At 52.8% G+C, this 115,343-nt stretch carries 93 protein-coding genes, 1 other RNA gene and 2 pseudogenes (2 of these 96 running past the window's edge); 62 read left to right on the top strand and 34 right to left on the bottom strand.

Annotation, left to right across the window (positions count from 1 at the left end; genetic code table 11):
• Positions 1–248, bottom strand: the 5' portion of a protein-coding gene (locus DAQ1742_RS12985; protein ID WP_035341060.1) for an AAA family ATPase. 1,480 nt of this gene lie to the left of the window's left edge; only the first 248 of its 1,728 coding nucleotides appear in the window; its start codon is at positions 246–248; its stop codon lies beyond the left edge, outside the window.
• A gap of 208 nt (positions 249–456) precedes the next feature.
• Here DAQ1742_RS12985 and matP point away from each other — a divergent pair, with 208 nt between their 5' ends.
• Positions 457–945: a macrodomain Ter protein MatP gene (matP, locus tag DAQ1742_RS12980; RefSeq protein ID WP_051124028.1), complete on the top strand. Its 489-nt coding sequence runs from the start codon at positions 457–459 to the stop codon at positions 943–945.
• Positions 946–1,093: 148 nt separating this feature from the next.
• On the opposite strand, the gene DAQ1742_RS12975 is transcribed toward matP, so the two are convergent.
• Positions 1,094–1,279, bottom strand: coding sequence for a GhoT/OrtT family toxin (locus DAQ1742_RS12975; protein WP_071604065.1), 186 nt, complete (start codon positions 1,277–1,279; stop codon positions 1,094–1,096).
• A gap of 612 nt (positions 1,280–1,891) precedes the next feature.
• Here DAQ1742_RS12975 and DAQ1742_RS12970 point away from each other — a divergent pair.
• Positions 1,892–2,167, top strand: coding sequence for a hypothetical protein (locus DAQ1742_RS12970; protein ID WP_035341062.1), 276 nt, complete (start codon positions 1,892–1,894; stop codon positions 2,165–2,167).
• Between the two features lie 917 nt (positions 2,168–3,084).
• Positions 3,085–4,737 (top strand): methyl-accepting chemotaxis protein, encoded by a 1,653-nt coding sequence (locus DAQ1742_RS12965; protein WP_035345871.1) that lies wholly within the window; start codon positions 3,085–3,087, stop codon positions 4,735–4,737.
• 79 nt (positions 4,738–4,816) lie between these two features.
• Here the strand turns inward: DAQ1742_RS12965 and DAQ1742_RS12960 are convergent, their stop codons facing one another.
• Both DAQ1742_RS12960 and DAQ1742_RS20890 read right to left on the bottom strand, forming a co-directional pair.
• A complete protein-coding gene (locus DAQ1742_RS12960; protein WP_180706142.1) occupies positions 4,817–6,301 on the bottom strand; it encodes a PepSY-associated TM helix domain-containing protein in 1,485 nt (494 codons plus the stop codon).
• A gap of 97 nt (positions 6,302–6,398) precedes the next feature.
• Positions 6,399–6,917: a DUF2946 domain-containing protein gene (locus DAQ1742_RS20890; RefSeq protein WP_074384638.1), complete on the bottom strand. Its 519-nt coding sequence runs from the start codon at positions 6,915–6,917 to the stop codon at positions 6,399–6,401.
• A gap of 408 nt (positions 6,918–7,325) precedes the next feature.
• Here DAQ1742_RS20890 and DAQ1742_RS12950 point away from each other — a divergent pair, with 408 nt between their 5' ends.
• Both DAQ1742_RS12950 and mdoH read left to right on the top strand, forming a co-directional pair.
• The gene (locus DAQ1742_RS12950) at positions 7,326–8,894 is read left to right on the top strand and encodes a glucan biosynthesis protein G (RefSeq protein ID WP_035341069.1); all 1,569 of its coding nucleotides are present in this window, start codon (positions 7,326–7,328) and stop codon (positions 8,892–8,894) included.
• Positions 8,887–11,442, top strand: coding sequence for a glucans biosynthesis glucosyltransferase MdoH (mdoH, locus tag DAQ1742_RS12945; RefSeq protein ID WP_067486691.1), 2,556 nt, complete (start codon positions 8,887–8,889; stop codon positions 11,440–11,442). The genes DAQ1742_RS12950 and mdoH overlap by 8 nt, the downstream gene beginning before the upstream one ends.
• A gap of 218 nt (positions 11,443–11,660) precedes the next feature.
• On the opposite strand, the gene DAQ1742_RS12940 is transcribed toward mdoH, so the two are convergent.
• Together DAQ1742_RS12940 and DAQ1742_RS12935 are read right to left on the bottom strand one after the other, a co-directional pair.
• Positions 11,661–12,587 carry a Kdo(2)-lipid IV(A) acyltransferase gene (locus DAQ1742_RS12940; protein ID WP_035341071.1) on the bottom strand — a complete coding sequence of 309 codons (927 nt, stop codon included), beginning with the start codon at positions 12,585–12,587 and terminating at the stop codon, positions 11,661–11,663.
• Between the two features lie 223 nt (positions 12,588–12,810).
• Entirely contained in the window at positions 12,811–13,908 is a 1,098-nt protein-coding gene (locus DAQ1742_RS12935; RefSeq protein WP_180706141.1) for an NADH:flavin oxidoreductase/NADH oxidase, read from the bottom strand.
• 190 nt (positions 13,909–14,098) lie between these two features.
• Here DAQ1742_RS12935 and trhO point away from each other — a divergent pair, with 190 nt between their 5' ends.
• Positions 14,099–15,154, top strand: coding sequence for an oxygen-dependent tRNA uridine(34) hydroxylase TrhO (gene trhO / locus DAQ1742_RS12930; protein ID WP_035341078.1), 1,056 nt, complete (start codon positions 14,099–14,101; stop codon positions 15,152–15,154).
• Between the two features lie 78 nt (positions 15,155–15,232).
• On the opposite strand, the gene DAQ1742_RS12925 is transcribed toward trhO, so the two are convergent.
• From DAQ1742_RS12925 to pyrC, 5 genes are all read right to left on the bottom strand, one after another.
• Positions 15,233–15,811 carry a YceI family protein gene (locus DAQ1742_RS12925; protein WP_035341081.1) on the bottom strand — a complete coding sequence of 193 codons (579 nt, stop codon included), beginning with the start codon at positions 15,809–15,811 and terminating at the stop codon, positions 15,233–15,235.
• A 26-nt stretch (positions 15,812–15,837) separates the two neighbouring features.
• Complete coding sequence (locus DAQ1742_RS12920; RefSeq protein WP_035341084.1) at positions 15,838–16,392, bottom strand: cytochrome b; 555 nt, start codon at positions 16,390–16,392, stop codon at positions 15,838–15,840.
• Between the two features lie 329 nt (positions 16,393–16,721).
• On the bottom strand, positions 16,722–16,976 hold the full coding sequence (gene bssS, locus DAQ1742_RS12915) for a biofilm formation regulator BssS (protein ID WP_035341087.1): 255 nt from the start codon (positions 16,974–16,976) through the stop codon (positions 16,722–16,724).
• Positions 16,977–17,266: 290 nt separating this feature from the next.
• Positions 17,267–17,509: a DNA damage-inducible protein I gene (gene dinI, locus DAQ1742_RS12910; RefSeq protein ID WP_035341090.1), complete on the bottom strand. Its 243-nt coding sequence runs from the start codon at positions 17,507–17,509 to the stop codon at positions 17,267–17,269.
• A 104-nt stretch (positions 17,510–17,613) separates the two neighbouring features.
• Positions 17,614–18,657, bottom strand: a complete 1,044-nt coding sequence (gene pyrC / locus DAQ1742_RS12905; RefSeq protein WP_035341092.1) for a dihydroorotase — start codon at positions 18,655–18,657, stop codon at positions 17,614–17,616.
• A gap of 178 nt (positions 18,658–18,835) precedes the next feature.
• On the opposite strand from pyrC, the gene DAQ1742_RS12900 reads away from it, so the two are divergent.
• On the top strand, positions 18,836–19,123 hold the full coding sequence (locus DAQ1742_RS12900; RefSeq protein ID WP_035341093.1) for a putative quinol monooxygenase: 288 nt from the start codon (positions 18,836–18,838) through the stop codon (positions 19,121–19,123).
• A gap of 78 nt (positions 19,124–19,201) precedes the next feature.
• Here DAQ1742_RS12900 and rne read toward each other — a convergent pair whose 3' ends face one another.
• Entirely contained in the window at positions 19,202–22,438 is a 3,237-nt protein-coding gene (rne, locus tag DAQ1742_RS12895) for a ribonuclease E (RefSeq protein ID WP_035341096.1), read from the bottom strand.
• Between the two features lie 578 nt (positions 22,439–23,016).
• Between rne and rluC the strand changes: the two genes are divergently transcribed.
• Positions 23,017–23,973, top strand: coding sequence for a 23S rRNA pseudouridine(955/2504/2580) synthase RluC (gene rluC / locus DAQ1742_RS12890; protein ID WP_035341097.1), 957 nt, complete (start codon positions 23,017–23,019; stop codon positions 23,971–23,973).
• Between the two features lie 84 nt (positions 23,974–24,057).
• Here rluC and DAQ1742_RS12885 read toward each other — a convergent pair whose 3' ends face one another.
• Positions 24,058–24,642, bottom strand: a complete 585-nt coding sequence (locus tag DAQ1742_RS12885; protein WP_035341100.1) for a Maf family protein — start codon at positions 24,640–24,642, stop codon at positions 24,058–24,060.
• Between the two features lie 250 nt (positions 24,643–24,892).
• On the opposite strand from DAQ1742_RS12885, the gene yceD reads away from it, so the two are divergent.
• The 23 genes from yceD to DAQ1742_RS12770 all read left to right on the top strand — a co-directional run bounded on the left by yceD (position 24,893) and on the right by DAQ1742_RS12770 (position 45,159).
• On the top strand, positions 24,893–25,414 hold the full coding sequence (gene yceD, locus DAQ1742_RS12880) for a 23S rRNA accumulation protein YceD (protein WP_035341103.1): 522 nt from the start codon (positions 24,893–24,895) through the stop codon (positions 25,412–25,414).
• A gap of 16 nt (positions 25,415–25,430) precedes the next feature.
• The gene (gene rpmF, locus DAQ1742_RS12875) at positions 25,431–25,601 is read left to right on the top strand and encodes a 50S ribosomal protein L32 (RefSeq protein WP_012765199.1); all 171 of its coding nucleotides are present in this window, start codon (positions 25,431–25,433) and stop codon (positions 25,599–25,601) included.
• Between the two features lie 26 nt (positions 25,602–25,627).
• The gene (gene plsX, locus DAQ1742_RS12870; RefSeq protein WP_035341106.1) at positions 25,628–26,674 is read left to right on the top strand and encodes a phosphate acyltransferase PlsX; all 1,047 of its coding nucleotides are present in this window, start codon (positions 25,628–25,630) and stop codon (positions 26,672–26,674) included.
• A gap of 6 nt (positions 26,675–26,680) precedes the next feature.
• A complete protein-coding gene (locus DAQ1742_RS12865; RefSeq protein ID WP_035341108.1) occupies positions 26,681–27,637 on the top strand; it encodes a beta-ketoacyl-ACP synthase III in 957 nt (318 codons plus the stop codon).
• Between the two features lie 19 nt (positions 27,638–27,656).
• The gene (gene fabD / locus DAQ1742_RS12860; RefSeq protein ID WP_035341111.1) at positions 27,657–28,586 is read left to right on the top strand and encodes an ACP S-malonyltransferase; all 930 of its coding nucleotides are present in this window, start codon (positions 27,657–27,659) and stop codon (positions 28,584–28,586) included.
• A 14-nt stretch (positions 28,587–28,600) separates the two neighbouring features.
• Complete coding sequence (fabG, locus tag DAQ1742_RS12855; RefSeq protein ID WP_035341114.1) at positions 28,601–29,335, top strand: 3-oxoacyl-ACP reductase FabG; 735 nt, start codon at positions 28,601–28,603, stop codon at positions 29,333–29,335.
• Between the two features lie 154 nt (positions 29,336–29,489).
• Positions 29,490–29,726: an acyl carrier protein gene (acpP, locus tag DAQ1742_RS12850; protein WP_012765204.1), complete on the top strand. Its 237-nt coding sequence runs from the start codon at positions 29,490–29,492 to the stop codon at positions 29,724–29,726.
• An 81-nt stretch (positions 29,727–29,807) separates the two neighbouring features.
• Entirely contained in the window at positions 29,808–31,049 is a 1,242-nt protein-coding gene (fabF, locus tag DAQ1742_RS12845; protein ID WP_035341115.1) for a beta-ketoacyl-ACP synthase II, read from the top strand.
• A gap of 120 nt (positions 31,050–31,169) precedes the next feature.
• Complete coding sequence (gene pabC / locus DAQ1742_RS12840; RefSeq protein WP_035341117.1) at positions 31,170–31,973, top strand: aminodeoxychorismate lyase; 804 nt, start codon at positions 31,170–31,172, stop codon at positions 31,971–31,973.
• A 6-nt stretch (positions 31,974–31,979) separates the two neighbouring features.
• Entirely contained in the window at positions 31,980–33,011 is a 1,032-nt protein-coding gene (gene mltG, locus DAQ1742_RS12835) for an endolytic transglycosylase MltG (protein ID WP_035341120.1), read from the top strand.
• Complete coding sequence (tmk, locus tag DAQ1742_RS12830; RefSeq protein ID WP_035341124.1) at positions 33,001–33,654, top strand: dTMP kinase; 654 nt, start codon at positions 33,001–33,003, stop codon at positions 33,652–33,654. Before mltG ends, tmk begins: the two co-directional genes overlap by 11 nt.
• Positions 33,654–34,661, top strand: coding sequence for a DNA polymerase III subunit delta' (gene holB / locus DAQ1742_RS12825; protein WP_035341126.1), 1,008 nt, complete (start codon positions 33,654–33,656; stop codon positions 34,659–34,661). The genes tmk and holB overlap by 1 nt, the downstream gene beginning before the upstream one ends.
• 19 nt (positions 34,662–34,680) lie before the next feature.
• Entirely contained in the window at positions 34,681–35,475 is a 795-nt protein-coding gene (locus tag DAQ1742_RS12820; protein WP_035341129.1) for a metal-dependent hydrolase, read from the top strand.
• Positions 35,476–35,794: 319 nt separating this feature from the next.
• The gene (gene ptsG, locus DAQ1742_RS12815; protein WP_035341132.1) at positions 35,795–37,228 is read left to right on the top strand and encodes a PTS glucose transporter subunit IIBC; all 1,434 of its coding nucleotides are present in this window, start codon (positions 35,795–35,797) and stop codon (positions 37,226–37,228) included.
• A gap of 264 nt (positions 37,229–37,492) precedes the next feature.
• Positions 37,493–38,557: a malate/lactate/ureidoglycolate dehydrogenase gene (locus DAQ1742_RS12810; protein ID WP_180706140.1), complete on the top strand. Its 1,065-nt coding sequence runs from the start codon at positions 37,493–37,495 to the stop codon at positions 38,555–38,557.
• Positions 38,558–38,712: 155 nt separating this feature from the next.
• A complete protein-coding gene (gene hinT / locus DAQ1742_RS12805; protein ID WP_035341138.1) occupies positions 38,713–39,063 on the top strand; it encodes a purine nucleoside phosphoramidase in 351 nt (116 codons plus the stop codon).
• 8 nt (positions 39,064–39,071) lie between these two features.
• Positions 39,072–39,440, top strand: coding sequence for a YcfL family protein (locus DAQ1742_RS12800; protein ID WP_035341140.1), 369 nt, complete (start codon positions 39,072–39,074; stop codon positions 39,438–39,440).
• Positions 39,441–39,474: 34 nt separating this feature from the next.
• On the top strand, positions 39,475–40,074 hold the full coding sequence (gene lpoB / locus DAQ1742_RS12795) for a penicillin-binding protein activator LpoB (RefSeq protein ID WP_035341142.1): 600 nt from the start codon (positions 39,475–39,477) through the stop codon (positions 40,072–40,074).
• A complete protein-coding gene (locus DAQ1742_RS12790; protein ID WP_035341144.1) occupies positions 40,055–40,894 on the top strand; it encodes a phosphotransferase in 840 nt (279 codons plus the stop codon). The genes lpoB and DAQ1742_RS12790 overlap by 20 nt, the downstream gene beginning before the upstream one ends.
• A 64-nt stretch (positions 40,895–40,958) precedes the next feature.
• A complete protein-coding gene (gene nagZ, locus DAQ1742_RS12785) occupies positions 40,959–41,984 on the top strand; it encodes a beta-N-acetylhexosaminidase (RefSeq protein ID WP_067486697.1) in 1,026 nt (341 codons plus the stop codon).
• Between the two features lie 33 nt (positions 41,985–42,017).
• Entirely contained in the window at positions 42,018–42,560 is a 543-nt protein-coding gene (ycfP, locus tag DAQ1742_RS12780; RefSeq protein ID WP_035345873.1) for an alpha/beta hydrolase YcfP, read from the top strand.
• 281 nt (positions 42,561–42,841) lie between these two features.
• Positions 42,842–44,149: an NAD(P)/FAD-dependent oxidoreductase gene (locus tag DAQ1742_RS12775; RefSeq protein WP_035341146.1), complete on the top strand. Its 1,308-nt coding sequence runs from the start codon at positions 42,842–42,844 to the stop codon at positions 44,147–44,149.
• A gap of 467 nt (positions 44,150–44,616) precedes the next feature.
• Positions 44,617–45,159, top strand: a complete 543-nt coding sequence (locus DAQ1742_RS12770; protein WP_035341149.1) for a glycine zipper 2TM domain-containing protein — start codon at positions 44,617–44,619, stop codon at positions 45,157–45,159.
• A 56-nt stretch (positions 45,160–45,215) separates the two neighbouring features.
• Here the strand turns inward: DAQ1742_RS12770 and DAQ1742_RS12765 are convergent, their stop codons facing one another.
• Positions 45,216–46,301 carry a LacI family DNA-binding transcriptional regulator gene (locus tag DAQ1742_RS12765; RefSeq protein ID WP_035345875.1) on the bottom strand — a complete coding sequence of 362 codons (1,086 nt, stop codon included), beginning with the start codon at positions 46,299–46,301 and terminating at the stop codon, positions 45,216–45,218.
• A gap of 113 nt (positions 46,302–46,414) precedes the next feature.
• Positions 46,415–47,259, bottom strand: a protein-coding gene (locus DAQ1742_RS12760; RefSeq protein ID WP_152482109.1) for an IS5 family transposase whose coding sequence is annotated in 2 segments (ribosomal slippage) — positions 46,415–46,914 and positions 46,914–47,259 — 846 coding nt in all. Because the reading frame shifts where the segments join, the coding sequence is not laid out codon by codon here.
• Between the two features lie 268 nt (positions 47,260–47,527).
• Here DAQ1742_RS12760 and DAQ1742_RS12755 point away from each other — a divergent pair.
• From DAQ1742_RS12755 to DAQ1742_RS12745, 3 genes are all read left to right on the top strand, one after another.
• Positions 47,528–48,826, top strand: coding sequence for an MFS transporter (locus tag DAQ1742_RS12755; RefSeq protein ID WP_035341152.1), 1,299 nt, complete (start codon positions 47,528–47,530; stop codon positions 48,824–48,826).
• Positions 48,827–48,853: 27 nt separating this feature from the next.
• Entirely contained in the window at positions 48,854–51,241 is a 2,388-nt protein-coding gene (locus DAQ1742_RS12750; RefSeq protein ID WP_035341155.1) for a glycoside hydrolase family 31 protein, read from the top strand.
• A 148-nt stretch (positions 51,242–51,389) separates the two neighbouring features.
• Positions 51,390–52,226 (top strand): arylamine N-acetyltransferase family protein, encoded by an 837-nt coding sequence (locus DAQ1742_RS12745; RefSeq protein ID WP_051124029.1) that lies wholly within the window; start codon positions 51,390–51,392, stop codon positions 52,224–52,226.
• 30 nt (positions 52,227–52,256) lie between these two features.
• On the opposite strand, the pseudogene yegD reads toward DAQ1742_RS12745, so the two are convergent.
• The 3 genes and pseudogenes from yegD to mfd all read right to left on the bottom strand — a co-directional run bounded on the left by yegD (position 52,257) and on the right by mfd (position 59,090).
• A pseudogene (gene yegD, locus DAQ1742_RS12740) lies at positions 52,257–53,605 on the bottom strand (molecular chaperone).
• Positions 53,606–53,736: 131 nt separating this feature from the next.
• On the bottom strand, positions 53,737–55,263 hold the full coding sequence (locus tag DAQ1742_RS12735) for an EAL domain-containing protein (protein ID WP_035341161.1): 1,527 nt from the start codon (positions 55,261–55,263) through the stop codon (positions 53,737–53,739).
• Between the two features lie 374 nt (positions 55,264–55,637).
• Entirely contained in the window at positions 55,638–59,090 is a 3,453-nt protein-coding gene (gene mfd, locus DAQ1742_RS12730) for a transcription-repair coupling factor (RefSeq protein WP_180706139.1), read from the bottom strand.
• Between the two features lie 128 nt (positions 59,091–59,218).
• Here mfd and lolC point away from each other — a divergent pair, with 128 nt between their 5' ends.
• The 5 genes from lolC (at position 59,219) to cobB (ending at position 64,350) form a co-directional block, all read left to right on the top strand.
• Positions 59,219–60,421 (top strand): lipoprotein-releasing ABC transporter permease subunit LolC, encoded by a 1,203-nt coding sequence (gene lolC / locus DAQ1742_RS12725; RefSeq protein ID WP_035341164.1) that lies wholly within the window; start codon positions 59,219–59,221, stop codon positions 60,419–60,421.
• On the top strand, positions 60,414–61,121 hold the full coding sequence (lolD, locus tag DAQ1742_RS12720; protein WP_035341168.1) for a lipoprotein-releasing ABC transporter ATP-binding protein LolD: 708 nt from the start codon (positions 60,414–60,416) through the stop codon (positions 61,119–61,121). Before lolC ends, lolD begins: the two co-directional genes overlap by 8 nt.
• On the top strand, positions 61,118–62,365 hold the full coding sequence (lolE, locus tag DAQ1742_RS12715) for a lipoprotein-releasing ABC transporter permease subunit LolE (protein WP_035341170.1): 1,248 nt from the start codon (positions 61,118–61,120) through the stop codon (positions 62,363–62,365). Before lolD ends, lolE begins: the two co-directional genes overlap by 4 nt.
• A 60-nt stretch (positions 62,366–62,425) precedes the next feature.
• Positions 62,426–63,349 carry an N-acetylglucosamine kinase gene (gene nagK / locus DAQ1742_RS12710; RefSeq protein WP_035341173.1) on the top strand — a complete coding sequence of 308 codons (924 nt, stop codon included), beginning with the start codon at positions 62,426–62,428 and terminating at the stop codon, positions 63,347–63,349.
• Positions 63,350–63,519: 170 nt separating this feature from the next.
• Complete coding sequence (gene cobB / locus DAQ1742_RS12705; protein ID WP_035341175.1) at positions 63,520–64,350, top strand: Sir2 family NAD+-dependent deacetylase; 831 nt, start codon at positions 63,520–63,522, stop codon at positions 64,348–64,350.
• Between the two features lie 84 nt (positions 64,351–64,434).
• On the opposite strand, the gene DAQ1742_RS12700 is transcribed toward cobB, so the two are convergent.
• Positions 64,435–64,671: a hypothetical protein gene (locus tag DAQ1742_RS12700; RefSeq protein ID WP_035341177.1), complete on the bottom strand. Its 237-nt coding sequence runs from the start codon at positions 64,669–64,671 to the stop codon at positions 64,435–64,437.
• A 266-nt stretch (positions 64,672–64,937) separates the two neighbouring features.
• Between DAQ1742_RS12700 and btuC the strand changes: the two genes are divergently transcribed.
• The 11 genes from btuC (at position 64,938) to DAQ1742_RS12645 (ending at position 77,930) form a co-directional block, all read left to right on the top strand.
• Positions 64,938–65,939, top strand: coding sequence for a vitamin B12 ABC transporter permease BtuC (gene btuC / locus DAQ1742_RS12695; protein WP_180706138.1), 1,002 nt, complete (start codon positions 64,938–64,940; stop codon positions 65,937–65,939).
• Between the two features lie 72 nt (positions 65,940–66,011).
• Positions 66,012–66,566: a glutathione peroxidase gene (locus DAQ1742_RS12690; protein ID WP_035341181.1), complete on the top strand. Its 555-nt coding sequence runs from the start codon at positions 66,012–66,014 to the stop codon at positions 66,564–66,566.
• A 38-nt stretch (positions 66,567–66,604) separates the two neighbouring features.
• On the top strand, positions 66,605–67,378 hold the full coding sequence (gene btuD, locus DAQ1742_RS12685) for a vitamin B12 ABC transporter ATP-binding protein BtuD (protein ID WP_035345881.1): 774 nt from the start codon (positions 66,605–66,607) through the stop codon (positions 67,376–67,378).
• A 196-nt stretch (positions 67,379–67,574) separates the two neighbouring features.
• Positions 67,575–68,039, top strand: a complete 465-nt coding sequence (locus DAQ1742_RS12680; protein WP_035345884.1) for an NlpC/P60 family protein — start codon at positions 67,575–67,577, stop codon at positions 68,037–68,039.
• A 44-nt stretch (positions 68,040–68,083) separates the two neighbouring features.
• The gene (locus DAQ1742_RS12675) at positions 68,084–69,100 is read left to right on the top strand and encodes a lipoate--protein ligase A (RefSeq protein WP_035341184.1); all 1,017 of its coding nucleotides are present in this window, start codon (positions 68,084–68,086) and stop codon (positions 69,098–69,100) included.
• Positions 69,101–69,621: 521 nt separating this feature from the next.
• A complete protein-coding gene (locus DAQ1742_RS12670; RefSeq protein ID WP_035341187.1) occupies positions 69,622–70,356 on the top strand; it encodes an EAL domain-containing protein in 735 nt (244 codons plus the stop codon).
• Positions 70,357–70,511: 155 nt separating this feature from the next.
• On the top strand, positions 70,512–71,963 hold the full coding sequence (locus tag DAQ1742_RS12665; RefSeq protein ID WP_035341190.1) for a protein adenylyltransferase SelO: 1,452 nt from the start codon (positions 70,512–70,514) through the stop codon (positions 71,961–71,963).
• Between the two features lie 305 nt (positions 71,964–72,268).
• Positions 72,269–73,924: a L,D-transpeptidase gene (gene ldtD, locus DAQ1742_RS12660; protein WP_035341192.1), complete on the top strand. Its 1,656-nt coding sequence runs from the start codon at positions 72,269–72,271 to the stop codon at positions 73,922–73,924.
• A 183-nt stretch (positions 73,925–74,107) separates the two neighbouring features.
• Positions 74,108–74,656 (top strand): YcbK family protein, encoded by a 549-nt coding sequence (locus tag DAQ1742_RS12655; RefSeq protein WP_035341195.1) that lies wholly within the window; start codon positions 74,108–74,110, stop codon positions 74,654–74,656.
• Between the two features lie 60 nt (positions 74,657–74,716).
• Positions 74,717–75,355: an MBL fold metallo-hydrolase gene (locus tag DAQ1742_RS12650; protein WP_035341198.1), complete on the top strand. Its 639-nt coding sequence runs from the start codon at positions 74,717–74,719 to the stop codon at positions 75,353–75,355.
• A 316-nt stretch (positions 75,356–75,671) separates the two neighbouring features.
• Complete coding sequence (locus DAQ1742_RS12645) at positions 75,672–77,930, top strand: YgiQ family radical SAM protein (protein ID WP_232046487.1); 2,259 nt, start codon at positions 75,672–75,674, stop codon at positions 77,928–77,930.
• 126 nt (positions 77,931–78,056) lie between these two features.
• Here the strand turns inward: DAQ1742_RS12645 and DAQ1742_RS12640 are convergent, their stop codons facing one another.
• The 5 genes from DAQ1742_RS12640 to pncB form a co-directional block, all read right to left on the bottom strand.
• Positions 78,057–79,247, bottom strand: coding sequence for an amino acid aminotransferase (locus DAQ1742_RS12640; RefSeq protein ID WP_035341204.1), 1,191 nt, complete (start codon positions 79,245–79,247; stop codon positions 78,057–78,059).
• 252 nt (positions 79,248–79,499) lie between these two features.
• Entirely contained in the window at positions 79,500–80,576 is a 1,077-nt protein-coding gene (locus tag DAQ1742_RS12635) for a porin (protein WP_035341207.1), read from the bottom strand.
• A 609-nt stretch (positions 80,577–81,185) separates the two neighbouring features.
• Positions 81,186–82,256 carry a porin gene (locus DAQ1742_RS12630; RefSeq protein ID WP_035341209.1) on the bottom strand — a complete coding sequence of 357 codons (1,071 nt, stop codon included), beginning with the start codon at positions 82,254–82,256 and terminating at the stop codon, positions 81,186–81,188.
• Between the two features lie 294 nt (positions 82,257–82,550).
• Positions 82,551–83,951 carry an asparagine--tRNA ligase gene (asnS, locus tag DAQ1742_RS12625; RefSeq protein WP_035341211.1) on the bottom strand — a complete coding sequence of 467 codons (1,401 nt, stop codon included), beginning with the start codon at positions 83,949–83,951 and terminating at the stop codon, positions 82,551–82,553.
• Positions 83,952–84,129: 178 nt separating this feature from the next.
• The gene (pncB, locus tag DAQ1742_RS12620; protein WP_035341213.1) at positions 84,130–85,335 is read right to left on the bottom strand and encodes a nicotinate phosphoribosyltransferase; all 1,206 of its coding nucleotides are present in this window, start codon (positions 85,333–85,335) and stop codon (positions 84,130–84,132) included.
• A gap of 574 nt (positions 85,336–85,909) precedes the next feature.
• On the opposite strand from pncB, the gene pepN reads away from it, so the two are divergent.
• The 3 genes from pepN (at position 85,910) to DAQ1742_RS12605 (ending at position 94,001) form a co-directional block, all read left to right on the top strand.
• Positions 85,910–88,525, top strand: a complete 2,616-nt coding sequence (gene pepN, locus DAQ1742_RS12615) for an aminopeptidase N (protein ID WP_035341216.1) — start codon at positions 85,910–85,912, stop codon at positions 88,523–88,525.
• Between the two features lie 220 nt (positions 88,526–88,745).
• The gene (locus tag DAQ1742_RS12610; RefSeq protein WP_035341218.1) at positions 88,746–91,538 is read left to right on the top strand and encodes a P-loop NTPase fold protein; all 2,793 of its coding nucleotides are present in this window, start codon (positions 88,746–88,748) and stop codon (positions 91,536–91,538) included.
• Positions 91,539–91,547: 9 nt separating this feature from the next.
• Positions 91,548–94,001, top strand: coding sequence for an amidohydrolase family protein (locus DAQ1742_RS12605; RefSeq protein WP_083961012.1), 2,454 nt, complete (start codon positions 91,548–91,550; stop codon positions 93,999–94,001).
• A 65-nt stretch (positions 94,002–94,066) separates the two neighbouring features.
• Here DAQ1742_RS12605 and ssuB read toward each other — a convergent pair whose 3' ends face one another.
• Genes ssuB through ssuE form a run of 5 tightly spaced genes read right to left on the bottom strand, consistent with a single transcriptional unit; the run spans position 94,067 to position 98,431 of the window.
• Positions 94,067–94,855, bottom strand: coding sequence for an aliphatic sulfonates ABC transporter ATP-binding protein (ssuB, locus tag DAQ1742_RS12600; RefSeq protein WP_035341224.1), 789 nt, complete (start codon positions 94,853–94,855; stop codon positions 94,067–94,069).
• Positions 94,852–95,643, bottom strand: coding sequence for an aliphatic sulfonate ABC transporter permease SsuC (ssuC, locus tag DAQ1742_RS12595; RefSeq protein ID WP_035341227.1), 792 nt, complete (start codon positions 95,641–95,643; stop codon positions 94,852–94,854). Before ssuC ends, ssuB begins: the two co-directional genes overlap by 4 nt.
• Before the next feature lie 11 nt (positions 95,644–95,654).
• A complete protein-coding gene (gene ssuD, locus DAQ1742_RS12590) occupies positions 95,655–96,803 on the bottom strand; it encodes an FMNH2-dependent alkanesulfonate monooxygenase (protein ID WP_035341230.1) in 1,149 nt (382 codons plus the stop codon).
• 31 nt (positions 96,804–96,834) lie between these two features.
• On the bottom strand, positions 96,835–97,806 hold the full coding sequence (locus DAQ1742_RS12585; RefSeq protein WP_071604067.1) for a sulfonate ABC transporter substrate-binding protein: 972 nt from the start codon (positions 97,804–97,806) through the stop codon (positions 96,835–96,837).
• Positions 97,807–97,858: 52 nt separating this feature from the next.
• The gene (gene ssuE / locus DAQ1742_RS12580; RefSeq protein WP_035341233.1) at positions 97,859–98,431 is read right to left on the bottom strand and encodes an NADPH-dependent FMN reductase; all 573 of its coding nucleotides are present in this window, start codon (positions 98,429–98,431) and stop codon (positions 97,859–97,861) included.
• A 258-nt stretch (positions 98,432–98,689) separates the two neighbouring features.
• On the opposite strand from ssuE, the gene pyrD reads away from it, so the two are divergent.
• Both pyrD and DAQ1742_RS12570 read left to right on the top strand, forming a co-directional pair.
• Complete coding sequence (pyrD, locus tag DAQ1742_RS12575; protein ID WP_035341236.1) at positions 98,690–99,697, top strand: quinone-dependent dihydroorotate dehydrogenase; 1,008 nt, start codon at positions 98,690–98,692, stop codon at positions 99,695–99,697.
• A gap of 171 nt (positions 99,698–99,868) precedes the next feature.
• Positions 99,869–100,423, top strand: coding sequence for a cell division protein ZapC (locus tag DAQ1742_RS12570; RefSeq protein ID WP_035341239.1), 555 nt, complete (start codon positions 99,869–99,871; stop codon positions 100,421–100,423).
• Between the two features lie 62 nt (positions 100,424–100,485).
• Here the strand turns inward: DAQ1742_RS12570 and DAQ1742_RS12565 are convergent.
• Positions 100,486–101,594, bottom strand: a pseudogene (locus DAQ1742_RS12565) (YcbX family protein).
• A gap of 96 nt (positions 101,595–101,690) precedes the next feature.
• Here DAQ1742_RS12565 and rlmKL point away from each other — a divergent pair.
• From rlmKL to rmf, 6 genes are all read left to right on the top strand, one after another.
• Positions 101,691–103,823: a bifunctional 23S rRNA (guanine(2069)-N(7))-methyltransferase RlmK/23S rRNA (guanine(2445)-N(2))-methyltransferase RlmL gene (gene rlmKL / locus DAQ1742_RS12560; RefSeq protein WP_180706137.1), complete on the top strand. Its 2,133-nt coding sequence runs from the start codon at positions 101,691–101,693 to the stop codon at positions 103,821–103,823.
• Between the two features lie 5 nt (positions 103,824–103,828).
• Positions 103,829–105,745, top strand: a complete 1,917-nt coding sequence (locus DAQ1742_RS12555; protein ID WP_035341246.1) for an ABC transporter ATP-binding protein — start codon at positions 103,829–103,831, stop codon at positions 105,743–105,745.
• A gap of 132 nt (positions 105,746–105,877) precedes the next feature.
• Positions 105,878–107,146 (top strand): membrane integrity-associated transporter subunit PqiA, encoded by a 1,269-nt coding sequence (pqiA, locus tag DAQ1742_RS12550; protein WP_035341249.1) that lies wholly within the window; start codon positions 105,878–105,880, stop codon positions 107,144–107,146.
• Entirely contained in the window at positions 107,127–108,779 is a 1,653-nt protein-coding gene (pqiB, locus tag DAQ1742_RS12545; RefSeq protein WP_371327838.1) for an intermembrane transport protein PqiB, read from the top strand. Before pqiA ends, pqiB begins: the two co-directional genes overlap by 20 nt.
• A 14-nt stretch (positions 108,780–108,793) precedes the next feature.
• Positions 108,794–109,363, top strand: a complete 570-nt coding sequence (gene pqiC / locus DAQ1742_RS12540) for a membrane integrity-associated transporter subunit PqiC (protein WP_035345890.1) — start codon at positions 108,794–108,796, stop codon at positions 109,361–109,363.
• A 291-nt stretch (positions 109,364–109,654) separates the two neighbouring features.
• Positions 109,655–109,822, top strand: coding sequence for a ribosome modulation factor (rmf, locus tag DAQ1742_RS12535; protein ID WP_071604068.1), 168 nt, complete (start codon positions 109,655–109,657; stop codon positions 109,820–109,822).
• A 98-nt stretch (positions 109,823–109,920) separates the two neighbouring features.
• On the opposite strand, the gene DAQ1742_RS12530 is transcribed toward rmf, so the two are convergent.
• Both DAQ1742_RS12530 and ppsR read right to left on the bottom strand, forming a co-directional pair.
• Positions 109,921–110,991, bottom strand: a complete 1,071-nt coding sequence (locus DAQ1742_RS12530; RefSeq protein ID WP_035341252.1) for a 3-deoxy-7-phosphoheptulonate synthase — start codon at positions 110,989–110,991, stop codon at positions 109,921–109,923.
• A 196-nt stretch (positions 110,992–111,187) separates the two neighbouring features.
• Positions 111,188–112,009: a posphoenolpyruvate synthetase regulatory kinase/phosphorylase PpsR gene (gene ppsR / locus DAQ1742_RS12525; RefSeq protein ID WP_035345891.1), complete on the bottom strand. Its 822-nt coding sequence runs from the start codon at positions 112,007–112,009 to the stop codon at positions 111,188–111,190.
• 349 nt (positions 112,010–112,358) lie between these two features.
• Here ppsR and ppsA point away from each other — a divergent pair, with 349 nt between their 5' ends.
• Positions 112,359–114,737: a phosphoenolpyruvate synthase gene (gene ppsA, locus DAQ1742_RS12520; protein ID WP_035341255.1), complete on the top strand. Its 2,379-nt coding sequence runs from the start codon at positions 112,359–112,361 to the stop codon at positions 114,735–114,737.
• 178 nt (positions 114,738–114,915) lie between these two features.
• Here the strand turns inward: ppsA and rprA are convergent.
• Both rprA and ydiK read right to left on the bottom strand, forming a co-directional pair.
• Positions 114,916–115,026, bottom strand: an RNA gene (rprA, locus tag DAQ1742_RS12515) — antisense sRNA RprA.
• A 229-nt stretch (positions 115,027–115,255) separates the two neighbouring features.
• On the bottom strand, positions 115,256–115,343 hold the final stretch of the coding sequence (ydiK, locus tag DAQ1742_RS12510; RefSeq protein ID WP_035341257.1) for an AI-2E family transporter YdiK. 1,016 nt of this gene lie beyond the right edge of the window; the window shows 88 of its 1,104 coding nt (coding positions 1,017–1,104); the start codon falls outside the window, past its right edge; the stop codon is at positions 115,256–115,258.

Genomic DNA, 115,343 nt, shown 5'->3' with positions numbered 1-115,343 from the left:
TCTGATGACGGTGGCAATTGATTGATAGCCTGGTCAATCAGCGCCAGATAAGCATTATTCTCTTGCGCTTTCAATAGCATAAAGCGCGAGGGTGAGCGAGGGTGACAAAAAATCGTCAGTGCATTAGCCAGACGTGGTTGCACCGTTGCAAACTCGGCAGGAGCAAGTTGGGCTGCCTGGGAGAATAATGTCTGATATGGCGTATGATCGGGCAGTAGTTGCTGCCATTCGAGTCGGTTATTGGTCAAAGTATCTGCTGTAATCGTTTAAAGGGAAACCGCAATTATACAAGAATTCTTGAGGCTGCATATGTGCTGTGCCATGAGATGCGAGGCAGAGAGCATCTGGTGTAAAATACTGGGTGAAAAATAACCAGCAAAGGATTGCCTGTAGTGGCATATCAGGCAACAATGAGCCTATATTCAGCCATGTTACACGATCACAACAGAATAAAGCATGAAATATCAACAATTAAAAAATCTTGAGTGCGGCTGGAAATGGAAATATCTGGTCAAAAAACATCGGGAAGGTGAGCCCATTACGCGGTTTATTGAACAGAGTGCTGCGGATGAGGCGGTTGCGCAGTTACTGGCAATGGAGAACCACCCGGTAGACGTGCTGGAGTGGATAAAGCGCTTTATGAGTCCGGCGCTGGAGAACCGGATGAAGCAGACCATTCGCGCCCGTCGCAAACGGCATTTCAACGCCGAGCATCAGCATACCCGTAAGAAATCCATCGATTTAGAGTATTTGGTCTGGCAGCGTCTGGCAGCGCTGGCGCAACGACGAGAAATCACACTGTCAGAGACGATTGTGCAATTAATCGAAGATGCTGAGTATAAAGAGAAATACGCGAATCAAATGTCTGTATTAAAGCAGGATCTGGCGGCTATTCTTGAGCCATCATCGATAGAACAGACGCCTCTGGCGAAAGATTCGGATTGATGTTTTTTGTCTTACAGGCTGCGTCAGCGCAGCCAGATGTTGACGTTAGCCTCATCGCCTGTTGGGGAAAGGTCGAGCTCGTTGGTTTAAATCCTTTTTTATTTTATGGTTAATAGTGCAATCGAGTTAATTTTTTAATTAATTATAATTAAAAAAACGAAAAAACCACCACTATCGGAAAGCTCAATGGCCAGGTTACACCGATTAATATTGAAGCCAGAAAACGCATGGTTAACGAATTATCCCGGCTCATAAAAAACGTGAATAACATTGATACCGGGAAGCCAATGAAATAAAGGGTTCTTATCGTTTCCCACAAATGATGGTGTGACACGCTGGCATCCTTATGGTCGTAGGGGGGCGTATTCTATGCCGTTAAAATTTCATGATCAATCGATTAACTTGCCGTTGTTTTTTCTCTTCTTTGTGATGCTCCTCTTCTCGGGGGGTAAAGATATCCAGGCCAGATACGCTATGGGCTGAGATGTGATCTGCCGCACGTCACGTTATGGGATGATGTGTTGTGCACCGCAACGAATGCACTGCTGAAAATGTTAATAATTTGTGGTCTTTGGTGTGGTTGCAAAACATCAACAGCAAAATGGCCTGTCAGGCATTAATAATAGGTTGAGTTGCTATTTATTTTTGGCGGTCACGTCAAAAAAATGTAATGCAGAAAATTCTGATTCGCTGTCTGGGGGAGTATCCGATGAGTTTATCGCATGTGTCAGAGTATTTGGCGCGCGGGTTTGCAGCCGTATGATGTTTGTTTTGCCGTGGTTTTTTACAAAAAAGATGAAAATTTGGCCTATATCACACCAACAACACGTTTGTTTGGCATTTTCCTTAACATGATATGACAATTATATTAATTTTTTGTTTCCGTATGGACTTTGACTGCATACTGGCATAGCTTGGAGTTTTGTGCTGCCATAAAGGTAATAAAATGAGTGAGATATCAAGTCTATCCCTGAAAATTCCGCAGGATCTCAAAGAGAAGATCAAAGCGGCTGCTCTGGAGAATGAGGTTTCTCTTAGTGCCGAGGTCAGCGCTCGTCTGCTGAAAAGTTTTGATATCGAAGAACATGCCGATGATGCAGATGCGGCAGACGCGATTGATAATCAAAACACAGAAGAAATTACTGAACAGCCGCTGACAGCAAAAGAGATAAAGAAACTTCGTCAGTTATTAAAAGGTAAAGGATTGACCAAGAAAAAATAATTCTTATTTTCCTTCTGTGCCGTGCCCATATCGGGCACGGGATAATCGCCCACTATAAAATAATCGCGGCCATTCCCATACCATCCTGATACATCATCTATACCTGGTATCGATTCTCAAGAAACCATAATTTTCTTCTGGTGTTGGGAACGAGAGGCGAGGTTTCGTCACTTAATGCCCGAATGGACTTTGGGTACAGCATAATCCTTTGCTTGTGGTCGAATGAGTTCTGTAAATTTTCTTGCTCTTGGACACAATATACTTATCATTTTTATTGTATTGTGAAAGAATTGATTGCCGCTCACCTTATGTTAAGCAATAGGCAATCATAGAAATAACAGGGTGTTTTTTTAGGCGTTTATCGAGTAATCGAGAAAATTTTTCTGTCACCTTGGGAAATTTTATCGGTGCCCTCGTAGCCTAAATGTGACGGCAGGGTCACTGTTTTCAGCGGAAATCAATGTCATGGAGGATAAAGTGATTTCCAAATCAGATATTACATATGGTCCTACCACACAATCGGTATGGAACCTATTACTGAGCAATCATGTCTCAATCAAAAGCTATTTCTTTATGATGTCATATGACAATATCAAGACGTTTAATACCTTATTAAAAACAGGTAAGAGCTCCGCTGTTACTGAAATATGGCGGCATTGTTTTCAAATGTCCTCTTCCAGCGTTTATGGTGTTTTAATGTAATATTAACAGGCATGTGTACTATTAGAAGACTGTACTATTAGAAAATGGCAAATGTGGAGCAACGCTGGCGTTTACAGTATCAGTGGTTGATGAAGGCCGGTTATCGGAGCAGATGCCGGGTGAAGTATAATGGACATAATGTATGATGGATGAATCTATTGCTCATGCATTATTTATCGGAAGGTCGTCAAAGGGATTTTATGGAGGCGTGCAAAATGAATTTTTCTAATCTTAAAATAGGATATAGGCTTGCGATAGGATTCTCATTTATTATCGTTATGCTGTTAATTACAGGCTCTGTTGCATTAAGTAAATTAAGCGAGTTTAATCGAAAAATGAATTATACCGTTTCTACACTTTATCCGGTAACAGCAAAGGGGCATAGGCTGATTGAAGAGTTAAATAATGCGTTGATGGGGCAGCAGCTGATATTGATGCTGGACTCCAAAGAAGAAATAAGACAGCGAAATGAAGAAACCAGAAAAAATTCTGCGGAAATTACGGCGTTATTGTCAGATTTAAGCTCACACGCAAATGATGAGCGTTCTGCCAGTTTGTTACGAGATATTCAACAGCTCCGTGCTGAATACTCAACTTCGGGTAATAAATTAATGGAACTCGCCAGCCGTGGTGATAAGCAAAGTGCGATTGCTGAGTTACTCCATGTTTCTTTGCAATTACAAAAGAAATACAAAGCTAAAATTGCAGAGTTTATTGATTATCAAGATGATCAAATGGTTGCCTCAAGTGAGAATGTACAGAGAAGTTATACCGAAATTAAATTAGGGCTCTGGCTGGTTTTGATATTCAGTATCATCGCTGGCGGTATTATAGCCTGGTGGATGACTCGTAGTGTGACACATCCATTACGTGACGCTGTAAAGCTGGCAGAAAGAGTCTCAACGGGTGATCTGACATTTGAGCCAACAGTATGTCATCAAGATGAAACCGGTCAGTTGCTTCATGCTTTATATAACATGAATGATAGCTTGCGTAATATTGTTGGTCAGGTTCGTGATGGTGCAGAAACTATCTCGTCTGCTGCATCGCAGATTGCTGCCGGTAATCAGGACTTATCCGCTCGTACTGAAGAGCAGGCCAGCTCACTGGAACAAACTGCCGCCTCTGTCGAGCAGTTGACAGCGACGATCAAGAACACAACAGAGAATACGAACCATGCGGCGTCATTGGCGGGGCAGGCATCTGATATCGTGCGTCAAAGTGGTGAGATGATGGCGAATGTCACCCGTGAAATGCGCGAAATTCACGATGGTTCTCAGCGAATGGCAGAGATTGTCAGTGTGATAGACAGCATTGCGTTTCAGACCAATATTCTGGCACTTAATGCCGCAGTTGAAGCTGCACGAGCCGGGGAGCAGGGGAGAGGCTTTGCCGTGGTGGCCAGTGAAGTTCGGGCTTTAGCACAACGTAGTGCTAATTCAGCTAAGGAAATAAAAGCGTTAATTGACAGTTCGGTACAGAGAATTAAAGACGGCATGTTGCTGGTTGAAAATACCGAACAGACCATGGATGAGGTCATTAATAATGCCCATCATACAGGGGGAATTATTCGAGAGATAGCGCAGGCCAGCCAAGAGCAAAGTGATGGAATTAATCAGATTAATCTGGCTGTTGGGCAGATAGATGTCACCACACAGCAAAATGCAGCATTAGTGGAAGAGTCGGCAGCGGCAGCTTTGTCATTACAAGAGCAGGCTCATGCATTAGCGAAAACAGTGAGTGTGTTTAAATTAGGTGCGCAGGCAACCCAGGCGGTGTGGCAGCATCAGCATAGTGTTCTGGAGGCGGAGTTGGCGGTGCTTAATGATAAAGAACGGGTAAGAACACCACAATGGGCAACATTTTGATAACCTGGCTATCGGACTGATAATATCGTGATGTAAACCGCAGCACAGGCTGCGGTTTACTAGGCGGTATCACGCCGGGTTACGCAATCGCGTAACGTCTGGCGCGTGTCCAACGCCAAATATCAACCAGCAAGAAGAGCACCAGGCTTATTCCCATGACGGGTAAGGTGATGGCCAGTAGCGTGGTTATCAACAATACCAACGCTTTTGCTGTGGTTCGTAAAGCCAGGAACGCTGTCGTCAGCGTTTGTATCGGATGGGGTACTGCTCGATGGCGAGGGCGACGAATCCACCACATTTTATATCCCCAAATAATCAACGTACACAGGCTAAGGCCAAACGCTGCCAGCAATAGCTGATTGGGTAAACCGAACAGGATGCCCATATGTGCATCAATGCCCCAGCGAGTGAGTTTGGCGGCTAACGGGTAGTCAGCAAAGCGGACTTTATCAATCACGGTCAATGTGATTGGGTCGATAGCGATGGCATCGACTTGAGTTGGCCATGAACGATCAATTTCACTTACCGTCCAGGCTCGTTGCGGTTTTGTTGCAGGCCTAATTTCAATTTTTCCCGCGTCAATTCCAGCCTCACGGGCGACAGCCAGTATTTTGTCAAACGTTGTCCGCAGAGGGGGGGATGCAGCAGGTATTGTCAGCAACTGATGCTCTGCATGAACACTCATATCATGCAGTGAAGGAGTTTTTAGCTGGGTGTTAACCGAAGGGGTGAGCCAGCCCATCGCGGCTCTTAGTGCAGCAACGTTATCGCCGGCCCAACGTGACCATGTCAGGCCCGTCGCGGAAAAGAAAACCAGACCGATAATTAAGCACAATCCCATCATTGAGTGGCGGTGGCGAAGATGCTGGTGCTGTCTCACCGGGCTGAATTTTCTGCTGGCAGACTGAGTCAATTGGCGTAATTTAGGGGCGACTTTTCGCGTGCTTATCCAAAGATAAACTCCTCCCAGCGCCGCAAGCCATAGCCATGAAGCAGCCAGTTCGCTGTAATTACGTCCTACTTCGCCAAGTAACAGCTGACGGTGCAGGTAATCCAGCATCGTCCGAAACGGTAAAATACCACTGGTGCCATATACGGTCGCAGAGCCACGGACCTCAAGCGATACGGGATCGACAAACACCGCATAACTCTCCGAAGGGCCGAGTGAGGGGAGCGAAAACATCACGCGTGTCGTTTGACCTGCGCTTGGCGAGGGGCGTACCGCAGTGAGTTTGGCCGCTGGCTGTTGGCGGCTCAATGCCTGTGTGGCGGCATTTATTTGCTGTGATAACGGATGTGCCTCTCCGGTGTTGCCGGTAAAAAGAAATGTGGAGTAATACATTGATTCTATTTGCGGTGTTAACACATACACGGTGCCAGTCAGGGCTGCGACAAAAATAAAAGGCCCGACGAACAGGCCAATATAAAAATGTAATCGCATGAGTAAGGCGTGTAATGCAGCCCGCTGTGAGCGGGTAGTCGTATTGTGATGTGTATCGGAAAGTGTTGGCGTCACCGATTTTGCTGATTGGACAGCTGTTTTTCCCGTTGCAGATACGGACATAAAACCCCTCTCTTAAGAAAGAGTCAGTAAGAAGACCTATCGGGAATGATTCGATAGATGCAAGTCATGATTGGACACGCGTTCTAACGCGGGCTGATTACCCGTCGGCCAGGCCAGCGTGAGCCATTGTTAATCTTAATCGTGTCGTGAAAGCGAATGAGCAAGACGAGGGGGGAGCACGAGGTTGAGGGAAAAGAGACCAAACATGATAAAAATGGGCTTGATGATGCCTGCTTTCTCGCCCATGTTGTCGCCAGCGTGTGGCAGCAAGGTGCAGTGCGCCGGATATGACCAGCACGGGCAGATAGGTAAACAGCACACAATAGCCACAGGCTGCATGATCCATACCCATTTCGCCCATATGATCGTGGCCCATCATGGACGCAGAGGAAGGCATAGGCAGGGTATGATGATGGGGATGTTGCCCGTGCCCCGATAGGGTGTTGACCGAGTCTGGCAGGGAAAGCGTTACATCGTTTGATGGGCAGGGCTGAGCTTGAACATGATGGTGTGCCCGCAGAAATTGCGAGATTGGTGGTGCGAGAAAGATAGCGAGAAGCGCTAAAATCGCGAGCCACGCCGGAAAACGCGAGCGTCTTAGTTCAAGCAAAGACATCAAGTGGTTGTTAGTATGAGAATGATAATGGATCACATGAAATCATATTACCTGAACCGATCAGGATGGTTAAGGCGATGTTTTCTTTTGAGGGTGTTAAGTAAAAAAAATGCGGCAAGCTTTCCATAAAACATCTATAGCACACCATCGTCCCCAGAAGTTTCTTGCCACTGCTGCCTGGTGAGAGGAGAATTTACCTCCGCGTTATCACAGGCTATTTTTGTGCCTTATCAGGCAGAGAACGTGATAGCGATCGCTTTGTAAAAAGTCCTTCACCCTCATGTACGGGGAAATGTTGTTTAAACGGTGAGCTTTTATGATGACGCATTCTTTTCTCAAGTTGTCGGAAAGCTAACTTATCCTTTAATATGGGTTTTAGTTGATTTAGGCACACATACAGGGGGAGATGTGCTGGTTAATAAATTTAGGGTTAAGCCGCGTAGCGTTTCGCTTCGCTGGATTTCAGCCGCTGTGATGTTGTCGCTGACGTCATTACACGCTTGGGCTTTTTCTATTGATGATGTTGCGCAACAAGCAGAAAAGCTTGCTGAAAAAGGGTATGAAGCACCAAAGAGCAATTTGCCTGCTCAGTTCCGCGATATGAAATTCGCTGATTACCAGCAGATTCGCTTCAACCAGGACAAATCCTACTGGAATTCAGACCAGACGCCTTTCAAACTGCAATTCTACCATCAGGGTATGTATTTTGACGTTCCGGTCAAAATCAACGAAGTAACGGCTACTGAAGTCAATGAAATAAAATATTCCACGGATTATTTTGACTTTGGCTCTGTCAATCATGATGCGGCAACGGTGAAGGATCTGGGATTTGCTGGTTTCAGGGTTCTGTATCCTGTCAACAAAGCGGATAAGAACGACGAAATTCTCAGTATGCTGGGAGCCAGTTACTTCCGTGTTGTTGGTAAAGGCCAGGTTTACGGTTTGTCTGCGCGCGGTTTGGCAATTGATACCGCATTGCCATCAGGTGAAGAATTCCCGCGTTTTCGAGAGTTCTGGATTGAGCATCCAAAACCTGAAGACAAGCATCTGGTGATTTATGCATTGCTTGATTCGCCGCGTTCTGTCGGTGCCTACCGGTTCGTTGTCTATCCTGGCAGTGACAGCATGGTGGATGTAGAGGCGAAGGTTTATCTGCGAGATAAAGTCGGTAAGCTGGGTGTGGCACCGCTGACCAGCATGTTCTTGTTTGGACCTAGCCAGCCATCGCCAACGCTGAATTACCGTCCGGCTTTGCATGATTCAAATGGTTTGTCCATTCATGCCGGTAATGGCGAATGGATTTGGCGTCCGTTAAATAATCCGAAACATTTGTCGGTAAGCACTTACACGATTGAAAATCCTAAGGGTTTTGGGTTATTACAACGTGGTCGTGACTTCTCTGGTTATGAAGACCTGGATGATCGCTATGATTTACGTCCCAGTGGCTGGGTTGAAACCAAAGGCGATTGGGGTAAAGGCCGGGTTGAACTCGTAGAAATTCCAACAGCGGATGAAACGAACGACAATATTGTTGCGTTCTGGACTCCAGAGGCATTGCCAGAGAAGGGTAAGCCGCTGGAAGTCAAATACCGTTTGCACTTCACAAAAGACGAAGAAGCGCTGCATTCGCAAGAACTGGCCTATGTCATGAAGACAATGCGTTCTACTGGCGATGTAAAGCAATCTAACCTGATTCGTCAGCCAGATGGAACGACCGCCTTTTTGGTCGATTTTGTCGGGGGCAACGTGAAGGATCTGGACCCGAATACGCCGGTAGCATCACAAGTCAGTATCGGTGACAACGGTGAAATTGTGGAAAACAGTGTTCGCTATAATCCGGTAACTCATGGTTGGCGTCTGACACTGCGTATGAAGGTGAAAGACAATAAGCAACCGACGGAAATGCGAGCGGCATTGGTCAATGGTGAAACGACATTGACTGAAACCTGGAGCTATCAGTTGCCTGCTAATGAATAAGTCAACTCCTTCTTCCCTCGATTATATCGAGAAATTACCTCTGCCTGCTGGCCAGGCAGAGGGCCTGCGCGAGACGCTATCACAGTCTCAGGATCTCTCTTCGCTACACCAATCACTATCTGGTAACGACACGGCGGTATCGATGCGTTCGCCAGATGATGTGCCATTGGCCTCGGTTCAACGTCGTCTGGAACTGGCGTGGAACGATGGGCTAAATGGGGGTGAACAGCTGGGTAAAGATCGTGAAGGACGCACTGCGTTGCAGGCGATGCCGAAGATTACCCGTGCGTCGATGTTTCCTGATGCCTGGCAGACTAACCCGATGGTGCGATGGTGGGATAACATTAATGGTCGCGTTAAACCGCTTCGCCATCAGTACAAGAGCACCGAAGAAAACGAAGCGGAAAACCGCTGGCGCAAAGTAGGTACACTGCGCCGCTATATTTTGCTGGTGCTAACCCTTTTCCAGACGGCCATTGCTACCTGGTATATGAAAACCATTCTCCCTTACCAGGGCTGGGCGCTGATTGATCCTTTTGCCATGGTGCATCAGGATGTATGGCGTACTTTAATGCAGTTACTGCCTTATGTATTGCAAAGTGGCATTCTTATTCTGTTTGCTGTGCTGTTCTGTTGGGTCTCGGCGGGTTTCTGGACCGCGTTGATGGGATTCCTGCAACTGCTGATAGGTAAGGATAAGTACAGTATCTCTTCAACAACGGTTGGAAATGAGCCCCTCAATCCTGCCCATCGAACCGCGCTCATTATGCCTATCTGTAATGAGGACGTGGAGCGTGTTTTTGCCGGATTGCGTGCGACGTATGAATCAGTGGCGGCAACGGGTGAGTTGGATCATTTTGATATTTATGTTCTGAGTGATAGTAATGATCCTGACATCTGTGTTGCTGAGCAGAAAGCCTGGATAGATCTGTGCCGTGAAGTAGACGGTGCTGGTCGTATTTTCTATCGCCGCCGCCGCCGCCGCGTAAAACGTAAGAGCGGCAACATTGATGATTTCTGTCGCCGTTGGGGAAATCAGTATAGCTATATGGTGGTGCTGGATGCTGATAGTGTGATGAGTGGTGAGTGTTTGACATCACTGGTTCGCTTGATGGAGGCTAATCCCAATGCCGGTATTATCCAGTCTGCGCCAAGGGCATCAGGTATGGATACGCTGTATGCCCGTTGTCAGCAGTTTGCGACGCGTGTTTATGGCCCGCTATTTACGGCAGGGTTGCACTTCTGGCAACTGGGTGAATCGCATTATTGGGGGCATAATGCGATTATTCGGGTAAAACCCTTCATTGAGCATTGTGCACTGGCTCCGCTGCCGGGAGAGGGATCGTTTGCCGGTTCTATTCTGTCTCATGACTTTGTTGAGGCTGCATTAATGCGCCGTGCAGGCTGGGGTGTGTGGATTGCTTACGATTTACCTGGAAGTTATGAAGAATTACCACCCAATTTGCTTGATGAATTAAAACGTGACCGCCGCTGGTGCCACGGTAATTTGATGAATTTCCGGTTGTTTTTGGTTAAAGGTATGCACCCTGTACATCGTGCTGTGTTCCTGACCGGGGTGATGTCTTATTTGTCAGCTCCACTGTGGTTTATGTTCCTGGCGCTGTCTACGGCCTTACAGGTTGTACACACTCTGATGGAACCGCAGTATTTTTTGCAGCCTCGCCAGCTTTTTCCGGTCTGGCCTCAGTGGCGTCCTGAACTGGCCATTGCCCTTTTCTCGACCACATTGGTGTTACTGTTTCTGCCAAAGTTGTTAAGTGTGATTCTTGTTTGTGCCAAGGGCGCGAAAGCTTACGGCGGTGCAGTCAGATTGTTTGCCTCATTACTGATTGAGATGCTTTTCTCCGTACTATTGGCCCCGGTACGCATGCTATTCCACACCGTTTTTGTGGTTAGTGCATTCCTTGGCTGGTCTGTGCAATGGAAATCGCCACAGCGTGATGATGATGCGACCCCCTGGAGTGAGGCTTTTGCCCGCCATGGCTCACAACTGTTACTTGGGTTGGTATGGGCAATTGGCATGGCGTGGCTTGATCTGCGCTTCCTGTGGTGGCTTGCTCCAATTGTATTCTCACTGATCTTGTCTCCGCTGGTTTCTGTGCTTTCTAGCCGAGCCAATCTCGGGCTGGCGTGTAAACGCAATCAGTTGTTGCTGATCCCCGAAGAGTCTGACCCGCCGCGCGAATTGGTGGCGACGGATGAATATTTCCGCCGTAATCGTGAGCGTAAGCTTGAGCACGGTTTTATGCATGCGGTGTTTGATCCTTCAATCAATGCGTTGGCCAGTGCGATGGCAACAGCCCGCCACGGCTTTAGCCAGCCTATTGAGAATATGCGTGAGCAGCGTGTTAACGAGGCATTAGCTCGTAAGCCACAAGATATCGATGGTGCGTTGCGTTTGGCGTTGTTAAGTGACCCGGTTACGCTGGCTCGTCTGCATTATCGTTTATGGAGCCAGCCGGATAGTTATCAAAACTGGCATCATGCCTATCAGGCTCTCCATGCCCCGGTGATAAAAAACATCTAACGAATCAATGATTCAATTTAAAAGCAACGGCTTTGGCCGTTGCTTTTTTTATGCATATTGAATAATCAGGTATCGCATTTTTATTTTGCTGTCTGGCAATATTCCACTGTATAAGACTGCATACCGGCACGACTCTTGATGTTATGATGAATAGCCAATACGGGGTAATATAACGCCCTCTTTCAAAACGAAGCAGTGTGTTACTGTTGCTATGGTCATCAATCTGTATACAAAGAACGTTCGCCCTCTGGCCGGGTTTTAAAACGCCGATGTAGCCACATGTATTGGTCAAGCGCCAGCAGGATATTTTCTTCAATCAGTTTATTCATCCAGGCGGCGGTCGCCTCCTCACTGTCGAGCGGGATATCCAACTGTGCCGGGCGAATGATCAATTCATACCCTTTACCATCAGCTAATCGGCGTGGCACAAATGGCACAATAGCCGGCTTGGCTGTCCGGGCCAGCATATGGCTGCCTACGGTGGTTGCGGCTTTCTCAACTGCAAATAAAGGCACAAAGACACTACTACGTGGGCCATAGTCATGGTCGGGGGCGTACCAGATGATTTCCCCCTGTTTTAGCGCTCGAATCATGCCTTTCAAGTCTTTACGATCTAACATTGATTTGTTGGAACGCATTCTTCCTCTGGTTTGCAGCCAGTCGAGCAGTTTGTTGTCATTCGGACGATAAACACCAATACCGGCATTTTGCATGCCAAAAATGCGCGCCCCCAATTCCAGTGTAAGAAAATGCAAACCAATCAACAGGATGCCATGTTTTTTCTCACGCAGCGGTAGCATGTGTTCAATACCCATTACCGTAAACCAGCGGGCCACACGCCAGTCAGGCCAAAACCATGCCATGCCTGTTTCCATTACTCCCATGCCGACCGATTCGAAATTTTTTATAACCCGTTGCTCACGCTCTTGTTCTGACATATCGGGAAAACAGAGTTGCAGGTTACGATCTGCTATCGCGACACGGCGTTTTAATACCTTCATCGAGAGTCGTCCAAGCCTGGTTCCGATACGATAAATCAGCGGGTAAGGAAGCAAAACGACCAGATAAAGCAGGGCAATGCCGGCCCATGTTGCCCAATAACGGGGGTGTAGCAACGATCGGTTGAAAGAGGGAATGTGTGTCATGGATTCAGTATCAAAAAGCGGCAGTAATGTGCTGATAGTTAACAGGGTAATCAGGGCTCCCTAAGCTCATGGCCTGAGATAGCGTTACCAGATAAACAATACAAGCAGCATTTTTGCTCGTAAATTCAACGTAATATTTATAATAGCACCTGCTGTGTGAGGTTTTTAACGTTTGATGACATTTGCTATAACGTTTCCCCCGCTTTTTCACGAGGGAAGCGGCTTATGATTGACGGAAAAGCCCGCTGGCATAACGCGGTTCACTGCGCCAAAACTGAGGTGCAGTAGTGACCTGGGCTTGCAGTTTTACTGCGGCATGCCAGGGCCACCTTGGATTAAACAATATTGCACGTGCGAGAGCGACGGCATCAGCATCACCGGTGGCCACAATCGCTTCAGCCTGTTCAGGCTCGGTTATTAACCCTACGGCAAAAGTAGTCAAGCCTGTTTCCTCGCGGATCTTTCTGGCAAACGGCACCTGATAGTTAGGGGCTGGGCTTAATCTGTTGCAGGGGGAGAGGCCACCGCTTGAGACATGAATATAATCGCAACCCAGTTGCTTTAACATGGTGCCTAGCGTGATGGATTGAGCCAAATCCCAGCCTGCGTCTACACCATCTGTTGCCGAGATACGTACGCCCACAACCTTATGAGAAGCAACACTTTTGCGAACGGCCAGATAAACATCATGTAGCAGGCGTAAACGGTTTGAGAGTGAGCCACCGTACTCATCGTCACGCAAGTTCGTGAGCGGTGAGAGAAACTGGTGCAATAAATAGCCATGAGCGGCATGAATTTCTATTACATCAAATCCAAGCCTGTCGGCTCTTTTGGCTGAAGCTGCAAAGGCATCGATCAGGTTTTTAATTTGTGCATGGCTCATGGCAACAGGCGGAATATCATCAGGATGATAAGGCTGCGCTGAAGGGGCTAAGGTTTGCCAGCCACCTTGCTCCGGAGAAAGGAATGCCCTGCCAGCCCACGGGACACAGGTTGAGGCTTTTCGCCCGGCATGGCTAAGTTGTATACCAAGCAGTATGGCTGAATGTTTACGAACTGCGCGAATAATCGGCAGCAAGGCTCGCTCAGTATCATCATCCCACAACCCCAGATCCTGCGGTGAGATTCGTCCTTCAGGTGTGACTGCTGTTGCTTCAATGATGAATAAACCGGCACCAGAGTGCGATAACGTACCAAAGTGCATCATATGCCATTCGGTTGCTTTGCCATTTTCAGCCGCATACTGGCACATAGGGGCGATAATTATACGGTTAGGGAGCGTCAGGTTTCCCAGCGTTAATGGGCTGAACAACATACTCATAATGATGACTCCTCTCTTGCGTGGGCAGATTAAAAATCAGACGTGCTCTCACCATGCTTTGCTGACCAGATTGCTCGTGCGCTGACAGTCTGGTCTTTCATCGTGTATGATGCGGCACCTAATTGATACGTAACATCACTCCAACACCATATTAACGTCATTCCCCTCAATTAAAACAGGACAGTACACCATGCCAGTGTTACATAACCGTGTTTCCAATGAGGAACTGAAAGCGCGCATGCTTGCCGAAACCGAGCCTCGCACCACAGTCTCCTTTTATAAATACTTTCAACTCGATGATCCGCATGCGTTTCGTGATGCGCTATATATCGCATTGATGGAGCTCAAAGTATTTGGACGTGTCTATATCGCCAGAGAAGGCATTAATGCACAGGTCAGTGTGCCGGCGAGTCAGTTTGAAGGGTTTCGTGACCGGCTGTTTCTGTCACATCCTTCTCTTGATGGCGTCCGTCTTAATATTGCTCTTGAGGATGATGGTAAATCATTCTGGGTGCTGCGGATGAAAGTTCGTTCACGTATTGTTGCTGATGGTATCGATGATGAAAGTTTTGACCCGAGCCGGGTAGGGCAATATCTGCAAGCGGAAGAGGTTAACCGTATGGCGGAAGACCCACAAACTGTGTTTGTGGATATGCGTAATCACTATGAATATGAAGTCGGACACTTTGAGAACGCCATTGAAATTCCTTCTGATACCTTTCGTGAGCAGTTGCCTATGGCGCTGGATAAGCTGGCAGATAAACGAGATAAAAATATTGTGATGTATTGCACCGGTGGGATCCGCTGTGAGAAAGCCAGCGCCTACATGCTGCATCATGGCTTTCGTCATGTCTATCACGTAGAGGGGGGGATTATTGAGTATGTGCGTCAGGCAAGGGAAAAAGGATTACCGCTGAAGTTTATTGGCAAAAATTTTGTTTTCGACGAACGCATGGGCGAGCGGGTTTCGAATGATGTCATTGCACATTGTCATCAGTGTGGTAATCCCTGTGATAGCCATACGAATTGCCGCAATCAAGGTTGCCATTTGCTATTTATTCAATGTGCCCAGTGTTCAGAAAAATATGCAGGATGCTGTAGTCTTACCTGTCTGGAAGAAACAACATTACCCCAGGCCGAACAGCGTGAACGGCGTAAAAACCGAGAAGTGGAAATGAAAATATTCAATAAATCAAAAGGGCGATTGAACATGACATTAGGTATTCCTGTACCTGATGAGAAATAACTATCGCTGAAGGCATTGGCCCGGAGTATTATGCTCTGGGCCAGATTGTTTATTTATAGCAATAGCGCAGTTGAAAGGTTATTTTTGACGAATACCTTCTACTGAAATAATCAACTCTACGGTTTGTGAGGCAGGGCCAAGATCGGTATTAATATTGAAGTCTTTCAGTTTGATCTCGCTTTCAGCTTCAAATCCCGCACGGTAATTCCCCCAGGGGTCATTACCCTGGCCAATGGCTTTCGCTTCCAATATTAACGGTTTTGTGATGCCATTTAATGTCAAATTACCTGCGATTTTTAGCTCATCCCCCTCTTTTTTGACCTCACTTGAGGTAAATGTGGCCTGCGGATATTTTGCGGAATTCAAAAATTCAGCGCTGCGGATATGTTTATCACGTTCTGCATGATTTGTGTCCACACTGTTAGTATTAATAGTGACATTGACTTTATCTGCCGGGGGATTATTTTCATCAAATGTGAAGGTTCCATCAAAGTCCTTGAATGTGCCATATAACCAACTGTACCCAAGATGCTTAATTCTGAATTGAATAAACGCATGCTGACCTTCTTTATCAATTTTATACTCTGCCGCCTGAACTGTACCGGCAAGGATAAATAATGAAGCCAGAGTGATACCTAAAAATTTTTTCTTTGACATTGGTTTTTCCTTTAACCAGAGAGGGACTAGTCGGTATTTCGGCCTAACATCCGCTTTAACGTACTGTCACGATCAATAATATGGTGTTTTAACGCAGCCAGCAGATGAAGAACCGATAATATCACCACACTCCAGGCGAGATATAAATGCAAAGCACCGGCTATATCAGCCTGACCTGGAATTCCACTGAGTGTGGCGGGGATAGAAATCCAGCCAAAAACAGAGACAGCCTGGTTTTCAGCAGTGGAAATTAGATAGCCGCTAATCAAAATACCAAATAAGAGCAGATACAGAAAAATATGCGCCAGTGTTGCACCTATTCGTGTTACTGCTGAGTAACTGGATAACGGCTTTGGAACGGGAGAGAACCAGCGCCATATGATGCGGAAAAGCAGGATTACAAAAAGTAAGGTACCAATACTTTTATGTATGTCTGGCGCTTTATGATACCAGGGATCGTAATAACCCAGTCCGACCATCCATAAACCAAGTGCAAACATACCATATACAGTAGCAGCCGAGAGCCAGTGCAGAAAAATACTCACATATCCATATCGGGTTGACGTATTACGCCAAATCATTATCGAGTTCCTTATCGAAGATGTATGTCCAGAATAAAAATAAACATCATGATACATAAAATCAATAAAAAATTATCATGATTAAATGTTGTTTTGTTATATCAATAAAAATGATGATATGAGAAATAACGCATTAAATTTTCATGTGTAAGATTGTTTTTTTAAAAGTTATTTTTGGGTTATTAACGCATGTTATTTCTTTATCTTGTTTTATTTTAAATAGACTTTTATTGATTGTAGATATCGTGTTTTCAACCAACGGCGTGATGACACCCCGTAAGGGGTGTCATGCACAAAGATTAACGAAGTATGGTGGAATATTAAAAATACTAATGCTTTAGATAATCAAGAGGATGACATTCTTTAGATTCAATTTTGGCAATACCCGCCTCAAGAATAGAGATGAGCTGTTTTGCCACATCAGTGGTTAACCACAATGTCCGGTCAACGTGCGCCTCATCAGGGGCCTGATCCGCTGTAGAAAGATAATGCAAGCGGATCATCATGGCGTCATAACTGTCAACGGTGCTGATATCCCAGCCGACAAGCGGGTGCGTCTGAATAATTTCATTGTTTCTGTCCATAAATCCCCCTTATTAACTAGTGACTACCGTGAGTGACTAAACGAGGTTTAAGGCGGCTCTTGTCAATGAGCTATATCAGTATATCCCTGCCAGATTCATTTATGGAAATTAAATGTAAAAAAACTCAAATGGATGTGCTGGTTAATGACCATAATCATCGCAAAGAAAGGCGGTAAGAAACACGAATCCGTCTGCGCAACTGTTGTTTCCAGACCCGTTCATTGCAATAACAGTCAATTGCAGCCAAACGCGCCACACAAAAACAGGAGGGGAGCTGCTAACAATGAACGCTACTCGTTTTGTATAAACCAGTCGTCAGCACTTTCCCAGGTTTCTTGTAAGAGCTCCGATATCCGTTCCTTATCTTCTTTACTGCCTCCCAGCACGCTGAGATTGTTACTGGCAGCATAACGTACCTGAACGGAGGTCTCTGGATAGTGGCAATGAATGCGCCGACTGAATTCACCGGTTAACGCATCCAGGGCACCCGCAGGAAGGGTGAGAGTTTTTGCTATCGTCAGTTCAACACGCATGATGGTCTCCTTAATGCACTGTTTATTTATACATGTTTTTTTAGGAAAGCAATAGCAGTGGAAAGGAAAATAGCGCTCTCTGCCTGGCAGAGAGCGACGGGCTATCAGGCTATAGACCAGTTAAGGCTCTGGCCGGCCAGAAAAGGCACAATGGTGTCATCATCAATAGTAATTTCTGCCGGAAACTGTTCTGGTGTACGGTGTAAAACAATGCTCTCTTCGTTAACGGGTAATCCATAAAATCGCGGGCCATTTAACGAACAGAAGGCTTCCAGCTTGTCTAACGCGTTCATTTCCTCAAATACCGTAGCATAAGCACCTAATGATGCCTGTGCATTGAAAACCCCCGCACACCCACAAGATGACTCTTTGCGATGTTTACTGTGAGGGGCTGAATCCGTACCAAGGAAAAATTTCTCGCTGCCACTGACGACCGCTTCACGCAATGCCTGCTGGTGAGTATTCCGTTTTAGAATCGGTAAACAGTAAAGATGTGGGCGAATACCGCCGACCAACATATGGTTACGATTAAACATCAGATGCTGTGGGGTAATGGTTGCGGCGACAAACCGATCGGCGGATTGCACGTACTGTGCGGCCTCTCGGGTTGTTATGTGTTCAAATACTACTTTGAGTTCAGGAAAGTGTGCTCGTAGTGGCATCATGATGCGTTCAATAAAGCGGGCTTCGCGATCGAAAATATCAACTTGCGGATCGGTGACCTCACCGTGAACCAGTAGTGGCATCCCGAGTTTCTGCATCGCTTCCAGTATCGGGTAAATGGTTTTGATATCAGAAACACCGTGGCTGGAGTTGGTGGTGGCGTGTGCCGGGTACAGTTTGGCCGCAGTAAACACCCCCTGCTGATGGCCTGAAATGATTTCATCTTTGTTCAGGAATTCCGTTAAGTAGCAGGTCATTAACGGTTCAAAGCGGTGTTCTGTCGGTACGGCAGATAAAATTCGCTGACGGTACGCCTCAGCCTGCGCAATGGTTGTGACAGGCGGCGTCAGGTTCGGCATGACGATAGCCCTGGCAAACACCCGGCTAGTATAAGGGAGTACGGCTCTGAGCATCAGATCATCACGCAGGTGAAGATGCCAGTCGTCGGGGCGACGAATGGTAAGAGTAGTGGGCAACGGGGTCATGACAAGCTCCGGCGGTCAGTAAATAACGTCCCTGAATCAGGGCGTGATACGGCGGGGAATAAGCATAAGCGGAAAAAGTTGTGAATGCATCCCGTTTGTTGTGAAAAGGTTGAAATCAGCCAAAGCTTGGCGTTTTATGGTGAGATTCGTCGTTAATTCATATCAAAGGAGAATGAAGATGGAAATTCGTATTGTTGCCAGTGTTCAGGCTAAGCCGGAGTTTGTTGATGATGTGGCCGTTGCCGTCCGGCAAGTGGTTGCCCCAAGCCGTCTGGAAGAAGGTAATTTGCAGTATGAGTTGCATGAAGAACTGAATAAAACAGGGGCATTCGTCTTTTTTGAGCGCTGGAAAAATCAGGAGGCAATAAAAGCGCATGAGCAGACAACGCATTTTCAGGCATTTGTGGCTCAACTGGAAGGAAAAATCGAAGGTATAGATATTAAGCAGCTCAGTACCATTGCCTGAATAATGAAGCCCGCATAATAGCGGGCTTCATCTTTACAGCGTAGCGCAGAAACAAGCCCCCTCAACAGGGGGCATCGTTTATTCGCTTTCCGGGCGTGTTGCTGGTGCGCTGGCATGATGCTCAGCTGCATGACCACCTGCAGAACCTTTGCCACTAAAATCAAATACCGGGCGTTGCCAGTGGCTTACCCGCGGGGCTTCTGGCACGTAAGCTGGTGCAGGCGCTCGTGTCATCGGAGCACTGGCGTAGCGCAACGGAGCAACAACAGCCGATGGCGTATTGGTACTCTGCTGCGTTTCAGCGGCATGGCTTTTCAGCGCTGGTGTCACGACCGGTGATGAGGTGTCTGCAACGTCTGCCTCGACAACATGCGGCTGATGTGCTGTCACCGTTTCGGCCTCAACAGCCGGTGTGGCATGAGTAAGCTCTGTTTCTGACGGTGTTACGTTGACGGTGTCTATTACCGAGGGGCTGACATCAGATGACACCGTAGCTACAACCGGTGTTACCGGCGTTTCGGCATCGGCTGCTTTGCTGTGCTCCTCTTCGGATATCTCACCAGCCCGTGCTGCTTCCTGTTCGGTTGCCACCGGTTCTGCCAACGACGGCGTGGCTTCAGCAAGAGCAAGAGGCGAGGGTTCATTGTCAGGCGTTACAACCTGTACCAGCGTATCGACCTTAGTCAGTGCTACTGCTGCTGCCTGCTGCGAGGATAATTGCCCGACGGCCTCTGTCGCCTGAATATCCGTACGTTCAGTTGTCACCGCCTCCGTGATTTCAGGTTGCTGAGGCTGGACTACCGGGTAACGCACCCACACTTTGCCTGATGCCATCTCTGGAGCCGCAGATGCCTGAGCCAAAGGCATTGGCGATTGTGCCGGATAACGCTCATCGCGATAACGACGACGGCGCTGACCACTCACGCGCAGGTGGCGTGGTGAACGGCGAGAGCGGCGAGGTAAGCCATTTTCACGAGCGTTTTCCGTGCTGCTGGTTTCACTTTCCGTTTCGCTAACGTCCGCTGCTTGTTCGGGCTCTGGTACCACAGTCGGCACTACGGGCAGGGCGATAGCCTCTGGCTGAGCTTCGATCGGCGGAACAGAGGTTGCGGCATCGCTATTTGTTTCATCCTGCACCCGCACTTTCTGGGACAGATTTCGACGCTGGCGGCGAACCATGACTGGTGCCGGTTTTTCCTGCTCTTGTGGCTGAACCTCTTCAACTTCAGTCTCTGTCAGCGTGGTATTGAGCTCTTTTACATCGCTCTGAGCCTGACGCTTCTCTTCCTGACGACGGCGCTGGCGATCGGCTCGTTGCTCGCGGCGTTGCTCATCTCGAGCGGTGCGATCCTGAGCCTGAGCGTCATCTGATGGCGTTACGTCAGCCACGGCATTTGGTGATTGAGGGCGCTTATTACGACGCTGCTCATCGCGTTCGCGTGGTTCGCGTGTACGCTCGTTGCCATTGCGTTCACGTCGGTTAGGCTGACGACGGTTGTTGCGACGCTCCTGTTTCTGCTGCTGTTCACCAGATTCAGTGGTGTCCTCACCTGATGCCTGTGGTTTCTCTTCTGCCGGAGCGCTGAACAGTCCTTTTAGCGCGCCAAACAAGCGGCCAAACAGGCCTTTATCGTTAGCGACCGGGTTGCTCTCAGGTTGAGCTGCCGGGGCTTCAGCGGCTGTCGGTTGGCTGTCAGTTGGTGGAATGTCCGGAATAGCAAACGAAACCAGCGCGGGTTGTTCGGGTGCACGGCGTTCAGCTGTCTGCTCCTCCGTTGTCGTCTGGGCTTCAGATTCCAGCAACTGCGGTAGCATGTAACTCAGCGTTTGTTTTTCTTCACCTTTGCGGACACGGACGACGGCATAATGCGGTGTCTGCATACCATCATGCGGCACGATAATTGCCTTTACGCCACCCTGGCGCTTTTCGATAGCATTGACGGCTTCTCGTTTTTCGTTAAGCAAATAAGAGGCAATGGGCACCGGGACGATGGCATGAACTTCACGCGTATTTTCTTTGAGCGCTTCTTCTTCAATTAACCGCAAAATAGACAGCGACAGGGATTCATTATCACGAATCGTTCCTGTGCCGTTACAGCGCGGACAAACGTGATGGCTGGATTCGCCCAGTGAAGGGCTAAGGCGCTGGCGAGACATTTCCAGCAGGCCAAAACGGGAAATACGGCCTATCTGGATACGGGCCCTGTCCTGCCGTACTGCATCACGCAACCGGTTTTCCACTTCGCGCTGATGGCGAACCGGCGTCATGTCGATAAAGTCGATAACAATCAGGCCACCCAGGTCGCGCAGGCGTAACTGGCGGGCAATCTCATCGGCTGCCTCCAGATTGGTGTTGAATGCTGTTTCTTCGATATCGCCACCGCGAGTGGCTCGGGCTGAGTTGATATCAATCGCAGTCAAGGCTTCAGTGGTATCAATGACAATAGAACCACCGGAAGGCAGGCGAACCTCGCGCTGGAAAGCAGACTCGATTTGCGATTCGATTTGATAGTGGCTAAACAGCGGGATTTCACCGGTGTACAGTTTAATTTTGCTGCTGAAATCTGGGCGACCCAGTGCGGCGATGTGTTCCTTGGCCAGTTCAAGAATTTTCGGGTTATCTATCAGGATTTCGCCGATGTCAGGACGTAAATAGTCTCGGAATGCGCGAACGATGACATTACTTTCCTGATGAATAAGAAACGGTGCAGAGCGGCCTTCTGCCGCTTTCTTGATGGCTTCCCAGTGTTTTAGGCGAAAGGCTAAATCCCACTGTAAGGCCTCAGCGGATTTGCCCACGCCAGCGGTGCGCACAATCAGTCCCATGCCTTCAGGCAGCTCCAGTGAACCGAGCGCCTCTTTTAATTCTGTTCGGTCATCGCCTTCGATACGGCGAGAAATACCGCCAGCACGCGGGTTATTGGGCATTAAAACCAGATAGCTGCCCGCCAGACTGATAAAGGTGGTCAAGGCCGCGCCTTTGTTTCCGCGCTCTTCTTTATCCACCTGAACGATAACTTCCTGACCTTCGCGCAGTACGTCCTTGATATTGGGGCGTCCGTGAGCGTTGTAGTGGCTGGGGAAATATTCGCGTGCGATTTCTTTGAGAGGGAGAAAGCCATGTCGCTCTGCGCCATAATCAACAAAAGCGGCTTCGAGACTGGGTTCTATGCGGGTGATTTTGCCTTTGTAAATGTTTGCCTTTTTCTGCTCATGACCGGGACTTTCAATATCCAAATCATACAGCCGTTGACCATCAACCAAGGCAACACGCAACTCTTCCTGTTGAGTTGCGTTAATCAACATTCTTTTCATCGTACTTAACTCGTTATTTTTACTTGCATTATTGATAAGAGCAGCGGGTGAACGCGGTGCGTGACCGGAGGGGACCGATGGCCTCGTGTCTTATCGCAGGTGCGTCAACCTCACGGTTGTCGCCTGCATAGAGGCGCATGTTTCGGTAGCCTGTATTTCCTGATGGAATACAGCGCATTTACTGCGGGAATAGCTTCTGAAAATACGTTGCCAGATCTGATTCCATATGCCGGCCAAGCTGTCAACCACAGCTCGCTAACTGCCTGATTATTCAATACGTCTTACGCCATTGCTGCGTTTATGAGTAATCCGGCAAAGATAATAATTCCGCAATTTCCCTTGTTTTATCGGAAATCAGCACGGAAAGCCAAAGCATTATTCCATTGCTGATACATCAATAGCAAGGTGACTGCCTGCCAATATGAAGATTATTGTGCTGTTTTTAATCAAACTGACGCATCTTGATGCTAATGACAGAGTGAGTCATTGCAGCAACGTCATCTTCATAAGTCAGACTGACAGTTAAGCATAGAAAAAGATGTGGCGCTATCGGTGAGTGCTCTTTAAAATTCGCCTTCATGAAAACAGAGAACCCAACCGTACAGTTTCTGACAATTTCCGCCGAGGAATCTGGTCAGCGAATCGACAACTTTTTGCGCACCAGACTGAAAGGTGTGCCAAAAAGCATGATTTATCGCATCTTGCGTAAAGGCGAGGTGCGGGTTAACAAAAAGCGCGTTAAGCCTGAATATAAATTGCTTGATGGTGATGAATTACGCATTCCCCCTGTCCGACAGGCAGAACGTGAAGATGCTCCAGTCTCAGCCAGTCTGGGGAAAGTTTCTGCGCTGGCTGAGTGCATTTTATTTGAAGACGACTATTTGTTAATTCTTAATAAGCCTTCAGGGACAGCGGTCCACGGCGGAAGCGGGCTGAGCTTTGGGGTGATTGAAGGTTTGAGAGCACTTCGCCCGGACGCGCGCTTTCTGGAATTAGTGCATCGCCTGGATCGTGATACTTCAGGCGTGTTGCTGGTGGCGAAAAAACGCTCGGCGCTGCGCTCACTGCATGAGCAATTGCGTGGCAAAGGAATGCAAAAAGATTATCTGGCGTTAGTCCGAGGGCAGTGGCAATCACACTGTAAAACGGTTCAGGCCCCACTGCTGAAAAATATATTACAAAGTGGTGAGCGCATTGTGCGTGTCAACAGTGAAGGTAAGCCGTCTGAGACGTTGTTTAAAGTAGAAGAGCGCTTTGACTGTGCCACACTGGTGCGAGCCAGCCCGGTGACCGGCCGAACCCATCAGATTCGCGTACATGCGCAATATGCCGGTCATCCTATCGCGTTTGATGACCGCTATGGCGATCGTGATTTTGATACACAACTGGTAGATACCAGGCTCAACCGTTTGTTTCTTCACGCTCAGGCATTGCGTTTTGAGCACCCCCACAGCGGCGAAACCATGCGTATCGAAGCGCCGCTCGACCCCATGCTGCGCTATTGCCTGAACGCATTACGTCAGCGCCAGCAATAACGCTCAGTGATGGATAACACAAGCCCTGGGTGACGATTCAGGGCTTGTGGTTATCAGGTTGATCTGAGGACGTGCCCGGGCGGATTAAGGCCGTAACGGGTTAACACCTTCATCACGTAACAATGCCAGCAATGCTATGAGCGGAAGTCCAATCAGCGTATTTGGGTCACGCCCGACCAACCGGTCAAACAACGTGATACCAAGCCCTTCGCTTTTAAAACTGCCGGCGCAGTCAAAAGGGGTGTCGGTATCAACATAGTGCTCTATTTCCGCTGAACTGAGCGGGCGAAAATAGACCTCAAACGGTTCGACAACAGATTGCAGCCGGTCTGTCGCACTGTTAAACAGCGTCAGTCCGGTATAAAAAGTGACGCAGTTGCCACTGGCGAGACGTAACTGGCGAAGCGCATTCTCTCTGGTATGTGGTTTACCGGTGATGTTGCCTGCCAGCACGCAAACCTGGTCGCAGCCAATGATCAGATGATGAGGGTAGTCGTTAGCCAGCGCCCGTGCTTTATCGGTGGCCAGCCGCTGAACCAGGTCGCAGGCGCGTTCATCTGCTATCGGTGTTTCATCGGTATTGGGGGGCGCACAAAGAAAAGGCAGGCCAAGTTTGCGCAGTAATGCCTGTCGATAAGGTGAGGTGGATGCAAGCACCAACGGATACATTATATGTTAGCCTCGGTAATCTCCCACGCTGTGGCGCGATGAGCTATGTCATCGCTGGATAGCGCGCCACAAAATCGTGATCCCTGCAACCTGGTGCAGGAGGAGTAGGGTGTAATCAAGAAATGCATTTTAAACTTTACTGTGCTCTGGAAGCCAATCGAGGTGGCCGACAGTAAATTTTCGGGAAAGTCCGCGCTTGACCACCTTTTTCTTTGACTCTCCGTCGTTACGACGTTAATATGCGCGCCCTATGCAAAAGGTAAAATTACCCTTAACCCTTGATGCGGTTCGCACTGCTCAAAAGCGTTTAGATTATGTTGGTGTCTATGCCGCTGAACAGGTGATGCGTGTTGCCGAGTCAGTGGTGAGTGTGGACAGCGATGTAAACGCGACGCTATCGTTTGGCATTGACAGTCAAAGGCTGGCAGTGATTGACGGACAGGCTGACGTAATGGTGACGTTACGGTGTCAGCGCTGTGGCAAGTCTTTCGAACATCATGTGCACACCTCGTTCTGTTTTAGCCCGGTCATCAATGATGAGCAGGCCGAAGCGTTGCCGGAAGCATATGAGCCTGTCGAAGTCAATGAATTTGGCGAGGTTGATTTGCTGGCAATGATCGAAGATGAGTTAATCCTCTCTTTGCCTATTGCACCGGTGCATGATTCTGAACACTGTGAAGTGTCCGAAGCGGATATGGTGTTTGGTCAGTTGCCCGCCGAGGCGGAAAAACCGAATCCATTTGCCGTATTAGCCAGTTTAAAGCGTAAGTAATTAAGGAGTAAGGTCCATGGCCGTACAACAGAATAAACCTAGCCGTTCCAAGCGTGGTATGCGTCGTGCTCACGATGCGCTGACCACTTCCGCTGTATCCGTAGATAAAGTTTCTGGCGAAACGCATCTGCGTCACCACGTCACTGCGGATGGCTACTACCGCGGTCGCAAGGTTATCGCTAAGTAATTCCTGCGATTTAGCAAGGAAAAACTTTGACGCGCCTAACCTTGGCGTTAGATGCAATGGGCGGGGATTTTGGTCCCTGCGTCACAGTGCCTGCATCATTGCAGGCACTGGCTTCTAATCCAGATCTCCATCTTTTATTGGTGGGTGATCCTTCCGCGCTTACCCCATTACTTGCCAAAGTCGATTTCTCCCTACTTTCCCGTTTGGACATTGTTCCTGCCGAATCGGTGATCGCGGGTGATGCACGCCCATCTCAGGCTATCCGCGCCAGTCGGGGTACGTCTATGCGTATCGCCCTGGAGTTAATCAGAGACGGGCGGGCACAGGCATGTGTGAGTGCGGGTAATACCGGCGTGTTGATGGGGCTGGCAACGTTGCTGATCAAACCCGTTGACGGGATTGACCGCCCGGCACTGGTCACATTATTGCCGCATCAACAGCATGGAAAAAGTGTTGTTTTGGATTTGGGCGCGAATGTGGCGTGTAGCAGCACCATGCTGGTGCAATTTGCCGTGATGGGGGCTGTCATGGCAGAGGAAGTGCTTGGATTGGCACACCCACGGGTCGCTTTACTCAATATTGGTGAAGAAGAAACGAAAGGGCTTGCCAGCATCCGTGATGCCGCAGCACAGCTAAAAGCGATGCCATCAATCCACTACATCGGCTATCTGGAAGGTAATGAATTACTGACGGGTAAAACGGATGTCATGGTCTGTGACGGTTTTGTGGGTAATGTCACATTAAAAACCCTGGAAGGTGTAGTGAGAATGTTTTTGTCCCTGCTAAAAGGGCCATCGGGTAAGGGTGTCGGGCAACAAACACGGTCGTGGTGGTTGCGTTTTTTAGGGCGTTGGGTACAAAAACGTCTGGCAAAACGCTTTGGGCACCTGAACCCTGACCACTATAACGGTGCATGTCTGTTAGGATTACGTGGAACTGTCATAAAAAGCCACGGTGCAGCGAATCAGAATGCGTTTGCAATGGCCATTGAACAGGCGGTGCAGGCAGTGCAGCGGCAACTTCCCGAGAGGATTGCGTCGCGACTAAAGGCTGTATTACCCAAGAGTGACTAAGCGTACATGTATACAAAGATTATCGGAACGGGCAGTTATTTACCCGCGCAAATCAGGACGAACGCTGATTTAGAGAAGATGGTGGATACGTCGGACGAGTGGATAGTCACTCGTACCGGTATTCGCGAACGCCGTATCGCCGCACCTGACGAGAATGTTGCGTCTATGGGTTACCGGGCTGCGCAGAATGCACTCGACATGGCGGGAGTGGACAAAGAACAGGTGGGACTGATCATTGTTGCCACGACGTCGTCCAGTCATGCGTTTCCCAGTTCAGCCTGTCAGATCCAGCAGATGTTGGGGATCAAGGATACGATAGCCTTTGATCTTGCGGCCGCCTGTGCGGGCTTTACTTATGCGCTTAGTGTCGCTGACCAATATGTAAAAAACGGAGCGGTAGACTACGCGCTGGTGATTGGCTCCGATACCCTGTCAAGAACGTTGAATCCTGAAGACAGAGGCACATTAATTCTGTTTGGTGATGCAGCCGGAGCCGTATTAGTCGGGCGTTCGGAAGAACCGGGTATTCTCTCTACACATCTGCATGCAGATGGTCGTTATGGCAGTTTGTTGGCACTGCCATATGCCGACCGCCATGAGCATGAGTCGCAATCGGCCTACCTCTCGATGGCAGGCAATGAAGTCTTTAAAGTGGCCGTAACGGAACTGGCGCATATTGTTGAAGAAACGCTGGATGCCTCGGGTTTGGATAAAAGTGAGCTGGACTGGCTGGTTCCTCATCAGGCCAACCTGCGTATTATCAGCGCGACGGCTAAAAAGCTCGCCATGGGGATGGATAAAGTGGTGGTCACGCTGGACAGACATGGCAACACCTCGGCGGCGTCTGTTCCCTCTGCGCTGGATGAAGCCGTTCGTGACGGTCGGATTCAGCGAGGCCAGCTGATTTTGCTGGAAGCGTTTGGTGGCGGTTTCACCTGGGGCTCTGCTCTGATTCGTTTTTGATTATTCAGGACCTATTACTATGACGCAATTTGCGATGGTATTTCCCGGTCAGGGTTCCCAGTCTGTGGGGATGCTGGCTGAACTGGCGGAACAGTTTCCGGTTATCAAGGAAACCTTTGATGAAGCCGCTTCGGTACTCGGCTACGATGTGTGGCAGCTTGTCCAGCAAGGGCCGGCAGAAGAACTGAATAAAACCTGGCAAACCCAGCCTGCACTGTTGTGTGCTTCGGTTGCGCTGTGGCGTGTCTGGCAACAGCAGGGTGGGCCGTTGCCGTTATTGATGTCCGGCCATAGTCTGGGCGAATACTCTGCGCTGGTGTGTGCAGGTGTGATGGATTTCAAACAGGCTGTTAGCCTGGTTGAGTTGCGTGGCAAATTAATGCAAGAAGCCGTTCCAGAAGGAACGGGGGCCATGTACGCGATTATTGGTCTGGATAACGCCTCTATCGCTCAGGCTTGCGTTGAAGCGGCACAGGGCCAGGTGGTATCACCAGTCAACTTTAATTCACCGGGGCAGGTGGTTATCGCTGGCGACAAAGCTGCGGTAGAACGCGCCGGTGCGGCTTGTAAAGCCGCTGGTGCAAAACGTGCGCTGCCGTTGCCAGTCAGCGTGCCCTCTCATTGTGCGTTGATGGAACCGGCTGCGCGTAAACTGGCTCTGGCGCTTGAGGATATTACCTTTAATACGCCAGCCATTCCGGTGGTAAATAACGTGGATGTGCGTGTTGAAACCTCTGCGCAAGCTATTCGTAGCGCGCTGGTACGTCAGTTGTACAATCCGGTTCGCTGGACGGAGTGTGTCGAATATATCTCAACCCAGGGCGTATCAACCTTGCTGGAAGTCGGCCCTGGCAAAGTGTTGACCGGGCTGACTAAACGCATCGTTGATAGTCTCACGGCAACAGCGATTAATGATCCTGCTTCCTTATCCGCAGCGCTTGAACAGTAAAAACGGTGAAGATAATGAGTTTTGATGGAAAAATTGCCCTGGTGACGGGCGCGAGTCGTGGCATTGGTCGTGCAATTGCTGAAACGTTGGCTGCCCGTGGGGCGACTGTTATCGGTACGGCAACCAGTGAGAAAGGCGCTGCGGATATCAGCGAGTGGCTGGGCCCGAAGGGCAAAGGCTATGCATTAAACGTGACCGATAGCGCGTCTATCGAGAGCGTATTAGCCAGCATCAAAGAAACGTTTGGGGATATTGATATTCTGGTGAACAATGCCGGTATTACCCGTGATGACTTGATGCTGCGTATGAAAGATGACGCCTGGCAGGAAGTGCTGGATACCAACCTGAGTTCCGTTTTCCGTCTGTCGAAAGCGGTATTACGCGCTATGATGAAAAAACGGTTTGGACGCATTGTTACCGTTGGTTCGGTCATTGGCTCTCGTGGCAATGCCGGGCAGGCGAATTATGCTGCCGCCAAGGCGGGTCTGGTTGGTTTTAGTAAATCTCTGGCTCAGGAAGTGGCGTCGCGTGGCATTACGGTGAACGTAGTGGCACCGGGTTTTATTGAAACCGATATGACGCGGGCATTGACAGAAGAACAGCGGGCGGGCATTTTGGCGAATGTTCCTGCCAGCCGTTTGGGTGATGCCAAAGAGATCGCCAGTGCTGTGGCGTTTTTAGCCTCTGATGAGGCGGGTTACATTACCGGTGAAACATTGCATGTCAATGGTGGCATGTATATGATCTAACGAGTACCACCGTAATCTGCGTTAATTTGCAGCGAAAACTGCAAAAAGCACAAAATCTTGGTTCGACCAGTCTTGATTTTGTTGCATCTTTTTCAACATTTTATACACTACGAAAACCATCGCGAAAGCGAGTTTTGATAGGAAATTTAAGAGTATGAGCACTATCGAAGAACGCGTTAAGAAAATCATCGTTGAACAGCTGGGTGTTAAGCCGGAAGAAGTCGTGAACAATGCCTCTTTCGTTGATGACCTGGGCGCTGATTCTCTTGACACTGTTGAACTGGTAATGGCATTGGAAGAAGAATTCGATACCGAGATCCCAGACGAAGAAGCTGAAAAAATCACAACTGTTCAGGCAGCTATTGATTTCATTCAGGCTAATCAGCAGTAATCGGACATATCTAGGCGGTCGTCCGACCGCCTAAGTTTTCTTCTACCTCAGAATCATTTTTTCCCTCCCTGGAGGATAAGCGTGTCTAAGCGTCGAGTAGTTGTGACTGGTCTTGGCATGTTATCTCCTGTCGGCAACACAGTAGAGTCAACCTGGAATGCTCTGCTTGCCGGTCAGAGTGGTATCAGCTTGATTGACCATTTCGATACTAGTGTCTATGCAACGCGTTTTGCTGGCTTAGTAAAGGACTTTAACAGTGAAGATTTCATCTCGCGCAAAGAAGCGCGCAAGATGGATGCCTTTATTCAATACGGAATTGCAGCAGGCGTTCAGGCTATGCAGGATTCTGGCCTTGAAGTCACGCCTGAGAATGCGGGCCGTATCGGAGCCGCTATCGGGTCGGGTATTGGTGGTCTGGGGCTGATTGAGGAAAACCATAGCGCGCTGGTGCATGGTGGCCCGCGTAAAATCAGTCCATTCTTTGTGCCTTCAACTATCGTGAATATGGTCGCAGGTCATCTAAGCATTATGTTTAACCTGCGTGGCCCAACCATTTCTATTGCTACTGCCTGTACATCTGGTGTGCATAACATCGGCCATGCTGCACGCATTATTGCGTATAACGATGCCGATGTTATGTTGGCCGGTGGCGCAGAGAAAGCCAGTACCCCGTTAGGTGTAGGTGGGTTCGGTGCCGCTCGTGCCTTGTCAACCCGTAATGATAATCCGCAGGCGGCAAGTCGCCCGTGGGATAAAGATCGTGACGGTTTTGTGCTGGGAGATGGTGCCGGTATCCTGGTGCTGGAAGAATATGAGCATGCCAAAAAACGTGGGGCAAAAATTTATGCCGAAATCGTTGGTTTTGGTATGAGCAGCGATGCCTATCATATGACCTCTCCACCGGAAGACGGTTCTGGCGCGGCGCTGGCGATGGTCAATGCGCTACGCGATGCGGGTATTACCACCGGGCAGGTTGGTTATATCAATGCGCACGGTACATCGACCCCGGTAGGGGATAAAGCAGAAACGCAGGCGGTGAAGTCGGTGTTCGGTGCTGATGCCTCTCGCGTGATGGTCAGCTCCACCAAATCCATGACCGGCCACCTGTTAGGTGCGGCGGGTGCGATAGAGTCGATTTTCAGTATTTTGGCATTGCGTGATAACGCCGTTCCGCCGACGATTAATCTGGATAACCCGGATGAGGGATGTGATCTGGATTTTGTGCCTCACGAGGCACGTCAGGTTAGCAACCTGGAATACACGCTGTGTAACTCGTTTGGCTTCGGTGGCACCAACGGTTCCGTGGTGTTTCGTAAGGTCTGATGTGGTTCATCTTGAAAAGCCCGGTTATGCCGGGCTTTTTTTTGTCTGACGCATATCAGCAGGTCGCAGGAGCAGGCGACATCCTGTCCGGCGGGCACGTGTGGGCGGTGAGGGGCGATAATGTGGTGGATTAACGGTAAAGCGGAGCAGTTCCTGCCGGTTTCGGATCGCAGCGTACAGTTTGGCGATGGCTGTTTTACAACGGCCCGCGTCGTTCATGGGCGTATCGTCTGGCTGGAGCGACATATTCAGCGCTTGCAGCGGGCGGCACAGCAGTTGCTGTTACCCGAGATTGACTGGTCACTACTGTGCGCGGAAATGCAGCAGGCGGCGAGTGGCCGTGAGGCGGGCGTGGTCAAAGTGGTGATTAGCCGGGGGAGTGGCGGGCGAGGGTATAGCCCTGCTGGCTGTCAGGCAGCGGTCAGGATGGTGATGCTGGCTGACTATCCTCAGCACTATATCCATTGGCGCGAGCAAGGCATCCGTCTGGCACTCAGCCCGGTGCCGCTGGCGCAAAATCGCTGGCTTGCCGGTATCAAACACCTCAATAGGCTTGAGCAGGTGCTTATCCGCATGCATCTTGAGCGTGCAGGGGCCGATGAGGCGCTGGTGCTTGACACCTCAGGGGCGCTGGTGGAATGCTGTGCGGCTAATTTGTTCTGGCGCAAGGGTAAGCAGGTTTTCACGCCGGATGTTTCGCTGGCGGGCGTCGATGGTGTGACACGCCAGCATATTATGGCGTGCTTACAGACTTCTCCTTTTTCGTTGCAGGTTGTGTGTGAGCCGCCAGAGACACTGGCGGATGCCGACGAGGTGATGGTGTGTAATGCGCTGATGCCGATTATTCCTGTGAACCAGGCACATAACTGGTGTTATCGCTCACGAGAGTTGTATGACTTTCTGAGCCCTTATTGTGAGTCATAAGCGGTCATGAAGAAAATAACGTGGGGCCTTGGCATTCTGCTTGTGTTAGCGGCCGGTGCGTGGTGGGGCTGGGGGCAGATCCAGCGTTTTGCCAGCTCTCCGCTGGCGATTGATAAGGAAACCCTTTTTACGCTTCCCGCCGGAACAAATCGTGAAGGACTGAAAGATCTGCTGGTGTCGCAGCATATCATTCCTGACGGCGGTAGCCTGTTACCGCTCCTGCATTTGGAGCCGGAGCTGGCGGCGTTTAAAGCCGGTACTTATCGCTTCACCCCGGCGATGACGGTTCGTGACATGCTGGCATTACTTGCCAGCGGTAAAGAAGCGCAGTTTTCCATGCTATTTGTCGAAGGATCGCGCTTTAAAGAGTGGCTGGATACGCTCAAAAATTCACCCTATCTGAAACATACGCTGGAAGATAAAACGCCGCAGGACATTGCGGATAGTATCGGCCTAAAGGATACGCCAAACCCGGAAGGGTGGTTTTATCCTGATACCTATCTGCATACGGCCGGTATGAGCGATAAATCCGTGTTGCAGCGCGCACATCAACGTATGGCTAAAGTGCTTAATGAGGTGTGGCAAGGTCGCGCTGAAGGATTGCCCTATAAAACGCCCTATGAGTTACTTATCATGGCGTCACTCATTGAGAAAGAAACGGCCGTTGACGCAGAGCGTGCACAGGTTGCTTCAGTCTTTCTCAACCGTTTACGGATAGGGATGCGTTTACAGACCGATCCTACGGTGATTTATGGCATGGGCGACAGTTATACCGGCACCATTACGCGCAGCGCGCTGGAGACAGCAACGCCCTACAATACCTATACCATCAGCGGTTTGCCGCCAACGCCTATCGCGATGCCGGGTAAGGCCTCGCTGGACGCTGCTGCCCATCCGGCGAAAACCAGCTATCTCTATTTTGTGGCCGACGGTAAGGGGGGACATACGTTCACCACCAACCTGAGCGACCATAACCGTGCAGTACAGGTTTATCGTTCAACACAAGCCGCCGCCGGGAAGGAAAAGAATGGACAGTAAATTTATCGTTATCGAGGGGCTGGAAGGTGCGGGTAAAACCAGTGCCCAGGCCGTTGTTGTTGAGACACTGCGTGCTTTTGGCATTCAGGACATCGTCTTTACGCGTGAGCCGGGGGGAACGCCGCTGGCCGAAAAACTGCGTGAGTTAATTAAGCAAGGTGTGGCCGGTGAGACGCTCACGGATAAAGCCGAATTGCTGATGCTGTATGCTGCCCGGGTGCAACTGGTGGAAAACGTAATTCGCCCGGCGCTGGCTCGTGGTGCGTGGGTCGTGGGTGACAGGCACGATCTCTCCTCTCAGGCTTATCAGGGGGGCGGGCGAGGCATTGATCCTCAGCTATTGATGTCACTGCGCGATACGGTGCTGGGCGCATTTCGCCCGGATCTTACGCTCTATCTCGATATTTCCCCGGAGCTTGGGCTTAAACGTGCACGCCAGCGCGGTGAACTGGATAGGATTGAGCAGGAGTCTCTGGCCTTTTTCGAGCGCACCCGAGCCCGTTATCAGCAACTGGCGTTGCAGGAAGACAATATTATTACTATTGATGCTTCACAGGTGTTGCCCGAGGTCAGTGCAGATATTCGTCAGGCGCTGTCTGGCTGGCTGCAACGAGAGGCAATCACGGGTAAGGCTGCCAACTGATGGAGTGGTATCCGTGGCTGAATGTGCCTTATCGGCAATGGCTGGCCTCACACCAGGCGGGCAGAGGTCATCACGCGGTGTTATTGCATGCACCTGAAGGGATGGGTGAAGCTTCGCTGGTCTATGCATTGGGCCGCCGGCTGTTATGCCGACATCCAGAAGGCGGTAAAAGCTGTGGGCGCTGCCATGATTGTCAATTGATGCGTGCCGGAACGCACCCGGACTGGCATCCCCTGGTGCTGGAAAAGGGAAAGCAAAGCCTGGGCGTGGATCAGGTTCGTGAGGTGGTGGAGCAGGTTTATCAACGATCGCGCCAGGGCGGCGTAAAAATTGTCTGGCTGGCGCAAGCTGAATTGCTGACGGAAGCGGCAGCCAATGCGTTATTGAAAACGCTGGAAGAGCCACCGGCAGACAGTTATTTCTTGCTGGGCTGCCGTGAGCCGGGACGTTTGCTGGCGACGCTGCGCAGTCGCTGTCTGTACCATTACCTTGATACGCCCGATGAAACGCAGGCAATACTGTGGTTGCGCACGCGTGGACAATCGGATGATGTGGCCAGTCAGACGGCGTTGCGACTGAGCCACGGCGCACCCCTCGCGGCGCTGGCCCTGTTGCAGCCGGAGCGCTGGAAGGCACGAGCGCAACTTTGTCAGCAACTGTCATACGGTGTGCATCGTCATGATGCATTATCGCTGTTGGCATTGCTTCACCATGATGAGGCAACTGAACGTATCCATTGGGTATGCAGCGTGTGGCTTGATGCGCTGAAATGGCGGCATCAGGCGCGAAATAGCCTGATTAATCGCGACCAGTTAGCGCTGATAGCTCAGTGGGGGGAAATGCACGATGAACAACTGCATTACAGCCTGCGCCGCTGGTTACAGTGTCGGCATCAGCTACTGTCTGTCACGGGGGTGAACCGTGAACTGTTATTAACCTCAATGCTGCTGGATTGGGAACGCGCGTTGTCTTCCCCACAGCGACCTGTGTTGCCTTCTTTTTCCTGAAAACCGGATAATTATTGTTATGTTATTAGTTGATTCCCATTGTCATCTTGATGGCCTGGATTATCAGGCATTGCACAAAGACGTCTCGGAGGTGCTGGAAAAAGCGCGTCAGCGTGATGTCGGCTTTATTCTGGCCGTGGCAACCACGCTGCCGGGTTTTCGTGCGATGACGGCGCTGATTGGTGAGCGTGATAATGTGGCATTTTCCTGTGGGGTGCATCCCTTGAATCAGGATGAGCCTTACGACTTCTCCGAGCTGCGTGCTTTGGCGAGCTCACCTGCGGTTGTGGCATTGGGCGAAACCGGGCTTGATTACTACTATCAGCAAGACAATATGGCGCAGCAGCAGGCATCCTTTCGGGAACATATTCGCATTGGCCGGGAACTCAACAAACCGGTGATTGTGCATACCCGTGCGGCCCGTGAAGATACGCTGGCCATTTTGCGGGAAGAAAAAGCCGATGAGTGCGGCGGTGTACTACACTGTTTTACCGAAGATAAGGAAACGGCGGCAAAATTACTGGATTTGGGGTTCTGCATCTCTTTTTCAGGAATAGTCACGTTTCGTAATGCTGAAGCATTGCGCGAAGTAGCGCGCTATGTTCCGTTAGATAGGCTATTGATTGAAACCGATTCGCCTTGGCTGGCACCGGTTCCCCATCGAGGTAAAGAGAACCAGCCTGCTTATACCCGTGATGTGGCTGAATATCTGGCTGTACTTAAAAACATCAGTCTTGAGCAACTTGCTCACGCAACAACCGAAAATTTTGCTCGGTTATTTCACGTTGATGCAGCACGGTTGACCACGGGCTGATCCTGGTTGAGAATACGCGAGTTTTTTTTGGCTTCGTAATTAATCGCTGATATCCCCGGCAATTTCTGGCGTATGCCACACGGTGGCAGGGGAGGATTTTCAGCGTCAGATCACAAACTATAAGACTTCTGATAGTGACATGGGTTTCCCATGAGTTGAAACGTGACTGCTATCAAACATTTGATGCAACATTTATTTTACCCTGCGTAAAAATTAGTGAGGATGCCAGTCATATCCCGACTATCCGAAGGTGGATTGGCTCTTCTTTAAAGTTAACTGTCAGAAGTACAAGCACTATTACTCAGGAGCACTCTCTATTATGTTTAAGAATGCATTTGCAAACCTGCAAAAAGTAGGTAAGTCGCTGATGCTGCCGGTGTCCGTGCTGCCTATCGCCGGTATCCTGCTGGGCGTTGGTTCAGCCAACTTTAGCTGGCTGCCGGCGGTAGTTTCCAGTGTGATGGCACAGGCAGGTGACTCGGTTTTTGCCAATATGCCGTTAATTTTTGCTATCGGTGTCGCGTTGGGTTTCACCAATAACGACGGCGTTTCTGCGCTGGCTGCGGTGGTGGCTTACGGCATTATGGTGAAAACCATGGCCGTGGTTGCGCCACTGGTGTTGCACATGTCGCCGAGTGATATTGCCAGTAGCCACATGGCCGATACGGGCGTGTTAGGCGGCATTATCGCAGGGGCGATCGCGGCGTATATGTTCAACCGTTTCTACCGTATTCAATTGCCTGAGTATCTGGGCTTTTTCGCCGGTAAACGCTTTGTGCCAATTATCTCCGGTCTGACTGCCATCATCATCGGTGTGGCGCTGTCGTTCATTTGGCCGCCGGTGGGGAGTGCGATTCAGGCTTTCTCCCAATGGGCGGCTTACCAAAATCCGGTGCTGGCGTTCGGTATCTACGGCATTGTTGAACGTAGCCTGGTGCCGTTTGGCTTGCACCATATCTGGAATGTGCCGTTCCAGATGCAGGTGGGTGAATTTACCAACGCGGCAGGTCAGGTGTTCCACGGTGATATTCCGCGTTATATGGCAGGTGACCCGACGGCGGGTAAACTGTCTGGCGGCTTCCTGTTCAAGATGTATGGTCTGCCGGCCGCAGCACTGGCTATCTGGCATTCGGCTAAACCGGAAAATCGCGCCAAAGTGGGCGGCATCATGATCTCCGCTGCGCTGACGGCCTTCCTGACTGGTATTACCGAGCCTATCGAGTTTTCCTTCATCTTCGTCGCACCGATTCTGTATGTCATCCACGCTGTGCTGGCCGGTCTGGCATTCCCTATCTGTATTCTGCTTGGGATGCGTGATGGCACCAGCTTCTCACACGGTCTGATAGACTTCGTGGTACTGAGTGGTAACGGCAGCAAGCTGTGGCTGTTCCCGATAGTCGGTCTGTGCTATGCCGCAGTGTACTACACCGTGTTCCGCGTGCTGATTGCCAAACTGAATCTGAAAACGCCGGGCCGCGAAGAGTCTGCCTCTGAGCAGACTGCGCAGGGTGGCTCTGAAATGGCGGCCTCACTGGTTTCCGCGTTCGGTGGCAAAGATAACATCACCAATCTGGATGCGTGCATCACCCGCCTGCGTGTCAGCGTGGGCGACGTCTCCCGCGTCGATCAGGCCGCACTGAAGAGACTGGGTGCCGCAGGTGTGGTTGTCGCCGGTTCTGGTGTGCAGGCTATCTTCGGCACCAGATCGGATAACCTGAAAACCGATATGGATGACTATATTCGTCAGCACTAACAATTTGTCAGCGTCATTGCTGAGAGATTATTCGGTGTCAGAAGGGGCTTCGGCCCCTTTTTTTATGGTCTGAAAATACCCGCCAGCATCGCAGAATCGTTTCCCCTGCGATGAGATTCGGCAGTAGGATACCGCTTGATGCAGTGCACTCTGGCATAACTCGTGAGTATGCCAATACGCCTGTTGGCCAAAAACAGAATGCACGAATCACAAGCTGTGTTCATAAACACACATAACAGCCGAATGCTGTTCTAAGGGAAAGGTATGCAGATTTCAGCCAGTCGTTTAACACAAATCACGTATAACCTGTTGCGCCACGTCGGGTGCGAACAGGATGAAGCCGAGGTGGTCACTCGTCATTTGGTCGCGGCCAATCTCAAAGGGCACGACAGCCACGGTGTCGGCATGCTACCGGAGTACGTGCAGTTTATCGCGCAGGGCGTTATGCACCCTAATACGCCAGCCCGGCTGTTACAGGATGGTGGAGCCATCTTACAATTTAGCGGTGACAGAGGGTTTGGGCAGCGTACGGGCCGTGAAGCGATGCAGGCGGCGATGGATCGCGTCAAAAGCACCGGTGTCTGCCTGATGACACTCTCCTCGACCTGCCATCTTGGCCGTATTGGTACCTATGGCGAAATGGCTGCCGCCGCCGGGCTGATTGCGATTCATTTTGTCAATGTCAGTGATATCGCGCCCCTGGTCGCCCCTTTTGGCGGCAGCGATGCACGTTTTGGTACGAATCCGGTTTGTATTGCGTTTCCCGGCAGCGAAACGCACCCTGATTTTATTCTGGACTTTGCCACCAGCATGGTAGCGCTGGGAAAAACGCGAGTGGCCTGGCTTGCGGGCAATACGTTTGATGAACCGGTGATGCTGGATAACCACGGTCAGCCGAGCGCCGACCCACGCGTAATGTGGGAAGAGGAGCCGGCCGGAGCCCTGCTGCCCATCGCCCGTCACAAGGGCGGCGGCCTGATTTTGGCCGCAGAGTTGCTGGCCGGCATCCTCTCTGGCGGCGGCACTATCCACCCGGCAAACCCGCGTGAAGGCGCTATTGTTAACAACATGACCACCATTTTGATTGACCCGTCAAAACTGGTGACGATGAGCTGGCTGCGGCAGGAATATGAGGCGATGCTGGAGTATGTACGGGCATCACGTGCGCAACATCCTGATAACCCTATTCTGCTGGCCGGTGAGCCTGAGCGCCTGGCAGAGCAGCAACGCCAGTTACACGGTATTGCCATTTCTGATGGCGAATGGCGCAAAATAGTCGAGGCCGGATGTTCGCTTGGCATGGCGCATGAGGATTTTTCGCCAGCATGATGTGCCTGCTTTCGGATGGGCGGGGCGTTTTGAGTGTGTTAAGCCGCCTTGACGGATGCGCGCGTGCGCGGGCATTCAGGGTTGAAAAGTATCGGATTTATCACTCATACTGCACCCCGTATCGCATATTGCGATCCTTTTAAAGGAACTCTGTTATGGCCGAAGAAACTATTTTTAGTAAAATTATCCGCCGTGAAATCCCTGCTGATATCGTTTATCAGGATGAACTGGTCACGGCCTTTCGTGATATTGCCCCGCGTACTCCGACACATATTTTGATCATCCCTAATGTGTTAATTCCCACGGTCAATGAGGCAAGCGCAGAACACGAAGCCGCATTGGGCCGCATGATAACCGTTGCCGGGAAGATTGCGCGTCAGGAAGGGATCGCACAAGACGGCTATCGACTGGTAATTAATTGCAATCGTCATGGCGGGCAAGAGGTGTATCACATTCATATGCACCTGCTGGGTGGTCGCCCGCTGGGGCCACTGCTGGCCAGTTAATCGTGGTCATGCGTCTTTTTGCCCTGTCACTAATAGGGCTGATGCTGGCAGGTTGCAGTAAAACCGCCTCGCTGGCTATCAACCCCGCACAAACACGGGTGCTGGATGCCTCGGTGGTTGCCGCAGGCATCACGGTATCAGAACCAGCATGGCGCTCGACCCCGACCGGTCAACAGGTATCAGCCCGTATTCATAATGCATCCGCCCACCCCGTCACCGTCTCCTGCCGGTTCTATTGGTACGATCAGCAAGGGCTGGAGGTGATGCCGGTGTCACCGGTTCAAACAGTGGTGGTGCCTGCCTATGCTGAAGTTGACGTCACGGCATCGCGGGTGGCTCCATCTGCCCGCCAGGTGCGGCTTTACCTTTTTCTCTGAGAGACAGACCCGAGATGCAATTGCGAGGAGTGAGATGAAAAAATATCTTGGCGTGGTGCTGATGGCGCTGGTGATGGCCGGGTGTTCGACCCGTGCGCCACAAACGGAGCTACCGCCGGTGAGCATTGAACCCGCTGTGCCGTCAGTGCCAACGCCGCCAAAACCGGTCACGCCGCCAGCACAAAGCCAGCCGCTGCCGGTGCCGCCGAAAATACAGGTACAGGTGCTGAATTGGTCGGCCGCCGCCGCGCCGCTGGTGGCGCAGATGGTGAAAACGCAGGGGGTGGCGAAAGGCAGTATGTTGCTTGTCAACAAACTGAAAAATAACACCAATGGGTCATTGCAGACGGCACAGGCAACCAATGAACTGTATAACGCACTGGCGTCGGCCGGGGTGTTTACGCTGGTGTCCCATGAGCAGGTAGGCGCGGCCCGTCAATCACTGGGGTTATCTGAAGAAGATAGCCTGGAGTCGCGCAGCAAGGCAGTGGGGCTGGCCCGGTATGTCGGCGCGCAGTATGTGTTGTATGCCGATGCCAGCGGTGAGGTGAAGTCACCGCAGTTATCGATGCAATTGATGCTGGTGCAAACCGGAGAAATTGTCTGGTCAGGTAATGGCAGTGTCAGCCTCTAGTGACAGGCTTCACGCTGTGTTGCAACAGGTATTCCCGGCGGTCGTGAGCGGCGGGTTTAAGTTGCAGCCGCTCGGCGGGCTTAGCAATCAGAGCTGGCGTATCGACTGTGAGGCAGGAAACTGGCTGGCTCGCGGTGAAACGGCACAGGGGCGGCAGATGGGCATTGCCCGGCAACGCGAGTTCCGGGTACTGCGACATTTACAAGGGATTGTGCCGCGAGCGCTGTGCTGGCGTGATGGCTGGCTGCTGGTGGAGTGGCTGTCAGGCGAGGTTCTGAACAGGGTACAGTTTTTTGCCTGGTTGCATGACGGCGGGCTGGCAACACGGCTGGCCGAATTACATCATCGGCCACGTTATGGTTATCCGCTACCCCTGACGCGCCTGCTGGAGCAGCACTGGCAGAATATGGCTCCGGGCCGGCGCACGCCTAAACTTCGGCGCGCTTACCAGCGCATCACGACACGACGCTTGCCCGCGCCATTGCATATCGCACCGCTACATTTAGATGTTCATGCCGGTAATCTGGTGGCGACGGCCTCCGGTTATCGCCTGATTGACTGGGAATATGCCGCTGATGGCGATATTGCCCTGGAGCTGGCGCTGCTATTTCGCTCTGCCGGGTTATCCCGGCAACAGCAGCAGGATTTTTTACACCACTACTGTGCCTGCTGGCCGGGCCTGACGCCCGCGCGGTTGCTGCGCCACGTTATCGGCTGGTATGACGTTGTCGATTACCTGGTGTTGATGTGGTGTGAAGTACGCTGGCAGCAGAGTGGCGAAGAGATTTACCGGCAGATGGCAGACCACTGGCAACAGTAGCCTCGTTTCTGCGTCACACGTTTATGCAATCAGCGTTTGCGCTGAAAAAAGAGAGGGGAGAGTCGTGGGCCCGTTAATGTTAGATGTCGCCAGTTATGAACTGGATGCTGAAGATAGAGAAGTGCTGGAGCACCCGCTGGTTGGCGGCGTGATTTTGTTTAGCCGTAATTTCCACGATGCGGATCAACTGGCTGAACTGGTGCGCCAGATTCGTGCCGCGTCGCGCGAGCGACTGGTGGTGGCGGTCGATCAGGAAGGCGGCCGGGTGCAGCGTTTTCGCCATGGCTTCACCGCCTTGCCGGCCGCACAATCCTTTGCCGCACTCAACCCGCTGGCGCAGGCCCGGCAACTGGCACAAGATGCCGGATGGCTGATGGCGGCTGAAATGATCAGCATGGATATCGATATCAGTTTCGCCCCGGTGCTGGATGTGGGTCATCAAAGTGCGGCGATTGGCGACAGGTCTTTTCATGATGACCCGGACACGCTGCTGGTGGTGGCTGAACATTTTATTCAGGGGATGCACAGTGCCGGTATGAAAGCGACCGGGAAACATTTTCCCGGTCATGGCGCAGTGAGTGCAGATTCGCATAAAGAAACCCCGCGTGATGCGCGACCGCTGGCGCAGATACGCGAACGCGATATGCGGGTGTTCCGTGAACTGATAGCCCGAAAGCAACTGGATGCGGTGATGCCCGCGCACGTCATTTATACCGATGCCGACCCGCGCCCGGCCAGCGGTTCACCTTACTGGCTGCGGCAGGTGCTGCGTCAGGAACTGGGGTTTGATGGCATTATCTTTTCTGACGACCTGTCGATGGAAGGGGCGGCGATGCTGGGGAGTTATGCCGAACGTGCTCAGGCTGCGCGTGATGCCGGGTGCGATATGATTCTGGTGTGTAACCAGCGACAGGGGGCAATCAGCGTGTTGGATAATCTGTCGCCGGTCAATGTCCCGGGGCTTGAGACGCTTTACCATCAGGGTGGGATAGTGCGTAAGGAATTACTGGGCTCGCCGCGCTGGAAGCAGGCGCATGCACAGTTGACCGCACTGAGTGAGCGTTGGCAGGCGCATAAGGCGGCTGGTTAACTCACCCGCAACATGACGCTGGGAGAAGGCATAATGATCATCTATTTGCACGGTTTTGATTCAAGCAGTCCGGGTAATCATGAAAAAGTGTTGCAGTTGCAGTTCATTGACCCGGATGTTCGGCTACAGAGTTACAGTACGCTGCATCCGCGCCATGACATGCAACACCTGTTGCGTGAAGTTGACAGGATGCTACAGTCCTGCACTGATGACTGCCCGCTGATTTGCGGCGTAGGGCTCGGTGGGTTTTGGGCCGAGCGAATCGGGTTTTTGTGTGATATCCGTCAGGTGATGTTTAATCCGAATCTGTTCCCGCAAGAAAATATGGCGGGCAAGATTGACCGCCCGGAAGAGTATGCCGACATCGCCACCAAGTGCGTGGAGAACTTTCGGGAGAAAAACCGCGATCGCTGTCTGGTCGTGTTGTCTCGTCACGATGAGGTGCTGGATAACCCGCGCAGCGCCAGACTGCTGGGCGAATACTATGAAGTTATCTGGAATGATGCTGCCAGCCACAAATTCCGCGATCTCTCCCCTCATTTGCAGCGTATCAAAGCCTTCAAAGCGCTAGGTTAACCTGTCTTTGGCTGCCGGACCCGGTAAGTCGTCCGGCAGCGTCTCCCTGATGGCCCTGTGGGGCCTTTTTTTAACGTTTTGTATTTAAATGTATTTTTGTGCTGCCTGACGATCTGTAACTAAATTAAATTGATATAAATCAAATTTGGTATGACCAAATGACCTTGCATGGTATTCTCATGGCAGATATCCACTCTTTGTTTTCATAACCTTATGTAATATAAGGATATTATTTTTTACCCTTTATTAACTATTGGTTCACAAAATTTCAGGGGGTCATTTTGACATCATTGCCAACCAAGAAAATCGTGATTGTCGGCGGCGGTGCCGGTGGGCTGGAACTGGCAACCAGTCTGGGGCATAAACTTGGCCGTAAAAAGAAAGCAGACATCACGCTGGTGGATCGTAACCATAGCCACCTGTGGAAGCCGCTGCTGCACGAGGTGGCAACCGGTTCACTGGATGATGACATGGATGCGTTGAGCTATCTGGCTCATGCGCGTAATCATCATTTTAATTTCCAGTTGGGGATGCTGACCGATATTGACCGTGAACAGCAGACCATCCAGCTGGCGGAAATCCGTGATGAGCAGGGTGAGTTGCTGGTCGCCGCCCGCTCGCTTGCCTACGACATTCTGGTGGTTGCGCTAGGCAGCACATCGAATGATTTCGGCACACCGGGTGTCAAAGATCACTGCATTTTCCTTGATAACCCGAAACAGGCGCGCCGCTTCCACAATGAAATGCTCAACCTGTTCCTGAAATTCTCCGCCTCGCAGGGCGAGAAAGAGAAAGTGAATATCGCCATTGTCGGTGGTGGCGCGACCGGGGTGGAGTTATCCGCCGAGCTCCATAACGCGGTTAAGCAGTTGCACAGCTACGGTTTTGACGGGCTGAGTAACCAGGCACTGAATGTCACACTGGTGGAAGCTGGTGAACGTATTCTCCCGGCCCTGCCACCGCGTATTTCTGCGGCTGCGCACCATGAGCTGACCAATCTCGGCGTCAGGGTGTTGACGAAAACCATGGTGACGAGTGCTGCCCCCGGCGGGCTGAATACCAAGGATGGTGAGTTTATCGATGCTGACCTGATGGTGTGGGCTGCCGGTATCAAAGCGGCTGATGCAATGAAAGAGATTGCCGGGCTGGAAACCAACCGTATCAATCAGTTGGTGGTCGAACCGACGTTGCAGACAACGCGTGACCCGGCGATTTTCGCGATAGGTGACTGTGCGTCGTGCCCGCAGCCGGGTGGGGGCTTTGTTCCGCCGCGCGCTCAGGCCGCACACCAGATGGCATCGCGCTGTTACAGCAATATTCTGGCGCTGCTCAATAATCAGCCACTCAAGCCCTACGTGTATAAAGACCACGGGTCACTGGTGTCACTGTCTAAATTCAGTACCGTTGGCAGCCTGATGGGCAACCTGATGCGTGGCTCGGTGATGGTGGAAGGGCGTATTGCGCGCTTTGTGTATATCTCGCTGTATCGCATGCACCAGATAGCGTTACATGGCTACATCAAAACCGGCCTGATGATGCTGGTTGGCAGTATTAACCGGGTGATCCGCCCTCGGCTTAAACTGCACTAATCTTTTTCTTAATGTGATAGTTCGCACGAAAATGGTATCGCTCATCATTAATGAGCAATCAGTGCGCCACACCGGCTGATTTTCCGCTTTAAAAAGCATCGCTGTCATGCATCTCCGCTGGGCTTATGCCCGGCGGATGTTGCTCAGACGGGTGCATCTCGCCATAAATAAAAAGCCGTCAATTTTAAATTTCGTAAAATATAGCTTATTAAGCGTAATGTTCTGATTAAAAAGTTCCGGTCAGAGAATTCTCAAAGGTGGTGCGTTTGTCAGCAAAAGAACGGCTTTGGGGGAGGAATCTGATTGAGCCCTTTTGAGTGATTAGGCAGACTTCACGGTATCAGGTGATGGGGTATGCCGGTTCATCAGCTATCGCATGACTCTGGTGGGGAAGACTATCGCGCTACCCTGTATCAGCAGGTGGGCGGCGATAAAAAATGCGTGATTATTTATTCAGGAGGTTTCCTGTGAACAAATCAATGCTAGCGGGTGTGGGGATCGGCATGGCGTCAGCATTGGGTGTTGCTGCGATAGCCAGTCTGGATGTGTTTGCCTCCAGGCCGCAGTTCGCACAGGTACTGACAGCAACCCCTATCAAAGAAACCGTCAAAATGCCGCGTCAGGAATGCCACAATGTGACGGTCACGCACCGTCAACCGGTGCAGGATGAAAACCGGCTGGCCGGATCGCTGCTGGGCGCGGTGGCGGGCGGCGTGCTGGGGCATCAAATTGGCGGTGGCCATGGGCGAGATGTGGCAACGGTGGCGGGGGCGCTGGCCGGTGGTTACGCCGGTAATCAGGTTCAGGGCAGCATGCAAGAGAGTGATACTTATCGCGCGACGCAACCGCGCTGCCAGACCGTTTATGACAAGTCACAGAAGGTGCTGGGTTACGACGTCAGCTACAAAATTGGCGATCGTGAAGGGAAAATCCGTATGGATAGCGATCCCGGCACCCGTATTCCCATTGATAGCAATGGTCAGTTAATTCTTAATGCTGCTCGCCAGTAATACTATCTGCTTATGGTGAGTAACAGGCCTGCGGCACGCTGTCTGCTTGCAGGCCGCTATCCGCGCTCTGTGGTGTCATACAAATCGGTGTCTTGCACGGTGGCGTGGCGCGGGCTTGGACGAATGCGTTTTACCGAATCCCGAATGACCAGCGTGCCGTTAAGCAGCATATGACCGGCACTTCTGCCGGGCTGCATCAACTGAGACTGTAACAATCGCACTGCTTCGCGCCCCAGTTCCTCACGAGGAACCAACACCGAGGTGAGCGGAATATCGTGTATTGCCGCCAGATTTTCACCGTCCATACTCATGACAGAAATATCGTGTGGCACTCGCCACCCAGCCTGGCGCAGGGCTTCAATCGCGCCTGAGGCCATAAAATCGCCGCCGGCCAGAATTGCGGTTGGGCGTTTATCCGGCGGGCAGTGCGACAGAAAATCACTGACGGCATACCGGGCTTGTTCCGCACCAAAACCACCGGGGGTGAGCAAGTTAAACGCTTCGCTAAAGGGCAGATTGTGTTGCTGATAGGCCTCGCGCACCCCAGCCAGCCGCCACTCCATGGTATAACGCCGCAGGCATAACAGCGTCAGTAACTGACGATGCCCCTGTTCTATCAGGTAGTTAGCGGCAAACTCACCAATCAGCTGATGAGCCGGAGAGACGCCGGACAGGCGCATTTTATGGTCGAGGCAATTAATCAGTATGCAGGGCTTGCCCAGCTCGGCGGCCAGCGTATGAATATAGGGGTCATCAATGCCAATCAGGATTGCGCCTTCGGTATCATCCGCTGACATTTTCTCCAGAAACAGCGCCACATCACTGTTGTTTTCCGCAAGCCCGCAGTAACGCAACCGCACGTCGTGCGGCTTCAGCGCATCAAGAATGCCCTCCAGCACGTTGTGATAGAAAATGTCTGTCCGCCGGTTAAAGGCGCGTTCAGGGGCGAACACGGTCAGGCTATTTAGCAACATCCGGCCTGTGGCCAGATTATCCATCACACCATATTGCCGTGCGGCACTCAGAATACGGGTGCGGGCGGTATCGCTGGTGTTGGATTTGCCTGCCAATACACGGGAAACTGTACTGACGGAAAAACCGGTTTGCATGGCGATATCATGAATTCTGAGGTTTTTCTTCATTTTGTGATCCCGTTCAATTTGGCGCGTGAAAAAATTTTCATAGCCATCACAATGCCGATTTATCGCGTGATGGCGGCGATAAATCGGCCTGTTTTGACACTAGGCTGTGTCCCTTAACTTAACAACCGCTTCAAAAATAACCTGATCGCCCCCAGCTTTAGCATACTCAGGTAGTTTCTGGCTGTTTTTTCCGAGCGTGTAGCGATACGACGATTTTCTTTGAGTATCGCAAAGCAGCGCTCCACGACATTGCGTTTTTTGTACAGGCCTCTGTCGAGGGGCCGACGTCTGTCCTGACTGGCTTTCTCATTCGATTTAAACGGAATTACCACTTTTATTCCCTTTATTTTCAAATGAATGCGGAGGCTGTTACTTGAGTAACCCTTATCCGCCAGTACCGCTTTCGGACGCGATTTCAGATGCCCACTTCTTCGGATAATCCCGACGCGGTTAAGCAACGTTTCCGCATACCGGCTTTCGTGGGCCTGTCCACCGCTCAGGCAAAAACTTAGCGGTAATCCTGTGCCATCTGTCGCCAGATGGATTTTGGTGCCAAAGCCGCCGCGTGAGCGACCCAGCCCATGGTCCTCGTGTTCATCGGGATGTTTTTTTTCGCACCAGCGGCCGCTTTCAGGGCGCGAACGTTACTGCCATCCAGCGCGATAACATCCCAGTCAATCAGTGCGCCCTCATCCAGAATCTGGAGTAATTTATTGAAAATACTGTTTATTACTCCGGCTTTAGACCACCGGTTAAAGCGGTTGTAAATCGTTTTCCATTGACCATAACGCTCAGGTAAATCCCGCCACGGTGCGCCGGAGCAAAGCACCCAAAATATGCCATTCATGACATGCCGGTGAGCAAAGTAAGGACGGCCGCCTCTGGAAGAGCCTCTTTCAGGCGGCAGCATGGGAGAAATCAGCGCCCATGCATCATCGGGAAAATCGTAACGAGCCAAATTGAAGTACTTTTTGTGGCAAAATCATGTCCCTGATTGTACAAAAAACAGTTACGGGACACACCCTAGCATGAAAAAAGTTGCAAAAAAGTGAGTATCTCCGGCTTTTCAATTTTCCTAGGCTGGATTGGTGGCGATATTCCGGCGAATCACGACGGAAACGAACACCATGACACGATAAAAATGATTCATAACCCTATGAAAATTAGAACATCAGGATGGTGACGCCCCTTAGGGTTTCACCGTTATCTGCTGCAAGGAGATAGCCATGAGTCTCGACGTTAATTCCTCTCCCGCTGTTAAGAAGAAAATACACATCAAGTCATTACGCTGGTGGATATTGGCGTTATTTCTGTTTGGTGTGACGGTGAATTACATCACCCGCAATTCACTGGGTATTCTGGCTCCTGAATTAAAAACAGAACTTCACATTACCACCGAACAATATTCGTGGATTGTCGGGGCATTTCAACTGGCTTACACCTTTTTTCAGCCGTTATGTGGCTGGCTGATTGATGTTATTGGTTTAAAACTGGGTTTTATGTTCTGCGCCATTATCTGGGCGCTGATGTGTTTGTTACATGCCGGGGCCGCGAGCTGGGTTCATCTGGCCATTTTGCGTTTCATGATGGGGGGCGCGGAGGCAGCGGCAACACCGGCAAATGCCAAGACTATCGGCGAATGGTTTCCCCGCAAAGAGCGGCCGATTGCAGCAGGCTGGGCCGGGGTGGGGTTTTCTATCGGTGCGATGCTGGCTCCCCCCATTATCGTGGCCGCTCATTCCATTTTTGGCTGGCAGGGTGCGTTTTTGTTCGCCGGGGTGCTGGCGATGTTATGGGTGGTGCTGTGGTGGCTGTTCTACCATGACCCGGATAAACACCCGGCGCTGAGCGAGGAAGAGCGCGCGTTTATTTGTCAGGATAATGAGCCGGTGCCGGTAAGGCAGCCATTTCTTACTGCGCTGAAGGGGGTACTCAAAAACCGCCGCTTCTACGGCATTGCGATTCCGGCGTTTATGGCAGAACCCGCCTGGGCCATGTTGAGTTTCTGGGTGCCACTGTATTTGGCAAACGAGCGTGGCATGGATTTAAAACATATTGCCATGTTTGCCTGGCTACCGTTTCTGGCGGCTGACTTTGGCAGCATTGCCAGCGGTTATCTGACCCGTCTTTACGCCCGGCTGTTTGGGTGTTCGCGCATTAATTCGGTGGTAGGCAGTTCGGTGACGGGGGCGTTTTTGATGTTGTCACTGACGCTGGTCAGCCTGACGCACAATCCTTATCTGGCGATTGTGCTGATCTCAATTGGCGGCTTCGGCCATCAAATCATCTCCTGCATGTTAAGCGCCGTCGTGGTGGACTCATTTGATAAAGGCCAGATGGCGACCGTCAACGGGATGCGCGGTGCCAGCGCATGGATTGCCAGCTTTTTGTTCTCGCTGGTCATTGGCATGACGGCAGACAAAATCGGGTTTAATCCCTTGTTTGTTGCCATGGGATTCTTTGACCTGTTTGGCGCAGTGTTTCTGATTGCGTTTATTGCCGAGCGCCGCCAGCGCACCCGTTGACCCTTTTTTATTACGGATGAATACAGTATGAAGACATTAAAACACTGGGTATTGCACCATCAGGCCGCTGATCGGGTAGAACTCCGGGTCGATAACGCACACCACGTTGTGGTGTATGTGCTGGCTCCGGGCGTGATGCGTGTACTTATCCGCCAGCACGGTCAACTGCACGTAAACCGCACCTGGAGTATTACGCCACAACCCGAACAGGATGTGCCGTGGCAGGGGCGTGAGCGCGACAGTAGCGCCGGGTTTCCCTTGCCGGGCTACCAACTGGACTGGCAGGGTGAGACTCTGCTGATAACCAGTGGAGCCATGCGGGTTAACGTACATCAGCCATTATGGCTGGAGTGGGAATATTGTGATGCTCAGGGAGAGTGGCAGCCGCTGGCCTGCGATCGCCCGACCGGAGCCTATTTACTGAATATGCACGGTGATGGCATCGCGCATTATCAGCGGCGCTCGTCTGAGGAACGCTGCTACGGGCTGGGAGAAAAAGCCGGCGATTTAAACCGTGCCGGGCGTCGTTTCGAATTCCGCAATCTGGATGCGATGGGTTACAACGCGCAAACCACCGACCCGCTCTACAAGCACCTGCCGTTTACCATTATTCAGCAACCGGGCGCGAGCTATGGTGTGTTTTACGACAACCTCAGCGTGACCTGGCTGGATTTGGGCAACGAAATTGATAACTATCACCCGGCTTACCGGCGCTATCAGGCGCACGCAGGCGATCTGGATTACTACATGTTGTTTGGCCCGGCGGTGCTGGATGTGACTAAAGCGTTTGTCCGGCTCACCGGAAAAACCTGCTTTGGCCCAAAATGGAGCCTCGGTTACAGCGGTTCGACCATGCACTACACGGATGCGCCAGATGCCCAGCAGCAGTTATTAGGCTTTATCTCTTTATGCAAGCAGCATGGCATTGCCTGTGATTCGTTTCAGCTTTCCTCCGGTTACACCTCGATTGGCAACAAGCGCTACGTCTTTAACTGGAACTATGACAAGGTGCCGCAGCCTGAGCAGATGACTCGCGCATTCCATGATGCCGGGTTGCATCTGGCGGCGAATATCAAGCCCTGCCTGCTGCAAGACCACCCGCGTTATCAGGAAGTGGCGGCACAGGGCCTGTTCGTGCGCGACTCTGAATCGGATAACCCGGAACGCTCAAGCTTTTGGGATGATGAAGGCTCTCATCTGGATTTTACCAACCCGGACACGGTGGCGTGGTGGCAGCAAAATGTCACCGGGCAGTTGCTGGAAAAAGGCATCGACTCAACCTGGAATGATAATAACGAGTTTGAGATCTGGGATGGCGAGGCGCGCTGTCATGGTTTTGGCCAGCCGATGGCTATCAAGCACATTCGCCCGTTAATGCCGTTGTTGATGATGCGGGCCTCAATGGAGGCACAACAGCGCTTTGCACCGCAATTGCGGCCCTATCTCATTTCCCGCTCGGGCAGTGCAGGCATGCAACGGTATGTGCAAACCTGGAGTGGTGATAACCGTACCAGCTGGCAAACCTTGCGCTACAACACCCGGATGGGCGTCGGCATGAGCCTGTCGGGGCTATATAACATCGGGCATGATGTCGGTGGCTTTGCCGGTGACAAGCCGGAGGCTGAACTGTTCGTGCGCTGGGTTCAAAATGGTGTGATGCACCCGCGTTTTACCATTCACTCGTGGAATGATGATGCGACGGTCAATGAACCCTGGATGTACCCGGCGTTTACGCCGATTATCCGTGACGCTATCCAGTTGCGTTATCGGCTGTTGCCGTATTTCTACACCCTATTATGGCGGGCACATGCGGAGGATGAACCACTGTTGCGCCCAACCTTCCTTGACCATGAGCATGACCCGAAGACGTTTGAGGAAAACGATGACTTTATGCTCGGGCGCGATGTGCTGGTGGCCAGTGTGGTGACGCAGGGAGCCCGTGAGCGGGAGGTCTATCTGCCTGATAATACCGAGGGCTGGTATGATTTTTACCAGGGCGAGTGGTTCAGCGCCGGGCAAACCATCACGCTGGCGGCTCCGCTCGAGCGGTTGCCGTTGCTGGTCAGAGCCGGTGCGATGCTGCCACTTTCGTCACGTCTGGATTTTGTCAGCCCGGAGCAGGATGACCAGCGCACCTTGCAGCTCTTCCCGTTAAAAGGCAACGGCCGCAGCCACGGCATGGTGTTTGACGATGATGGTGTCAGCCACCGCTGGCGCGACGGGCAAGGATTATGGCTGTATTGGGATATTGATTACAGCGCGCAGCGTATTGATATCACGTTCCGGGTAGAGGGAGCCTTCCGGCCAGCGTGGCAGGCACTGCGTGTGCAGCTTCCTGACAGCGAACACCGGGCGCTCTACATTCATGGCGAATGCACGGCGCACTATCGCTTGCCGGAGCCAGTGAGGGCATAACGTCGTTAAAAGTTTCTTTATAGTATTCGCTATGTAGTGATTTATGTCGTTTTCCAGGTTGCCTGATGACACGCCACCGTTTATCAACAGCATTTGAACGGGTATTATCAATGGCACATTGGAAGTTTTTCAGGCACCGGGAAGAGTTATGCTGGAACAGACAGAAGTGCAACGCTATTTGCAGCGAATCGGTATTCGTTCGCTGCCTGATGACCCCGCGGTACAACTCCGTACACTCCATCTTGCCCATTTAACCCATGTCCCTTTTGAGAATCTGGACGTGGTGTTTGGTAAACCGATTCATCTTGATAAAACCGCGATCCTTCATAAGGTGATTGAGGCGCGACGCGGCGGCTTTTGCTATGAGCTGAATTACGGTTTTTACCTGTTACTCCAGGCGCTGGGCTTTGAGGTGCAGATCCTGGCCGGGCAGGTATGGAATGATGATGGCCACTATGGCCCGCCGTATGATCACCTGTTCTTGCAAGTCGCGCTGCCTCAAGGGCCGGTGATTGCCGATATCAGTTTTGGCGATGCGTTTTGTATCCCGGTGCCGCTATCGGGTGAGGTATCACATGAAGCGTTTGCCAGCTACCGGGTTGCCCCCGCCACTGACGGCGAATACCTGTTGCTGCAACGCCCTGCGGGCGCGTCCTGGCAGCCAATGTACCGCTTTACGCCTCAGGCACGACAGCTTGACGAGTTCACTGCGATGGCGCATTACCACCAAACCTCACCGGACGCGCCGTTTACCCGTAAATCGCTGTGTACCCTTGCCACCGCACAAGGGCGGGTGACGTTATCAGGCAACCGCCTGATAATGACTCAGCAAGGGCAGAAAACAGAGCAGTATCTGACTTGTCACCGGGATTATCTGGCGGGCTTATATCAGCATTTCGGCATTGTGCTGGGCGATGAGTATGACAGCCGAGGCTGGTTTAGCCAGTTTGAAGTCAATGAAGCTTGCGGCGCTATCAAGCCCTGACGGCAGTGGTCAGGGCTTGATGGCGTGTGGCTAGCGGAACAGCGTCTCGGCCCAGCGGGCAAGGCCGGCGGTAACGGAGCCAAAGTCATCGCCGCTGGCTATCGGGACATCTGGCAGACACTGGCCAATGGCGGTGCGCAGCAGCGGCGAGCGGGCGCTGCCACCGGTCAGGTAGATAACATCCGGTCGGGTTTGGCTGCTGGCCATCACCTGCGTTACCTGCTGTTTGATGTGAGCAAGCGGCTGGGCTATCGCCATTTCGAGTGCCTCTGCGTTAATTTCGGTGTGCAGTGCCGGTGCGATAAATGACAGCGCCGCCTGTACATGGTCTGTGCTGGATAAGGCAATTTTTTGCTCTTCGGCCAGCCGTACCAGCCGGTAACTCAGACGCTGTTGCCACACGGTCAGCAGATGTTCGACATGCTGAGGTTCGCGGGCATCGCGGATGAGATTACGCAGTAATCGGCCACATGCCGGGCTGTAAAACTCTATCTGCGCCGGAACATCGTTAATTGCCACCGCATTCCACCACGGCAGCACCGGAAGTGCGTTGCCTTTTTCCGTCACGCCATTCATGCCCAGCAACGGGCAGAACTGACGAAATGCCAGCATGATGTCCAGATCGTTACCGCCAACCCGGCAGCCACTGTGCCCGAGCAAACTTTGGGTGCGGTCGCTGCGGGTGCGCCAGTCTGGGCCCATCAGGATCATGGAGCAGTCAGTTGTCCCGCCACCGATATCCACCACCAGTACCCGCTGCTCTCTCTCCAGCGTCGCTTCAAAATCCAGCCCCGCAGCGACCGGTTCAAACTGAAACGCGACCTGACCGAACCCGGCGCGCTTTGCCGCACGCTCCAGAATACCCTGCGCCTGACGGTTGGCTTCCTCGCCGCCAGTGCCCTGAAAGTTGATCGGCCGGCCTATCACGGCGCGCTCCAGTGGCGTATCAAGCTGCTGTTGTGCCTGCTCGCGGATATGCAACATCATCGCGCAGACCAGGTCTTCAAACAGCGCCAGCTGTTGCGGCTTCAGGCCGCTTTGCCCCAGAAATGACTTGGGTGATTTAACAAACCAGACTTCTTGCGGGTCTTCCATATAGAGTGACAGGGCTTGCAGCCCGAACTGAACACTCTGTGGCTGAACCCGGATATCCTCTTCACGGTTGTAAGCGATGGCCCGTTGCAGTAACTGTGCGTTTTCACCTTCAGCCATAACCTGATGGTGCCGCCACAACCATTCACTGATGGCCTCGCGACTGGGGGCACACAGCATAGAGGGCAGATAAGGTGACTGCTGCTCCAGAGACAATAATCGTGGTACACCCTATCCATCACTGCCAGAGAGCAGTTAGCGGTGCCGTAATCAAAACCGATAAACATAATGTGGTTATCCCCATGCCAGTAGAGAAGGGGCGGGAATTTACCGCGTGTGTGCGGGGTTGTAAATAATCAGGGATGGAAAAGTGATGCAGAATGCAAAGCACTCAACGCCATATGCTGAAAGGTGGCCGTCAGGGCTGACGAGGGCAGGAGGTATCGCGATTCAGCCAGGTTTGCATCAATTCATCAAAAGGCAGCGGGCGGGAAAAATAGTAGCCCTGCATGTAGTTGATGTGCTTTTTGCTGAGAAATTCGGCCTGATAGGGTGTTTCTACCCCTTCGGCTATCGTCATCAGGTTCATCTGCTGCGCCAGGTCGATAACACAGTTAACCAGCGTGCTGGATTGCGGATCATTCTCATCGATCATGCTGACAAAGGATTGATCAATCTTGAGAAAGTTCACTCGCAGTTTGCGCAGATAATCAAAATTGGAATAGCCCGTGCCGAAATCATCCAGCGCAATTGACATACCTGCTGCGCTCAGTTTACTGAAAAAGCCGAGCACGTCGGACGTCAGGTCAATTTTTTCCCGCTCAGTTATCTCAATCATCAGGTTCACTTTCTTGCTGCCAAAGGCCGATACGAAATTTTGGCAATCACGAATAAACTCGTCTGACTGGCAATGCAGGGCGCTGATATTCAGTGCGATGTGCAACTCATCGGGCAGGCTATCGACATGGCTAAGCAAGTCGCGTAACACCTGGCTCATCAGTGAACGGGTCAGGGGAATAATCAGCCCGCTCTGTTCACACAAGGGAATAAATACGTCGGGCGCAATAAATCCACTTTTCGGGTGAAACCAGCGAGCCAGCACCTCAACGCCATACATCTCCTGTGTTTTGGTGCAGATAACCGGTTGATAATAAGGGATGACATCCTGCTGCTCGATGGCCCTACGGATACCGTCATAAGGGGTATTGAAGCGCCGGGAGTACTTATAGGCCAGAACACCGGAGCCGAACGCAATCAGGAACGCCACCAGCAGCGTCATTTTTTCCTGTTCCCAGAATACCCGCAGGTTATAGGAGGTTGCCATCGGGAACATAATGGCGAAGTGGTAACGCTGGGAGGAGATGGTGATGAAATCCGGGAGTTCACTGGTGCTGAATGGTTGCACCTTGTTTTCCTTCGACACCCAGGTATTTCCTACCTTGAAATAGAGTTCGCGTCGTTTACTGAGCAGGCTTAAAACATTGGTCAGGTGGGCGGCGTGAATCCCTATCCCGACGCTACCGTTCAGGGTTGTTTCCAGGTACATCACCAGCGATTTGTTTGGGGTGACGGCGTTGCCGGGCAGCAGGACCAACTGGCCCATAAAAAAACGCTCCAGCGCCGCTGGCCGGTTATCAACACCATAGAGCGATGAGCAATAGACAATATCATTTCGAATCAGGCTAACGGTGCGCAGGTGCGGCTCGGTCGCTGCCGTCATGTTCAGAATGCGGATAACATCTGGTGTACAAGGCTGGGTTAACAATGGCCGGGTGCGTAATACCGCCTCCCGGGCTTCATCGATGACCGCTTCAATACTGCTGACCGCCCGTTCAGCTTCTGCATAGGCAAGCTGTTGGTCTGATCGATAATTTTGGTAGTAAATAGCCCACGAACCTAAGACCATCATCGCCAAAAACGTCAGAAAAGCGATCAATTTATTCATTCTTATAGGGGCCCTTGGCTGACCTTATTGTTGTATACCGACTGGTTGTATACCGACTTAATTTACCGATACAGATTACGTTTATCACGTTACGGTTAAGAAAAGCCGGTCAACCCGCTGATTCGATAAAGCCCAACGGACAAGACGACCATTGACTCAGCGTATTGCGGATCTGTGTGCTAACAGGCCATTTTCCCCGGCCACTGACGACTATCAGTACCGGGGAGGCTACCGGAACCGATACCGCAAAATTGCGCCATGTTATTCAGGCGCATTAAGGTATATCGGCGGTTATCGCGTTGGTTTTAGGTGTACCTTTGCGATATAGAGCACAAAATGATTAGACATGTAAAATATTTCTATTACCAATAGGATTATATTGCGTGGGTATGGCGCGCCATCTCCTCAAGTAAATCACTCACAAACGCCAGCCGCTGCGGGTGTGCATCCAATGCCTTGATAAATTTCAGCCGGGTGGGGCCATCCAGCCGGTACAAACCAGGATGACGCTGCAAAAGGCTAATCAGGTACGTTGGATCAACGCGGTTATGCGGGCCGAATTCGATAAACCCGCCCTTGTCATTGCCTTCAATTCGCTTGATTCCGAGTGACTGCGCCTGCTGGCGCAATGCGGCGACCTGTAACAGATGGCGTGCGGCGTCCGGCAGGGTGCCGAAACGATCAATCAACTCCACTTTCAGCTCATCCAGTTCGCCAGGGTTTTTTGCACTGGCGATGCGTTTATAGAATGACAATCGGGTGTTAACGTCAGGAATGAACGCTTCCGGCAGCAGGGCTGGCAGGCGTAGTTCGACATCCGTCTGGCTGCTGATTAAATCTTCCAGCGAAGGTTCACGCCCGGCTTTGAGCGACTCTACCGCACTTTCCAGCAACTCCATATAGAGCGAAAAGCCGACGCTTTCCATCTGGCCGCTTTGGTCGTCTCCCAGCAGTTCCCCGGCACCGCGAATTTCCAAATCATGGGTGGCAAGCGCGAAGCCCGCGCCCAAATCCTCCAGTGACGCGATAGCCTCAAGCCGTTTATGCGCATCGCTGCTCATCGCTTTGGGGTTCGGAGTGAGAAGATAGGCGTAAGCCTGATGGTGTGAACGTCCGACGCGGCCGCGCAACTGATGTAACTGTGCCAGACCAAAGTGGTCAGCCCGTTCGATGATGATGGTATTGGCATTAGGAATATCAATGCCGGTTTCAATAATGGTGGTGCAGACCAGCACGTTGAAACGCTGGTGATGAAAGTCGTTCATCACTCGCTCAAGATCGCGCTCACGCATTTGGCCATGACCGATGGTGACACGGGCTTCTGGCACCAGTTCCGTCAGGCGCTGGGCGGCTTTTTCGATGTTTTCCACATCGTTATAGAGGTAGTACACCTGCCCGCCACGCAGTATTTCACGCAAGATAGCCTCACGCACCACCAGACTGTCGTATTCACGCACAAAGGTTTTCACGGCCAGACGGCGTGCCGGTGGCGTGGCGATAATCGACAGATCGCGAATGCCGCTCATCGCCATGTTCAGGGTTCGCGGAATCGGTGTAGCGGTCAACGTCAGAATATCGACATCAGCACGCATCGCCTTGATGCGTTCCTTGTGGCGCACGCCAAAGCGGTGCTCTTCATCGACAATCAGCAACCCGAGATCGCGCCAGCGAATATCGTTTTGCAACAGCTTATGGGTGCCTATCAGGATATCGACCTTGCCTTCCTGCGTTTGTTCGAGCACCTGAAGCTGTTCTTTGGGGCTGCGAAAGCGTGAGAGCATTTCAATGCGTATCGGCCAGTTGGCAAAACGATCGCGGAAATTGTCGTAATGCTGCTGCGCCAGCAAGGTGGTTGGCACCAGTACCGCGACCTGTTTGTGGTTTTCTACCGCCAGAAAGGCCGCGCGCATCGCCACTTCGGTTTTCCCAAAGCCGACATCACCACAGACCAGGCGGTCCATTGCAATTGGGCGGCACATATCGCTGAGCACGGCATTGATAGCTTGCGCCTGGTCAGGCGTGGTATCGAACGGGAAACCCTCACAGAACATCTGATACTGTTCGCGGTCATGCTTGAAGGCAAAGCCGCTGCGTGCGGCGCGCTGGGCGTAGACATCCAGTAATTCGGCTGCCACATCGCGCACTTTCTCCGCCGCTTTCTGCCGTGCCCGCACCCAGGCATCGCCGCCCAGTTTATGCAGCGGCGCGTTATCTTCCGCCCCCCCTGCATAGCGGCTGATGAGGTGCAGCGAGGAAACCGGCACATACAGTTTATCTTCACCGGCATAGTGTAAAATCAGGTACTCGGCAGTAATGCCCCCGGCGGCAAGCGTGGTCAGCCCGGCATAGCGCCCCACGCCATGCTCCAGATGCACGACCGGCTGACCGGGGCGTAACTCGGCCAGATTGCGGATTAAGGTATCGGCATTGATGGTGCGCCGGCTATCCTGACGCCGCCGGGTGACGCGCTCGCCGAGCAAATCGCTCTCACAGATAAGCGCGCGCTGGCGCAGGGTGTCGATGAAACCATGCTCGCTGGCACCTATCATCAAATAGCAACCCGACGCGGTGGCCTCATCCAGATGCGTAATCAGTTGCGGGGCAAGCTTGATGCGCGATAACAACTCCTGCAAGGTTTCGCGGCGGCCTTCACTTTCCACGCAAAAGATAATTGGCCCGTCGAACGATTCGGTAAAGCGGCGCAGTGCGTCAAGCGGTGTTTTGCTCGGGTGGGCCACCGCCAGCACCGGCAGTGGCTGATAGCCCAGATTGTGGTTAGCGGCTTTTTCAGGCAGCGCGTCACTACGCAGTTGCACGCGTGGCCAGGCTTTGAGGGCACTAAACAGCGCGTTATCAGCCAGCCAGAGGGTGTCAGGAGCCAGCAACGGGCGCATCGGGTCTAGACGGCGGCTGTCATGACGTTGTTCGGCATCCTGCCAGAAGCGCCCGGCGGCTTGCTGGATATCGCCGACGGAAATCAGCAGCGTGGTCGTGGGCAAGTAGCTAAACAGTGTCGGCAGCGGTTCAGCGAAGAACAGCGGTTGCCAGTATTCTATGCCTGCCGGTAAGGTGCCTTTGCTGACCTGCTGATAGAGATGCTCGGCATCACGACGCACGTCGAAGCGCTCGCGCCACTGACTGCGAAAGAGTTCAATGGCGTTTTTATCGCTGGGAAACTCGCGCGCAGGCAGCAGGTGAATGTGCTCGACTTCGTTTAGTGTGCGTTGGGTATCGGCATCAAACAGCCGCAGGCTGTCGATTTCATCATCAAAAAAATCAATACGAAACGGTTCTTCACTGCCCATCGGGAACAGGTCAAGCAAGGCTCCGCGGGTAGCGAACTCACCGTGTTCCATCACCTGGTCAACACTGCGATACCCCGCCTGCTCAAGCTGATGACGTAATGCCTCGCGTGACAAATGCTGGCCCTTTTTCAGCATCAGCGCGTGGCCGTGCAAAAAATTGTGCGGGCACACTTTCTGCATCAGGGTGTTAACCGGCAGGATCAATACGCCACGCGTCAGCATGGGTAACTGATACAGCGTGGATAAGCGGGCTGAAATGATCTCCTGATGTGGTGAGAAGCTGTCGTAGGGCAGCGTTTCCCAATCCGGTAACGTCATCACCGGTTCAGCGGTAAATTGCCGGATTTCGTCACGTAAACGCAGTGCGTTTTGCATATCCGGGGTGATGAGAACCACCAGTCCGGGGTGACGAGTTATTATCTCCGCGCATTCAACGGCGCAAGCCGCGCCGGTAAGCTGCCCCAGCAGGCGTTGTTCACCCGCTTTGCCAGGCAGAGTATAGCGATAGTGTTCTGGCATCATCCGATTATCAGGTCTCGATATCCACTAAGAAAAAGTCGGGAAGAGAGAGGGTTAGGGTTCCATAAAGTGGGACTACCCTTTATTATCCTTGTTCACTTTGCTTTAGCAACCTCATCCAGACGGATTTCATGTATCAACCTGTCGCACTTTTCATTGGCCTGCGCTATATGCGAGGGCGGGCTGCTGACCGCTTTGGGCGGTTTGTTTCCTGGTTATCCGCCATTGGCATCACCCTTGGGGTGATGGCGCTGGTCACGGTGCTCTCGGTGATGAACGGCTTTGAGCGGGAGCTGGAAAACAGCATTCTGGGCCTGATGCCACAAGCACTGATCACCACGCCACAAGGCTCGCTCAACCCTGAAACGATCCCCGCCTCTTCACTCGCCCACTTAACCGGCGTGCAGCGTATTGCGCCGTTGACCACTGGCGATGTGGTGCTGCAAAGCGCCCGCAGCGTGGCGGTAGGGGTGATGCTCGGCGTCAATCCCGATGAAGCGGAGCCTCTGGCGCGCTATCTGGTCAATAGCCGGTTGCAACAACTGCAAGCCGGGGAGTACCAGGTGATTTTGGGCGAGCAACTGGCCAAGCAGTTAGGGGTAAACCGGGGCGACTCGCTGCGCCTGATGGTGACCGGAGCCAGCCAGTTAACGCCGATGGGGCGCATTCCCAGCCAGCGCCTCTTCACGGTTGCGGGAACCTTTTCCGCCCGCAGTGAGGTCGATGGCTATCAACTGTTGGTTAACCAGCAGGATGCCTCAAGACTCATGCGGTATGCGCCGGGGAATATTACCGGCTGGCGTCTGTGGCTTGAGCAGCCCTTGGCGGTGGACACCTTAAGCCAGCAGGCACTGGTGCCGGGCACCGTATGGAAAGACTGGCGTGACCGCAAAGGTGAATTGTTTCAGGCGGTGCGCATGGAGAAGAACATGATGGGGCTGTTGTTAAGCCTGATTGTTGCCGTTGCTGCGTTTAATATCGTCACCTCGCTCGGGCTTCTGGTGATGGAAAAACAGGGTGAAGTGGCCATTTTGCAAACCCAGGGGTTGACCCGCCGCCAGATTATGGCCGTGTTCATGATTCAGGGCGGCAGCGCCGGTGTGCTGGGCGCGCTGTTGGGCGCGTTGCTGGGCGTGGTGCTGGCCAGCCAGTTGAATTCCCTGATCCCGCTGCTGGGGCTATTGATAGACGGCGGCAGCCTGCCGGTGCAAATCCTGCCGATGCAGGTACTGATGATTGCGCTGGTGGCGATGCTGCTGGCACTGCTTTCCACGCTGTATCCTTCCTGGCGCGCGGCCGCCACCCATCCCGCAGAGGCTCTACGTTATGAGTAATTCCCCTTTATTGGCGTGCCGTCAACTGAGCAAGCGTTATCAGGAGGGCAATCTGTCCACGGATGTGCTGCGTGAGGTGTCATTTGACGTACAGCACGGCGAAATGATGGCGATTGTCGGCAGTTCCGGCTCGGGTAAAAGCACGTTGTTGCATCTGCTTGGCGGGCTGGATTCGCCCACCTCCGGTGAAGTGATTTTCAAAGAGCAGGCACTGGGCTCATTGTCTGCGGCGGCCAAAGCGGCGTTGCGTAACCGTGAGCTGGGGTTTATCTATCAGTTTCATCATCTGCTGCCGGATTTTTCTGCACTGGAAAACGTCGCCATGCCACTGCTCATCGGCGGCACGGCCCCGGCTGTAGCCAAAGAGCAGGCACAGGCGATGCTGGCGGCGGTGGGACTGGCGCAGCGCAGTCAGCACCGCTCGTCAGAGCTATCCGGTGGCGAGCGTCAGCGTGTGGCGATTGCCCGCGCGCTGGTGAATAAGCCGTCGCTGGTGCTGGCCGATGAGCCGACCGGCAACCTTGACCAACGCACGGCAGATGCGATTTTTGAACTGCTCGGTGAACTGAATGCCCGCCAGGGGACGGCCTTTTTGGTGGTGACGCACGACCTGCATCTGGCACGCCGCCTGGGACGACAGCTCGAAATGCGTGACGGGCAGTTACAGCAGGAGTTAACCCTGATGGGGGCGTCACGATGACCTTTCCTCCCCTCGCGCTGCAAATCGGGCTGCGTTTTAGCCGGGGTCGTCGTCGTGGCGGTATGGTGTCGCTGATTTCGGTGATTTCAACGCTGGGCATCGCTCTTGGCGTCGCGGTGTTGATTGTCGGGTTGAGCGCGATGAACGGCTTTGAGCGCGAGCTGAATAACCGCATTCTGGCGGTGGTGCCGCACGGCGAAATCGAAGCGGTCAATCAACCGTTTCGTGACTGGCAGCCGCTGTTGCCGAAAATCGAGCAGGTACCGGGTGTGGCGGCGGCGGCACCGTATGTCAGCTTTACCGGGCTGTTAGAAAATGGGGCTAACCTGAAGGCCATCCAGTTTAAAGGCGTTGACCCGGTGCAGGAGCTGAAACTGAGCGCGTTGCCACGTTTCGTGCTGGATGACGCCTGGTCGCGCTTTCATGCCGGGGCACAGCAAGTCGTTATCGGTAAAGGGGTGGCCGATACCCTGGGCGTGAAAAGCGGCGATTGGGTGACGGTGATGATCCCCAATAGCGACCCACAAATGAAATTGTTGCAGCCCAAGCGCATCCGGCTACAGGTGACCGGTATTTTACAACTCAGCGGCCAGCTCGACCACAGCCTGGCGCTGGTGCCGCTGGCTGATGCCCAGCAATATCTGGATTTGGGCGATGGCATTACCGGTATTGCACTCAAGGCAAAAGACGTGTTCGCGGCACAACAACTGGTGCGAGATGCCGGTGAAGCGACCCGTGTGTATGTCTATATTCGCAGTTGGATTGGTACGTATGGCTATATGTACCGTGATATCCAGATGATCAGAACCATTATGTATCTGGCTATGGTACTGGTGATTGGCGTGGCCAGTTTTAACATCGTCTCGACGCTGGTAATGGCGGTGAAAGACAAGAGCGGTGATATTGCCGTGCTGCGTACACTGGGCGCGGGTGATGGGTTGATTCGGGCGGTGTTTGTCTGGTATGGGCTGCTGGCCGGGTTACTCGGCAGCGTGGTGGGCACCGTAGCCGGTATCGTTATTACCCTGCAACTGACCCCGCTTATCCGTGCGCTGGAATCACTGACTGGTCATCGTTTTCTTTCCGGCGATATTTATTTTATCGATTTTCTGCCCTCGGAGCTGCATCTGCTCGACGTAGTGGTGGTGCTGGTGACGTCGCTGGTGCTGAGTCTGGTTGCCAGTTGGTATCCTGCCCGTCGCGCCAGCCGTATTGACCCGGCACGGGTGTTGAGCGGCCAGTAATCCGGCCAGAGTGTTTGTGAGGGTCGGTGTACTAACCGTGCGGTGGGGGTAACAACGCGCATGTATTACTACGGGTTCGATGTCGGCGGCAGCAAAATTGAAATCGCGGTATTTGATGAGGCACTGCAATGTTGCTGGCGTAAACGGGTGCCGACGCCGCGTGAAGACTATAGCGCGTTACTGCATACCCTGCGCGCACTCACGGCCGAGGCGGATGCTTTTACAGGCTGCCAGGGGTGCATCGGTCTCGGTGTGCCGGGTGTTGAACACGCTGAAACCGGCCAGCTGTTTGCCGCCAACCTGCCTGCGGCAACCGGCCGTCCGCTGAGGGCTGATTTATCACGCCTGCTGGCACGCGAGGTGCGCCTGAGTAATGACGCCAATTGTTTTGTGCTCTCTGAGGCCTGGGATGATGAGTTTCGCCGCTATCCGGTGGTGCTCGGGGTGATTTTGGGCACCGGTATGGGCGGTGGGCTGGTGGTAAACGGTCAGGTGGTGGACGGACGTAACGGCATGACCGGTGAGCTTGGCCATTTTCGTCTGCCGGTTGAGGCGCTGGATATACTCGGCGCGGATATACCGCGCCTGCCTTGTGGCTGTGGCCGTCAGGGCTGTGTTGAGAATTACCTGTCCGGGCGCGGTTTTGAATGGCTGTATAGCCATTTCTCTCATCAGCGATTGTCTGCAACGCAGATAATCGCGCAATATGCGGCGGGCGAGCGCACGGCGCAGGCCCACGTCGAGCGCTATTTGTCGCTGCTGGCGATATGTCTTGGCAATGTGCTGACGCTGTTTGACCCGCATTTGCTGGTATTGGGCGGCGGCTTGTCGAATTTCGATGAAATCTATCGCCAGTTACCACCGCGTTTACCGGCAAGCCTGTTACCCGGCGCACATTTACCGCGTATTGAAAAAGCACGGCATGGTGATGCCGGTGGCGTGCGCGGGGCAGCTTTATTACATGTGATTAATCATCACGCCTGATGCAGGGGCTCTGCAACGGTAGGGTATTTTCCTCTGGTTCAGTCATACTTCTGACAGGGGCATACTGAACAGTCACACTCAACACGCTATTATCAAGGCAGTCGTTCGTTAACCCCGGCGCTTTTTGGGGAAAATAACGAGATGGGCTATCGTGAATAAAAGGAGCAGACATGCACTCGCTTTTGCGGTTACACCGTTTTCGACAGCGAAAACGTCTGCGGCATCAGCGCCTGCGTGCCCGTATTTTTCATCTTGATTATCTGGTGGTCAAAAACGTGAATAAGCCACGTATTGTTGTACTGACCGGAGCAGGGATTTCTGCCGAATCCGGTATTCGCACGTTTCGTGCGGCAGATGGGCTTTGGGAAGATCATCGGGTTGAAGATGTAGCAACGCCGGAAGGGTTTCATCGTGATCCGGCTACGGTGCAGCGTTTTTATAACCAGCGTCGGCGTCAGTTGCAGCAACCAGAGATTGCGCCGAATGCCGCACATCGGGCACTGGCCACGCTGGAAGCGGCGCTTGGCGACCATTTTCTACTGGTGACGCAAAACATCGATAACCTGCATGAGCGTGCGGGCAGTAAACGCATTGTGCATATGCATGGTGAACTGCTGAAGGTGCGTTGTAGCCAGAGCGGGCAGGTATTTGACTGGACTGACGATGTTGCCGTTGACGAGCGCTGCCACTGCTGCCAGTTCCCGGCACCGTTGCGCCCGCATGTGGTGTGGTTTGGCGAGATGCCGTTGGGTATGGACCACATCTACCATGCGCTGTCACAGGCCGATCTTTTCATCGCTATCGGCACCTCGGGCCATGTTTATCCGGCGGCGGGATTTGTGCATGAGGCGCAGGCTCATGGTGCGCAGACGGTGGAGCTGAATCTGGAGCCGAGTCAGGTGCAAAGCCAATTTGATGAGCGTATCTACGGCCCGGCAACCGAGGTAGTACCGCGCTTTGTCCAGAACTGGCTTGCCATGCATATGCCGGTATCTGACTAACCTCACACGGCTGATGCGCCCGCCTTCACCGGGCTCATCAGCAATGTTCTCCTCCTGGCCGGTATCCCGCGGCCGATGGCTTGCTTAGTTTGACTTAGCGCTGTTAGCGTAATAACGCTCAGCCGTGATGGTGTGGTGCTGTGTCAGCGCATCACGACGTGCGCGCAGGCATTCGTCTATCTGATCGAACGGCAGGGTAGCCTGGTGGTTATAAAAGCAATACTCACACTCGCTGCACGCGATTGAGGACGCATCGTGACGCGGGCGTGATAACCAATCGCGGCGCACGTTACGCAGCGTCAGCCAAAAGGATGTCAGCATGGAGTCCTCCCTCGGAGAATGAAAACGGATATCACAGGCAGCATAGCGGAATTCGGAAAGATTAAAAAATAATCATTTTAGCTAGGCTCATGACAGTGGCAGATATGCGTAGCGTGATGAAGGCGCGATGCAAATGAGTGAAAAAACGTTGTCACCTGTGCGAGGTGTGTTACGGCCGGGTACGAAAATTCGCTTTATCAACTTGATATCACTGCGTATATCCGCATGATGGTGTCATCGTCCGACTATTTGATTTCAGGCCTGCTATGCCGCCCATTCTGGTGAACTATACCCGACTTAAACAACAGCAACGCAGGCGCAATCGCCAGCGGCTATCGGTCTTGTCGCTTCTTTTGGCCGTTGGGCTGCTGCTAAGTTTATCTGCCGGTGAAAGTTGGATCTGGCCGGTACACTGGCTGGAGCCCGACGCTTCAATGTTTATCTGGCAACTGAGACTGCCGCGCACGCTGGCTGTCATGCTGGTGGGGGCCAGTCTTGCGATGGGGGGCGGGGTGATGCAGGCGGTATTCGACAATCCGTTATCCGAACCCGGCTTGCTGGGGGTGTCAAGCGGGGCAGGCGTGGCTCTGGTGTTTGCCGTATTAATTGGGCAGGGCGGATTACCAATATGGTGCCTGAGCCTGTGTGCGATAGCCGGTGCGTTGCTCATGACATCACTGCTGCTGCATTTTTCCCGTACCGGGGTATCGAACGCCCGCCTGCTGCTGATTGGCGTCGGACTTGGCATAATTTGTAGTGCCCTAATGACCTGGGCGGTGTATTTCAGCACCAATCTGGATTTGCGCCAATTGATGTACTGGATGATGGGCGGCTTTAGCGGAGTGGACTGGCGTTATGCTGGCCTGATGCTGCTGCTGTTACCGTTGCTGGTCGTGCTGGCAAGCAGTGGCACAGTGTTAAATCATCTGGCGCTGGGGGAGATAACGGCCCGGCAATTAGGGGTGGCCGTGGTGTCCTGGCGTAACCTGCTGCTGCTCGTTATGGGGGCCTTGATTGGTATTAGTGTGGCGCTGGCGGGGGTGATTGGGTTTATCGGGTTGGTTATCCCACATATTTTGCGCTTGTGCGGCCTGACCGATCAGCGTTATCTATTAACCGGCAGTGGCCTGAGCGGTGCGCTGGTGCTGATGCTGGCGGATACGCTGGCGCGCACACTGTTACCGGTGGCGGAATTGCCGGTGGGGGTGGTGACGGCAACGCTAGGTGCGCCCTGGTTTATCTGGCTGCTGTTACGTCATCAGGCATAAATAAAGTGAGCGGGTGTGGCATTAAACGAGATGCCCCAGCCAGCAAGTAGCGATTCAATACAGGAAAAGACCATGAGCAACGCGTTATATGCTATTTCCCTGCAAACCATCGACGGACAATCCACATCACTGGCAAACTGGCGTGAACAGGTGCTGCTGGTGGTGAATGTCGCTTCGCAGTGCGGCCTGACCAAACAGTATGAAGGGCTGGAAAGCCTGTATGAAACCTATCGTGAACGCGGGTTTGCGGTACTGGGTTTCCCATGCAACGAATTTGCCGGTCAGGAGCCGGGTAGCCATGAAGAGATTCAGGCTTTCTGTCGTACCACGTTTGGCGTGCAATTTCCGCTGTTTGGCAAAATCGCGGTGAACGGCGATGGCCGCCATCCGTTGTATCAGGCACTGATTGATGCACAACCACAGGCGCTGCACCCTCAGGGCAGTGAATTTTACGAACGCCGGGTCAGCCGTGGTCAGGCTCCTCAACATCCTGAGGATATTTTATGGAATTTCGAAAAGTTCCTGATTAATCGCCAGGGGGAGGTGATTGCGCGCTTTTCACCGGACACGACACCGGATGATGCACAACTGGTTGCGGCTATTGAACAGGCGCTGGCACAGGAATGAGGCCTCTGACACCGTCAGAGCCCGATACGCCGCACGTTATGACGGTGCAGCATGCAAGCGTAGAACAGCGGTTGTCTGATGTATCCGTTCACTGTGCCGCTGGCGAGTTGATACACATCATCGGGCCTAACGGTGCCGGGAAAAGTACGCTGCTGGCATTGATGGCGGGGGTGTTGCCGGGGCATGGAGCCGTTTCTCTGCTGGGGCAGCCTATGGTGGCATGGTCTGCCCGTGACATGGCGCGCGTGCGTGCCTATTTGCCCCAGCACCATGCCGTGCAGGTGTTGATGCCGGTGTTCCAGTATCTGCAATTGCATCAGCCGCCACAGGCCGATGCTAAATGGGTGGATGAGCGGGTGCATATGCTGGCCGATCGCCTGCTGTTGCGTGAAAAGCTGGCGCGTCCGTTGACTCAGCTCTCCGGTGGCGAGTGGCAGCGAGTGCGACTCGCCGCGGCCTTTTTGCAGATTTGGCCAACGCTGAATCCTTCAGCCCGTTTGCTGCTGCTCGATGAACCCGCTGCCAGTCTGGATATCGGTCAGCGTGTGGCCCTTGACAGCCTGCTGGCTGAGGTGTGCCGACAAGGGGTGGCGGTGGTGGCCTCTGGCCACGATCTCAACCACACTTTGCACCATGCCGACCGTGTGTGGTTGATGGGAAATGGTCAGCTTATTGCACAAGGGCCGACCGAACAGGTGATGCAGCCTGAGCCGTTATCTCGGTTATTTGGCGTCGCCTTTGCCCGCTACACGCTGGCCGATCGCCACTGGATGCTGGCGCGTGAGGAGATGCCGACGGGTGAGGATAGATAATATCGCCCTGTTTCTGGCGTGTAGCAATGTCACCGTCTCAGTGCGGCGTAAGGCGATGGGGGGCTGTTCCCCGCATTTCCCCGTTGCAACAGGGATAAACCGGTGGTTTTCTGGCGATTAATGCCCGAAACAGCATGATAGTATGACGAAATTCTATCTTCTTCGGTGTTTTACCTTTTACAGTGAGCGTGATGGCATGAGATTTTGGCGGTTCTGGCTCATTTTGATGGCGTTATGCCTGGCCGGGTGTAGCAGCCATGTTTCACAGCATACCCGCCTGGGGGATGCCAGCGAGGTGCAGGCGCAGTTGCATACACAGTTGTCGCAATGGCGCGGTACGCCTTACCGCTATGGTGGGCTGGATAAAGATGGCGTTGACTGCTCCGGGTTTGTTTATCTGACCTTTCGCGATCGTTTCGGCCTGAATTTACCGCGCTCAACAGAGGAGCAAACCGAGGTCGGAACCCGTGTGGCGCGTGATGAGCTGTTGCCAGGTGATTTAGTGTTTTTCCGCACCGGTAGCGGCGAAAACGGGTTGCATGTCGGTATTTACGACAACAATGACCAGTTTATTCATGCCTCTACCAGCCGCGGTGTGACGCGCTCATCGCTGAATAATGTGTACTGGAAGCGAGCCTACTGGCAGGCTCGGCGCATCTGACGTTCTGGCCGCGATGGGCGGCCGGTTGTATCTGGAGTCCTCTCATGTCTTCCCTTCGTCTGCTTATTTCTGACTCTGTTGACCCCTGGTTCAATCTGGCCGTGGAAGAGTGCATTTTTCGCCAGATGCCGCCAACACAGCGGGTGTTGTTTCTTTGGCGTAATGCACAAACCGTGGTGATTGGGCGGGCACAAAACCCGTGGAAAGAGTGTAACACCCGGCGCATGGAGCAGGATGGCATTAAGCTTGCGCGACGCAGTAGCGGTGGTGGCGCGGTGTTTCACGATTTGGGTAACACCTGTTTTACGTTTATGGCCGGTAAACCCGGTTACGACAAAAACGTCTCAACCGGCATTATTTTGCGTGCGCTGTCTGCGCTGGGCGTGAATGCTCAGGCTTCCGGGCGCAATGATTTGATAGTCAACACCACGCAAGGTAGCCGAAAAATTTCCGGTTCAGCTTATCGCGAGCGAATCGATCGCGGGTTTCACCACGGTACATTGCTGCTGTCGGCTGATCTGGCACGGCTGGCGGATTATCTGAACCCGGATATCAAAAAATTGCAGGCCAAGGGGATTACCTCGGTACTCTCTCGTGTGGCCAATCTGGTGGAGTTATTGCCGGATATTGGTCATGACACCGTGTGTGATGCTATCACGCAGGCTTTCTTTGAACACTATCAGACCCGGTGTGAGCCTGAGCGTATTTCCCCTGACGCGTTGCCAGACTTGCCGGGTTTTACAGCGTTATTTGCGCATCAACGTAGCTGGGCATGGAACTTTGGTCAGGCTCCGAACTTTACCCACACACTTGATACTCGCTTTGACTGGGGCGGTGTGGAGTTGCACTTCGATGTGGAGCAGGGCGTGATAAGCCGTTGTCAGCTGTTTACCGATAGCCTGTCTCCGGCACCTTTAGAGGCGGTGGCGGCAGCCTTACACGGTGTTGTGTATCGGCCGCAGGCGCTGGTTGCTCTCGCCGGGCCGCTGGTTGCACAATACCCTGAACAGCAAAATGAGATTAACGCATTGATTGACTGGATAGTCACAAGTATTCGTTAATGATTTGATATACCGATTAGGCGTTTGTCTGAAAAATGAAAAACGGATTGTTTTCGGCCCATCACAAACGATAAATTAACGGCGTTGTTTGGCAGTAAACATGAATGGAAAACGAAGTGGGTATTCGCCTGATTAGGGGCTGAGATAAATTATCATACTTTTTTACGAATATAGCAGCATCAATAATTTCTGATGCAGAAAAAGCTGATTAACTGCGGTTGTTGTTAATAACAGATTTCAAATTCGGGGTAATGTATATCGCGTTTGCTATACGAAATAGAGCGCTGTCCAGGGCAGGCTTATTGATGTAATAAAAGTATTGTTAATTAATTTTAATCCTTTTTGTGGTGACAGCGAATAGATAAGTCTGTGTGGTAACGCAGGCGGCTGGTTTAGCGTACTTCATCGTCCGGCATAAAGGGCATCTGCGATGCTAAAGGTGCGACGGGTTATCTGGCATCTTTCTGTATGGTGATAACGGGTGTAATCAGTTTCATCTTTTAACTCTGGCTATGAATACTATGCGTATCCAGCTTGGTGTTGATTATGACAGCGAATATTTCTTCTCGCCTGTCTACCTCCTTGATTCACGATTACTGGCAATGGAGATGGTTGGCCGTTTCCACAGTGTGCGTGGTCAGTTATCCATGCCGCAGGCATTAATGTTGGGGTTACTGACCCGCCAACAAAAGCTCATGTTATTAAGAGAGCAGTTGTCTCTTTTGCAGGATAATGCCGCCTGGTTTAGTCAGCATCGCGTGATGGTGTTGCTAAAGCTTGATCATACATTGGCTGACTTTCTAATTAATGATGCGCTGTTGGCTCAGGCATTTCGTGCTCTGTCTTTTTTACAGATTGAAGTTAATGAGCATTTCCAGGATATTTCCGCAGGGCGTGATAATGTTCGGTTGAAAAAGTTAAGTCAGTCTTTTCATTTGTGGCTGGATAACTTTGGTTCTGGCCATATAAATATGAAGCCTTTTTATGATGGCATGATTGCCAGTGTGAAAATAGAGGCATCATTTATCAATAAGTTATTGGCTCGCCCTGCGTCCGTTTCGATTATCAATCCGATGCTGCAAGTGATGAAAAAGCATTGCCCGTCATTGCTTATTGTGGCGAAGGGCATTGATGATATGGATGCGTTTGAAAAAATACACGAACTTAACGTTGATGCCGTACAGGGGCAATTGTGGCCACCGCTATCGCCGGATGCACTCGACAATGCGCTAATGCCGGTCGCCTGCTACGGCTAAGAGGAGAATATACCGCAACGGATGCGGCCTTTTTCCCGATACTATCCCCGTCTTCCTGCCTGATTTTTCGGTTGCCATCCCCGTGTAATAACCTTGTGGTTGCTCGGTGTTAATTCCCGTAGTGCGGTTCTACACTGACAGAAAAAGGGGGATTTATGCCACATCACCTGTCGTTTAATAACCATTATCACCAGCAGTTGCCGGGGTTTTATACCGAACAGACCCCACAGCCGTTGCAGGGGGCTTATTTGCTCTACCACAATGCACCACTGGCTCAGTCGTTGGGATTATCTGACGATTGTTTTCGCGGTGATAACCAGAAAATCTGGACCGCCGAACGTTTACTTGCGCAGATGGCACCGCTGGCACAGGTTTATAGCGGGCACCAGTTCGGCGTGTGGGCCGGACAGCTCGGCGACGGGCGTGGTATTCTGCTGGGGCAGCAGCAACTGGCTGATGGGCGTACTCAGGACTGGCATCTCAAAGGGGCAGGGCGCACGCCTTACTCCCGCATGGGGGACGGCCGGGCGGTGCTGCGCTCGGTGGTTCGCGAGTTTCTGGCCTCCGAGGCGCTGCATCACCTTGGCATTCCCAGTTCACGGGCGTTAACGATTGTCGGTAGTGAGCAGATGGTACAGCGCGAGCAGGAAGAGACCGGAGCCATGCTAATGCGGGTGGCTGAAAGCCATGTGCGTTTTGGTCACTTCGAGCATTTCTATTATCGTCAGGAGCCGGAAAAGGTCCGCCAGTTGGCGGACTATGTGATTGCCCGGCATTGGCCACAGTGGCAGCAAGAGCCTGAACGCTATTTTTTATGGTTTTGCGATGTAGCAGAGCGCACCGCACGCCTGATTGCACACTGGCAGGCCTTGGGGTTTGCGCATGGGGTCATGAATACCGATAACCTGTCTATTTTGGGGATAACCCTTGATTACGGTCCCTATGGCTTTATGGATGACTATCAGCCGGGATTCATCTGCAACCACTCAGACTATCAAGGGCGTTACGCGTTTGATAATCAACCGGCGGTTGGATTGTGGAACCTGAATCGGCTGGCTCAATCTCTTTCAGCGCTCATGCCTGTTGAGCAATTGGAGCAGGCACTGGCACGTTATCAACCGGCATTGATGCAGCGTTTTGGTGAACTGATGCGCGCCCGGCTGGGGTTTGGTACGCCTCAGGCGCAAGATAATGCGTTACTGCAAGGGCTGCTGGCGTTGATGCAACGTGAGCAGGCCGACTACACCCAGACGTTCCGCTTGCTGGCCGACACCGAACGGCATAGCCGCTATTCTCCACTGCAAGATCTGTTTGTTGACCGCCCTGCGCTTGACAGCTGGCTGGATGCCTATCGCCAGCGCCTGATGATGGAAGAGTGTGATGATAATCAACGTCAACAGCAAATGAAGCAAGCCAGCCCGCGCTATGTGTTACGCAATTATCTGGCCCAGCAGGTGATTGACGCGGTGACGGCAGGCGATAGCCGTTTGCTGGCGAGAGTCCATCAGGCATTGCGTCAGCCGTATGATGAACAACCGGATATGGCTGACCTGGCGGCATTGCCCCCGGCGTGGGGAAAACGGTTGGTGATCTCCTGCTCCAGTTAACGCGTGCCAGCCCAAATCGGCCGGTTGTCACGGCGTTAATGTCAACTGGTGCAGAAGTATGACGGGAATATTCAGATAACTGACTGTATGATAGTCAGAATTATTGTCAGGAGCATGTGATTATTGGCAGCTTGATAGTGCCTGTTCGGTATAAACTACGGGTTATTGTCCGATGTTCATAAAGCAGCATGAACAGGCTGCCGTTGTCACCTCGCGCCGTGATTGTCGGTGAGCGGACGGGCTTCTGGGAGCAGGCGACGCAGGTGTCATAGAGCAGGGTTATTTTAAGTACAGGGGATAAATGGATGTTGTTAGGTAAACAAAAAACACACAGGCTGCTGCTGGGGATGGTCAGTTCAGTGTGGCTGGGCGGGCTATTGACGGCATTTTCTGCCCAGTCAGCCACGCCTGCTACACCGGCACAGGCGGCTGTACCAGCGGCTAAAAATCATCCCTCTTCTGTCACGGCTGGTTTGCCCGCAGGCATTTCCCCTCGTTACCTCAATGAATTGAATGCGCTGTATTCACATCAGCATATGCAGCCGCTGTGGCATGACAATGCATGGGTTAACGCCTTTCAACAACAACTCGCCGAGCTGGCTTTATCCGGCGTGCAGCCGCAATTCACCACCTGGGTGACGTGGCTGACTGACCCCAGACTGACGGGGTTCTCTCGTGATGTGGTGTTGTCTGATGCGATGCTCGGGTATATGCAATTTGTTGCAAGCGTTGAGAAAAATGGCAATAGCTGGCTTTATGGTAATGTGCCTTATACGCTGTCAGTGCCACCGGCATCGATGATTAACCAATGGCAACAGGCCGTTGTCGCTGGTAATGGGCTGGCGTTTATCGCCTCGCTGGCTCCGCGCCATTCGCAATATGCGAAGATGCACAGCGCATTGAAAACCATGCTGGCAGATAACCGGCCGTGGCCGAAACTGGCGTTGGCTGAGTCTCTGCGACCCGGCGATAGCAGTGATGCATTACCGATATTGGCTGAGATTTTGCAACGAGCCGGGCTGCTCAAGCCGGAGCATGCCGTAACGGTTGCCGAGCGTTATGAGGGCGAGCTGGTTGAAGCGGTAAAACGTTTTCAGCATGCCCAGGGGTTGCAGGATGACGGGGTGATAGGTAAGCGCACGCGCGACTGGCTGAATGTGTCACCTCAGCAGCGGGCCACCTTACTGGCGCTAAATATCCAGCGTTTACGCTTAGTGCCTGACAACGTTAACAGCGGCATTATTGTCAACATTCCTAATTATTCGCTCAGTTACTATCAAAACGGCACTGAGATTCTGGCCTCAAAAGTGATTGTCGGGCAACCGAAGCGCAAAACGCCGCTGATGAACACCTCACTTAGCAATGTGGTGATGAACCCGCCCTGGAATGTGCCAACCACGTTGACGCGTCAGGATATTATTCCCAAAGTGGTACAAGACCCGAGTTACTTGCAGCGCCACGGTTATACCGTACTCTCTGACTGGAGTGACAATGCCCAGGCTATTGATCCGGCAATGATCGACTGGCCGATGGTGTCGGCAGGGAGTTTTCCTTATCGGCTGCGCCAGGCTCCGGGGCAGAGTAACTCTCTGGGGCGTTATAAATTCAATATCCCGAATACGGATGCCATTTACCTGCATGACACGCCGAATCATAACCTGTTCCAGAAGGATATCCGTGCACTGAGCTCAGGCTGTGTGCGGGTTAACAAAGCCGCAGAGCTGGCGGCACTGTTACTACAGGATGCAGGCTGGAATAGTGCGCGTATCTCCTCGACCCTCGATCAGGGCAACACCACCTATGTGCCGGTACGCCAGCGGGTACAGGTTCATTTCTATTATCTGACGGCCTGGGTATCGGAAGAGGGGAAACCGCAGTTCCGCACAGATATTTACAATTATGATGATACGGTGAAAAGCGGGGCGATGGCGTTATCCAAAGCAGGCTTATTATTGCAGTAAGTCTCCGTAATTCAGGTCATTCTGTTGCTGAGGTTGTCGGCATACTGCCGTTATAGCCGAGGTGAGGTGGCGTGAGCCGTCGGCCTAAAGCGGGTTGACGCCGCGAAGTGTGGCAGTTAAGGTGCAGGGCGGTACACGTTGTGTATCGCTTCCTCCTTTTTCAGTCCAGGGTGCTCGTGTTTTATGGAACCAATTGATCATCATCGACGCAAATGGCTTGCACTCGGCGGCGCGGCGCTGGGTATTGCATTGCTGCCGGGGCAATCGCTGGCTTCTCTGTCTACCGCTCGTCCCCGTATCCTGACGCTCAATAATGTGAATACCGGTGAACGTATCAAAGTCGAATTCTTTGATGGCCGCCGTTATAACAAATCAGAGCTTTCACGTCTGAACCATTTCTTTCGTGATTACCGGGCGAATAAAGTGAAAACCATCGACCCGGCCCTGTTTGATCAGCTATACCGCCTGCAAGTGATGCTTGGAACAACCAAGCCGGTACAGCTGATCTCTGGCTATCGCTCCTACAGCACGAATGAAGACCTGCGTTCAAGCAGTCGGGGCGTGGCGAAACAGAGCTACCATACTCAGGGTAAAGCCATGGACTTTCATATCGAAGGGGTGCAACTGGCGAATATCCGCAAGGCGGCGTTAAAAATGCGCGCCGGCGGGGTGGGATATTACCCGCAGAGTAATTTTATCCATATTGATACCGGGGTTGTTCGCACCTGGTAACGTTAAACGACCAAGCAGAGAATAGGTGCCCTGCAAGGATGAGGTAACTAACGGAGCGGTATGAAATACCAGATTATTCCCGTCACGGACTTTAGGCAAAACTGCACACTATTATGGTGTGAAAACACGCAACAGGCCGCTATTGTTGATCCCGGCGGCGATGCTCAGGCCATTAAGCAGGCGGTGGCACAGGCTGGGGTCACCGTCACACAAATTTTGCTGACGCATGGTCATTTGGATCATGTCGGGGCGGCGGTTGAACTGGCTGAACACTTTGCCGTGCCGATTGTTGGCCCGCATCAGGCGGATGCGTTTTGGCTCGATGGTCTGCCTGCGCAAAGCCGGATGTTTGGCCTGCGCGACTGCCCGCCGCTGGTGCCAACGCGCTGGCTGGAAGAGGGCGACACGGTGGTGATTGGTGAGTCGGTGCTGTCTGTAGTGCATTGTCCGGGGCACACGCCGGGGCATGTGGTGTTTGTTGATGAAAAAGCGCGAGTGGCCCAGGTCGGTGATGTCATCTTCCGCGGTGGCGTCGGGCGCAGCGATTTTCCACAAGGCAATCATCAGGCACTGGTGGACTCTATTCGCAATAAACTGTTTCCGCTGGGCGACGATATGGCCTTTATTCCAGGCCACGGCCCGATGTCCACCTTTGGTGAAGAGCGCCGCAGTAACCCGTTTGTGCGTGATCCTGACTGATTTTTGTATCAGTGCACGAAACAAACCCGCCGGTATGTGTCATGCCAGTCAGTGGATCCTGACTGGCATTATCTTTTGCGTATTGTGTATGACAGGCTGGTGCGGTCATTTTCACGCAATCTGTTTCCAAACAATTTGTTTCCACACAACGTATTTTCACTCAGTGGCCAGGAATGCCGTGTTTTTATGACAGCAACACCGGCCGTCCCGCCAGTTGCCAGAGGTTTGCCCGCTTTCGCAGGCGGGGGCAAAAAGGCATCGCCGGAGCTCCGGCCAGCCGGTATAATGCGCGACCAGAATTTTTCAGGTGGTCAATATGCAACCGATAACCCCGATCTTCTCCTATCCCCGCTACTGGGCCGAATGCTACGGTACGGCACCTTTCCTGCCCATGTCGCGCAACGAGATGGACGAACTCGGCTGGGACAGTTGCGATGTTATCCTGGTGACGGGGGATGCCTATGTGGATCACCCAAGCTTTGGCATGGCGGTGATTGGCCGCATGCTTGAAGCGCAAGGGTTTCGGGTAGGGATCATCGCCCAGCCGGACTGGTCTTCCAAAGCGGATTTTATGCGCCTGGGGGAGCCTAACCTCTTTTTCGGGGTGACGGCGGGTAACATGGATTCGATGATTAATCGCTACACCTCGGATAAAAAACTGCGCCACGACGATGCCTACACCCCCGGCAACGTCGCCGGTAAGCGGCCCGATCGCGCCACGCTGGTCTATACCCAGCGCTGCAAGGAGGCCTACAAAGAGGTGCCGGTCGTCATCGGCGGTATTGAGGCCTCGCTGCGCCGCATTGCCCACTACGATTACTGGTCGGAAACTATCCGCCGCTCCATCCTGTTTGATGCCAAGGCTGACATCCTTATCTACGGTAATGCCGAACGCCCGCTGATTGAGGTGGCACACCGCATCGCCGCGGGTGAACGTATTGAGGCGATGCAGGATATCCGCGGCACGGCGGTCATCCGCCGCGAGCCGCTGCCGGGCTGGAGCGGGGTCGATTCGAGCAAACTCGACCAGATTGGCCGTATCGATCCTATCCCTAACCCGTATATGGAAGGCGCGCCATGTTCAGACAGTGCCAGTGAGCGCGCGCCAGCTGCACAAGAAGCGAAACCGGTGCTGGTACAGCCAGCCAAACCCAAGCCCTGGGAGAAGACCTACATCAAGTTGCCGGCTTTCGAGCGCATCAAAGAGGACAAGGTGCTCTATGCCCATGCTTCGCGCATTTTGCACCACGAAACCAACCCCGGCTGCGCCCGGGCGCTGGCGCAGGCACACGGCGATCGCATTATCTGGATTAACCCGCCCGCTTTCCCGCTGGAAACCGATGAGATGGACGGGGTATTTGGCCTGCCATACCAGCGGGTGCCGCACCCGGCTTACGGTAAGGAGAAGATCCCGGCCTACGATATGATCAAGACTTCCGTCAACATCATGCGTGGTTGCTTTGGCGGCTGCTCGTTTTGCTCCATCACCGAGCACGAAGGGCGCATTATCCAGAGCCGATCGGAAGCGTCGATTCTCAAAGAAATTGAAGAGATCCGCGACAAGGTGCCGGGTTTTACCGGTGTGATTTCCGATCTCGGCGGCCCAACTGCCAATATGTATAAGCTGCGCTGCAAGAATCCCCGCGCCGAGCAGACCTGCCGCCGTGCTTCCTGCGTCTGGCCGGCTATTTGCCCACATATGAACACGGATCATACGCCGACCATCAATCTCTATCGCAAAGCGCGTGACCTCAAAGGTATCAAGAAAATCCTGATTGCTTCGGGAGTGCGTTATGACCTGGCGGTGGAAGATCCGCGCTACGTGCGTGAACTCGCCAGATATCACGTTGGCGGCTATCTCAAGATTGCGCCGGAGCACACCGAAGCGGGCCCGCTGGCGATGATGATGAAGCCGGGTATGGGCACCTACTACAACTTCAAGGCGCTGTTTGACAAATTCTCGAAAGAGGCGGGTAAAGAGCAGTACCTGATCCCCTATTTTATTTCGGCGCACCCCGGCACCACCGATGAAGATATGATAAATCTGGCGCTCTGGCTCAAAGCCAACCGCTTCAAACTCGATCAGGTACAAAATTTTTACCCATCGCCGCTCGCCAATGCGACCACCATGTATTACACCGAGAAAAACCCGCTCGCCAAGGTGCACCGGGTCGGCGGTGACGTGTTTGTGGCCAAGGGCGAGCGTCGTCGTCGCCTGCACAAGGCCATCCTGCGCTATCACGACCCGGCTGGCTGGCCGATTATCCGTGAAGCGCTTCAGGCCATGGGCAAAGGGTATCTGATTGGCTCCGGCCCTGAGTGTCTGGTTCCGGCCGAAGGCCGTGGCGAGCGCGCGGCGCTGGCTTCCGGCAAGGGAGCCCGGCCCGCGCTGACCCGGCACAGTGATATCAAACATCAGCGTGGTAATGCTCACCCCCGCGTGGGCAAGGCCATACAAAACCGGCTCAAGCCAGGCCGGTCAGCAAAGGCAAAACACAGGCCCGCACAGGGGCTGGGAAGCCGGTTGCTCAGGGTAAGCGCTCTGGAGGGTGAGGGAAGGACGCCCGAGCCTTGAGCGGCGGGCTTTCAGCATCCGGTTGCTGTGCCTTGCGGGCGCAGTAAAAAATAATGCCAGTCAGGGTAACTGACTGGCATTCAATCTGGATACGGGCCTGCCCCTAAAAGGGTGCATTTGCCGGTATTACAGCACCGCGACAATCGCCTCGCACAGCGGAGCCATATTTTCCGGTGTCATCCCCGCCACGTTGATACGCCCAGAGTTCACGGCATAAATACCAAACTCGTTACGCAGGCGCAGCACCTGATCTTTATTCAGGCCACTGAATGAAAACATGCCATTTTGGTTAATGATGAACGAGAAATCCTGCGCGGCACCTTTTTCCTGCAAGGTGTTAACAAACAACTGGCGCATACGCTGAATGCGCTCACGCATGGCGGTTAACTCTTGTTCCCAAATGGCACGCAGCGCGTCGTTTGACAGCACGGTAGCCACAACCGCCGCACCGTGTGACGGCGGGTTGGAGTAATTGGCACGAATACCGGCTTTCACCTGGCTAAATGCGGTATCTGCCGTGGCGGCATCAGCGGCAACCAGCGTACAGGCCCCGACACGCTCGTTATACAGGCCGAAGTTTTTGGAATAAGAGCTGGCAACCAGTAATTCCGGGTGTTTCGCCGCGAAAATGCGCAGCCCTTGCGCATCTTCTTCCAGCCCACGGGCAAAGCCCTGATAGGCAAAGTCAAACAGTGGCAGCCAGCCTTTTTCCTGCGCCAGCGTTGCCAGTTGTTCCCACTGCTCGGCTGTCGGGTCAATGCCGGTTGGGTTGTGGCAACAGCCGTGGAACAGCACCACGTCTCCTGCCTGCGCGGCGCTGAGGCTGCTGATCATGCCGTCAAAGTCCAGCGCGTGGTTTTCGGCGTCATAATAGGTATAGTCACACACCTCCAGCCCGGCAGAAGCGAACACATTTTTGTGGTTCGGCCAGCTTGGGTTGCTCACCCAAATTCGTTTCGCACTGGTCTGGCTGGCGATGAAATCCGCCGCAACGCGCAAACCACCCGTTCCGCCGGGGGTTTGTGCGGTACGAGCGCGTTTATTCGCAATAATCTCGCTGTGCTTACCGAATAACAGTTCCTGCGTGCAGCGTGCAAACTCAGGAATACCATCAATGCTCAGGTAATTTTTGGTGGTTTCTGTTTCCAGCAGCAACTGTTCTGCTTTTTTAACGCAGGTCAACACCGGCGTTTTACCGGTTTCATCCTTATAGACGCCGATGCCGAGATTAATTTTGTGCGGGCGTTCATCAGCGCGAAACAGGTCAGCCAGCCCCAGAATCGGGTCAGCAGGAGCGGCAGAGATTTTTTCAAACATTGCGACGTAATCCATGACAGAGAGTAAACAGAAATAGCAGGTTAACGCCAGCGTCTGGCTTTGCCAACCGTTTGCATCAAAAGAAACAGAAATAATGGCACAAGGGTAAACACTGGCATAAATGGCCCTGTCGGGCGGTGTGGTAAGCCTATCTTTGCGTAAACATACCGCTATCGCGCCGCCGATGTGCTCAGGTAATAAAAAAGCCGGGAGAGGGTTCCCGGCTTAACACAGGTGTGACATCAAGAGAGATTAGAACTGGTAGGTCAGGCCGGTAAAGACGCTGTCACCCGTTTTCTTACCGTACGGGTTGCTGTCTGCATCAATCAGGTTGACCAGATACTCGACGTTAGCCGCCAGGTTCTTATTGAAGTTATACGTCCCGCCGATGCTGACATATTTGGTGATATAACCGCTGGTTTTCACCGCAGAAGTGTCGTTATCGGCTTTAGCAGAAACATACGCCAGAGACGGTGTTAAACCAAAGTCAAAGTGGTACTGGGCAACGGCTTCGAACACTTTGGTCTTGTCTGCTGCTGCTGCGCTGCTAATGTAACTCAGGTTATGGAACTCACCGTAGGTGGTAGCAAGGTAGATGTTGTTGGCATCGTACTTCAGGCCGGCAGCCCAGGCGTCCGCTTTCTGGCCACGGCCATCGGCTACCTGTGAGGTGGTGCGGTCTACCGCTTCATAAGAGGCAATCACGCCCACGCCAATCGGCGACGTATAGGAAGAGGAAATACCAAAACCGTCGCCGGTCTGTTTTACCACATTGGTTGAGTCTTCATGTTTCGCCTGATATTGCAGGCCAAAATCCCAGCCCTGCACCAGGCCGAAGAAGTTCTTGTTGCGATAGGTCGCAACACCGGCACTGCGCCCGGTAATATTATCGGTATAGCTTTGGTCACCACCCCATTCCGGCAGCACGTCGGTATAAGAGATACCGTCATAGGCGATGCCGCGGTTGCGGCCATAATCAAACGAACCGAAGTCAGAGAATTTCAGGCCGGCATAGGCATAGCGCGTTTTACTGTTCCCAGCACCGGCATTGCTATCTTCTGCTTTGCTGGCATTGAATTGATATTCAAAGCGGCCATAACCGGTCAGCTCGCTATTGATTTTGGTTTCACCTTTAAAGCCTAAACGAGCGTAGGTCTGGTCACCTTTGCCTTGAAAACTTTTGGCGGCATCACCGAAGTAATAGCCAGCGTGTACTCGCCCCGTTAAATCGAGCTTATTACCATCTTTGTTGTACACTTCTGCGGCGTTGGCTGCGCCTGCTGCCAACAGTGCCGGAATAACCACGGCTAAAATATTACGCTTCATCATTAAACGACCCTCGTTGTGTTATGTGTCCGGCTTGTCTTTACAGAAATATCGCAGTGAACTTCTGTCGCCAGCCGGTGTCTTTCTGTGTCCGCAAGCAGTGTTCCATTCATGGTGCGGTTTATCTACTTCATAAATGCTACTAATTACGTGTTGGTGAAACACTTAATTTCTATATGTAACTAAATATTTTTTAAAAATAAAAAATACGTCATTTATCTTTAATTTGACTTTTATTATGATTTTTTCACACTTTTATAGTGTGAAATAGCGTTTTCCTATATCTATAAATATGAATTTGATATGAAAAAAATCTTTCATTTTCATGAAATTAAAAAGATAAAAAAGGGTTTTGATTGTAGGTGGTTTTGAGGTGGGTATTGAGTGTTAAACCTTACTTTAAAGGTGTCTTTATTAAGCAAAATGCGCGATGGTGCTGTTTTTACGGTGATAAATGCAGCAAAAGAAAGTGACAGCAGGAAGGTTTAAGAAGGTAGTGATAACAGAGAAAAGAGCAAGAATAAAGTGACGTAAGATGCAATAAAAAAACATCAGCCGACAAGGCGGCTGATGTTCCCGACAGTGTGTAAATCAGTTAATCAGCAGAGCTGATTAGAACTGATAAATTGCACCAACTGCTACAGTGTTACCAGTTTTAACGCCAAGCTGGTTGCTGTCATCTTTGATCAGGTTGATATCGTACTCAACCAGGGTAGAGAAGTTTTTGTTGAACGCATAGGTAGCACCGATGCTCACATATTTCTTCAGGTAACCACTGGTTTTTGCGCTATCGTCATCTGCTTTAGCACTGACATAACCTAAAGACGGAGTCAGGCCGAAATCGAGGTTGTACTGAGCAACGGCTTCAAACACTTTGGTTTTGTCGTAAGCAGAAGTAGCAGCAGCGTTTTTATAAGACAGGTTGTGGTATTCACCGTAGGTGGTAGCCACATAGATGTTGTTAGCATCATATTTCAGGCCAGTTGCCCACGCTTCAGCCTTTTTACCGCGATTGTCAGCGGTCTGCTTGTCAGTACGATCGGCTGCAGTGTAAGAACCAATCACGCCTACGCCAAACGGCGCGGTGTAAGAAGAGGATACAGCCCAGCCGTCGCCAGTTTTTCTTCTGTATTCTGATGAATCATCATGTTTTGCTTGGTAACCCAGCGCGAAGTCCCAGCCGTCTACCAAACCAAAGAAGTTTTTGTTGCGGTAGGTTGCAACGCCAGCGTTACGGCCAGTGATGTTGTCGGTATAGACGGAATCACCACCCTGCTCCGGCAGTACGTCAGTGTAAGACAGGCCATCATAGCCAACTGCGCGGTTACGGCCGTAATCCAGTGAACCGAAGTCACCGAATTTCAAACCAGCGTACGCGTAACGGGTTTTACCAGCAGTGCTGTTAGTATCTTCAGCAGAGGATGCGTCAAACTGATACTCAAAACGACCATAACCGGTCAGATCGCTATTGATTTTTGTTTCACCTTTGAAGCCCAGACGAGCGAAGGTCTGGTCGCCGTCACCCATGACACTTTTGGACTCATCGCCAAAATAATGGGCAGCTTCGATTTTACCAGTCAAATCCAGCTTGTTGCCGTCTTTGTTGTATACTTCAGCCGCATTGGCTGCGCCAGCAGCCAGCAGAGCCGGGATTACCACTGCAAGAATATTGCGCTTCATCATTATTACCCTCATTGGTGTTATTAAGGCACCTGCATCACAATTTAAAACCCCATAGGGAACTTTATTGCCGATACAGTTGTCTTCCTGTGTCTGCACGCAGTGTTCCATTCAGTTGCGTGTTTATCTACCGTTTAAATGATACTAATTTCGAAATCGAGTAACCAATAGAAAATTTGTATTACAATTTGTAAATAAAGCGGAACTTTGTGAGCGATCTCTAAAATAAAAAAACAAGGGCACCGCCAGGGTGCCCTTGTTGATGCAGATATTTGTTTTTCTTATGTAATTTTTTGCTTAGAAACTTGCATTGCGCGGTGTACGCGGGAACGGGATCACATCGCGCACGTTTTGTACACCGGTTACATACGCAATCAGGCGTTCAAAGCCGAGACCGAAGCCAGAATGTGGAATGGTGCCGTAACGACGCAGATCGCGATACCACCAGTAATCTTCTTTACTGAGCCCCATTTCTTCCAGACGGGCGTCCAACTGCTCCAGACGCTCTTCACGCTGCGAACCACCGATAATTTCGCCAATGCCGGGAGCCAGCACATCCATGGCCGCCACGGTTTTCCCATCTTCATTCATGCGCATATAAAACGCTTTGATATCTTTCGGGTAATTTTTGACGACCACCGGTGCCTGAAAATGCTTTTCGGCCAGGTAGCGTTCGTGCTCGGAAGAGAGGTCGATGCCCCAGGACACCGGGTTCTCAAACGTCTGCCCGCAGTTTTCCAGAATGGTTATCGCATCGGTGTAATCCACCTGTGCGAAATCGGAACTGACAAAGCGCTCCAGACGGCTTACAGCGTCTTTATCGACTCGCTCGGCGAAGAATTTCATGTCATCGGCGCGCTCTTCCAGCACTGCCTGAAACACGAATTTCAGCAAGTTTTCCGCCAGTGAGGCGACATCGTCCAGTGTGGCGAAAGCGACTTCGGGTTCAATCATCCAGAACTCGGCCAGGTGACGGCTGGTGTTGGAGTTTTCCGCCCGGAAGGTTGGCCCGAAGGTGTAGATTTTAGACAGCGCGCAGGCATAGGTTTCGCCGTTAAGCTGGCCTGATACTGTCAGAAAGGCTTCTTTGCCGAAGAAGTCTTCGCTGAAATCGACCCGGCCTTGCTCGTTACGCGGCAGGTTTTCCAAATCCAGCGTGGAGACGCGGAACATTTCACCGGCACCTTCGGTGTCTGAGGCGGTGATGAGCGGGGTGGAAACCCAATAAAAACCGTTCTGGTGGAAGAAACGATGAATAGCCTGCGCCAGCGTGTGACGCACGCGTGCGACAGCACCAATCAGGTTGGTGCGCGGGCGCAGGTGCGCCACTTCACGCAGATACTCGATGCTGTGACGTTTGGCGGCCATCGGGTAGGTGTCCGGGTCATCGACCCAGCCAACCACATTGATGGCCGTTGCCTGAAGTTCAAAACTTTGCCCTTCACCGGGGGATTCAACCACTTTGCCCGTCACTTCGACAGAGCAGCCGGTGGTCAGGCGCAGTACGTCACTCTGGTAATTGTCCAGATTATTATTCACGACGGCCTGTAGCGAATCAAAGCAGGAACCGTCATAGACGGCGATAAAGGAAATACCGGCTTTAGAGTCTCTCCGGGTACGTACCCAGCCGCGCACGGTGACGTCACTGTCAACGGCGACACGGCCTTGCAGTACATCGACTACAGGCACTACGCTCATAACATTCTCTCTATTGGTCAATGTGGGTGGAATTCATCAATACGCCTATCGCCCCATCATGGGGCGTGGGTTTATGTTACTTGTCGCCTTGCAGGACACAAGTGGAAATCACCGCAACGCACTAAGTTTTATGCGATAGCGGTGTCGGCGGATTAAAGAGTAGGCAGTAAGGTGCGCCTCAGGAGGCTTTTTTTACGCGTGGCAAATCGAACGCTTTGCGCAGTGCGCTGACGAAGGCCTGATCCTGACAGATGGTTTTACCGGGGCTGTCTGATAATTTGGCCACCGGTTTACCGTTGCACTCCACCAGCTTGATAACGATATTCAGCGGTTTGATACCCGGAATATCGCAAGTCAGGCGAGTGCCGATACCAAATACCACCGGAATGCGTTGCTGAAAATGGCGGTAGAGGTGTAGCGCTTTTTCCAGATTAAGATTATCGGAAAACACCAGCGTCTTACTCATGGGGTCGATATCCAATGCGCGGTAATGGGCAATGGCTTTTTCGCCCCATTCGATAGGGTCGCCCGAGTCGTGGCGCAACCCCTGATAACGCTCGGCGAAGCGCTGGTCGAAGTCGCGTAAGAAGGCATCCATCGTGATGCAGTCCGTCAGGGCGATGCCGAGCTGATTGGGGTACTCCTGCAACCAGGCATCAAGCGCTGCACGCTGGCTGCTGGCAAGCGTCGGGCTGATTTGCTGATGGGCCTGAAACCACTCGTGTGCCTGCGTTCCCACCGGGGTGAGCTGCAACTGATGGGCGAGAAAATAGTTGCTGGTGCCGATAAGCCACGGGAATTGTGCCTTCAGGGTGCGCACAATGTCGTGATGTACGTGACGGGAGAAACGGCGGCGGGTGCCGAAGTCCATCAGGCGGAAACCGCTTAAATCCACATCGGCACTGAGCGTGCGAAATGCATCGAGCGTGTGTTGCAATTGCGCCAGGGCCACCCCGGTATAATCACCCGGGTGGCGGGCGTGATGCACGACTTCACTGATCACCGCCAGCAACGGCACTTCCCATAAAATGACTTCGTGCCACGGGCCGGTGATGCGAATATCCAGCTTGCCCTGATGCTGACTGACGACTATCTGTGCCGGGTTAAAACGAAAGGTTTTCAGCCAGTTGAGGTAGTCGGGTTTAAAAAACGGCAATGATGCGAGATACGCGTATTCGTCATCACGTAACGATAACTGACTCATGGCGTCTATCTGTGCACGAATCTCATCGGCATAGACTCCCAGTAACTCATCGCCACGGCAGCGGAACTCCGCTGCAACATGAACATCATGATAATGGTGGTATACCGCCTGCTGCATGTGCAGTTTATAGGCATCGGTATCCAGCAATGAGGTCAGTATCGGGGAGGTGTGTAAAGTCATAATGCGTTCCCGCATCCTCGTTTAAGACAATCTTGTTTAATGCAGTTGACAGTGCTGTTTAGCAGCGCTGGCGCGGTTGTATCAGCCGGCTGTCTGTTCAATGGCGCTTATCACATCATATTGGGCGGATGAAGGCGAGATTCAATTGTGCGATTGTGACAAAAAAGTATCTGTTTTTACGCCAGATTTAACAGGAGTGATTGAATCATAATGTTTTTTATACTAAACAAAAAAACAGCACTCACGCGCTGCTCATGGCAATATTGAGAATGAATGCAGAAAGTTTGCATTCCTCCGGTCTCTCCCCTTTAATAGACCTAACAGCCTGTTGCGTAACGGAACAGCGTGAAAAACAGACAAGATGACCCGTCATTTGGCGGAGTAAAAACAGCGGCGTGTTGCCGCTGTTTGTTCTTGTTTGCCGGGCGAATACATCAGGATAGTGCAGCGCTGCCATAGCGGGTTTCAGGCGTTTCTTTCTTTATACAGCACTACAGAGAAGAAAGAAGGAAAGCATGATGCGGTGGCCGGAGCATACGGCGCTATCCCTCATTTAGTCATAAGGTAATCAGTTATGAGTCAACAACCACAGGTAAAATATCGGCACGACTACCGTGCGCCGGATTACACCATCACTGACATCGCGCTGGATTTTGATCTCGGTGCACAGCAGACCCGTGTCGTGGCAACCAGCCAGGTGGTGTTACGGGGAGAAAAAGGCGCGGTATTACGCCTTAATGGTGAAGGGTTGACGTTACTTGGGGTCACGGTGAACGGGCAAGAGTGGTCGGCTTACCGTGAAACGGCTGGTGCACTTGAGCTGACCGGCGTGCCAGAGGCCTTCACGTTGCGTATCGAAACGCAAATTAGCCCGGCGGCGAACAGCGCGCTGGAAGGGTTATACCAGTCGGGCGAGGCGCTGTGTACCCAGTGCGAGGCAGAAGGCTTTCGCCATATCACCTATTATCTTGACCGGCCGGATGTGCTGGCGCGCTTTACCACCCGCATTACGGCAGAGAAAAGCCGCTACCCGTATCTGCTCTCTAACGGCAACCGCGTGGCGCAAGGCGAGCTGGAGGATGGCCGCCACTGGGTGGAATGGCAAGATCCGTTCCCGAAACCCTGCTACCTGTTCGCGCTGGTGGCCGGTGATTTTGACGTGTTGCGCGACACTTTTGTCACCCGTTCCGGCCGTGATGTCGCGCTGGAACTGTTTGTCGATCGCGGCAACCTCGACCGGGCCGACTGGGCCATGACCTCGCTGAAAAACGCCATGAAGTGGGATGAAACCCGCTTTGGCCTGGAGTACGACCTCGACATCTATATGATAGTGGCGGTGGACTTCTTCAACATGGGGGCGATGGAAAATAAAGGGCTGAACATTTTCAACTCCAAATATGTGCTGGCCAAAGCCGAAACCGCCACCGATAAGGACTATCTCGGTATCGAAGCGGTGATCGCCCACGAATATTTCCATAACTGGACCGGCAACCGCGTCACCTGCCGCGACTGGTTCCAGTTGAGCCTCAAAGAGGGGCTGACGGTATTCCGCGATCAGGAGTTCAGCTCGGACGTCGGTTCCCGCCCGGCCAATCGCATTGACAACGTGCGGGTGATGCGCGGCGCGCAGTTCGCCGAAGACGCCAGCCCGATGTCGCACCCCATTCGCCCGGACAAAGTCATCGAGATGAATAACTTCTACACCCTGACGGTGTATGAAAAAGGCTCGGAAGTGATCCGCATGATGCACACCCTGCTGGGCGAAGAGAAATTCCAGGCAGGAATGCGGCTCTATTTTGACCGTCATGACGGCAGCGCTGCCACCTGTGATGACTTCGTGCAGGCGATGGAAGACGCCTCAAGCGTGGATTTATCGCAGTTCCGCCGCTGGTACAGCCAGTCGGGCACGCCGGTGGTGACCGTGAGCGACGAGTATGACGCAGCGACCCGCCAGTACCGCTTGCACGTCAGCCAGATGACGCCGGTCGGCGCGGACAAGCAAGACAAGCTGCCGCTGCACATTCCGCTGGATGTCGAGTTGTATGATAACGAAGGCCGGGTGATTGCGCTGCGCCAGAAAGGGCAGGCGCTGGGGTCGGTGCTCAATGTCACCGCAGCGGAGCAAACCTTCGTGTTTGACGATGTGCCTTGCCAGCCGGTGCCGTCACTGCTGCGTGAGTTTTCGGCACCGGTAAAACTCAATTACCCGTGGCGTGATGAACAGCTCACCTTCCTGATGCGCCACGCCAGCAATGCCTTCTCACGCTGGGATGCGGCACAAAGCCTGTTGGGTAACTATATTCGCCTGAACGTGGCGCGTTTCCAGCAGCAACAGCCGTTGTCGCTGCCGCTGCATGTGGTTGATGCGTTCCGGGGCGTGTTGCTGGATGAGGCACTCGACCCGATGCTGGCAGCACAGATCTTGTCGTTGCCGGGTGAAAACGAAATGGCCGAGTTGTTTGAGGTCATCGACCCGGATGCGATTGCTGCCGTGCGCCAGATGCTGGTGCACACGCTGGCACACGAGATGGCGGATGAACTGCTGGCGGTGTATCGCGCCAATAAGCTCGCGCAATACCGCGTTGACCAACACGATATGGGCAAACGCGCGCTGCGTAATCTCTGCCTCAGCTATCTGGCCTTTGCCGATCGCGCCGAGGCGGATAAATGGGTGACGGCGCAGTTCCATGAAGCGGATAACATGACGGATTCGCTGGCGGCAATGAGCGCGGCCGTGGCCGCGCAGTTGCCTTGCGCCGATACGCTACTGGCGGCGTTTGATGAACGCTGGCACCACGATGGCCTGGTGATGGACAAATGGTTTATCTTGCAGGCCAGCAGCCCGGCGGCCGGGGTGCTGGCGCGGGTACGCGACTTGCTTAACCACCGCTCATTTAGCCTTGGCAACCCCAACCGGGTGCGTTCGCTGGTTGGCGGCTTCTGTGCCGGTAATCCGTCAGCATTCCACGCCAAAGACGGCAGCGGTTATCAGTTTCTCACCGACATGTTGACCGAACTGAACACCCGCAACCCGCAGGTGGCCTCGCGCCTGATCGAACCGTTAATCCGCCTTAAGCGTTACGATTCAGCGCGTCAGGCGCTGATGCGCCAGGCGCTGGAAACCCTCAAAGGGCTGGAAAACCTCTCCGGCGATCTGTTCGAGAAAATCACGAAAGCGCTGGAGGCGTAAAGTTTAAACATCAAGGGTGGGTTATTTATTCGCTCACCGTCAAAGCCGGGAAAGTCCCGGCTTTTTTAATTCCATCACATTACAGCCATTCGGTTAGTTATATCACCTGCCACCTATCCTGCTTTTATTGACATTCAATTATCTGAGTGTAATAACTTTGGCCGTAAAATAAGACTATCTGCTTTGTTATTTCAATATAATTTAATGGCATGGAGTGTTTATGAGTAATGAAAGTATTAGTAAGATTATTATTGATCTCGATAATGTATTTGATTTAAATCGATACGATGAAAGCACCATGCTGCAATATGCGGCGAAAGATCAATTAGTTCAATTACTGAACGGTTTTGTTGAAGATGTGAAAAAATACAATAAAGAAAAATCACGCCAGCCGAATAGTAATGGTTTTCTAGATGAAATAACTCGTAAAAATAATACCATTTTTATTAATGGCCAACGCGGCACCGGTAAAACTACCTTTCTAAGAGCGATGTTGAATTATTACTCTGAGGAAAAGAATAGTGATGGTGTTTTTCCTCTGGCGTTTATAGATCCGACCTTAATCGAGACACATCAAAATATCCTGATTGATATTGTCGTAAAGTTTAAACAACTCTATGACAGCAAGCTTAAGTATTGTATGGATGAAGAGAAAAGTCAGCGACTGAATAAATGCCTTGAAGATATGGCGGAAGGGCTGAAACTCGCCAGTCACCATAAAACAAACCATGATAAACATGACGATAGCTGGTTCTTAAGTCAGACGTTGAAAAGTGCTAAGAGCGGGCAATGTTTAGAAGAACGGCTACACCATTTTATTAATGAAATTTCAGATGCATTAAATAAAGAATTATTTATCATTGCCATTGATGATGTTGATACCCATACTGAAAAAGCTTATGAGGTGCTGGAAACTATCCGCTGCTACCTCAATCACCCCAGGGTCGTGGTGCTGATTTCCGGGGATTTAAGACTATACAATCATATTGTCAAAAACAAAAAACAACTTGAATTACAATCTGGTGGCAAACAGAGCAATGATGAAAAAGAGACTAGGGATTTGGTAAGCCATTTAACCCAGCAATATATGGCAAAAATTTTTCCAGCCTATCAACGCATCGACTTAAAATTGTTAATTCAGTTATTTGAAAATAAAAATAGGAAAGTGATTTTCTCAAAAGGTGGTAAGATATACCAAGGCATTGAAAGCGCTGAGCAGAGTATAGGTAAGAAATCATCGGATCTCTTGTCTGATATTATTTCTCTTACGCTAAAGATTAAGGATGCACAGCAAAAATATTATCGGAATTTTATTCTTTATCAGCCAATACGAACCGTCGTGCAGTTGTTAAAAATGATGCCAGTTAACCAGGATGGAAAATTAACTGAATCACCTGAATTACGAGATTTAGTTATATCGGCATTAAAACGTATTTTTATTGGTGAAATTATCGATCAAAATATTGATTATTCTTTACTGGATGGTGGAGATAAAGACCTTAACAAAATTGCTTGTGCAATATTTATCCTATGCCATAAAAATGGCGAACTTGAAACTGGATTTTATTTACGTCCGGATAGCGATGATGATGCTTATAATGCTGTAAAAATATATTTGGCGATGGTGGTTAATCGGTTGTTAGAAGAAAATACACTGTCAAACGCACTGACCTTTATGCTAACCAGTGCAATGCCAGCTAATATTTATATGCACTATTTGGCTGAAAAAGAAAAAGGGGTAAATAATCTGCCAAGAGCATATGTTGAGTACCTTGGATTAACTCGAGGGGAAAATGTTACTGGAGTCGTGGCGCATTGTAATCCGGTTATTTTTCATGGATATGATAATGCATTAAAGCAAATTCATGGTGGAGTAATAAAAGTCAATAGGAGAAGGAGTAGCAGGTTTGATGCGGGCCGCTTTGAAAAGCTAACCGGATGTGGAAAAGATGATTTGATAAAGTCGTTAAGCTGGCTTTCCAGTAATCTGGATAAAGTTAATCAGAATTATGTTGATGTGGTGTCAGCAGTGACTATTTTGGCATCCGCCAGCAGTGTCCAGGAAGGGGCAGAAAAAAGAGATTATATTTCTATTTTTAGCTTGCTGGCGGTAATGGCTCGGTTGCTTGATAAAAACAGTGATTATCCAATTGAGCGCTTCATTTCAGTACAGACGTTTGGTTATCCGGTCTTTTTGGATAGGAAAAAAGAGACGGAAGATGAGGATGTTGAGGATGATGCAAGCGATGATGATACACAAAACTTAGAGAATAAGTATATAAAAATTCTGAATGATAAAATCACAGCGTGGAAGGGAAAGAGTAAAATAACTTGCTCATCATTACTAATGGGAAAAGTCTGGGAGCGAATTCAGTATACGCTGCTTCCTGCTTCTGAAGATTTCTCAGGTAGCAAATTTTTATATAAAGATGTGGAAAGGAAAGAAGATATTCTGCTTAGTCACCTATTTTCATCATTTGTTTTTGGAGTAATAAATGCATTTATGATAGAGGAAGTTAACTATAATAAAAATATCCCAGAGGGATTGGTGAGGAAATTTATTTCCGCTAAAAATACAGCCTCTTCACCTAAGGAGTTAGTTATTAACATAAAGCGTGTTACTGATTTTTTTGATGAAAATGAACAATATGATGAATATGTTAAGAGCGGTTTTTTTTGTAATTTCCTTCCTGTGACTAGCGAGATAATTCGGTGTCCATTAATTCTTCCATTTTTACTCCCTGACTTAAATTCGTCAGGTTTTTACATGGAAAGTGATGAGGATATTACATTGATTAACCCTATTAAAAATAAAAGAACAGACCGAGAAAAATTATATCAGGCAATTCTATCCACCGACTTGATGAAAGACCTGTACTCTATAAAGAAAACGATTTCAGTATCAGGGAAAACCGGTGAGGCATCTGCGCAAGACAAGTATTTATATATTTCCAGACTGCCTATTTCTGGGTGTTTTACAGAAAAGAAAAGCTCGCAACTAAATACAAAGTAAGGCCACAACATGTTTCTCAACCAATATCTTCTTGCGGAGCCCCGGTTGTATGAGCTTTTGCTGACGCAACTGCCGTTGTTGCTGTCGGGTGAGCGCTCGACTTTGCCGGAAAAAGACATCGAAGCCGTGACGTATAACAGTTGGTATCAGAGACAGTTTACCCATACCGACCCGATGTTTGAGCGCCACTGGGATCACTTGCTGTCACGTCAGCGTGAAGCCAAAGGGTGGTGCAGGGCGTTGCTTGGGCAGGCGGCTCGCTACCATCTGGACGAAGATCAGCGTCGGCTGGCGGTGCGCCAGTCGCGCTTTGGCGAGTGGCAAAACTGGGTGGCGAATCAATCTGGTTTCCCGGTTATCGCTTATCAACTGGAGCAGATGTGGTGCGGCAAGACGTGCCCACCGTTGTTTGAATTACTGGCGCGGCTGAAGCAGACGTTGGGTTACCGGCCGATTGTGTCACCCTGGCATCCACGCGTTGAAGATTATCTGCAACACGAAGGGTTGCATGAAGCGCATATGCACCTTAACGGTACGACCTTTGTGGAACTGATGTGGCATCACAGCCTGCTGAATCCTGATGCGCTGATTAATGAAATGGAGAAAAGCCGTAAGGATGACCCTACCCGATTGCGGCGCTTTTATGCCGTAGCCCACTCGCTGGATACCCCGATTAAAGTGAGCCGTATGCTGCATATCGCGCGTTATTGCCGCGAGTGGCTACTACGCTGGGCCGAAGGTCGGTATCACCCGGCGTGTGAGGGTAAACCGGCAAAACAGCACTTTGCTGACTTGCTGCGCTGTGACGATATTGTCGCTCCCGACGCGGGCTTTTTTGCCTGGGAACAGGCGGCGTATGCTCAGGAGCAACAGTATCAGGGCCTGTGCGAGCTGCATTTTCATATCCGGGTGTTACATGCGTTGCGCGCTCATCCGTCGGCGACGGAAGATGCCTGCTATTGGCTGTATTTGCTATGCATGAACCTGTTTCAGCGTTTGCTGGTGCAGCGCACCGATCAGATAGGTTTTGATCAGTTCCAGAAATTTACCGAGTTAGGTCCACGTGAGCCGATAGAAGAACGCTATGCTGCCCGTTTTTATCAGTTACATGGTGAGCGGACATCGGGCACATCGATGATGGCGACGATTGAAGGGCGCTTTGCGCCGAAAGACACGTCCGATAAGAATAAGCAACTGATCACGCGTATCCTTGACGGGTTTTGGGACTACCAGAACCCGAGTGCGTCATCGCTTGATAAGCCACCAGAGTTAAATGCGCTGGCACAAGCCTGTCTTGGCGCGACACGTCCGGCGCTGCGGCTGGTGGTGCATTTCATCAAACGTCACTGGGATTATCGTGATGGCTCTTCCCATTTCAGCGCACTACGTGAAGGTGTGTTGATGCGTGCTCATGCATTATTTCAGGTGCTGGAGGCGTTTCCGGCGTTGCGCTCGCTGCTTACCGGGTTTGATGCCGCTGCCAATGAGCGCGAGGCTCCACCGGAAGTGTTCGCCGTGCTTTTTCGTCAGGCACGCCGTCAGGGTATCGCCCATTTCACCTATCACGCCGGGGAGGATTTTGAACATCTGATCAGTGGCATTCGCGCCGTCTATGACAGCCTGACGCTGCTGGAGTTATCGAATGGCGATCGCATCGGTCATGCTACGGCGATTGGTATTATGCCGACGTTTTGGCGTACGAAAATGCCGGAGACGTTGTTCATTAAGCAAGGCGAATGGCTGGAAAACCTGCTGTTTGTACGCAAGTTATTACTGGAACAGCGAGAGGGCAGCGATTTATCGCTGGTACGGCTGGATAGCGAAATTGCGATGCTGGCGTACCGGATTTTTGCACAGCACCCTTCCATCGTCGTGTTACAGCTCTTTTTTGACGGTCGCGGGCTTGACCCCATACAGGTGCGAAATTATCTGCAAGATAAGACGGACAGGCCGGTGGGCTGGCTGGGAGAAGAGTTCGAGCGGGTCGGTGAGTTTGCAAAACGCTATGGCAAAGAGGCGTTGATATTGCTGAAACAGCGCTGGTTTGATGCAGACGTGATCACGCGGTATGAAGCCTCCGCCGAGTTCGACACCGATTTTCTGCCTGACAGTACCCTGCTTGCTGCACAGCAATACGTGCAAAAGCGGGTGCGTGAAAAACATATAGTGATTGAAACGCTGCCGACCAGCAATGTCAGGATCAGTTATTACGAGGATATTACCCAGCACCATGTATTCCGCTGGATGCATCTTCCCGAGCGTTATGTTGCAGGCGATCATCCTATGTCGGTGGCATTAGGATCTGACGATCAGGGGATTTTTGTCACCGATATGAAAGGGGAGTTCTATCATCTGTTTACCGTGCTGATGAACGAATTTGGCTACAGCGAGCAGGATGCACTGGCGCAGGTGGCGGCACTCAATGAGAACGGACGCATTTACCGCTTCGATTATCCGCTTTAAAGAAGAGCAGGGGGCAGTGAAACACTGTCGCCCCCTTGGTGGCGAATATCTCATCAACCATCTCATCAACCGACGCGCTGAGGCGCGGGCTGTGTCGCGCGAGCCACCGGCGTCAGTATCCGCTCCAGCACCTGTGCTTCCAGCTCTGCCAGCCGGGCGGAACCACGGCGGCGCGGGCGCGGCAGGTCAATCGCCACATCCAACCCGACTTGACCGTCTTCGATCAGAATCACCCGGTCGGCGAGGGCGACGGCTTCGCTGACATCGTGCGTGACCAGTAATACGGTAAAACCGTGCTGTAGCCAGAGTGATTCGATCAGCCCCTGCATCTCAATGCGGGTCAGCGCATCCAGCGCGCCCAGCGGCTCATCGAGTAGCAGCAAGCCGGGGCGATGGATCAATGCGCGCGCCAGCGCCACCCGTTGCTTTTGCCCGCCGGAGAGCGCCGCAGGCCAGTCGGCCGCGCGTGATGCCAGCCCGACGGCGTCCAGCGCCTGATGCGCGGCGGTGCGCCAGTCGCCGCGTAACCCGAGGCCGACGTTATCCAGCACCCGTTTCCAGGGTAATAAGCGCGCTTCCTGAAACATTAGCCGAATGTCGTCACGCGCCTGCTGTAACGGCGCGCGGCCCGCCAGCAGCGCCCCCGCGCTTGCCGACTCGAGGCCAGCGAGCAGGCGCAGTAAGGTGCTTTTGCCGCAACCGCTGCGCCCGACCACCGCGATAAACTGCCCGGCGGGGATGTGCAGGTGAATGTCGTTGAGGATGGTGCGTGCGCCATAGCGTTTGCTCACGCCATTAATCAGCACCGGTGTCCCGGCATTCAGGCGTGCCGGTGCGTCTTGAGACAGTGTCATGCTGCTTCCTCCGTCAACTGCCAGCTTGGGTGCCAGCGTAGCCAAACCCGTTCCAGTGTCAGGGCGATAACATCCGCCAGTTTGCCCAGCAGGGCGTAGAGAATAATCGCCACTACCACCACATCGGTTTGCAGAAATTCGCGCGCATTCATTGCCAGATAACCGATGCCGGAGCTGGCAGAGATGGTTTCAGCCACAATCAGCGTCAGCCACATCAAACCGAGCGAGAAGCGCACGCCAACCATAATCGATGGCAGCGCCCCCGGTAACACCACTTCGTAAAACAGCCGAAAGCCGGATAAGCCGTAGCTGCGTGCCATCTCCAGCAGGCCGCTGTCGATATTGCGGATCCCGTGATAGGTGTTGAGGTAAACGGGGAACAGCGTGCCGAGTGCGACCAGAAAAATCTTGGCGCTTTCATCAATGCCGAACCACAAAATCACCAGCGGGATCAGCGCCAGATGCGGCACATTGCGCAGCATCTGCATCGAGGTATCCAGCAAGCGCTCACCGGTGCGCGACAACCCGGTGACAAACCCCAGCGCCAGCCCCAGCGTACCGCCGACGGCAAAGCCGGTCAGTGCCCGCCAGGTACTGATGCTCAGGTGTTGCCATAGCTCACCGCTGCGCGTCAGCCGCCAGAACGTCAGCACAATCGCTTGCGGTGACGGCAAAATTCGGCTGGAGAGCCAGCCTGCGCTGGCGGCCAGTTGCCAGACGGCGACCAGTAATAGTGGCAGTAGCCAGGGTGTGAGCCGCCCGGCCGTGAGGTGTACAATCCGGCGCATCGGCAGGCTCCTTAGCTCTGGGCGGCTTTTAACAGCGGCACAAATTCATTGCCGACGATTTCGCCTTGCGAGCGTAACGGCTGCGGCTGTGGCACCTCGGGCACCGCCACATCCAGATGCGGGAACAGCAGCTCGCCCACCTTGTAGGCCTCTTCCAGATGCGGGTAGCCTGATAACACAAAGGTATCAATCCCCAGACTGGCGTACTCCTCAATGCGTTGCGCCACGGTTTGCGGGTCGCCCACCAGCGCCGTGCCCGCGCCACCGCGCACCAGCCCGATGCCGGCCCACAGGTTGGGGCTGATTTCCAGCTTGTCGCGTTTGCCGCCATGCAGCGCCACCATGCGTTGCTGGCCTACCGAGTCAAAGCGTTTTAGCGATGCCTGCGCTTCGGCAATCGTCTCGTCATCCAGTTTGGAGATGAGCCGGTTGGCGGCCTGCCACGCTTCTTCGGCGGTTTCGCGCACGATAACGTGCAGGCGAATACCGAAGCGGACTTGTCGCCCCTGCGCTGCGGCTCTGGCGCGCACCTGGTCGAGCTTTTCTTTTACTTGCGCCGGCGGTTCGCCCCAGGTGAGGTAGAGGTCAACCTGTTCGGCGGCCAAATCCAGCGCGGCATCCGAGGAGCCGCCGAAATAGAGCGGCGGATGGGGCTGTTGTACCGGCGGGTAGTGCAGCTTCGCCCCTTTGACCTGAATATGTTTGCCATCATAGTCAACGGTTTCGCCTTTCAGCACCCCGCGCCAGATGCGGGTGAATTCGGCAGAGGCTTCGTAGCGCTGTTCATGATCGAGAAACAACCCCTCGGCCGCCAGCTCGTCCGGGTCGCCGCCGGTGACAAGGTTGAACAACGCCCGGCCATTGGAGAGCCTGTCCAGCGTCGCGGCCTGACGCGCGGCAAGCGTAGGCGAAATGATGCCGGGGCGTAGCGCAACCAAAAAGCGCAGCCGCTGCGTTACCGGGATCAGGGAGGCGGCGACCAGCCACGAATCCTCGCAAGATCGCCCGGTTGGGATCAAGACGCCGCCAAAGCCCAGACGGTCGGCCGCTTGGGCAATTTGTTGCAGATAGCTGTGATCGACCGGGCGGGCGTTTTCACCTTTACCAAAATAGTGGCCGTCACCGTGGGTGGGCAGGAACCAGAAAATATTCAGACTCATTGTGAGTATCTCCGTTCTCTCAAACTGGATATCAGGGGGTGACCGGGGCACGCCAGATTCGGCTGGCGACATCAAGCCGGGTTGGGATCAGGTGATTGTCGTAAAACAGATCGGCGGTGTGCTGTTGCGCTTGCAGCGTGCGGTCGTCCACCGGTTTGATAACGGTAATCGGGCGATGGTCGAAATAACTGGCGATCACCGCTTCCGGCAGCCCCATGGCGTTGGCCAGCAGCGTGACGCTTTGCGCGCGCTGGCTGAGGGTTAACGCGTCAGCCAGCGTCAGGGTATTGAGGAACTGTTGCAGGAACGGGCCGTATTTTTCCGCATAGGCGCGTGAGGCCAGATAAAACGAGCCGGTCAAATTCAGGTCGGTGCCATCGGCCAGTACCCGAACGCCACCTTGCAAGAGTGCCGCTGAGTAGTACGGGTCCCAGATGGTCCAGGCATCGACATTGCCTTGCTGAAAGGCGGCGCGCGCATCGGCGGGCGTCAGGTAAGCAGGCTGAATATCGGCAAAGGTCAGCCCGGCTTTTTGCAGGTTACGCAGCAGCAGGTTGTGCGAGCTGGAACCTTTCTGGAAGGCAACTTTACGGCCTTTCAGGTCGGCCACCGTTTTTATCGGGCTGTCGTCACGTACCAGAATCACTTCCGCTTTGGGTTTAGGGGGCTCGACGCCGATATAGACCAAATCCGCCCCTGCCGCCTGGGCAAACAGCGGTGGAATATCACCGGTACTGCCGACATCAATGCTGCCGATGTTCAGCGCTTCGAGCATTTGCGGCCCGGCGGGAAACTCTATCCAACTGATTTGTGTCTGGGGAAACTGCTTTTCCAGTAATTGATGGGTTTTCGCCAGTACCAGGCTGACCGAGCCTTTTTGAAAACCGACGCGCAACTGCGCCGGATCGGCCGCATGGGCCAGCGAAGTGGCCCCGACGAGTGCCGGGAGCAACAGCGTGAGGGCGGCGTGTTTCAAACGCGAGAGCAGCGGGCGGTGCAACATAACAGGTGTCCTCATTTCCATGTTTAAGGCAATGTCAACGTTCAGTCTGGGGTCAGGCGCTTAGCCGCTCAGGGGCTGGCTGGCGCTGGGCATCTGGTGCCCTTCGCAGCAGTGCCTGGAAAAACAGATGCAGCGCGTCTTCTAACCGGGCTTCGAGCGCCGGGGCAAAATCCGGCGTGCGGTCGTAGTGGCTTATCTGGCTGTCTTCTGCGAACACGCCCTGTAGAATTTCCTGTGCTTTCAGGGCGTTGAGTACCGGTTTGAGGCTGTAATCAATCGCCAGCATGTGGGCTATCGAGCCTGCGCTTGCCAGCGGCAACACCACTTTGTGCTCAAATGCCCGCTCGGGCAGTAAGTCGAGCAGCGCTTTCAGGCCGCCGGAAAATGAGGCTTTATAAATGGGCGTTGCTATCAATACGCCGTCGGCCTCGGCCAGTTGGCTATTGAGCGTTTGCAGCGAAGGGCTGTCAAAGCGGGCGTTGAGCAAATCATCGGGCGCGAAGTTGTGCAGGTGCCAGGGCAACACTTCAACACCTTGTGCTTCCAGCCACTTACCGGCGTGATGCAATAAAGCGGTAGAGCGGGAAGGGTAGCGCGGGCTGCCTGCCAGCGTTATGACACGCATAGTGACTCCTTATAACCAAAAATTAGCAATCATCACGATTTAATAACAGTTTTGCAGTCTGGCAGAGCGGATGCGGGTTCGAAAAATGATTTATTGTGGAATGGAAAGTGAAAAAACGAATAAAAAAGCGGCAGCGCAGGGGCTGGGCAAAGAAAACGATTGCGTTGATGTGCCGTTTTTTGGCCAAGGTCAATTCCCTTTCACGGGCCGATAGACGATAATACGCCCCCGGTTTGCTACCGGGACTCAGGAGAAGTCATGTATCCCCTCATTCGTAAAGCGTTATTCCAGCTCGACCCCGAACAGGCGCACGAGTTTACTCTGCATCAGTTGCGTCGAATTACCCATACTCCCTTTGAATGGCTGGTGCGTCAGTCTGTGCCGACCAAACCTGTCATCTGTATGGGGTTATCGTTTCGCAACCCGCTCGGGCTGGCCGCAGGGCTTGATAAAGACGGCGAGTGTATTGATGCGCTCGGTGCAATGGGCTTTGGTTTTATTGAGATAGGCACCGTGACGCCACGCCCGCAACCGGGCAATGACAAACCCCGGCTGTTCCGGGTGGTGGAAGCGCAGGGGCTGATTAACCGCATGGGGTTTAATAACCGTGGGGTGGATAATCTGGTCGAGAATGTGAAACGTGCCCGTTTTGGCGGCGTGCTTGGCATTAATATCGGTAAAAATAAAGACACTCCGGTTGAGCAGGGCAAAGACGATTATCTTCTCTGTATGGATAAGATCTATGCCCACTCCGGCTATATCGCCATTAATATTTCCTCACCGAACACGCCGGGGCTGCGCACGCTGCAATACGGTGACGCGCTGGATGATTTATTGCAGGCGATAAAAAATAAACAGGCTGAACTGCATGCCCGTTATCAGAAATATGTGCCGGTGGCGGTAAAAATTGCGCCGGATTTATCCGACGAGGAGTTGGTGCAAATTGCCGACAGCCTGGTGCGCCATCAGATTGACGGTGTCATTGCCACCAATACCACGCTCGACAGGCAATTGATTCAGGGCCTGAATCACTGCGGGCAAACCGGCGGATTAAGCGGGCGGCCACTGCAATCGCGTAGTACCGAGGTGATTCGCCGCTTATCTCAGGAATTACACGGGCGTTTGCCGATTATTGGCGTTGGCGGAATTGACTCGGTGGTGGCCGCGCGTGAAAAGCTGGCGGCAGGCGCAACGCTGGTGCAGGTATATAGCGGGTTTATTTATCACGGCCCTCGCCTGATTAAAGATATTGTTACTCACATCTGATTTTTCATTTGTCGCAGCCAGCGTCGGGGTTTATTTCCCCGCGACGCTGGTTTATATTCGGCTTCGTTTGCATGAAATGACGTCATCTTGATTTTCTTCACCTTATTGCGGTGAAGCCTACTGTATAAAAAGCATCAGAACTGAGCCAAAGGCTCGGGATAAAGGTTAGACATGAAGCTGATACCTGACGATCACTGGCGCTGGTATTTTGATGCCGAACAGGCGCGCCTGATGCTTGACCTTGCCAATGGCAAGGTGTTTTGTTCCCACTTCCCTGCGTCCATGCTCACGCCGGATGCCTTTAGCGCCGCAGCGTTTTGCGTTGAGGATGCCGCACTGTTTTTCACTTTTCAGGAGAAGTGCCAGCCTTTGGGGTTAACCACGACTGAAACCGCTGAGTTGGTACTCAATGCGCTGGTGGCGAACCGTTTTTTGAAACCGCTGATGCCGAAAAGCTGGCATTTTCGTGTGTATGGCGCGCTTGACGGCATGCCGCAGACCGGTGATCTGGTGAGTGTGATGTTAAATGAGCGCCCGGAGTCGGCTTATTTCATGGTGGTGGAGGCCGGCGATAACGCCAGCCTGTGCCTGCTGGTACAAGAGCAACTGGTGCTGAACGGTAAAACGCTACAACGCGCGGACGCCATTAAAATCATGCACGACCGGCTACGCTTTTATTCGCCGCATCCCGAGACGCTTTCTCCCCGTTACGCCTTTGCCGGATAACACAGGGCAACGCACCGCCTGTGATGGGGCGTTGCCCTGTGTTTTCGCCGCTGCGGCGTGGCTTAATCCAGCGTAATATCGCTCACGGGCACGCAACTGCACGCCAGAATTTCCCCATCATCCGTTTGTGCCCCGCTTTCAGTGGCGCGACAGCACCTTGTGTCAGCGTGAGCCGACAGCATCCGCACAACCCTGCCCGGCATGAATAAGGCACCCGAATCCCCTGTTGCTCGAGTTGCTCCAGCACTATCTGCTGGTTATTACCTGTAAAGGTGTTGCCCTGATAGGTGATGCGCACCGCTCGTGTATCCGCCGGTGCAGCCGTCTTGTTTTCGCCACCGGTCTGAGCTGCGGCTCCGTAAGGGCGCGGCGGTTTGGTGGCCAGTACCTCCAGGCTATCCCCCACGCGCAGGATGCCACGGCTACGCGCTATCAGGTTGATGCCGAAATCCACGTCGCCGTCTTGCGCGGTGCGATACTGTTGCAGCGTTGCCAGCGGCTCTCCCGATGGGTGGCGACGCCCGCGCTCGAGGCTGACAGTGGTGAGTACGCAGCGGCTACAGGGTTTGGCGACATCGAAAATCACGTCCCCTATGCGCACGGTTTGCCAACTGTCTTCGGCATAGGGCTGAGCACCACTGACAATCAAATTGGCGCGAAACTGCTCAATTCGCACGCCAGCAGCGCAGCGACGGCGCAAGTCGTCAAAAGAAGCTTCATTCACCAGCAAAAAAGGGTAGCCATCGGCAAAATGCAGCGGTGTTTGCGGGTGGCGCTTAACGCGCCGCGACGGCTCTGGCCCCTGCCAGCGCAACTGCACCGGACGTTGCAGGTATTCACTGAGCCAGCGGTTGATGGGGTCATGGGCAATATGCGCCTCAAAGTGGTTGCCCCAAACCTCGGTCGGCGCGAGCGAGGGCGTGAAATCAGTAAAGTTAACCGCCAGTGTGTTGCCATCCGGCGCGCTCAGTAACAGACCTTCTGGCGTCAACGCGGGGGTAAAGAGCACCAGTTGCGGGTACTGTCGCGCGGTAATAAAGGTGCCGTCTGGCTCGGTTAGCATAAAGATGCGGTCAAACGCAGGCCCGCCGGGGCTGACCATCATGGGCGACAGGCTGATGCCACGCATTGATTTGACCGGATGAACAAAAAGCCGGTTGAGTGCTATCACAGGGGGCTCCTTGCTGAATGAAAGCGGCAACTTTATGACAAGCCGCCGGGATTAGCTATAATGCGCCTCAATTTTCTTTAAGGTGATAGCTGCGATATGAACTCTCTGTTTGCCAGCACGGCGCGTGGTCTGGAAGAATTGTTAAAAAGTGAACTGGAGGCGCTGGGCGCGCAGCACTGCACGGTGGTGCAGGGCGGAGTGCACTTTCAGGGAGACAATCGGCTGCTGTACCAAAGCCTGATGTGGAGCCGCCTGGCGTCCCGTATTCTGTTGCCGCTCAATACGTTTAAGGTCTACAGCGATCTGGATTTATATCTGGGCGTGCAGGCGGTGGACTGGAGCGAGATGTTTGATGTCAATCACACCTTTGTGGTGCATTTCAATGGCACGAACGAGGTCATTCGCAACAGTCAGTACGGTGCGCTCAAGGTGAAAGATGCGATTGTTGACAGCTTTAGCCGCAAAACCGGCCAGCGCCCGGACGTGGCCCGCCAGCAAGCCGATATTCGCGTGGATGTGTTTTTGCAGCGCGAGCAGGCAAGCGTTGCGCTGGATCTCAGTGGTGAAGGGCTGCATCTGCGCGGCTACCGCGAGCAGGCCGGGCAAGCTCCGCTTAAAGAGACGCTGGCCGCGGCCATTGTGCAGCGCTCGGGCTGGCTGCCGGGCACGCCGATGTGTGACCCGATGTGCGGCTCAGGCACGCTGTTGATAGAAGCGGCGATGATGGCCGCCGATCGCGCGCCGGGCCTGCATCGCCAGCATTGGGGCTTTCTGGCCTGGAAAAAGCACGATGCCGCGCTGTGGAAAAGCGTCACAACCGACGCGCAAGCGCGCGCCCGTGCCGGCCTGCAAGCCACCACATCGCGTTTCTTCGGTTCGGATATTGACCGGCGCATCATCGAGATTGCCAGCGCCAATGCGCGCCGTGCCGGCGTCAGCGAACTAATCATCGTTTTTGACGCGCGTGATGCCACACAGCTGAAAAACCCGCTGCCGCAAGGGCCGGCAGGCACCGTTGTCAGCAACCCGCCTTACGGCGAGCGGCTGGAGAGCGAACCGGCGCTGATCGCACTGCATAACCTGCTGGGCCGTAAGATGAAGAGTGAGTTTGGCGGCTGGCAGTTATCGCTGTTTAGCGCCTCGCCGGAACTGCTCAGTTGTCTGCAACTGCGTGCCGATCGCCAGTTCAAGGCGAAAAACGGCCCGCTGGAGTGCGTGCAGAAAAACTACCGCCTGGCGTCAGGCGAGCTGCAGAGCGATACCCCACAAACGGCGGTCTTTGCCGAGGATTTTGCCAACCGCCTGCGCAAGAACCTGCGCAAACTGGAAAAATGGGCGCAGCAGCAGGGGATCGCGTGTTACCGCCTGTACGATGCTGACCTGCCGGAGTACAACGTGGCGATAGATCGTTACGGCAGCCGGGTGGTGGTACAAGAGTATGCGCCGCCCAAGAGTATCGATGCGCAAAAAGCCCGCCAGCGCGTGTTTGACATCATTAATGCCACCCTTAGCGTGCTGGATATTCCGGCCAGCCATTTGGTGTTGAAAACCCGTGAGCGGCAAAAAGGCAAAAATCAGTATGAGAAAATGGCCGAGAAGGGCGAGTTTCTGCAAGTCAGCGAATTTAACGCCAAACTGTGGGTGAACCTGACTGACTATCTCGACACCGGGCTGTTTCTCGACCACCGCATTGCCCGGCAAATGCTGGGCCAGATGAGCAAAGGCAAAGATTTTCTCAACCTGTTTGCCTATACCGGCACCGCCAGTGTGCACGCCGGGCTCGGTGGCGCTCGCTCCACCACCACGGTAGATATGTCGCGTACCTATCTGGAGTGGGCGGAGAAAAACCTGCGCCTTAATGGCCTGACCGGCCGCCAGCATCGCCTGATGCAGGCTGATTGCCTGGCCTGGATGCAGGAGACGCACGAACAGTTCGACCTGATTTTTATCGATCCGCCGACGTTTTCTAACTCCAAGCGGATGGAGGCATCGTTTGATGTGCAGCGCGATCACCTGATGCTGATGACCCAGCTTAAACGGATGTTACGCCCCGGCGGCACCATCCTGTTTTCCAATAACAAGCGCGGTTTCCAGATGGATATCGCCGGGTTGACGGCACTGGGGCTGTCGGCGAAGGACATCAGTGCACAGACGTTGTCGCAGGATTTCGCCCGTAACCGCCAGATCCACAACAGTTGGCTGCTCACACACGCTTTCGAGGAAAAGTAATTACCATGTCATTGATCAGTTTATCCGGTGCCTGGCTGTCATTTAGCGACGCGCCGCTGTTGGACAATACCGAGCTGCACATTGAGGACAACGAACGGGTGTGTCTGGTGGGGCGTAACGGCGCAGGGAAATCGACGCTGCTGAAAATTTTGTCCCAGGAGACGCCGCTGGATGATGGCCGGCTGGTGTATGAGCAGGATTTGATTGTCGCTCGTTTGCAGCAAGATCCGCCACGTAATGTGGCCGGCACCGTGTTCGATTTTGTTGCCGAAGGGGTGGCCGCGCAGGCCGAATACCTTAAAGCCTACCATACGGCGTTGCGCCAGGTCGGCGAAGACCCGAGCGAGAAAAACCTCAATCAACTGGCGAAAATTCAGGACGTGCTTGACCACCAGGGGTTGTGGAAGCTCGAAGACCGCATCAATGAAGTGCTGGCGCAGTTGGGGTTATCCGCGGATATGCCGCTGTCGGCGCTCTCCGGTGGCTGGTTGCGTAAGGCCGCGCTCGGCCGGGCGCTGGTGAGCGGCCCTCGGGTGTTGTTGCTTGATGAGCCGACCAACCATCTGGATATCGAAACCATCGACTGGCTGGAAGGATTCCTGAAGGCGTTTTCCGGCAGTATCGTGTTTATCTCCCATGACCGCTCTTTTATCCGCAACATGGCGACCCGGATTGTCGATTTGGATCGCGGCAAGCTGGTCTCCTGGCCGGGTAACTATGACACCTATTTGGCCGGTAAAGAGGAAGCGCTGCGGGTCGAAGAGTTACAGAATGCGGAGTTCGACCGCAAGCTGGCGCAGGAAGAGGTGTGGATCCGCCAGGGCATCAAGGCGCGGCGTACCCGTAACGAAGGGCGGGTGCGGGCGCTCAAGGCGATGCGTCAGGAGCGTGCCGAGCGCCGTGAAGTGATGGGTTCAGCCAAAATGCAGGTAGAAGAGGCCGCGCGATCCGGCAAAATCGTCTTTGAGCTGGAAGACGTTCACTATCAGGTGGCGGGCAAGACGCTGGTGTCCGGCTTTTCGGCACAGGTACAGCGTAGCGATAAAATCGCGCTGGTGGGGCCGAACGGCTGTGGAAAAACCACCTTGCTGAAGCTGATGCTGGGGCAACTGGCCGCCAGCGCCGGACGTATCCACTGTGGCACCAAACTGGAAGTGGCTTATTTCGATCAACACCGTGCCGAGCTGGACCCGGACAAAACGGTGATGGATAACCTGGCCGAAGGCAAACAGGAAGTGATGGTTAATGGCCGCTCGCGCCATGTGCTGGGCTATTTGCAAGACTTTCTGTTTCACCCGAAACGCGCCATGACACCGGTCAGGGCATTATCCGGTGGGGAGCGCAACCGCCTGTTGCTGGCGCGTTTGTTCCTTAAACCCAGCAACCTGCTGATTCTTGATGAACCGACCAACGATCTGGATGTGGAAACGCTGGAACTGCTGGAAGAGTTACTGGAAAGCTACCAGGGTACGGTGCTGCTGGTCAGCCATGATCGTCAGTTCGTCGATAACAGTGTTACCGAGTGCTGGATTTTCGAAGGCAATGGCGTGATTGGCCGCTATGTTGGCGGTTACTATGACGCACAGCAACAGCGTGCCGCCTCGGCAGCGCAACGCAGCGCGACGAGCGCGCCAAAAGAGCCTGCTGTGCCGTCGGCAACTCTGGCCAGCGCATCAAGCGCCAAGCGCACTGGCGGGAAACTCAGTTATAACCAACAGCGTGAGCTTGAGCAGTTGCCACAACAGATTGAGGCGCTGGAGCAAGAGATTGAGCGCCTGCAACAGCAAATGAACGACCCGGCGTTTTTCTCTCGCACGCATGATGAAACGCAGCCGGTACTCAATGCACTGGCCACGGCAGAACAACAGCTGGAAAGCTGCTTTGAGCGTTGGGAAACGCTGGAAGCCCAGAAAAACGCTTAGGTACGAGGCAGGCGCTAGAGTGTCGCCTGCCTGCGGTGTTTCTGGGTGTGAAGGGCTGCGCTGAGACGAGGGTTGTCTGCTCAGCGCAGCGTCATGCTTTTGTGTCTCAGTCAGGCCACCCGGAGGCGGCGAATGTGTGGACATCATCACCACTATGACCGGCATATGCTGTGCCCGCACTGTGACCTGCTGCTGGAACTGCCTTCGTTACAGGATGGCCAGCGTGCGGTGTGTCCGCGCTGTCATGCGGTGTTATCCAGTCGCCAGCGTGAGCCGCGCTGGCGGCCTGCCAGTTTTGCTTTCAGTACATTGATAATGTTGCTGTTATCAATGCTATTTCCGTTTGTTTCCATGACCGTCGCCGGTATTCGCAGCGAAATTACGCTGCTGGAAATTCCACGGGTGATGGTGGCGGAAAGCTACGCCAGTGTGGCGACGCTGTTTTTGTTGTTTGTGCAACTGATACCGGCGTGCTCAATGCTGATGATGGCGCTGTTATGCCTGCGCGTGCCGTTATCTACCGGTATCAAGCGCTCTTTTACCAAGGTGCTCTTCCAGTTGAAAAGCTGGGGGATGGCGGAAATTTTTCTCGCCGGTGTGCTGGTCAGTTTCGTCAAACTGATGGCGTACGGTGATATCGGCATTGGTGCCAGTTTTATTCCCTATATCGTCTTTTGTCTGTTGCAATTACTGGCTTTTCAGAGCCTGGATCGCCGCTGGCTATGGGATGATGTCGCCCCGCCGCCGCCGATGCCTGCCGGGCTGGTTTGCGGTGAGAGCGGGATGTCGCAGGGGGTGCGTGCATGTGCCTGTTGCCGTGCGATTTTACCTGCGGATGAACACCGCTGCCCGCGCTGTCACCGTCATGGCCATGTGCGTCGGCGGCATAGCCTGCAATGGACACTGGCGCTGCTGCTGACCTCGGTGCTGCTGTATGTGCCAGCCAATATTATGCCGATTATGGTGACAGAAGCGCTCGGCCATAGCGTGACATCCACCATCATGTCCGGGGTTATTTTGCTCTGGGAGAGTGGTTCATGGCCGGTTGCGCTGGTGATTTTTATTGCCAGCATCATGGTGCCTTCGTTGAAAATGCTGGCACTGGGTTGGCTGTGCTGGCGCGCGCGTGGCCCCCATCGGCACGATGCTGCGCGCCTGCACCAGTTATATGAGATGGTTGAGTTTGTCGGCCGCTGGTCGATGATTGACGTATTCGTGATTGCCGTACTGTCAGCGATGGTACGAATGGGGCGACTGATGAGTATTTATCCGGCTATTGGCGCAGTGCTTTTTGCCAGTGTTGTCATTTTGACCATGATTGCCGCGATGGCCTTTGATCCCCGTCTGCTGTGGGACAGTCATCACGAACAGGGAGAGGAGTATGGCGTTGACCAAGACTAATCAAACGACAGCACAGGTGGAAAGCATTACACGCTGGTCACCGGTGTGGATTGTGCCGATTGTCACGGTACTGATAGGGGCCTGGATTTTGTTTTACCATATCAGCCATCAGGGGCCGGAAATTACGCTGACGACGCGCAGTGCCGAAGGCATTGAGGCGGGGAAAACCACCATTAAAAGCCGCAGTGTCAATGTCGGGGTGGTTGAGAACGTCAGGTTAAGCGATGACCTGCAACAGGTGGAGATTAAAGCCCGTCTGAACGAAGGCATGGAGAAGTTGCTGGGCAAAGATTCCGCATTCTGGGTGGTTAAACCCCAGATAGGCCGCGAGGGGGTATCGGGGCTCGGCACCCTGCTTTCCGGCGCGTTCATCGAGTTGCAGCCAGGGGCGGGCAAGCAAGAGAGTCGGGCGTTTCAGTTGCTGGACTCCCCGCCGCTGGCCTCGCCGGATGCGAAAGGTATTCGCATTATGCTTAACAGCGAACAGTCCGGCCAGTTAAACGCCGGTGACCCGGTGCTGTTTCGTGGGTTTCGCGTTGGGTCGGTGGAAACCAGCCATTTCGACCCGGTTGCCCGCAAGATGCGTTATCAGGTGTTTATCGCCGCGCCTTACGACCCGCTGGTGACCGCCAATGTGCGCTTTTGGAAAGACAGCGGTGTGGCGCTGAATCTCTCGGCGCAGGGGATGCGAGTGGAGATGGGGTCGCTGAGTACCTTACTCAGTGGCGGGGTGAGCTTTGATGTGCCCGCTGGCTGGGAGGCGGGGAAACCGGCTCAGGAGCGTGATGAATACCTGTTGTTTGATAACCAAACCAGTATTCAGGATTCACTCTACACCGATTATAAAGAGTACCTGCTGTTCTTCGATGAGTCAGTGCGCGGATTACAGGTAGGCGCGCCGGTCGAGTTTCGCGGTATCCGGCTGGGGAGTGTTGCCGAGGTGCCCTTCTTCCCGCATAACCTGCCGCAGAGTTTTGACAGTGATTACCGTATTCCGGTGTTGATCCGTATTGAGCCTGGTCGCCTCACACAGGGGCTGCGCGATCGGATGGACGTTGCGCAAGAGCTGAGTAAAGGGGCGATATCGGGCCTGAGAGCATCAATGAAAACCGCCAATCTGTTGACCGGCGCACTCTATGTGGATCTTGATTTTTATCCGCAGCAAAAAGGTCGGGCTTTGCCGATAGCGTCAATGGATGGCTACCCGGTGCTGCCGACAGTCAACGGTGGGTTAACGCAAATTCAGCAAAAGCTGATGTCTGTGCTGGATAAAATCAATGGGTTGCCGTTAAACCCGATGGTAGAGCAGGCGACCAAAACCCTGTCGCAAAGCCAGACGACCTTGCATGAATTGCAAACAGCGCTGACCTCGCTCAATACCCTGATGCGCAGCGACGCCATGCAACAACTGCCGCAAGACATGCAGCGCACGCTGCGTGAGTTGAACCAGAGCCTGCAAGGTGTGCAACCGGGTTCCCCGGCGTATAACCGCATGGTGGCTGATATGCAGCGGTTGGATCAGACACTGCGTGAATTACAGCCGCTGCTGCGCACGCTGAATGATAAAAGTAATGCCCTGATTTTCGAGGCACCCGGTGCCCAGGATCCTCAGCCGAAGAAGGCGAAACCATGATGAAGGTGAAAGGCATAATGAAAGGATGGCCGTTGTGGCTGGTGCTGGTGCTGGGAGCCTGTTCCAGCCCACAGAAGGTTTTCTATCAGCTCCCTGTTCCGGCAGTGGCGCAACATAGCCACGCATCGGTAACGCAAGCCGAAGGGCGGCAATTATGGGTGGCTCCCGTGATGCTGGCTGATGCGCTGGCGGGCAATGGCCTGGTGTTTCAGACTTCGCCGGTGCGTTACACCATGGCCACGAATAACCTCTGGGCGAGCCCGCTTGACCAGCAGTTACAACAGGCGCTGGTGACATCGTTGCGTAGCGGCTTGGCCGGATGGCATGTTTTTACCAGCGGGCCGGTAACGAAAAATACCGCCAGCCTGCGCGTGAATGTGACGGCATTTCAGGGGCGCTTTGACGGGCACGCCGTGATTCAGGGCGAGTGGGTGCTGCAAGATAACCAGCGTGTGATAACCCAGCCGTTTGCTCAGGAGGTCGCCCTGCGTGACGATGGTTATGATGCGCTGGTCGGCGCACTGGCGACAGGCTGGCAACAGGTGGCGCAGTCCGTGCTGCGGCAGGTAAAAACGGCAGATTGACCGGGCGCGTTTATCGCGTCTGATGGCAATAAAAATCTCTGGATGGCAGTTGTGTCACCGTCACACGGTGACGGTAATCGGTGTTCAGAGATTTTGTTTTATGCTCAGCCGATTAGGTTGAAAAAAACCGCTCCGCCACGGAAAAACCCCCCGTGTGGCTCACAAATATGACAATTTCGTGAATTCTATCGCTTGATCTTCACGGCCGAAATGACTATTCATTAAAGAGTGGTTGCATGAAAAGTAACCACTGGTTTCTTTCCACCAGCGTCAAAATGAGGGAAACAAGGCATGAAGAGACAAAAAAGAGATCGTTTGGCACGGGCACATTCACGGGGTTATCAGGCAGGCATTATTGGTCGGCCCAAGGAACTCTGTCCCTATCAATCTATCGATGCCCGCTCTAACTGGTTGGGAGGCTGGCGGCAAGCCATGGAAGACAGGGCAGTGATTGCCTGACGCTGTCTTTGAAAAAGGAATAACCTCCGCGTCTGCGGAGGTTTTCGTTTCTGAGGCGGGAAAAACCGCTATCCGTGGTGAAGCATAAAGAACAGCGGTTAAATGGCAAGCGCTCTGGCTGACTGCAACCGGCATTCTGCCGCTTGTGCCAGCGAATCGAGCAACTGCTCGCTGTCTTGCCATCCCAGACAGGCATCGGTCACGGATTGGCCGTAGGTAAGCGGTTCTGACGGGCGCAGCGGCTGTGCCCCTTCGAGCAGAAAACTCTCCACCATTACACCTGCAATCGCCTGGCTGCCAGTGCGCATCTGCTCACCGATGGATGCTGCAACGTTTAACTGACGTTTGAACTGCTTTTGGCTGTTACCGTGGCTAAAATCGACCACCAGCCGTTCCGGCAGCGCAAACTCGCGTAAGGCAAGGCAGGCATGGGCGAGGTGTTCGGCCTCATAATTCGGTGTTTTTCCACCGCGCAGAATGATGTGGCCAAATGGATTACCGTGCGTCTGGTAGACCGTCATATGGCCATGTTTGTCCGGCGACAGAAACATATGACGCGCCCTGGCTGCCCGGATAGCGTCGATGGCAATACGCACATTACCGTCGGTGCCGTTTTTAAAGCCGACCGGGCAAGAGAGCGCAGAGGCCATTTCCCGGTGGATTTGGCTTTCGGTGGTGCGGGCTCCGATGGCTCCCCAGCTAATGGTGTCGGCGATATACTGACCGGTGACGATATCGAGAAACTCGGTGGCGGTTGGCAGGCCTAGCGCGTTGATATCGAGCAGTAGCCGGCGTGCCTGTCTCAGGCCTTCGTTAACCTGAAAGCTGCCATCCAGTTGCGGGTCGGCAATTAACCCTTTCCAGCCCACCACCGTGCGGGGTTTCTCAAAATAAGTACGCATCACAATTTCCAGCTGTGACTGGTAACGGCTGCGTAAGCTTGCCAGCCGGGTGGCGTACTCTCTGGCGCTATCGGAGTGGTGAATCGAGCAAGGCCCGATTATGACCAGCAAACGGTTATCCTGGCCGGAAAGAATGTGTTCTATGCGGGTGCGGGCGGTGACGACGGTCTGTGCGATTGACGATGTCAAAGGCAGTTCACTCAACAATTCGTGGGGTGTCATCAGGCGTGTCAGCCGTTCGCTGCGCAGCTCATCAGTGGAGTGCATGTGTTATCTCTGAATGTGCATGAAGCTTGCCGTAAGAGGCGGGCTTTGAGTCAATACCTGTCAGGTATGGCCCCATGACACTGTGGTGTCTGATGAGGCGCTTGTTCCGGCTTGTGGCATAACGCGCCAGACCAACCTGACTGCGATGGACGATAGTTTACCAGACAATCCATTGGCCTGGGGTGCTAAATAACCGTTAATACATACGCCGATTGATTCCCATCAGGTCGATAATGCGGGCAGAAATCTCTTCGACAGAATAATTGGTGGTGTTGATGTAGCTAATCTGGTGGCGGCGAAACAGCGATTCCACTTCATTAAGTTCCATGCGGCACTGACGTAACGAGGCATAACGGCTGTTGCCACGCCGTTCTTCGCGGATGGCGGCTAGCCGCTCGGCGTCAATCGTCAGGCCAAACAACTTTTGTTGATAGGGTTTAAGTGCCGCAGGCAGCGACAGGTTATCCATGTCGTCGGCCGTGAACGGGTAGTTGGCAGCACGAATGCCGAACTGCATCGCCAGATACAGGCTGGTTGGGGTTTTACCACAGCGCGATACGCCCAGCAGAATAACCTGTGCCTGATCGAGATTACGCAATGAAATGCCGTCATCATGCGCCAGCGTGTAATCGATAGCGGCAATACGTGCATCATATTTGGTCAGGTTGCTGGCCGTCAGCCCGTGCGTGCGGTTGGCGACCGGCATTGGTGCGACGCTCAGCTCCTGCTGCAAGGGGGCCACCAGCGCTTGTACGATGTCCTGACAGAAGCCCTCGCTGTGGGTAATGATATCGCGGATAGCGGGCGTGACGATGGAGTAAAACACCAGCGGGCGAACGCCACTCTGGCGATAGAGCTCGTCGATTTGCTCGCGTACGGCATTTGCCCGGACTTCATTATCAACAAACGGCAGCGTATGGCTGACGGTGTTGACAGGAAACTGTGACATCACCGCATGGCCCAGCACTTCTGCGGTGATGGCCGTACCATCAGAGACATAGAATACGTTTCTTGCCATACCGATTTCTTTTTCCATATTGGGCTCTCTTTCCATACCCGCTCCTTAGCGACCTGCGTTGACGATAGACACTCTTTGTGCCGAAAATTCGCTGCTTTATCGAATTTTTATTGAAACATCATTTCAATATCTTTCTGATTAAGATGCCTTTATTGAGCAATATTGTTTTTTTTATGGCTTTTGGCAATCACTGTCTGTCAATTGTGTTTTTTTCACCAGGTTGATCGATTCACCTTTCCGGTCTTTGAGATAGCCTGTGCTACGCTCGTAGAGCCGGTGTCGTTTCCGGCGCGATATTTCACGTCTTAATTCTTTACACCCTAACTGTAAGCAAAAAGGATTATTTTCGATGTCTAATAACGGCCCTGATATGCGTCATGTCCTGTGGTACAACCAGCTCGGTATGCATGACGTTGAGCGAGTGGGGGGGAAAAATGCCTCTCTGGGGGAGATGATCACCAATCTGTCGGAACTGGGGGTGTCGGTTCCGAATGGGTTTGCTACAACGGCACAGGCGTTTAATGACTTTCTCAACCAAAGCGGCATTAATCAGCGTATCTACGCACTGCTGGACACCATCGATGTTGACGATGTTAGCCAGCTTGCCAAAGCCGGTACCACCATCCGCCAGTGGATAATCGACACGCCTTTCCAGCCCGAGCTGGAGCAGGCGATTCGCGCGGCCTATCAACAACTGGCTGACGGTGAGCCGCAGGCGTCTTTTGCCGTGCGTTCATCAGCGACCGCAGAAGACATGCCGGATGCCTCGTTTGCTGGTCAGCAGGAAACCTTCCTCAATGTTCAGGGTATTGATGCCGTGATGGTGGCGGTAAAACATGTGTTTGCGTCACTGTTTAACGATCGCGCTATCTCGTATCGTGTCCATCAGGGGTATGACCATCGCGGTGTCGCTCTTAGTGCCGGTGTGCAACGCATGGTGCGCTCGGATCTGGCCTCGTCGGGTGTGATGTTCACGATTGATACCGAATCCGGCTTCGATCAGGTGGTGTTCATTACGTCTGCCTGGGGACTCGGTGAAATGGTGGTGCAGGGGGCCGTGAACCCCGATGAGTTCTACGTGCATAAGCCGACATTGCTGGCAGGACGGCCTGCGGTTGTGCGCCGCAATATGGGCTCGAAGAAGATTCGCATGGTGTACGCGGCCAGTCAGGAGCATGGCAAGCAGGTGCGGGTGGAAGAGGTGGCGGACGCCGAGCGCAGCCGTTTCAGCCTGAGCGATGACGAGGTTCAGGCGCTGGCGCATCAGGCGTTGCTGATTGAGAAACATTATGGCCGTCCGATGGATATCGAATGGGCCAAAGATGGTCACACCGGCAAGCTGTATATCGTGCAGGCGCGGCCGGAAACCGTGCGCTCGAACGGGCAGGTGATGGAGCGTTACCATCTGGTGGCTTCAGGCGAGGTGCGCGCAGAAGGGCGGGCGATAGGTCACCGCATTGGGGCAGGTGAGGTGAAAATTATCAATGACATCAGCGAAATGCACCGGGTGAATGCCGGGGATGTGCTGGTCACCGACATGACTGACCCCGACTGGGAACCCATCATGAAAAAAGCCGCCGCTATCGTCACTAACCGCGGTGGACGTACCTGCCATGCGGCTATTATCGCCCGTGAACTCGGTATTCCTGCGGTAGTGGGATGCGGTGATGCCACCGAGCGCCTGAGTAATGGCGAGAAAGTGACGGTATCGTGCGCCGAAGGGGATACCGGTTATGTGTATCAAGGCATGCTGGATTTCACGGTCAACAGCTCGCAGGTGGATACCCTGCCGCCGTTGCCGCTGAAAATCATGATGAACGTGGGCAATCCAGACAGAGCCTTCGATTTTGCCTGTCTGCCAAATGAAGGCGTGGGGCTGGCGCGGCTGGAGTTCATCATCAACCGCATGATTGGTGTGCATCCGCGCGCGTTACTGGAGTTCGATGCCCAGACGCCGGAATTGCAGCGTGAAATTCGCAGCCTCATGCAAGGCTATGACTCGCCCGTCGAGTTTTATATCGAGCGCCTCAAAGAGGGCATGGCCACGCTGGCAGCCGCCTTCTGGCCGAAACGGGTGATTGTGCGCCTGTCGGATTTTAAGTCTAACGAGTATGCCAACCTGCTTGGCGGCAGCCGCTATGAGCCGCATGAAGAGAACCCGATGCTGGGCTTTCGGGGTGCCGGGCGTTATGTCTCGCCGGATTTCCGTGCCTGCTTTGCGCTGGAGTGTGAGGCGGTGAAACGGGTTCGTAACCTGATGGGCCTGACCAACGTTGAAGTGATGATCCCGTTTGTGCGCACGGTGGCGCAGGCGAAGGCGGTGGTTGATGAGCTGGCGAGTCAGGGGCTCAAGCGTGGCGAGAACGGTCTTAAGATCATTATGATGTGCGAGATCCCGTCCAATGCACTGCTGGCCGATGCGTTTCTTGAGCACTTCGATGGCTTCTCAATAGGCTCAAATGACATGACGCAGTTAACGCTTGGGCTCGATCGTGATTCCGGCGTGGTGTCGTCACTGTTTGATGAACGTAATGATGCGGTGAAGGCGCTGCTGTCAATGGCGATTCAGGCGGCTAAACGCCACGGCAAATATGTCGGAATTTGCGGGCAGGGGCCGTCCGATCATGAAGATTTCGCCGCCTGGTTGATGGATGAAGGCATTGATAGCCTGTCACTGAACCCGGATACCGTGGTGCAGACCTGGCTGAATCTGGCTCAAAAACAGTAATCAGCAGGCGGTATGCCTGTAAACGCCCGGCGTCCTGGATGCCGGGCGTTTTTTATTGCGACCAGTGATCCGGTTAGGATGGCAATCGGAGCCTTACCGCTGACAGCGAAATGGCATCATCAGGTGGACGGTAGGGTGAAACACCGATGGTGTGACAGGGGGTATCAGAAAACGAGGGATAAAAAAAAGCCCACCTTAGGGGATGGGCAAAGACTACACACAGCAATTCGTTACTCGTTCTGACGAGGAAAAACCTCACTGACAAACATTACGTTGGCAATAGCTCTGGGTTGAATAGTAGGTTTTGGCGCACGGAGAGTCATTAGGAATCATCCTAATGGTTAATTATTATTGAATAATACATTTGCCAGAGAAGAATTTTAATCGACCAAAGCGATCTTGTGTCGAGTTTATTGCCGCATATTGCAGGTTATTAATGAGATTTTTCTTAAAATGATAAGAATGTCTTACGTATTTGATGCTCCCGGCGGAAGGCTCACCGGGAGTGATCGTGATAATCAGGATTTTCGGGTGGGTGCGGTTAGTGCGCTGATGGGTGGTGGCTCAGGGGCATCCTTCATCCAGGCGGAGAGCAGGCGATAAGAG

Origin of the sequence: Dickeya aquatica, assembly GCF_900095885.1 — a bacterium.
Lineage (GTDB): Bacteria > Pseudomonadota > Gammaproteobacteria > Enterobacterales > Enterobacteriaceae > Dickeya > Dickeya aquatica.
Note: the sequence above shows the minus strand (reverse complement) of the source record. Positions and strands in the feature narration are given on the sequence as shown.

What these genes read in the sequence shown, in the direction of transcription:
- DAQ1742_RS12865 (WP_035341108.1), top strand. Translation starts at nt 26,681, where the DNA reads ATGTATACAAAGATTATCGGAACGGGCAGTTATTTACCCGCGCAAATC.
- DAQ1742_RS12665 (WP_035341190.1), top strand. Translation starts at nt 70,512, where the DNA reads ATGCCACATCACCTGTCGTTTAATAACCATTATCACCAGCAGTTGCCG.
- DAQ1742_RS12655 (WP_035341195.1), top strand. Translation starts at nt 74,108, where the DNA reads ATGGAACCAATTGATCATCATCGACGCAAATGGCTTGCACTCGGCGGC.
- DAQ1742_RS12530 (WP_035341252.1), bottom strand. Translation starts at nt 110,991, where the DNA reads ATGCACTCCACTGATGAGCTGCGCAGCGAACGGCTGACACGCCTGATG.
- DAQ1742_RS12570 (WP_035341239.1), top strand. Translation starts at nt 99,869, where the DNA reads ATGAAGCTGATACCTGACGATCACTGGCGCTGGTATTTTGATGCCGAA.
- ssuE (WP_035341233.1), bottom strand. Translation starts at nt 98,431, where the DNA reads ATGCGTGTCATAACGCTGGCAGGCAGCCCGCGCTACCCTTCCCGCTCT.
- DAQ1742_RS12925 (WP_035341081.1), bottom strand. Translation starts at nt 15,811, where the DNA reads ATGTCAAAGAAAAAATTTTTAGGTATCACTCTGGCTTCATTATTTATC.
- trhO (WP_035341078.1), top strand. Translation starts at nt 14,099, where the DNA reads ATGCCAGTGTTACATAACCGTGTTTCCAATGAGGAACTGAAAGCGCGC.
- ycfP (WP_035345873.1), top strand. Translation starts at nt 42,018, where the DNA reads ATGATCATCTATTTGCACGGTTTTGATTCAAGCAGTCCGGGTAATCAT.
- DAQ1742_RS12675 (WP_035341184.1), top strand. Translation starts at nt 68,084, where the DNA reads ATGTCTTCCCTTCGTCTGCTTATTTCTGACTCTGTTGACCCCTGGTTC.
- DAQ1742_RS12640 (WP_035341204.1), bottom strand. Translation starts at nt 79,247, where the DNA reads ATGTTTGAAAAAATCTCTGCCGCTCCTGCTGACCCGATTCTGGGGCTG.
- DAQ1742_RS12745 (WP_051124029.1), top strand. Translation starts at nt 51,390, where the DNA reads ATGCTGGAACAGACAGAAGTGCAACGCTATTTGCAGCGAATCGGTATT.
- mltG (WP_035341120.1), top strand. Translation starts at nt 31,980, where the DNA reads ATGAAGAAAATAACGTGGGGCCTTGGCATTCTGCTTGTGTTAGCGGCC.
- cobB (WP_035341175.1), top strand. Translation starts at nt 63,520, where the DNA reads ATGCACTCGCTTTTGCGGTTACACCGTTTTCGACAGCGAAAACGTCTG.
- DAQ1742_RS12810 (WP_180706140.1), top strand. Translation starts at nt 37,493, where the DNA reads ATGCAGATTTCAGCCAGTCGTTTAACACAAATCACGTATAACCTGTTG.
- DAQ1742_RS12935 (WP_180706141.1), bottom strand. Translation starts at nt 13,908, where the DNA reads ATGAGTATGTTGTTCAGCCCATTAACGCTGGGAAACCTGACGCTCCCT.
- DAQ1742_RS12585 (WP_071604067.1), bottom strand. Translation starts at nt 97,806, where the DNA reads ATGTTGCACCGCCCGCTGCTCTCGCGTTTGAAACACGCCGCCCTCACG.
- DAQ1742_RS12960 (WP_180706142.1), bottom strand. Translation starts at nt 6,301, where the DNA reads ATGTCCGTATCTGCAACGGGAAAAACAGCTGTCCAATCAGCAAAATCG.
- btuD (WP_035345881.1), top strand. Translation starts at nt 66,605, where the DNA reads ATGACGGTGCAGCATGCAAGCGTAGAACAGCGGTTGTCTGATGTATCC.
- btuC (WP_180706138.1), top strand. Translation starts at nt 64,938, where the DNA reads ATGCCGCCCATTCTGGTGAACTATACCCGACTTAAACAACAGCAACGC.
- rluC (WP_035341097.1), top strand. Translation starts at nt 23,017, where the DNA reads ATGAAAACAGAGAACCCAACCGTACAGTTTCTGACAATTTCCGCCGAG.
- ppsA (WP_035341255.1), top strand. Translation starts at nt 112,359, where the DNA reads ATGTCTAATAACGGCCCTGATATGCGTCATGTCCTGTGGTACAACCAG.
- rmf (WP_071604068.1), top strand. Translation starts at nt 109,655, where the DNA reads ATGAAGAGACAAAAAAGAGATCGTTTGGCACGGGCACATTCACGGGGT.
- DAQ1742_RS12755 (WP_035341152.1), top strand. Translation starts at nt 47,528, where the DNA reads ATGAGTCTCGACGTTAATTCCTCTCCCGCTGTTAAGAAGAAAATACAC.
- DAQ1742_RS12750 (WP_035341155.1), top strand. Translation starts at nt 48,854, where the DNA reads ATGAAGACATTAAAACACTGGGTATTGCACCATCAGGCCGCTGATCGG.
- dinI (WP_035341090.1), bottom strand. Translation starts at nt 17,509, where the DNA reads ATGCGTGTTGAACTGACGATAGCAAAAACTCTCACCCTTCCTGCGGGT.
- ptsG (WP_035341132.1), top strand. Translation starts at nt 35,795, where the DNA reads ATGTTTAAGAATGCATTTGCAAACCTGCAAAAAGTAGGTAAGTCGCTG.
- DAQ1742_RS12635 (WP_035341207.1), bottom strand. Translation starts at nt 80,576, where the DNA reads ATGATGAAGCGTAATATTTTAGCCGTGGTTATTCCGGCACTGTTGGCA.
- DAQ1742_RS12555 (WP_035341246.1), top strand. Translation starts at nt 103,829, where the DNA reads ATGTCATTGATCAGTTTATCCGGTGCCTGGCTGTCATTTAGCGACGCG.
- DAQ1742_RS12940 (WP_035341071.1), bottom strand. Translation starts at nt 12,587, where the DNA reads ATGACACACATTCCCTCTTTCAACCGATCGTTGCTACACCCCCGTTAT.
- lolE (WP_035341170.1), top strand. Translation starts at nt 61,118, where the DNA reads ATGACCTTTCCTCCCCTCGCGCTGCAAATCGGGCTGCGTTTTAGCCGG.
- pncB (WP_035341213.1), bottom strand. Translation starts at nt 85,335, where the DNA reads ATGACTTTACACACCTCCCCGATACTGACCTCATTGCTGGATACCGAT.
- yceD (WP_035341103.1), top strand. Translation starts at nt 24,893, where the DNA reads ATGCAAAAGGTAAAATTACCCTTAACCCTTGATGCGGTTCGCACTGCT.
- pabC (WP_035341117.1), top strand. Translation starts at nt 31,170, where the DNA reads ATGTGGTGGATTAACGGTAAAGCGGAGCAGTTCCTGCCGGTTTCGGAT.
- DAQ1742_RS12650 (WP_035341198.1), top strand. Translation starts at nt 74,717, where the DNA reads ATGAAATACCAGATTATTCCCGTCACGGACTTTAGGCAAAACTGCACA.
- DAQ1742_RS12610 (WP_035341218.1), top strand. Translation starts at nt 88,746, where the DNA reads ATGAGTAATGAAAGTATTAGTAAGATTATTATTGATCTCGATAATGTA.
- rpmF (WP_012765199.1), top strand. Translation starts at nt 25,431, where the DNA reads ATGGCCGTACAACAGAATAAACCTAGCCGTTCCAAGCGTGGTATGCGT.
- pyrD (WP_035341236.1), top strand. Translation starts at nt 98,690, where the DNA reads ATGTATCCCCTCATTCGTAAAGCGTTATTCCAGCTCGACCCCGAACAG.
- nagK (WP_035341173.1), top strand. Translation starts at nt 62,426, where the DNA reads ATGTATTACTACGGGTTCGATGTCGGCGGCAGCAAAATTGAAATCGCG.
- DAQ1742_RS12820 (WP_035341129.1), top strand. Translation starts at nt 34,681, where the DNA reads ATGTTATTAGTTGATTCCCATTGTCATCTTGATGGCCTGGATTATCAG.
- lpoB (WP_035341142.1), top strand. Translation starts at nt 39,475, where the DNA reads ATGAAAAAATATCTTGGCGTGGTGCTGATGGCGCTGGTGATGGCCGGG.
- matP (WP_051124028.1), top strand. Translation starts at nt 457, where the DNA reads ATGAAATATCAACAATTAAAAAATCTTGAGTGCGGCTGGAAATGGAAA.
- DAQ1742_RS12970 (WP_035341062.1), top strand. Translation starts at nt 1,892, where the DNA reads ATGAGTGAGATATCAAGTCTATCCCTGAAAATTCCGCAGGATCTCAAA.
- mfd (WP_180706139.1), bottom strand. Translation starts at nt 59,090, where the DNA reads ATGATGCCAGAACACTATCGCTATACTCTGCCTGGCAAAGCGGGTGAA.
- ldtD (WP_035341192.1), top strand. Translation starts at nt 72,269, where the DNA reads ATGTTGTTAGGTAAACAAAAAACACACAGGCTGCTGCTGGGGATGGTC.
- DAQ1742_RS12765 (WP_035345875.1), bottom strand. Translation starts at nt 46,301, where the DNA reads ATGAAGAAAAACCTCAGAATTCATGATATCGCCATGCAAACCGGTTTT.
- holB (WP_035341126.1), top strand. Translation starts at nt 33,654, where the DNA reads ATGGAGTGGTATCCGTGGCTGAATGTGCCTTATCGGCAATGGCTGGCC.
- DAQ1742_RS12670 (WP_035341187.1), top strand. Translation starts at nt 69,622, where the DNA reads ATGCGTATCCAGCTTGGTGTTGATTATGACAGCGAATATTTCTTCTCG.
- DAQ1742_RS12630 (WP_035341209.1), bottom strand. Translation starts at nt 82,256, where the DNA reads ATGATGAAGCGCAATATTCTTGCAGTGGTAATCCCGGCTCTGCTGGCT.
- DAQ1742_RS12790 (WP_035341144.1), top strand. Translation starts at nt 40,055, where the DNA reads ATGGCAGTGTCAGCCTCTAGTGACAGGCTTCACGCTGTGTTGCAACAG.
- DAQ1742_RS12605 (WP_083961012.1), top strand. Translation starts at nt 91,548, where the DNA reads ATGTTTCTCAACCAATATCTTCTTGCGGAGCCCCGGTTGTATGAGCTT.
- ppsR (WP_035345891.1), bottom strand. Translation starts at nt 112,009, where the DNA reads ATGGCAAGAAACGTATTCTATGTCTCTGATGGTACGGCCATCACCGCA.
- asnS (WP_035341211.1), bottom strand. Translation starts at nt 83,951, where the DNA reads ATGAGCGTAGTGCCTGTAGTCGATGTACTGCAAGGCCGTGTCGCCGTT.
- DAQ1742_RS12800 (WP_035341140.1), top strand. Translation starts at nt 39,072, where the DNA reads ATGCGTCTTTTTGCCCTGTCACTAATAGGGCTGATGCTGGCAGGTTGC.
- DAQ1742_RS12690 (WP_035341181.1), top strand. Translation starts at nt 66,012, where the DNA reads ATGAGCAACGCGTTATATGCTATTTCCCTGCAAACCATCGACGGACAA.
- rlmKL (WP_180706137.1), top strand. Translation starts at nt 101,691, where the DNA reads ATGAACTCTCTGTTTGCCAGCACGGCGCGTGGTCTGGAAGAATTGTTA.
- ssuB (WP_035341224.1), bottom strand. Translation starts at nt 94,855, where the DNA reads ATGACACTGTCTCAAGACGCACCGGCACGCCTGAATGCCGGGACACCG.
- bssS (WP_035341087.1), bottom strand. Translation starts at nt 16,976, where the DNA reads ATGGACAGAAACAATGAAATTATTCAGACGCACCCGCTTGTCGGCTGG.
- ssuC (WP_035341227.1), bottom strand. Translation starts at nt 95,643, where the DNA reads ATGCGCCGGATTGTACACCTCACGGCCGGGCGGCTCACACCCTGGCTA.
- DAQ1742_RS12645 (WP_232046487.1), top strand. Translation starts at nt 75,672, where the DNA reads ATGCAACCGATAACCCCGATCTTCTCCTATCCCCGCTACTGGGCCGAA.
- DAQ1742_RS12735 (WP_035341161.1), bottom strand. Translation starts at nt 55,263, where the DNA reads ATGAATAAATTGATCGCTTTTCTGACGTTTTTGGCGATGATGGTCTTA.
- tmk (WP_035341124.1), top strand. Translation starts at nt 33,001, where the DNA reads ATGGACAGTAAATTTATCGTTATCGAGGGGCTGGAAGGTGCGGGTAAA.
- lolD (WP_035341168.1), top strand. Translation starts at nt 60,414, where the DNA reads ATGAGTAATTCCCCTTTATTGGCGTGCCGTCAACTGAGCAAGCGTTAT.
- hinT (WP_035341138.1), top strand. Translation starts at nt 38,713, where the DNA reads ATGGCCGAAGAAACTATTTTTAGTAAAATTATCCGCCGTGAAATCCCT.
- DAQ1742_RS12700 (WP_035341177.1), bottom strand. Translation starts at nt 64,671, where the DNA reads ATGCTGACATCCTTTTGGCTGACGCTGCGTAACGTGCGCCGCGATTGG.
- pyrC (WP_035341092.1), bottom strand. Translation starts at nt 18,657, where the DNA reads ATGACCCCGTTGCCCACTACTCTTACCATTCGTCGCCCCGACGACTGG.
- DAQ1742_RS12920 (WP_035341084.1), bottom strand. Translation starts at nt 16,392, where the DNA reads ATGATTTGGCGTAATACGTCAACCCGATATGGATATGTGAGTATTTTT.
- rne (WP_035341096.1), bottom strand. Translation starts at nt 22,438, where the DNA reads ATGAAAAGAATGTTGATTAACGCAACTCAACAGGAAGAGTTGCGTGTT.
- DAQ1742_RS12885 (WP_035341100.1), bottom strand. Translation starts at nt 24,642, where the DNA reads ATGTATCCGTTGGTGCTTGCATCCACCTCACCTTATCGACAGGCATTA.
- pqiB (WP_371327838.1), top strand. Translation starts at nt 107,127, where the DNA reads ATGGCGTTGACCAAGACTAATCAAACGACAGCACAGGTGGAAAGCATT.
- lolC (WP_035341164.1), top strand. Translation starts at nt 59,219, where the DNA reads ATGTATCAACCTGTCGCACTTTTCATTGGCCTGCGCTATATGCGAGGG.
- mdoH (WP_067486691.1), top strand. Translation starts at nt 8,887, where the DNA reads ATGAATAAGTCAACTCCTTCTTCCCTCGATTATATCGAGAAATTACCT.
- pepN (WP_035341216.1), top strand. Translation starts at nt 85,910, where the DNA reads ATGAGTCAACAACCACAGGTAAAATATCGGCACGACTACCGTGCGCCG.
- fabD (WP_035341111.1), top strand. Translation starts at nt 27,657, where the DNA reads ATGACGCAATTTGCGATGGTATTTCCCGGTCAGGGTTCCCAGTCTGTG.
- DAQ1742_RS12965 (WP_035345871.1), top strand. Translation starts at nt 3,085, where the DNA reads ATGAATTTTTCTAATCTTAAAATAGGATATAGGCTTGCGATAGGATTC.
- fabG (WP_035341114.1), top strand. Translation starts at nt 28,601, where the DNA reads ATGAGTTTTGATGGAAAAATTGCCCTGGTGACGGGCGCGAGTCGTGGC.
- pqiA (WP_035341249.1), top strand. Translation starts at nt 105,878, where the DNA reads ATGTGTGGACATCATCACCACTATGACCGGCATATGCTGTGCCCGCAC.
- DAQ1742_RS20890 (WP_074384638.1), bottom strand. Translation starts at nt 6,917, where the DNA reads ATGTCTTTGCTTGAACTAAGACGCTCGCGTTTTCCGGCGTGGCTCGCG.
- DAQ1742_RS12680 (WP_035345884.1), top strand. Translation starts at nt 67,575, where the DNA reads ATGAGATTTTGGCGGTTCTGGCTCATTTTGATGGCGTTATGCCTGGCC.
- acpP (WP_012765204.1), top strand. Translation starts at nt 29,490, where the DNA reads ATGAGCACTATCGAAGAACGCGTTAAGAAAATCATCGTTGAACAGCTG.
- ssuD (WP_035341230.1), bottom strand. Translation starts at nt 96,803, where the DNA reads ATGAGTCTGAATATTTTCTGGTTCCTGCCCACCCACGGTGACGGCCAC.
- DAQ1742_RS12900 (WP_035341093.1), top strand. Translation starts at nt 18,836, where the DNA reads ATGGAAATTCGTATTGTTGCCAGTGTTCAGGCTAAGCCGGAGTTTGTT.